This is a genomic window from Citrobacter meridianamericanus, from assembly GCF_041320245.1.
GTDB classification, from domain to species: Bacteria; Pseudomonadota; Gammaproteobacteria; order Enterobacterales; family Enterobacteriaceae; genus Citrobacter; species Citrobacter meridianamericanus.
Genome location: NZ_CP101036.1, coordinates 5,224,254 through 5,320,156, shown reverse-complemented (window position 1 = coordinate 5,320,156; position 95,903 = coordinate 5,224,254). Strand labels below are relative to the sequence as shown.

The 95,903-nt window shown below is 51.3% G+C and carries 81 protein-coding genes, 3 tRNA genes and 3 rRNA genes (1 of these 87 only partly in view); 45 read left to right on the top strand and 42 right to left on the bottom strand.

The window, feature by feature from the left end:
• Nucleotides 1–594: 594 nt before the first annotated feature.
• The 5 genes from rpmH (at nt 595) to mnmE (ending at nt 4,540) form a co-directional block, all read left to right on the top strand.
• Nucleotides 595–735, top strand: coding sequence for a 50S ribosomal protein L34 (gene rpmH / locus NMD08_RS25780; RefSeq protein ID WP_003023858.1), 141 nt, complete (start codon nt 595–597; stop codon nt 733–735).
• A gap of 17 nt (nt 736–752) precedes the next feature.
• Nucleotides 753–1,112: a ribonuclease P protein component gene (rnpA, locus tag NMD08_RS25775; protein WP_003844432.1), complete on the top strand. Its 360-nt coding sequence runs from the start codon at nt 753–755 to the stop codon at nt 1,110–1,112.
• Entirely contained in the window at nt 1,076–1,333 is a 258-nt protein-coding gene (yidD, locus tag NMD08_RS25770; protein ID WP_003023846.1) for a membrane protein insertion efficiency factor YidD, read from the top strand. The genes rnpA and yidD overlap by 37 nt, the downstream gene beginning before the upstream one ends.
• A gap of 2 nt (nt 1,334–1,335) precedes the next feature.
• Nucleotides 1,336–2,982, top strand: coding sequence for a membrane protein insertase YidC (gene yidC, locus NMD08_RS25765; RefSeq protein WP_187253930.1), 1,647 nt, complete (start codon nt 1,336–1,338; stop codon nt 2,980–2,982).
• Between the two features lie 193 nt (nt 2,983–3,175).
• Entirely contained in the window at nt 3,176–4,540 is a 1,365-nt protein-coding gene (gene mnmE / locus NMD08_RS25760) for a tRNA uridine-5-carboxymethylaminomethyl(34) synthesis GTPase MnmE (protein ID WP_032945460.1), read from the top strand.
• 68 nt (nt 4,541–4,608) lie between these two features.
• Here the strand turns inward: mnmE and NMD08_RS25755 are convergent, their stop codons facing one another.
• Both NMD08_RS25755 and NMD08_RS25750 read right to left on the bottom strand, forming a co-directional pair.
• Nucleotides 4,609–5,190 (bottom strand): hypothetical protein, encoded by a 582-nt coding sequence (locus NMD08_RS25755; protein ID WP_247605087.1) that lies wholly within the window; start codon nt 5,188–5,190, stop codon nt 4,609–4,611.
• A 169-nt stretch (nt 5,191–5,359) separates the two neighbouring features.
• Nucleotides 5,360–7,408 (bottom strand): lipase family protein, encoded by a 2,049-nt coding sequence (locus NMD08_RS25750; protein WP_286539152.1) that lies wholly within the window; start codon nt 7,406–7,408, stop codon nt 5,360–5,362.
• A gap of 185 nt (nt 7,409–7,593) precedes the next feature.
• Here NMD08_RS25750 and NMD08_RS25745 point away from each other — a divergent pair, with 185 nt between their 5' ends.
• From NMD08_RS25745 to NMD08_RS25725, 5 genes are all read left to right on the top strand, one after another.
• Complete coding sequence (locus tag NMD08_RS25745) at nt 7,594–8,775, top strand: MFS transporter (protein ID WP_210905549.1); 1,182 nt, start codon at nt 7,594–7,596, stop codon at nt 8,773–8,775.
• Entirely contained in the window at nt 8,744–9,703 is a 960-nt protein-coding gene (gene yidZ / locus NMD08_RS25740; RefSeq protein ID WP_151217154.1) for an HTH-type transcriptional regulator YidZ, read from the top strand. Before NMD08_RS25745 ends, yidZ begins: the two co-directional genes overlap by 32 nt.
• 165 nt (nt 9,704–9,868) lie before the next feature.
• On the top strand, nt 9,869–10,615 hold the full coding sequence (locus tag NMD08_RS25735) for a 4'-phosphopantetheinyl transferase superfamily protein (RefSeq protein ID WP_151217156.1): 747 nt from the start codon (nt 9,869–9,871) through the stop codon (nt 10,613–10,615).
• 30 nt (nt 10,616–10,645) lie between these two features.
• Nucleotides 10,646–11,212, top strand: a complete 567-nt coding sequence (locus NMD08_RS25730; protein ID WP_187253936.1) for an NADPH-dependent FMN reductase — start codon at nt 10,646–10,648, stop codon at nt 11,210–11,212.
• Nucleotides 11,213–11,496: 284 nt separating this feature from the next.
• Nucleotides 11,497–12,897: a sigma 54-interacting transcriptional regulator gene (locus NMD08_RS25725; RefSeq protein ID WP_210905548.1), complete on the top strand. Its 1,401-nt coding sequence runs from the start codon at nt 11,497–11,499 to the stop codon at nt 12,895–12,897.
• A gap of 42 nt (nt 12,898–12,939) precedes the next feature.
• Here the strand turns inward: NMD08_RS25725 and phsC are convergent, their stop codons facing one another.
• From phsC to adeP, 5 genes are all read right to left on the bottom strand, one after another.
• On the bottom strand, nt 12,940–14,547 hold the full coding sequence (phsC, locus tag NMD08_RS25720) for a thiosulfate reductase cytochrome B subunit (RefSeq protein ID WP_370619277.1): 1,608 nt from the start codon (nt 14,545–14,547) through the stop codon (nt 12,940–12,942).
• A gap of 8 nt (nt 14,548–14,555) precedes the next feature.
• A complete protein-coding gene (locus NMD08_RS25715) occupies nt 14,556–14,972 on the bottom strand; it encodes a cytochrome c3 family protein (protein ID WP_151217164.1) in 417 nt (138 codons plus the stop codon).
• Nucleotide 14,973: 1 nt separating this feature from the next.
• On the bottom strand, nt 14,974–16,554 hold the full coding sequence (locus tag NMD08_RS25710; protein ID WP_247605086.1) for a flavocytochrome c: 1,581 nt from the start codon (nt 16,552–16,554) through the stop codon (nt 14,974–14,976).
• Nucleotides 16,551–18,257, bottom strand: coding sequence for a histidine ammonia-lyase (gene hutH, locus NMD08_RS25705; RefSeq protein WP_151217166.1), 1,707 nt, complete (start codon nt 18,255–18,257; stop codon nt 16,551–16,553). The genes NMD08_RS25710 and hutH overlap by 4 nt, the downstream gene beginning before the upstream one ends.
• A 305-nt stretch (nt 18,258–18,562) precedes the next feature.
• Nucleotides 18,563–19,900 carry an adenine permease AdeP gene (gene adeP, locus NMD08_RS25700; protein ID WP_003840586.1) on the bottom strand — a complete coding sequence of 446 codons (1,338 nt, stop codon included), beginning with the start codon at nt 19,898–19,900 and terminating at the stop codon, nt 18,563–18,565.
• Nucleotides 19,901–20,066: 166 nt separating this feature from the next.
• Between adeP and yieH the strand changes: the two genes are divergently transcribed.
• Nucleotides 20,067–20,732 carry a 6-phosphogluconate phosphatase gene (yieH, locus tag NMD08_RS25695; protein ID WP_151224044.1) on the top strand — a complete coding sequence of 222 codons (666 nt, stop codon included), beginning with the start codon at nt 20,067–20,069 and terminating at the stop codon, nt 20,730–20,732.
• Between the two features lie 44 nt (nt 20,733–20,776).
• On the opposite strand, the gene phoU is transcribed toward yieH, so the two are convergent.
• From phoU to asnC, 24 genes are all read right to left on the bottom strand, one after another.
• Nucleotides 20,777–21,502 carry a phosphate signaling complex protein PhoU gene (gene phoU, locus NMD08_RS25690; protein ID WP_003023824.1) on the bottom strand — a complete coding sequence of 242 codons (726 nt, stop codon included), beginning with the start codon at nt 21,500–21,502 and terminating at the stop codon, nt 20,777–20,779.
• 24 nt (nt 21,503–21,526) lie between these two features.
• Nucleotides 21,527–22,300 carry a phosphate ABC transporter ATP-binding protein PstB gene (gene pstB, locus NMD08_RS25685; RefSeq protein WP_003023821.1) on the bottom strand — a complete coding sequence of 258 codons (774 nt, stop codon included), beginning with the start codon at nt 22,298–22,300 and terminating at the stop codon, nt 21,527–21,529.
• Nucleotides 22,301–22,347: 47 nt separating this feature from the next.
• Nucleotides 22,348–23,238, bottom strand: a complete 891-nt coding sequence (gene pstA, locus NMD08_RS25680) for a phosphate ABC transporter permease PstA (RefSeq protein ID WP_003023819.1) — start codon at nt 23,236–23,238, stop codon at nt 22,348–22,350.
• Nucleotides 23,238–24,197: a phosphate ABC transporter permease PstC gene (gene pstC, locus NMD08_RS25675; RefSeq protein ID WP_151217169.1), complete on the bottom strand. Its 960-nt coding sequence runs from the start codon at nt 24,195–24,197 to the stop codon at nt 23,238–23,240. Before pstC ends, pstA begins: the two co-directional genes overlap by 1 nt.
• Nucleotides 24,198–24,459: 262 nt before the next feature.
• Nucleotides 24,460–25,500, bottom strand: coding sequence for a phosphate ABC transporter substrate-binding protein PstS (gene pstS / locus NMD08_RS25670; protein ID WP_003023814.1), 1,041 nt, complete (start codon nt 25,498–25,500; stop codon nt 24,460–24,462).
• A gap of 249 nt (nt 25,501–25,749) precedes the next feature.
• Nucleotides 25,750–26,811, bottom strand: a complete 1,062-nt coding sequence (locus NMD08_RS25665; protein WP_286539516.1) for a fimbrial protein — start codon at nt 26,809–26,811, stop codon at nt 25,750–25,752.
• A 12-nt stretch (nt 26,812–26,823) separates the two neighbouring features.
• Entirely contained in the window at nt 26,824–29,361 is a 2,538-nt protein-coding gene (locus NMD08_RS25660) for a fimbria/pilus outer membrane usher protein (RefSeq protein WP_370619274.1), read from the bottom strand.
• Between the two features lie 20 nt (nt 29,362–29,381).
• Nucleotides 29,382–30,062, bottom strand: coding sequence for a fimbrial chaperone (locus tag NMD08_RS25655; RefSeq protein ID WP_151217175.1), 681 nt, complete (start codon nt 30,060–30,062; stop codon nt 29,382–29,384).
• A gap of 83 nt (nt 30,063–30,145) precedes the next feature.
• A complete protein-coding gene (locus tag NMD08_RS25650) occupies nt 30,146–30,730 on the bottom strand; it encodes a chaperone-usher fimbrial major subunit (RefSeq protein WP_151224055.1) in 585 nt (194 codons plus the stop codon).
• A 461-nt stretch (nt 30,731–31,191) separates the two neighbouring features.
• The gene (glmS, locus tag NMD08_RS25645; RefSeq protein WP_003023813.1) at nt 31,192–33,021 is read right to left on the bottom strand and encodes a glutamine--fructose-6-phosphate transaminase (isomerizing); all 1,830 of its coding nucleotides are present in this window, start codon (nt 33,019–33,021) and stop codon (nt 31,192–31,194) included.
• Between the two features lie 192 nt (nt 33,022–33,213).
• A complete protein-coding gene (gene glmU / locus NMD08_RS25640; RefSeq protein WP_151224047.1) occupies nt 33,214–34,584 on the bottom strand; it encodes a bifunctional UDP-N-acetylglucosamine diphosphorylase/glucosamine-1-phosphate N-acetyltransferase GlmU in 1,371 nt (456 codons plus the stop codon).
• Between the two features lie 651 nt (nt 34,585–35,235).
• Entirely contained in the window at nt 35,236–35,655 is a 420-nt protein-coding gene (locus NMD08_RS25635; RefSeq protein ID WP_003023809.1) for a F0F1 ATP synthase subunit epsilon, read from the bottom strand.
• Between the two features lie 20 nt (nt 35,656–35,675).
• Nucleotides 35,676–37,058, bottom strand: a complete 1,383-nt coding sequence (gene atpD, locus NMD08_RS25630) for a F0F1 ATP synthase subunit beta (protein ID WP_003023806.1) — start codon at nt 37,056–37,058, stop codon at nt 35,676–35,678.
• 26 nt (nt 37,059–37,084) lie between these two features.
• Nucleotides 37,085–37,948 carry a F0F1 ATP synthase subunit gamma gene (gene atpG / locus NMD08_RS25625; RefSeq protein ID WP_003023804.1) on the bottom strand — a complete coding sequence of 288 codons (864 nt, stop codon included), beginning with the start codon at nt 37,946–37,948 and terminating at the stop codon, nt 37,085–37,087.
• Between the two features lie 50 nt (nt 37,949–37,998).
• Nucleotides 37,999–39,540 carry a F0F1 ATP synthase subunit alpha gene (atpA, locus tag NMD08_RS25620; RefSeq protein ID WP_003023802.1) on the bottom strand — a complete coding sequence of 514 codons (1,542 nt, stop codon included), beginning with the start codon at nt 39,538–39,540 and terminating at the stop codon, nt 37,999–38,001.
• A gap of 12 nt (nt 39,541–39,552) precedes the next feature.
• Nucleotides 39,553–40,086 (bottom strand): F0F1 ATP synthase subunit delta, encoded by a 534-nt coding sequence (atpH, locus tag NMD08_RS25615; protein ID WP_151217177.1) that lies wholly within the window; start codon nt 40,084–40,086, stop codon nt 39,553–39,555.
• A gap of 14 nt (nt 40,087–40,100) precedes the next feature.
• Nucleotides 40,101–40,571 carry a F0F1 ATP synthase subunit B gene (gene atpF, locus NMD08_RS25610; protein ID WP_003827022.1) on the bottom strand — a complete coding sequence of 157 codons (471 nt, stop codon included), beginning with the start codon at nt 40,569–40,571 and terminating at the stop codon, nt 40,101–40,103.
• A gap of 59 nt (nt 40,572–40,630) precedes the next feature.
• Nucleotides 40,631–40,870, bottom strand: coding sequence for a F0F1 ATP synthase subunit C (gene atpE, locus NMD08_RS25605; protein WP_003023794.1), 240 nt, complete (start codon nt 40,868–40,870; stop codon nt 40,631–40,633).
• A 46-nt stretch (nt 40,871–40,916) separates the two neighbouring features.
• Nucleotides 40,917–41,732: a F0F1 ATP synthase subunit A gene (atpB, locus tag NMD08_RS25600; protein ID WP_151217179.1), complete on the bottom strand. Its 816-nt coding sequence runs from the start codon at nt 41,730–41,732 to the stop codon at nt 40,917–40,919.
• A gap of 7 nt (nt 41,733–41,739) precedes the next feature.
• Entirely contained in the window at nt 41,740–42,120 is a 381-nt protein-coding gene (atpI, locus tag NMD08_RS25595; RefSeq protein ID WP_151217181.1) for a F0F1 ATP synthase subunit I, read from the bottom strand.
• Between the two features lie 613 nt (nt 42,121–42,733).
• Entirely contained in the window at nt 42,734–43,357 is a 624-nt protein-coding gene (gene rsmG, locus NMD08_RS25590; RefSeq protein ID WP_151217183.1) for a 16S rRNA (guanine(527)-N(7))-methyltransferase RsmG, read from the bottom strand.
• Between the two features lie 101 nt (nt 43,358–43,458).
• Nucleotides 43,459–45,348 (bottom strand): tRNA uridine-5-carboxymethylaminomethyl(34) synthesis enzyme MnmG, encoded by a 1,890-nt coding sequence (gene mnmG / locus NMD08_RS25585; RefSeq protein WP_151217185.1) that lies wholly within the window; start codon nt 45,346–45,348, stop codon nt 43,459–43,461.
• Between the two features lie 372 nt (nt 45,349–45,720).
• A complete protein-coding gene (mioC, locus tag NMD08_RS25580) occupies nt 45,721–46,170 on the bottom strand; it encodes an FMN-binding protein MioC (RefSeq protein ID WP_370619272.1) in 450 nt (149 codons plus the stop codon).
• An 88-nt stretch (nt 46,171–46,258) separates the two neighbouring features.
• Nucleotides 46,259–46,717: a transcriptional regulator AsnC gene (asnC, locus tag NMD08_RS25575; protein ID WP_003023780.1), complete on the bottom strand. Its 459-nt coding sequence runs from the start codon at nt 46,715–46,717 to the stop codon at nt 46,259–46,261.
• Between the two features lie 151 nt (nt 46,718–46,868).
• Here asnC and asnA point away from each other — a divergent pair, with 151 nt between their 5' ends.
• The gene (gene asnA, locus NMD08_RS25570) at nt 46,869–47,861 is read left to right on the top strand and encodes an aspartate--ammonia ligase (protein WP_151217189.1); all 993 of its coding nucleotides are present in this window, start codon (nt 46,869–46,871) and stop codon (nt 47,859–47,861) included.
• 3 nt (nt 47,862–47,864) lie between these two features.
• On the opposite strand, the gene viaA is transcribed toward asnA, so the two are convergent.
• Both viaA and ravA read right to left on the bottom strand, forming a co-directional pair.
• Nucleotides 47,865–49,316, bottom strand: coding sequence for an ATPase RavA stimulator ViaA (gene viaA / locus NMD08_RS25565; protein ID WP_187259930.1), 1,452 nt, complete (start codon nt 49,314–49,316; stop codon nt 47,865–47,867).
• Nucleotides 49,310–50,806 carry an ATPase RavA gene (gene ravA, locus NMD08_RS25560; protein ID WP_286539530.1) on the bottom strand — a complete coding sequence of 499 codons (1,497 nt, stop codon included), beginning with the start codon at nt 50,804–50,806 and terminating at the stop codon, nt 49,310–49,312. The genes viaA and ravA overlap by 7 nt, the downstream gene beginning before the upstream one ends.
• A gap of 328 nt (nt 50,807–51,134) precedes the next feature.
• Here ravA and kup point away from each other — a divergent pair, with 328 nt between their 5' ends.
• The 7 genes from kup (at nt 51,135) to rbsR (ending at nt 59,081) form a co-directional block, all read left to right on the top strand.
• A complete protein-coding gene (kup, locus tag NMD08_RS25555) occupies nt 51,135–53,003 on the top strand; it encodes a low affinity potassium transporter Kup (RefSeq protein WP_151217194.1) in 1,869 nt (622 codons plus the stop codon).
• Nucleotides 53,004–53,195: 192 nt separating this feature from the next.
• Nucleotides 53,196–53,615 (top strand): D-ribose pyranase, encoded by a 420-nt coding sequence (gene rbsD, locus NMD08_RS25550; RefSeq protein ID WP_151217196.1) that lies wholly within the window; start codon nt 53,196–53,198, stop codon nt 53,613–53,615.
• 7 nt (nt 53,616–53,622) lie between these two features.
• Nucleotides 53,623–55,128 carry a ribose ABC transporter ATP-binding protein RbsA gene (gene rbsA, locus NMD08_RS25545; protein WP_003023764.1) on the top strand — a complete coding sequence of 502 codons (1,506 nt, stop codon included), beginning with the start codon at nt 53,623–53,625 and terminating at the stop codon, nt 55,126–55,128.
• Nucleotides 55,129–55,133: 5 nt separating this feature from the next.
• A complete protein-coding gene (rbsC, locus tag NMD08_RS25540) occupies nt 55,134–56,099 on the top strand; it encodes a ribose ABC transporter permease (protein WP_003023762.1) in 966 nt (321 codons plus the stop codon).
• Nucleotides 56,100–56,123: 24 nt separating this feature from the next.
• Nucleotides 56,124–57,014: a ribose ABC transporter substrate-binding protein RbsB gene (gene rbsB, locus NMD08_RS25535; RefSeq protein ID WP_003023760.1), complete on the top strand. Its 891-nt coding sequence runs from the start codon at nt 56,124–56,126 to the stop codon at nt 57,012–57,014.
• 141 nt (nt 57,015–57,155) lie between these two features.
• Complete coding sequence (gene rbsK, locus NMD08_RS25530; RefSeq protein WP_151217198.1) at nt 57,156–58,085, top strand: ribokinase; 930 nt, start codon at nt 57,156–57,158, stop codon at nt 58,083–58,085.
• 3 nt (nt 58,086–58,088) lie between these two features.
• On the top strand, nt 58,089–59,081 hold the full coding sequence (gene rbsR / locus NMD08_RS25525) for a ribose operon transcriptional repressor RbsR (protein WP_151217200.1): 993 nt from the start codon (nt 58,089–58,091) through the stop codon (nt 59,079–59,081).
• On the opposite strand, the gene mdtD is transcribed toward rbsR, so the two are convergent.
• A complete protein-coding gene (gene mdtD, locus NMD08_RS25520; RefSeq protein WP_151217201.1) occupies nt 59,047–60,474 on the bottom strand; it encodes a multidrug transporter subunit MdtD in 1,428 nt (475 codons plus the stop codon). The two genes, rbsR and mdtD, sit on opposite strands and share 35 nt — an antisense overlap.
• A 1-nt stretch (nt 60,475) precedes the next feature.
• Nucleotides 60,476–61,180, bottom strand: coding sequence for a FadR/GntR family transcriptional regulator (locus tag NMD08_RS25515; RefSeq protein ID WP_151217203.1), 705 nt, complete (start codon nt 61,178–61,180; stop codon nt 60,476–60,478).
• A gap of 478 nt (nt 61,181–61,658) precedes the next feature.
• Here NMD08_RS25515 and NMD08_RS25510 point away from each other — a divergent pair.
• The 6 genes from NMD08_RS25510 to NMD08_RS25485 all read left to right on the top strand — a co-directional run bounded on the left by NMD08_RS25510 (nt 61,659) and on the right by NMD08_RS25485 (nt 66,959).
• Nucleotides 61,659–63,199: ribosomal RNA gene (locus NMD08_RS25510) — 16S ribosomal RNA — on the top strand.
• Between the two features lie 85 nt (nt 63,200–63,284).
• Nucleotides 63,285–63,360: transfer RNA gene (locus NMD08_RS25505), tRNA-Glu, on the top strand.
• Nucleotides 63,361–63,579: 219 nt separating this feature from the next.
• A 23S ribosomal RNA gene (locus NMD08_RS25500) occupies nt 63,580–66,484 on the top strand.
• 99 nt (nt 66,485–66,583) lie between these two features.
• Nucleotides 66,584–66,699 (top strand): 5S ribosomal RNA (gene rrf, locus NMD08_RS25495).
• The 16S, 23S and 5S rRNA genes sit together here with 3 tRNA genes alongside, the layout of an rRNA operon.
• A 55-nt stretch (nt 66,700–66,754) precedes the next feature.
• Nucleotides 66,755–66,831: transfer RNA gene (locus NMD08_RS25490), tRNA-Asp, on the top strand.
• A 52-nt stretch (nt 66,832–66,883) separates the two neighbouring features.
• Nucleotides 66,884–66,959 (top strand) — tRNA-Trp (locus tag NMD08_RS25485).
• 99 nt (nt 66,960–67,058) lie between these two features.
• On the opposite strand, the gene hdfR is transcribed toward NMD08_RS25485, so the two are convergent.
• Nucleotides 67,059–67,904, bottom strand: a complete 846-nt coding sequence (hdfR, locus tag NMD08_RS25480; protein WP_151217296.1) for an HTH-type transcriptional regulator HdfR — start codon at nt 67,902–67,904, stop codon at nt 67,059–67,061.
• A 106-nt stretch (nt 67,905–68,010) separates the two neighbouring features.
• Here hdfR and maoP point away from each other — a divergent pair, with 106 nt between their 5' ends.
• Complete coding sequence (gene maoP, locus NMD08_RS25475) at nt 68,011–68,349, top strand: macrodomain Ori organization protein MaoP (protein WP_003018025.1); 339 nt, start codon at nt 68,011–68,013, stop codon at nt 68,347–68,349.
• A 24-nt stretch (nt 68,350–68,373) separates the two neighbouring features.
• Here maoP and NMD08_RS25470 read toward each other — a convergent pair whose 3' ends face one another.
• A complete protein-coding gene (locus tag NMD08_RS25470; protein WP_370619270.1) occupies nt 68,374–69,894 on the bottom strand; it encodes a YifB family Mg chelatase-like AAA ATPase in 1,521 nt (506 codons plus the stop codon).
• 352 nt (nt 69,895–70,246) lie between these two features.
• On the opposite strand from NMD08_RS25470, the gene ilvL reads away from it, so the two are divergent.
• The 6 genes from ilvL (at nt 70,247) to ilvA (ending at nt 76,799) form a co-directional block, all read left to right on the top strand.
• Nucleotides 70,247–70,345: an ilv operon leader peptide gene (gene ilvL / locus NMD08_RS25465; protein WP_001311244.1), complete on the top strand. Its 99-nt coding sequence runs from the start codon at nt 70,247–70,249 to the stop codon at nt 70,343–70,345.
• Between the two features lie 139 nt (nt 70,346–70,484).
• Complete coding sequence (gene ilvG / locus NMD08_RS25460) at nt 70,485–72,131, top strand: acetolactate synthase 2 catalytic subunit (protein WP_370619268.1); 1,647 nt, start codon at nt 70,485–70,487, stop codon at nt 72,129–72,131.
• Entirely contained in the window at nt 72,128–72,391 is a 264-nt protein-coding gene (gene ilvM / locus NMD08_RS25455) for an acetolactate synthase 2 small subunit (RefSeq protein WP_003018017.1), read from the top strand. The genes ilvG and ilvM overlap by 4 nt, the downstream gene beginning before the upstream one ends.
• A gap of 17 nt (nt 72,392–72,408) precedes the next feature.
• Nucleotides 72,409–73,338 (top strand): branched-chain amino acid transaminase, encoded by a 930-nt coding sequence (locus NMD08_RS25450; protein ID WP_151217290.1) that lies wholly within the window; start codon nt 72,409–72,411, stop codon nt 73,336–73,338.
• Between the two features lie 60 nt (nt 73,339–73,398).
• A complete protein-coding gene (ilvD, locus tag NMD08_RS25445; protein WP_003844609.1) occupies nt 73,399–75,249 on the top strand; it encodes a dihydroxy-acid dehydratase in 1,851 nt (616 codons plus the stop codon).
• A 5-nt stretch (nt 75,250–75,254) separates the two neighbouring features.
• Entirely contained in the window at nt 75,255–76,799 is a 1,545-nt protein-coding gene (gene ilvA, locus NMD08_RS25440) for a threonine ammonia-lyase, biosynthetic (protein ID WP_151217287.1), read from the top strand.
• A gap of 63 nt (nt 76,800–76,862) precedes the next feature.
• On the opposite strand, the gene fabV is transcribed toward ilvA, so the two are convergent.
• Entirely contained in the window at nt 76,863–78,056 is a 1,194-nt protein-coding gene (gene fabV / locus NMD08_RS25435) for an enoyl-ACP reductase FabV (protein WP_187254141.1), read from the bottom strand.
• 175 nt (nt 78,057–78,231) lie between these two features.
• Nucleotides 78,232–79,134, bottom strand: coding sequence for an HTH-type transcriptional activator IlvY (gene ilvY / locus NMD08_RS25430; RefSeq protein ID WP_151217283.1), 903 nt, complete (start codon nt 79,132–79,134; stop codon nt 78,232–78,234).
• 158 nt (nt 79,135–79,292) lie between these two features.
• On the opposite strand from ilvY, the gene ilvC reads away from it, so the two are divergent.
• Nucleotides 79,293–80,768 (top strand): ketol-acid reductoisomerase, encoded by a 1,476-nt coding sequence (ilvC, locus tag NMD08_RS25425; RefSeq protein WP_151217281.1) that lies wholly within the window; start codon nt 79,293–79,295, stop codon nt 80,766–80,768.
• Between the two features lie 52 nt (nt 80,769–80,820).
• On the opposite strand, the gene ppiC is transcribed toward ilvC, so the two are convergent.
• Nucleotides 80,821–81,102, bottom strand: a complete 282-nt coding sequence (gene ppiC, locus NMD08_RS25420) for a peptidylprolyl isomerase PpiC (RefSeq protein ID WP_003017999.1) — start codon at nt 81,100–81,102, stop codon at nt 80,821–80,823.
• A gap of 84 nt (nt 81,103–81,186) precedes the next feature.
• Here ppiC and rep point away from each other — a divergent pair, with 84 nt between their 5' ends.
• The gene (rep, locus tag NMD08_RS25415; RefSeq protein ID WP_187254142.1) at nt 81,187–83,208 is read left to right on the top strand and encodes a DNA helicase Rep; all 2,022 of its coding nucleotides are present in this window, start codon (nt 81,187–81,189) and stop codon (nt 83,206–83,208) included.
• Nucleotides 83,209–83,267: 59 nt separating this feature from the next.
• Nucleotides 83,268–84,224, top strand: a complete 957-nt coding sequence (locus tag NMD08_RS25410) for a hypothetical protein (protein ID WP_151217277.1) — start codon at nt 83,268–83,270, stop codon at nt 84,222–84,224.
• An 11-nt stretch (nt 84,225–84,235) separates the two neighbouring features.
• Here NMD08_RS25410 and gppA read toward each other — a convergent pair whose 3' ends face one another.
• The gene (gene gppA / locus NMD08_RS25405; RefSeq protein ID WP_187260250.1) at nt 84,236–85,720 is read right to left on the bottom strand and encodes a guanosine-5'-triphosphate,3'-diphosphate diphosphatase; all 1,485 of its coding nucleotides are present in this window, start codon (nt 85,718–85,720) and stop codon (nt 84,236–84,238) included.
• 8 nt (nt 85,721–85,728) lie between these two features.
• On the bottom strand, nt 85,729–86,997 hold the full coding sequence (gene rhlB / locus NMD08_RS25400) for an ATP-dependent RNA helicase RhlB (protein WP_187254145.1): 1,269 nt from the start codon (nt 86,995–86,997) through the stop codon (nt 85,729–85,731).
• 143 nt (nt 86,998–87,140) lie between these two features.
• On the opposite strand from rhlB, the gene trxA reads away from it, so the two are divergent.
• The 10 genes from trxA to rffC all read left to right on the top strand — a co-directional run.
• Complete coding sequence (trxA, locus tag NMD08_RS25395; RefSeq protein WP_001280776.1) at nt 87,141–87,470, top strand: thioredoxin TrxA; 330 nt, start codon at nt 87,141–87,143, stop codon at nt 87,468–87,470.
• A gap of 130 nt (nt 87,471–87,600) precedes the next feature.
• Nucleotides 87,601–87,744 (top strand): hypothetical protein, encoded by a 144-nt coding sequence (locus NMD08_RS25390; protein WP_252839018.1) that lies wholly within the window; start codon nt 87,601–87,603, stop codon nt 87,742–87,744.
• A 64-nt stretch (nt 87,745–87,808) separates the two neighbouring features.
• Nucleotides 87,809–89,068: a transcription termination factor Rho gene (gene rho, locus NMD08_RS25385; protein ID WP_002437993.1), complete on the top strand. Its 1,260-nt coding sequence runs from the start codon at nt 87,809–87,811 to the stop codon at nt 89,066–89,068.
• A 236-nt stretch (nt 89,069–89,304) separates the two neighbouring features.
• Entirely contained in the window at nt 89,305–90,408 is a 1,104-nt protein-coding gene (gene wecA / locus NMD08_RS25380; protein WP_151217271.1) for a UDP-N-acetylglucosamine--undecaprenyl-phosphate N-acetylglucosaminephosphotransferase, read from the top strand.
• Between the two features lie 12 nt (nt 90,409–90,420).
• Nucleotides 90,421–91,467 (top strand): ECA polysaccharide chain length modulation protein, encoded by a 1,047-nt coding sequence (gene wzzE / locus NMD08_RS25375; RefSeq protein ID WP_151217269.1) that lies wholly within the window; start codon nt 90,421–90,423, stop codon nt 91,465–91,467.
• A gap of 55 nt (nt 91,468–91,522) precedes the next feature.
• Complete coding sequence (gene wecB, locus NMD08_RS25370; RefSeq protein ID WP_151217267.1) at nt 91,523–92,653, top strand: non-hydrolyzing UDP-N-acetylglucosamine 2-epimerase; 1,131 nt, start codon at nt 91,523–91,525, stop codon at nt 92,651–92,653.
• Complete coding sequence (gene wecC / locus NMD08_RS25365; protein ID WP_151217265.1) at nt 92,650–93,912, top strand: UDP-N-acetyl-D-mannosamine dehydrogenase; 1,263 nt, start codon at nt 92,650–92,652, stop codon at nt 93,910–93,912. Before wecB ends, wecC begins: the two co-directional genes overlap by 4 nt.
• Nucleotides 93,912–94,979, top strand: a complete 1,068-nt coding sequence (gene rffG, locus NMD08_RS25360; protein WP_151225753.1) for a dTDP-glucose 4,6-dehydratase — start codon at nt 93,912–93,914, stop codon at nt 94,977–94,979. The genes wecC and rffG overlap by 1 nt, the downstream gene beginning before the upstream one ends.
• Nucleotides 94,980–95,012: 33 nt before the next feature.
• Entirely contained in the window at nt 95,013–95,894 is an 882-nt protein-coding gene (gene rfbA / locus NMD08_RS25355) for a glucose-1-phosphate thymidylyltransferase RfbA (protein ID WP_151217262.1), read from the top strand.
• Nucleotides 95,872–95,903: the 5' end (the start) of a dTDP-4-amino-4,6-dideoxy-D-galactose acyltransferase gene (gene rffC, locus NMD08_RS25350; RefSeq protein WP_151225754.1), read on the top strand. The gene runs 646 nt beyond the window's last position; the window shows 32 of its 678 coding nt (coding positions 1–32); its start codon is at nt 95,872–95,874; the stop codon falls past the right edge of the window. Before rfbA ends, rffC begins: the two co-directional genes overlap by 23 nt.

Below are 95,903 nucleotides of genomic sequence, written 5' to 3'. Positions count from 1 at the left end.
TCGAACAAAAGTCGATAAATGACAAAGGCTGAAACATTCATGATTGTTGACGCACACCGACAAGACCCTATGCAAAGGGTGACGTGCGAATTGCTATCTGCAATTTTTACCCGATCAGGATCCATGGAAACGATCGGGACCGCGGATCATAGCGTAAACTGAGAAAGAGATCTTCTGTTTCTCACAGATTCTTCCCGATTTATCCACAGGATGATCCAGAATCGGCTAAGTGTAAACGATCCTGGAGAAGTGCTGCAGGTTTTAGCGCGCATATTGAAAAAATTAATGAGTAAAGATGCTTTACTGCTTAAACGATCTAATAAAGATCCCGGGCGATCCTTGCGCTTTATCCACTAGCCCGTATAATTCTTACCCCCAGCGAGTAACGGTCGCCTAACGGCGTCAACGCTGCCTGTTTTTTACGCGAAACCGTGCGGAAAAAAGCGGGAAATAAGGAAAGAGAATTGACTCCGGAGTGTACAATTATTACAATCCGGCCTCTTTAATCACCCACACTGTGGCGTAAGTCGTTCGAAATTCGTTCGGGTATACGCAAAAGTCAGTGAATTTATTCAAGTTTAGGTAGAAATCGCCATGAAACGCACTTTTCAACCGTCTGTACTGAAGCGCAACCGTTCTCACGGCTTCCGTGCTCGTATGGCTAATAAAAATGGTCGTCAGGTTCTGGCACGTCGTCGTGCTAAAGGCCGTTCTCGTCTGACCGTTTCTAAGTAATAAAAGCTAGCCCCTGAGTGGTTAAGCTCGCATTTCCCAGGGAGTTACGTTTGTTAACTCCCACTCATTTCACATTCGTCTTCCAGCAGCCACAACGGGCTGGCACGCCGCAAATCACCATCCTCGGCCGCCTGAATTCGCTGGGGCATCCCCGTATCGGTCTTACTGTCGCCAAGAAAAATGTTAAACGTGCGCATGAACGCAATCGGATTAAACGTCTGACGCGTGAAAGCTTCCGTTTACGTCAGCACGAACTTCCAGCAATGGATTTCGTGGTGGTGGCGAAAAAAGGGGTTGCTGACCTCGATAACCGTGCTCTCTCGGAAGCGTTGGAAAAATTATGGCGTCGCCATTGTCGCCTGGCTCGCGGGTCCTGATAGCCCTCATTCGGGTCTATCAACGCCTGATCAGTCCGCTGCTTGGGCCGCATTGCCGTTTCACTCCAACCTGTTCGAGCTACGGAATTGAGGCATTGCGCAGGTTTGGAGTGATAAAAGGCAGTTGGTTGACGGTGAAACGCGTATTAAAATGCCACCCTTTACACCCTGGTGGTGACGATCCCGTCCCGCCCGGACCATTTGATACCAGAGAACACTAACGATGGATTCGCAACGCAATCTTTTAGTCATCGCTTTGCTGTTCGTGTCTTTCATGATCTGGCAAGCCTGGGAGCAGGATAAAAACCCGCAACCTCAGGCCCAACAGACCACGCAGACAACGACCACCGCAGCGGGTAGCGCCGCAGACCAGGGCGTACCGGCCAGTGGCCAGGGGAAACTGATTACGGTTAAAACTGACGTGCTTGATCTGACCATCAACACCCGTGGTGGTGATGTGGAACAGGCTTCGCTGCCAGCTTACCCGAAAGAACTTGGTTCTACCGAACCGTTCCAGTTACTGGAAACCACGCCACAGTTCATCTACCAGGCACAGAGTGGCCTGACAGGTCGTGACGGCCCGGATAACCCGGCAAACGGCCCGCGTCCGCTGTACAACGTCGAAAAAGACGCGTTTGTACTGGCTGACGGTCAGAACGAACTGCAGATCCCGATGACCTATACTGACGCAGCGGGTAACACGTTCACCAAGACGTTTGTACTCAAGCGTGGTGAGTATGCTGTCAACGTTAACTACAGTGTGCAGAACGCCGGCGAAAAACCGCTGGAAGTCTCCACCTTTGGTCAGTTGAAGCAATCCATCAATCTGCCATCTCATCGCGACACCGGTAGCAGCAACTTTGCGCTGCACACCTTCCGTGGTGCGGCGTACTCCACGCCGGATGAGAAGTATGAGAAATACAAATTCGACACCATTGCTGACAACGAAAACCTGAACGTCAATGCTAAAGACGGCTGGGTTGCAATGCTGCAACAGTATTTTGCCACGGCATGGATTCCGCGTAACGACGGCACCAACAACTTCTACACCGCTAATCTGGGTAACGGCATTGCTGCTATCGGCTATAAAGCACAGCCGGTTCTGGTACAGCCTGGTCAGACTGGCGCGATGACCAGCACCCTGTGGGTCGGCCCGGAAATTCAGGATAAAATGGCGGCCGTTGCACCGCACCTGGATCTGACCGTGGATTACGGCTGGTTGTGGTTCATCTCTCAGCCGCTGTTTAAGCTGCTGAAATGGATCCATAGCTTCCTGGGTAACTGGGGCTTCTCCATCATCGTTATCACCTTTATCGTTCGTGGCATCATGTACCCGCTGACCAAAGCGCAGTACACCTCCATGGCGAAGATGCGTATGCTACAGCCGAAGATTCAGGCTATGCGTGAGCGTCTGGGCGATGACAAACAGCGTCAGAGCCAGGAAATGATGGCCCTGTATAAAGCTGAGAAGGTTAACCCGCTGGGCGGCTGCTTCCCGCTGATCATCCAGATGCCAATCTTCCTGGCGTTGTACTACATGCTGATGGGCTCCGTTGAACTGCGTCATGCGCCGTTCATCCTGTGGATCCATGACCTGTCCGCACAGGACCCGTACTACATCCTGCCGATCCTGATGGGTATCACGATGTTCTTCATCCAGAAGATGTCGCCTACCACTGTGACCGACCCGATGCAGCAGAAGATCATGACCTTCATGCCGGTTATCTTCACCGTGTTCTTCCTGTGGTTCCCGTCAGGTCTGGTGCTGTACTATATCGTCAGCAACCTGGTAACCATTATTCAGCAGCAGCTGATTTACCGTGGTCTGGAGAAGCGTGGTTTGCATAGCCGCGAGAAGAAAAACTCCTGATACTCTTCATTCTTCAAGCCGCAGGTGCGTTGGCTGCATTTGCTTGTCCCAGGAGCTTACGGAAGTCAAGCTCCTGGGGCTCACAAACTTGCCGCCTTCCTGCAACTTGAATTATTTCGAGTATTCACGGTAAAGTTAATGCCAGAGAAGGCGGTCAATAGACCGCCTTTTTTACATTTATAAGAGAACTATCATGAGCCATAACGACACCATCGTCGCTCAGGCCACCCCTCCGGGACGTGGTGGCGTGGGTATCCTGCGTATCTCCGGCCTGAAGGCGCGCGAGGTCGCAGAAACCGTACTGGGGAAACTACCAAAACCGCGTTATGCCGACTATCTGCCGTTTAAAGACGCGGATGGCAGCGCGCTGGATCAGGGGATTGCCCTGTGGTTCCCCGGCCCGAACTCCTTTACCGGTGAAGACGTTTTAGAGCTTCAGGGTCACGGCGGTCCGGTAATTCTTGATCTGCTGCTCAAACGTATTCTGACGATTCCCGGGCTGCGTATCGCCAGACCGGGCGAATTCTCCGAGCGCGCGTTTCTCAATGATAAGCTCGATCTGGCCCAGGCAGAGGCCATTGCTGACCTGATCGATGCCAGCTCAGAGCAAGCCGCTCGCTCGGCGCTGAACTCATTGCAGGGCGCATTTTCCGCACGGGTAAATCATCTTGTGGAAGCGCTCACTCACCTGCGTATCTATGTGGAAGCGGCAATCGACTTCCCGGATGAAGAAATCGACTTCTTATCTGACGGCAAGATTGAAGCGCAGCTCAACAGTGTTATCAGCGATCTCGATGCTGTTCGTGCCGAAGCACGTCAGGGCAGCCTGTTGCGCGAAGGGATGAAAGTGGTGATTGCCGGACGTCCTAACGCCGGAAAATCGAGCCTGCTGAACGCGCTGGCAGGCCGTGAGGCGGCTATTGTGACCGACATTGCGGGGACGACTCGCGACGTATTGCGTGAGCATATTCATATCGACGGTATGCCGCTGCACATCATCGACACTGCGGGCCTGCGCGATGCCAGCGATGAAGTTGAACGCATCGGTATCGAACGTGCGTGGCAGGAAATCGAACAAGCCGACCGTGTGCTGTTTATGGTTGATGGAACCACCACCGACGCCGTGGACCCGGCTGACATCTGGCCAGACTTTATTGCCCGTCTGCCAGCCAAACTGCCAATTACCGTGGTGCGTAACAAAGCGGATATTACCGGTGAGACGCTTGGCCTTAGCGAAGTAAATGGCCACTCACTGGTTCGCCTCTCTGCACGTACTGGTGAAGGCGTTGACGTGTTGCGTAACCATCTCAAACAGAGCATGGGCTTTGAAACTAATATGGAAGGCGGCTTCCTGGCGCGTCGTCGTCACCTGCAAGCGCTGGCTGAAGCGGCGGAGCATCTCGAGCAGGGTAAAGCTCAACTGCTCGGCGCATGGGCCGGAGAACTGCTGGCGGAGGAGCTACGTCTGGCGCAGCAAAACCTCAGTGAAATCACCGGGGAATTTACCTCCGACGATCTGCTGGGACGAATTTTCTCCAGCTTCTGTATTGGTAAGTAATTCTTCAGAAATTGGCCGTTAATGAAAAATCCCGCCAGCACGTTCTCTGGCGGGAACTACATAAATTATCATTTCATCGACAGCAATTTTTCATAGCTGGGATAAATATGCGGGATCTTTTCACTACTGCCATCGGGATAAGTTGCCGTAAGTTTGCCTGGAGCATCTGGAGGTGTCAAAGTAACAACTTTATCGAAATGAATGACTGGCTCAATAAGGATGGTTTGAGTATCCCTAAGCCGAAAACGTCTTCGCCATTTTTCGGGGCCGGTATTTCCACCAAATAATTTCAAACTCGTTGTGTTATCAATATGGTTTGCCACCATAGGGAAAAAATCCGTTTTTAAATCAAGATCTCCACTGACCTCTTTTGCCCTCCCTGTCCCATACCCATCACTGAGGCCATAATCTCCAAAATCAAAGATATAACTGGTCTCAATGACTTCTTTTCCTTTCACCAACGGAATATTATCCGCAATCCTGAAACTTACTCTCAGTGAATTTAGCTGCCACTGGCACGGCCCACCACCATCAATGGCAATACTGGTCTGCCACAGCCCCCCCATTCCCTGCCGGACGAAAGGCTGCGTAAAACCGTTGTATCCCCGCACAGGGTAAGATTCAAAGCTGGAGTTATAGCTTTTATCCATACACTTTTCAGAGCGGTAAAGTACCTGCATCGGCATTAGAGTGATGCCCTCAGGCATCCGGAATGACACGCTGACACGTCGGGCATTATCAGGAGGGGAAAGCGTCTGATCCGTGTTATCTCCGCACCCACAAAGTAGTGCGATAGTTAACACAATGACGTTAATTCTATTAAAATAATTCAACGCTTTCCTCCGTCACCGCCGCGAAACGGGTCAGGGCATTGCGGCCAACTTCATCAGACTCCATGAGTTGCAGGGCTATCGGCAGTAAATCCTGAAGCATCAGAAATTCACGGTTACGCTGGATCTCATCCGGCTGCCCGTTACTGGATGCACTTTTCTCAACCTCATCGCGAAATCGCATCCGCATCTCTTTTCTTCTCATCTTTAGCTCCGGATTTGCCAGTTCAAGCAGTTGATTATGGATGTAGGGCAAATAGCGGTGCGCCATCGAATGACTTTGCGGATCCGTACCTAAACCGTTCAGAGTCGGATTGGTATTTTTTGGAAAGGTCTTTGTCAGACTGAGCGGAGTGAGGCACTGGATGAACGTTTCCTGATGCTCACCGCTAGATTTCAGACATTCATCATTCAGAGAAGGAACCAGATATAGTTTTACGCCCACAAAATGGCGTGTGTAGATCTGTCCGTCGAGAAGGCTTTTGTGGTTCTGGCTGGCAACCCGCATTGAACACTGCTCTGCCCGGAAAAAAATCACCGTTTTACCGTGATGCCAGTATGGATCTTTTTTCTCTACAAGCCCCACAGATTGATACGCTAGATCCCGCACAGCGCCCCCAAGACCGGCAGTCGTCGTCAGTGACCAGTCAAACCCCAGCTTATCCCCTAATGGTCCCCATTTCTCATAAAACGCATTATCCAGATCGGCATCCGGAGGGATTTGCGTGATTGAGTCATTGTCGTTGACGTGCCGGTAATGGGGAATGCTACCCAAAAAAGATATTGCCGCACGGGTAAATGTACGCGGCATTCCGTAGGTATACAGTATAGGCTGATTGGTTTTCATCTCTGCGGCATATAGCAATGCTAACGCACCGCCTAAGCTATGCCCGCAGATAAAAAGTTTTTTCTCTTTATCTAAAATTGCCTTAACAGAATCTAGCTGTTCCTTAAATTTCCGTTTAGCCAGCTCATAAGCCTCCAGAAATCCCCCATGAACATTTCCCGCCCCAGCCAGTTCCGGCAAACAACGCTTTGGTGCAAATGATAAATCAGTTAGCACATTCAACAGACTATCAGTCCCACACCATGCAACCAGCACATGCGTGCCACATTCCACCGTAAAGAGCCGGGTGTCCCCCTCCGGTTGCTCACTATCTTTCGTGCTCAGATACACTGGTGGGAGATAGCGGTCATGAAAAGGGACATCGACCGCCAGCGTGTGGTACCAGGAAGGAAATTCAGCGAACAGAGGAATGCATGATAGATCCTGACACTTATTCCGGAAGAAATAGTTGATAGTTTTATTATCTTTTTCTGCCGCATAAACCAAGTCAGCCATAATGCCGAGATTCAGTGCGTTGGCGAGGTCATAGTTTTTTGTGTCGTGCAGTGCCAATACCCATGCCCGAAATGGACAGATTTCAATAACGTGTCTTTTTTCCAGCAGTTCACAGGGGATCTCCGTCCCCCTCAGGGAGCGATTCGGTGGGAAATGAAATTCCGGAGGCTCCGGTTCATCCCAACCTTCAATCAACGGTAGGCGGTCGCATAACTCCCCGATAGTGACATAGTGATACACATGATTAGCCGCTTCTGTTTTTTCCTGTACATTTGAGCGCCAGATATTGTCACGGATGCCCGACCAGAACATATTTTTACTCTCTGGCTGGCTGTTAGGATTACGTCTGACACCCAGTGGCCGCAGTGTCATCACATCAGCCAGTTGCTGCCCATCCGTCTTAACATCTACAGTTATCCAGTAAAGATCATCAAACCGGACCAATCCTTGATTGTCGGTAACGCCCGCTGGAGGGTTGGGAGGAGGTGTTGAGTTGTAGCTATTTTCACGCTGATGCCATACTGATGATGTCAGCGGACGATATTCCAGCCTGACATTGAGCCCGCATACAGGAATGTTATTCTCATCGACAAACTGCAGTTCAAGCCAGTATTTATGCGGCTCACCACGGCAATAAACGATTTTTCCTTTCGGTTTTATACTCGTAACGCAGGTATTATCACCAATAATTTCCATGTCAATCCCTTGCATTTTGTATTGCTATTTTTAACCCATCTTATCTCGTACATTTATTAACCAATATAAATACATTCCGAATCAACAATGGATTTCCTCTTAGGAAATCACGGTTGTCCAAATGGCAACTCGCACAGACAACTCTCTCCCCGTATTCTTAGCGCCACTTTCCTCATGAGGTCGCTATGACACGCTTTCTAATCTGCAGTTTTGCCCTGGTTCTGCTTTATCCCGCTGGAATTGATATGTATCTGGTGGGGCTGCCCCGTATTGCGGCCGATCTACAAGCCAGCGAGGCGCAACTGCATATCGCGTTTTCGGTATATCTGGCGGGAATGGCAACGGCGATGCTATTCGCCGGTAAAATTGCCGACCAGTCAGGACGCAAACCCGTCGCCATTGCGGGTGCTCTCATTTTTATTGTCGCCTCCTCGCTATGTTCGTTCGCCGAGAGCGGTACGCCGTTTCTTGTTGGCCGCTTTATTCAGGGTGTAGGCGCAGGCTGCTGCTATGTGGTGGCTTTCGCCATTCTGCGCGATACGCTCGACGATCGCCGCCGGGCGAAGGTGCTGTCGCTGTTAAACGGTATCACCTGCATCGTGCCGGTGCTGGCGCCGGTGATGGGGCATTTGATTATGCTGAAATACCCGTGGCAGAGCCTGTTCTACACGATGATCGGCATGGGAGTAGTCGTTTGTCTGCTGTCGGTGTTTGTCCTGCGAGAATCGCGCCCAGCGACGCTCCCGGCATCTGCAGAAAAGAACCACTGCGCTGAATCGCTGGTGAACCGTTTTTTCCTGAGCCGTCTGGCCATTACCACCCTCAGCGTGTCGGTGATCCTGACCTTTGTGAATACGTCTCCTGTTCTGCTGATGGAAGTGATGGGCTTCGACCGCGGTGAGTACGCCACTACGATGGCCATGACTGCAGGCGTCAGTATGGCGGTCTCTTTCTCTACACCATTCGCCCTGAGCGTGTTTAAGCCTCGCGTTCTGATGCTGACCTCGCAGGTGCTGTTTCTGTGTGCAGGCGTGGTGTTAATCCTTGCTACTTCACACGCGGTAACGTTGTTCGGGTTAACCTTAATCTGCGCCGGGTTCTCGGTCGGCTTCGGCGTCGCCATGAGCCAGGCGCTGGGGCCGTTCTCGCTGCGTGCGGGGGTGGCAAGCTCGGCGTTAGGCATAGCTCAGGTTTGCGGTTCCTCGCTGTGGATTTGGCTGGCAGCGGTGCTCGGCCTTGATGCGCTGAATATGCTGATCGGGATTCTGATTGGCTGTAGCATAGTGAGTATCATGCTGATTATCACTGTTGCCCCAAACCGGTCCGCGCTCACTCATGAAGAAATCCCTCAGCAGTCTCGATCTTAATTTATTGCTCTGCCTGCAGCTCCTGATGCAGGAGCGCAGCGTCACCAAAACCGCCAAACGAATGAACGTCACGCCGTCGGCGGTCAGCAAGTCGTTGTCGAAGCTGCGAACCTGGTTTGACGATCCGCTGTTTGTGAACACCCCCCTTGGGTTAACGCCAACGCCGCTGATGGTCAGCATGGAGCAGAACCTGGCGGAATGGATGCAAATGGGCAACCAACTGTTGGATAAGCCACACCATGAAGCGCCGCGTGGGCTGAAGTTTGATTTGGTAGCCGAAACGCCACTGGTGATGATCATGTTCAATGCGCTCTCCCGGCAGATTTATCAGCGTTATCCTCAGGCGACGATTAAAATACGCAACTGGGACTATGATTCGCTGGATGCAATCATTCGCGGCGAGGTGGATATTGGCTTTACCGGGCGCGAAAGCCATCCGCGTTCGCGTGAGCTGTTAAGTTTGCTGCCGTTGTCGATCGACCATGAAGTCCTGTTTTCCGATCTCCCCTGCGTCTGGCTGCGTGAAGATCATCCGGCATTGCAAGAAGAGTGGAATCTGGACACATTTCTGCGCTATCCGCACATCAGCATTAGCTGGGAGCAAAGCGATACCTGGGCGCTGGATGAAGTCCTGCAAGAAATGGGGCGTGAGCGTAATATCGCGTTATGTCTGCCCGGTTTTGAGCAGTCGCTGTTTATGGCCGCGCAGCCAGATCACGCGCTGATAGCTACAGCCCCGGTCTATTGCCGACGTTATAACCAACTCTACCAGCTCCCGCTCGTGGCGCGACCGATGCCATTTGATGCCGCACAACTGGAAAAAATGCGCGTACCGTTCACTCTTCTTTGGCATAAACGTAACAGTCATAATCCTAAGATCGTCTGGTTGAAAGACACGATCAAGGCGCTTTATCGCGATATGTCCTGACTATCCGCCGCTACGATGTTGCTATATCGACCACTTTTGCAACAGAAATGTAAATGTCGCGTAATGAATCCCATTTTCGACTACTTTTTAGGCAGTAAAGCCTGCCCGAAAGCCGCGTAAATGTTACTCTGGTGATAATCACGGACCATTAATCACGGAGCGAAAATGGCGACACATTTTGCCAGAGGGATTCTTACGGAGGGACACCTGGTATCAGCTCGCCTCCCTTCTCCATGTCATATCGAAGCAAGAGATCTACCTGCTCATCGCCGGACACGTTTCCTGGCTTCCCGAAGTCTTCTCGCTGAACTGATGTTTATGCTTTACGGCACCAGTACGCTGCCCGAGATTGCTACTCACTCCAAAGGAAAGCCCGTTTTTCGCGATAAGAACCTGCCGGGATTTTCGATTTCTTATGCCGGCAATATCGTCGGCGTTGCGCTAACCACGGAAGGAATATGCGGCCTGGATATGGAGCTTCAGCGGGCGACTCGCGGCTTTCACAATCCGAATTCAGCGGAAACCTGGCGCTTTTCCAACAACGAGAATCTGTGGATAAACAATCAAAACGATCCTAACGAAGCGCGCGCGCAGCTCATTACATTGCGCCAGAGCGTACTCAAACTCACTGGCGATGTATGCAATGACGATCCGCGCGAACTCCAGCTTTTACCCGGCGCTGGACGTCTGAAATGTGCCCATGTTGCACAGATTGAAGCCATTTGCGACGCGGAAGATGTGCTGGTGTGGTCGGTTGCGGTTTCGCCAGCCATTGAAAAACTCAAGGTTTGGGAGTTTGATGGTAAGCAGGACTGGAAAAGTTTGCCTGATATCCAGACTCGCGCCAATGAGCCAACGGGTCGTCTGATCCGGTTCTCGCAATTATGCGCAGCGAAGAGCCATACGCTTTGATTTAACCTTTATGATGAAACAGGAGTCACCATGTCTGAAACAATGAATGTTGTTACGTTACTGGGAAGTCTGCGCAAAGGTTCGTTTAATGGAATGGTTGCCCGTACGCTGCCCAAGATTGCTCCAGCGGGAATGGAAGTGAACGCACTGCCGTCGATTGGTGATATCCCACTGTATGATGCCGATCTCCAGCAAGATGAAGGTTTTCCGGCCAGTGTAGAAGCGCTGGCAGAGCAAATCAGGAAAGCTGACGGTGTCGTCATCGTCACACCAGAATATAACTATTCTGTCCCTGGAGGGCTGAAGAATGCCATCGACTGGCTGTCCCGCCTGCCCGATCAGCCATTAGCCGGCAAGCCGGTGCTGATCCAGACCAGCTCCATGGGCGCTATTGGCGGCGCGCGCTGCCAGTATCATCTGCGTCAAATCCTGGTGTTCCTCGACGCGATGGTAATGAACAAGCCGGAATTTATGGGTGGCGTGATTCAGAATAAAGTGGACCCGCAAACAGGTGAAGTGATCGATCAAAGCACGCTGGACCACCTGACCGGCCAGTTGACCGCATTTAGCGACTACATTCAGCGTGTAAAAGCCTGATAACAAAACTTGCCAACTACTCTTAAATAATCCAGTAAGCGCTTATGCTTCTGGATTATTTTCTTATTTTATTTGCGTAAATCTGTCTATAAATCACTGTTGTCTGTTTTTTCCCCTTCATTATTGTGCCATAGTGTTACCATCATGGCTGTTGCAATAAAATCAATAAATATATCTAATATTTTTCCGACATTTTGTCTACCGTGAACAATGGATATACCATGGACAGGACATTTTCACATCTAAGGACCGCATTATGTAGCAGTACACAACTGGAGAAATCCATGTATGCCTGCCTACAGTCGATACCTGATTCAATTGTTTGTGATGGTATTTTCTTTAACTATTATCGAAGTGATATTCGCTGTATCCAGTTTTTAGCATTAGCGACGCACAAAACAGCGCGACTGAAACGGGATATCATCCCGATTCCTGAAAATATAGCCAAGCGATTCAATCACTCAGATAACTTCTCTACCCAAGTGATCGATACTCTGAGCCAATGTCCGCTGACTGAATATGTCGTTAATACCTGCTTTCGTAATATCAAATCTCTAATCCTGATGCGTATGCACCTGGATGGTCTACGGCTTGGCGCGATGGGTATATTTAGTCACCGAGCTAATGCTTTTACACCTCAACATGCTGAATTATTCGAATCAGTACGGGGAGAGCTCTCTTTACTGGCCTTTATTGCCCTTTCCCGACATAATCTTTTATTAAATAATACGCCTCCTGCTATTCCCGAGCTATATGCCACAGAAGAGAGTGAAAAATTTGTCGTCAGTCAAACTAATCTTCCTCTGTTTCAGTTGTATCATTCATTGAATAAGCTGGCAAACAGTGAACTGCCTGTTTTATTACTGGGAGAGAAAGGAGTTGGAAAAAACTCACTCGCTTCCGAGCTTCAGCAACAACGTTCAAAGCGCAGTGGTTATTATGGATTGATTAATCCTCAGGGGCAGTTGATCGTCATGAAAAATGGTGTACTGAACCGCACAATAACTATTGATTTCAACAAACCACCTAACATAGCTTCATTTTTGATCTTGCATCAGGGATCTTTACTGATAAAAGAAATAAATTCTTTTCCGGATCGTTGGCAAACGTTTTTACTGGCGCTGCACTCAAATTACAGTGAGTATTGCCAGCTACAGATTATTGCCATACAAACACTTCCATTTTCAATGGTAAAAAACACACTTCATCACGATATATCCACTCACTGTCTGACAAACCAACATTATGCAAACACCCTTTGTCAGGTCGTTACATTGCCACCTTTGCGGCATCGTTATGATGATATTCCTCTGCTGCTGACCTATTACCTGAGGAAGCTATCAAGCCAGTATAAACGCACTTCTTTACCTGTTCTGGGTGATGATTCACTACGCTTATTATTGAAGTATCACTGGCCGGGCAACATTACGGAATTGATAGGATTATTAGAAAATGCGTTTTTCCGTTGCACGGGCAATGAGTTACACATTGTCCTACCAAAGGAGAGAAATGCGATAGCCATCCCTCCGCTTGATGACGCAATGCGCCAACATATCCAAATGGCGTTACAACAAAGTCAGGGGAAAATATCAGGTAAAGGCGGTGCAGCAGAGTTACTTGGGGTTAACAGCAACACGCTATACAGCAAAATAAAAAAACTGGGCATTGTGGTGAAAGAAAAATAATCTGACGTCCCCTTTCCCTCTTCAGGAAAAGGGGAGCAGCCTTTATTTTTGTTTTCTGGCGCGATGGAAACCGTCGAGCATACCTTTAATCAGTGCCCCCGGCGTATCCCCCGTACTACATAAATAGAGATGCACGATGATAAATGCCACCATCACGACAGCCAAAGCGTAATGGAGCCAGGCCACAACCTGCTTACCCGGTAACGCAAACAGGGTTTCTGGCGTATAACCGGGGTACATCATCAGTAATCCGGTTACAATGAGCAGCGGCAATAACAGGAACATCACGCCAATATAGCCCAGTTGCTGGAGAATATTGAATTTAGCCGCTGGCGACGCATGTTCCGGGTGAGGTTCACCCCGGAAAATGCCATACAGGTAGTAACGAGTCTGACGGATAAGTCGCCCCGTAATACCCTGCCAGCGCACCTGATAATGATGCCCGTTGCCGCACATCGCCACCAGGATAAAACCCAGCCATATAACACACAGCGATACCCCTGCAATATTGTGTACATCAACCCACATCGAGAATCGCGCACTCACCCAGTGCAAGGCACAGCCGCTGATAATTAGCGCGGCAAAACAGAGTGCGTTCAGCCAGTGCCAGCAGCGAACAGGCAGCGTGTAGAGGTAACTTTTCTCCAGCGGCATATCTGCCTTGCGACGCGACATGATTAGCCGCCCCAAACCATGACAGAGTAGCAACACTACGAAGCCGCCCAGCGCCCAGGCAATGAAGCGATCGGCCTGACCGCTGCCGTTATTACCAATCATGTAGGTATCGGTAAATAACACACCATCTATCTGACGAACAGCGGGAACAGGAGGCGCCACCGCCGTCAGTTTTTCTCTAAGAGAGACATCATCAAATAATCCTTTCCCTAACAAGCTACCTGCCATGGCATTTTCATCAGGCGCGAACGTTTTTCGCCGAGCGGTTAGCAGCGTTCCATCGCCATGACACTGTATACAGCTGATGGCTTTTGAAGAAGGCAGAATACGATGCAAAGTGGTATCCGCAGCATCGGCATGGCAGTCGATGCAACGTAAACTGTTGAGATGTTCAGAAGCATAAGGCAACGCAGAGTGCGCCATATCCTGAGATGTAGATCTTTTCCCACCAGACAGCTGTGTAAAGACTCCCGCCCGCGAATGACAATTCGTGCACATCAAATTGTCGTCGGCAACCCGTTGTTTACCCGGATGGTTTAGTTCTCCCGCCGTCATGGTGTGCGCGTTATGGCATGAGGTACAAGAGAAGAGTCCTTTGGCTATCTTTTCACTGTGGACACTCTGCTGTACGGCATGCACCGTATCGCGCATGGCCACACCATGACAACTTTCGCAGTTTTGGTCGTCGCCCGGCTTCAGAACATGCGGGGTGACAGAAAATCCCTCGCTTCCGGGTTGGCTCTGATGGCAGGCGATACACGGCACTTCACCATGCACGCTGTCGTGATATTTATCGGCAGAGACAACTAAATTCGCCTGCACTTTGTCCGTCGAGATCCCCTGAATATCGCCATCAGCGTGGCATGCCAGACAAGGTTGATTGAGCTGCGCTGCCGGCACTGGCGCACAATATCCCGACAGGGGTATCCATCCCACCAGCAGAAAGAATAGCCCTCTTGTTAATAATCCGCGCATGATGTCCCTCATGGCTTCATATCCGGGTATTTAAAGAGATGGCAATTATTACAATAAATTACCGAGGGTTTATGTTCGTTATGACAAGCGGTACAAGGAACATCTTTGCCGTAGTGCATTGAATCATGCGGGTTGGGCTCAGCATTCTTGTCATGCGGATTGGGTTGCGTTAACTCAGCAATCTGGTCGCGCGAACCGTGGCAACTCAGGCAGGACTTATCATTCGGCGCCGCGACGGGCGTGCTGGAACCGTGACATAACTGACATGATGTATTGCGTCCGGTGGACTCCAGTGAATGGTGATAAGGCTTGACGTTCATTGTATTCAGTTGCTGATGAAAAGCAGCTTCGTCGTCAGTCGCAGCGATGACCTGGGAAAAACCACCAATACACAGCAACAGCAGGGCTATCCATAATTTTGCCATATTAAATTCCCTCAACGTCAAAGGCTTCATCCGCAGCAGTTGCTGAGGCAACGCTAAGCCCCGCAATTCGGCCAAAAACCAGGCAATCCGCAACGGCACAGCTCCCCAGACGACTTCCACCATGCGAACCTGCTGTCGCTTCTCCGGCAGCGTACAGACCGGGGATGGGTTTGCTATCAGCCGCGTTGAGTACCTCTGTGCGCATACTGATCTGCACACCACCCATGACGTAGTGCACTTTAGGCCATACGCGTACGGCAACAAATGGCCCTTTGTCTAACGGAACCGCACGACTCACATCTTTTTTCATGCGATCGCCACCTTTGCGCGCAACGGCCGCATTGTAGGCCTCCACCTCTTCTTGCAGTACGTCGAAAGGTATGCCGAAATGCGCCGCCAACTGATCCAGTGAGTCAAACTGCCAGGCGACACCATAATGCAAGGCATGCTTCAGACTTTGAGCCAGTTTCGCACCTTCAAGCGTGGTGAAGCAGATGGGATAAAGTGGATCCCCTTTCTCATCCACCTGCGCCAGAATCCCCTCTTCACGCTCTTTACGATCAGCAAGCTCATTTGTGAAGCGATGACCAGAACGAGGGTTAACCATAATTCCGTTAGGAAAACCTGAGATGGTATTGAACTGCGAAACGTAGCCAAATCCGCGTTCGTCTGGCGAAGACCAGGGGCCTAGCTGGATAAGATCAAGCTGCACCGGCGTTGCGCCAATACGTAGCATTTGCACCAGACATTCCGACGTAGCACCAGGGTGGTTGGTGGAATCGACACGCTCATCCAGCATGGGGTTTTGCATTTTACGAAAACGCAGATCATTGGAAAAACCGCCAGAACACATCACCACGCCGTAACGCGCGCCGTAATGCCTTATCTTGCCGCTCTGTTCATCCGGAAAACGATAGCCGTCACGTACCGTCAGACCGATAACACGTCCTTGCGAATTTTGCAGAAAAGATTCCAGCTTGCATTGGGCGCGAAAAATAACGCCCATTTTCATGGCGGACTCTTTTAGCGGCCGAGTGATCCCCGCCCCGGAACTCTCTACCGTTTGCAACGTACGAGGGACAGAGTGACCGCCAAAATGCTGTACGAACGGTTTATATTTTACACCGTGTTGTAGGGTAAACTCATATGCAGCGGTCGTGTTGTTAACGAGAATCTTCAACTGGTCTTTATCATTTAGCCCACGCCCAGCTTTCAGCATGTCCTTAAACATCAACTCTGGTGAATCGACGATCCCTTCTTTTTTCTGCGCAGGCGATCCGGCTACGGCAACCGCACCGCCGTTAATCGCTGAGTTGCCACCAAAAACGGGCATCTTTTCAATCACCAGCACGCTGCGGCCAGCCTGAGCGGCTTCAAGTGCAGCAGCCAGTCCGGCAAAGCCGCTTCCGACAACGATCACATCATAGACTTTATGGTAACGAACCAACGAAGCCGGGGCACAGTTATCCTGCGCCAGCGCCTTTCCAGTCAGCGCCGTAAGCGCGCCGCCGGTCGCCAGGAGGGTACTTTTCGTCAAAAAGGCTCGCCGCGACGCATTAACGGTTTTTTTCATTGTCGTCATTTGCTCCCAGCTTGCGTACTGACCAGGGAACCGGAAGGAAACGATGCAACTAACGCGGATGAATCAGCAATGTTGTCAGTAAAAATCCTATCCTGCACAACAAACGGTACTTTTTCACGATAGGCGGCAAAGAGTTTGCCGGTCATCTCACCCAACTTCAGGTCAGGATTTTTCTGTTTCCGTAGATCGACAGCCTGACTGGCGTGCAACAGTTCCAGACCATAAATACTGCGCATATCATCCGCGATTTGACTCAATCGCTTGGACGCCCGGAGATTGTTGGTGTAGGTATCTTCAATCGTTCCCGCCATCGGTTGTCCATCCAGTGATACCGGGTTAACCAGGTCGCGAATATCCGCCAGTAACGCAACCTGTGGCTTCTGAATAGCGCCGAAGGCATGTCCCTGCTGATTGGTGTCGGAAGCGAGGAAACGACTCAGTCCGGTAAAATGATCGTCAGATAAATGCAAAGTGCGCTGCACGCTGTTATGCGCCAGATGTCCCATCGCCAAAGACAGATTCTGAATCGCCAGCGCCAGAGGCAGCGGTTCAAAATTAGAGGTCGGGAAAATCGCGCCGCTGAGGGTTTCGCCATTGGCCTCTTTTGCGCTCACGAAATACTGCTCAACCTGGCTATTTTCCGCCAAAGAACGATCGGCATTCACGATTACTGCGGGATTGTCATCCGAGCTGTTCATCTGGATTTCCAGCATTTGCCAGGCTTCATTCCATTCGCGACGCGCTTCATTAAGCACAAATACCGTCGTACGGAAAGAGAGCGGGTCCTGCAAAGGACGTCCATCCTGATGTTGCCAGAGATAAGAACCCGTAAGCGCAGTTCGAATCGCTTCGGCAGTATCCTGAATGCCAGGGAAAGGTCTAACGCTTAAACTCTGGTACAGGAATGGCGCAACGTTGCCATTCAGCGCTTCCAGTGATAAACCGAACACCGCCGGGGTGACGTTAATAATCTGTCTGGACTCCAGCAGAGCCTGCGCAGAATAAGCCGTTGATACTGCATTGGAAGAAAGAATCGACAGCGCATCTTTGCCGAGTGGTTCCAGCTTATCAATACCCGCCTGTTTCAGCGCTTTTGCCGAATCCATCTCGACACCTTTCACGCGAACGCGCCATTCACCAATCATCACATCGCCGATATGAGAGGCAAGCGTGATATCAGCTTCACCCACAGAGCCCCGTGAGGGCACGACGGGGGTAATGTGCTTATTGAGAAACTGCTGATACATTTTGGCAACCTGCGGTTGGGCGCCGGTATTTCCCGTTAACATCGTATTCAGGCGAATCACCATAGCCAGACGCACCAGTTCATCCGGCATGTCTGGACCAACGCCCGCCGCATGCGCATGCAGCGCGTTGATATTAAACTCACGAGAGGCCTGAATAACCTCCGGAGTCAGTTTTCCATGCGCATCAAACAAAGATTTGTCTTTATTGAGTCCCACTCCTACTGTCAGTCCGTAAACGGGAACGCCTTTTCCGGCAGCAATCATTAAAAGTTTATTGGCTTTATCGACGCGATCCATCGCAGTGGCAGCGATCTCAACCTGTTTTTCCCCCTGAGCAATGGCCCAGGCATCATCCAGTGTTAATGAATGACCATCCAGCGTCACGCTGGTGGTAGCGTTTGCGAATAGCGGAAAAAACAGAGAGATACAGAACGTCGCAATGACAGTCTTCTTCATTTCTAAACTCCTTTTAATAGAGATAAGAAACAGTAACGAAAAATGCCTGTGCGAAAGTTGAAATAGCCCCTGCATTTACTAAGGCTATTTTTGATATTTCAAAAAAACCAAAGTAAAAACATTTCAATTTGTTAACAGATAATTCACCAGAAGAAACCACAACTCGCTAAAACACGGGCATAAATAACAGAGATGATTTGTCCGCAGAGAGATAATTTTCAGGCTTGATATTTTGGGGCAGGAATAAAAGACAATCAGACAGGAAATGCTTCAGCCTTGATAACAAAGCCGAAGCATGTTCTACATTAATGCGCGTCGATAAACACAATCTTCAGTACAAACAGCAGCGCAACAACAATGACGCACGGGCTGAGATCGCGGAAACGTCCGGTACCGATTTTCATCACACAGTAGGAAATAAAGCCCAGTGCGATACCTTCGGTGATCGAGAAGCTAAACGGCATCATCACGGCGGTAATAAACGCCGGAACCGCTTCGGTCAGGTCTTCCCACTTCACGCGCGACAGGCTTGATGTCATCAGGACACCAACGTAAATCAGCGCACCGGCGGCGGCATATCCCGGCACCATTCCCGCCAGCGGCGACAGGAAGATAACCAGCAGGAACAGCAGGCCAACGACGACTGCAGTCAGGCCGGTACGGCCACCAACCGACACCCCGGAAGAGGATTCAATATAGGCAGTAACGGAAGAGGTACCAATAAACGCGCCGGTAACAGAGGACACGCTATCCACATACAGCGCCTGCTTCATGCGTGGGAACTTGCCCTTCGCGTCTGCCAGGCCGGCTTTATCCGTCACGCCAATCAGCGTACCGGAGGAGTCAAACAAGTTAACCAGCATGAACGAGAAAATCACGCCTGCAAGGCCAATGTTAAACGAACCGGCCAGGTCAACATGCCCGATAACCGACATCACGCTCGGCGGCGCGGAGACGATCCCGTTGTAATGGACATCACCCAGCATCCAGCCCAGCAGCGTGGTCACAATGATAGAAATTAGTACTGCTGCGTGAATGTTACGTGACGCCAGAATCGCAATGATAAAAAAGCCCAAAATACCGAGCAGCACGCTGTGGGACGTCAGGTTGCCAATCGACACCAGCGTGTCTTTGTTGGCGACGATAACGCCGGCGTTTTTTAGCCCCATCATACCGATGAACAGACCGATACCGCTGGTGATCCCCACGCGCAGGCTCACCGGGATGTTGGCAATCATCCAGTAACGTACGCGGAAAATTGTCAGTAGCAGCAAACCTACCGCACCCCAGAAGATTGCGCCCATACCGATCTGCCATGACAGGCCCATCGCGCCAACGACCACGAAGGCAAAGAATGCGTTCAGGCCCATAGCAGGCGCAAGTGCGACCGGCAGGTTGGCAAAAAGCCCCATCAGGATGCTACCAAATGCAGCAATAAGGCAGGTGGTAACAAAGACGGCGCTGGTATCCATGCCAGCCACGCCAAGAATTTGCGGGTTAACAAAAACGATATACACCATCGTCAGGAAAGTGGTTAAACCGGCGATCACTTCGGTCCGTGCCGTTGTGCCATGTTCGCGCAGTTTGAACACGCGTTCCAGCATCCCCTGGCCAGAAGCCTGGGTTGTGTGTTGTTGACTCATTATCAATTTCCGAACAAGGAGGGAAAATTCGTCGCTATCCTATACCAAAATGCGACAATAGGGTTGGGTTATGAGCAACTTTTTTCATTGATTTTGCTTATACGGCAACGATTGCGTGGCGTAAATAAGCATGACGTAAACGTTAAACTAGCGATAAGAGGAAGGCATGTCCCAGATAGAAGCGGTATTTTTTGACTGCGACGGTACGCTGGTCGACAGTGAAGTGATCTGTTCCCGCGCGTATGTCGCCATGTTCCAGGAGTTCGGTATCAAACTCGATCTCGAAGAGGTGTTCAAACGCTTTAAAGGCGTAAAACTCTACGAAATCATCGATATCATCAACGAAGAGCACGGCGTTACGCTGGAGAAAGCCAATTTAGAGCCCGTTTACCGCGCTGAGGTCGCACGCCTGTTCGACTCGGAACTGGAGGTTATCGCTGGGGCAAATGCTCTGCTGGACTGCATGACAGTACCGATGTGCGTAGTATCAAACGGTCCGGTCAGCAAAATGCAGCATTCGCTGGGTAAGCTGGGCATGTTGCACCATTTTCCTGATTTACTGTTCAGCGGCTACGATATCCAACGCTGGAAGCCCGATCCGGCCCTGATGTTCCATGCGGCAAAAGCAATGGACGTTAACGTTGAGAACTGCATTCTGGTTGATGATTCCAGCGCAGGCGCGCAGGCGGGAATTGCCGCGGGGATGGAAGTGTTCTACTTCTGTGCCGATCCGCATAACAAACCGATCGAAAACCCAAAAGTCACGACCTTTACAGATCTGGCGCAGTTGCCGGAATTGTGGAAGGCGCGGGGTTGGAATATTACGCGTTAAGTTGAGATAGGGCGGGTAAGCGTTAACGCCACCCGCCACAAACATCACTCTTTCGGGTCTTTGCCCGCCAGCAGTTTATCAAGCTCATCTCCGCCCACGTGACGGAAATCCTGCCCCTTCACGAAGTAGAAGATGTATTCGCAGATATTCTGGCAGCGGTCACCGATACGCTCGATTGAACGTGCGCAGAACAGTGCGGTCAGTACGCTTGGAATGGTACGCGGGTCTTCCATCATGTAGGTCATCAGCTGACGCACGATGCCTTCATACTCCTGGTCGACTTTCTTATCTTCGCGATAAATACGTACCGCTTCATCGAGATCCATACGCGCAAACGCATCCAGCACGTCATGCAGCATTTGTACGGTGTGACGGCCCAGCGACTCCAGGCTAACCAGCAACGGCTGATGCTGTTGCGAAAACTTCTCCAGCGCGGTGCGGCAAATTTTGTCGGCAACGTCGCCAATACGTTCCAGCTCGGCAATGGTTTTGATAATCGCCATCACCAGACGCAGGTCGCTGGCGGTAGGTTGACGCTTGGCGATGATGCGCACGCAGGCTTCGTCGATCGCCACTTCCATCATATTGACGTTCTTATCGCCTTCAATGACGCGCTTCGCCAGCTCGCTATCCTGATTGTGCATGGCGGTAATCGCATCAGAAAGCTGCTGCTCTACCATGCCCCCCATGGTCATCACCTGGGTACGGATGCTTTCCAGCTCTGCATTGAACTGGCCGGAAATATGTTTATTAAGGTTTAAATTGTCCATCATTTCTCCAGATGCCCGGGCATATCAACCGTAGCGGCCAGTAATGTAATCTTCAGTTTGTTTCTTCGCGGGCTTGGTGAACAGATCGTCCGTATTACTGAACTCAATCAACTCGCCCAGGTACATAAATGCCGTGTGATCGGAACAACGCGCAGCCTGCTGCATGTTGTGGGTAACGATAACAACGGTGTAATCTTCTTTCAGCTCAGTGATCAGCTCTTCAATACGCCCGGTAGAAATCGGGTCGAGCGCTGAACACGGCTCATCAAGCAGTAGCACTTCCGGGCGAATGGCAATACCGCGCGCAATACACAGACGCTGCTGCTGACCACCGGAGAGAGAGTACCCGCTCTGGTGTAATTTATCTTTGGTTTCATTCCACAATGCGGCCTTGGTCAATGCCCACTGCACACGCTCGTCCATATCCGCACGAGAGAGTTTCTCAAACAAACGTACGCCAAACGCGATGTTGTCGTAAATAGACATTGGGAACGGCGTCGGCTTCTGGAACACCATGCCGACTTTGGCACGCAGCAGCGCGATATCCTGGGTGTTGGTGAGAATATTGTCACCATCCAGCAGGATTTCACCTTCCGCACGCTGCTCTGGGTACAGCTCAAACATTTTGTTGAAAGTACGCAGCAGCGTCGACTTACCACAACCTGACGGCCCGATAAACGCTGTGACCTGGTTTTTCGCGATATCCAGGTTGATGTTCTTCAGGGCATGGAATTTGCCATAGTAGAAGTTCAAATCACGAACCTGAATCTTACCTGGGGCAGTATCAACCATACTCATTTCAATCTCTTCCTCATCCGGCGCCGCATCCGCCACGCCGTAAAAAATTAACCGTGTTTCTTCTTCGCGAAAATGACGCGCGCCAGAATGTTCAGCAGCAGTACGCACAGGGTAATAATCAGTACCCCAGCCCAGGCCAGTTGTTGCCACTCAGCAAACGGGCTCATTGCAAACTTAAAGATAGTGACCGGCAGGTTGGCAATTGGCTGCATCATGTCGGTGCTCCAGAACTGATTGGAGAGCGACGTAAACAGCAGCGGAGCCGTTTCACCGGCGATACGTGCAATAGCCAGCAGAACCCCTGTAATGATGCCCGAGACAGACGCCTTCAGGGTGATTGCAGAAATCATCTTCCACTTCGGCGTACCCAGCGCATAGGCGGCTTCACGCAGGCTATCCGGCACCAGCTTGAGCATGTTCTCTGTGGTACGAATAACAATAGGCACCTGCAGCAGCGCCAGCGCGATTACGCCCGCCCAGCCGGAGAAATGCTCCATTTTTGCTACTACGATGGTGTAAACGAACAGACCGACCACGATGGATGGCGCAGAAAGCAGAATGTCGTTGATAAAGCGGATGACCTCAGCCAGCCAGGACTTACGCCCATACTCCGCCAGGTAGATACCCGCCATAATACCAAGCGGGGTACCAAACACGGTCGCCCACAGAATCAACAGACCGCTACCGGCCAGGGCGTTCGCCAGACCACCACCCGCCGTATTCGGCGGCGGCGTCATTTCGGTGAACAGCGCCAGCGACATACCGTCAATACCACGGGTGATCGTGGACATCAGGATCCAGATCAACCAGAACAAACCGAACGCCATGGTCGCCATTGAGAGCGTCAGCGCGATGCGGTTCTTCAGGCGACGACGCGCCTGCATTTTACGACGGGATTCCGCAAGCTGAGCGGTGTTTTGCATTTCAAGCGTAGCCATTAGCGTGCCCCCTCGTTCTTCGCAAGGCGCATGATCATGAACTTAGATGCCGCCAGCACGATGAAGGTGATCACAAACAGAATCAGACCCAGCTCCATCAACGCGGCAACGTGCAGCCCAGATTCCGCTTCGGCAAATTCATTCGCCAGCGCAGAGGTAATACTGTTGCCCGGCATGTACAGCGAGGCGCTATCGAGCTGGTAGGTGTTGCCGATGATAAAGGTGACCGCCATGGTTTCACCGAGCGCACGGCCCAGACCGAGCATCACGCCGCCGATCACGCCATTTTTGGTGAACGGCAGGACGATGCGCCAGATAACTTCCCAGGTGGTGCAACCGATGCCATAGGCTGACTCTTTCATCAGCACCGGCGTTTGTTCGAATACATCGCGCATTACCGCCGCAATGTACGGGATGATCATGATGGCGAGTATCACGCCAGCCGCCAGAATACCGATCCCAAATGCCGGGCCGGAGAACAGCGCGCCAACAAACGGAATGTTGGAAAGGATGTTTCCGACCGGTTCCTGGAAATAAGTCGCAAACAGCGGGGCAAAAATAAACAACCCCCACATGCCGTACACGATACTTGGAATTGCCGCCAGCAGTTCAATAGCGATGCCCAGCGGGCGACGCAGCCAGCCAGGAGCAAGTTCAGTCAGGAACAGCGCAATGCCGAAACTCACCGGAACGGCAATCAGCAACGCAATAAGTGAGGTAACCAGCGTACCGTAAATCGGTACTAAAGCACCGTAGATATCGTTCGGCGCATCCCATTCTTTAGTCCACAAGAATGCGAAGCCAAATTTTTGGATACTTGGCCAGGAGGAGATGACCAGGGAGACAATAATGCCACCCAACATCAATAGTACAATCAGCGCAGCCAGTCTTACCAGCGCGCTGAAGATCATGTCACCTTTTTTACCCGGTGGGTTAAAAGCAGGCTTGGTTGCAGCCATAAATCACTCTTTAAGTTTGGGCCAGGAAGCACGCATTTTATCGTGCTTCCCGGCTAACGTAATGCCATACCCTAAATAATTCGAGTTGCAGCAAGGCGGCAAGCTTGTGACAAATTCGTCAGGAACGAATTTGAACAGCCGGAGGCTGCCTTCGGTGAGGGACAAGGATGTCCCTCATTAATCCCCAGTCACATAGATTCACTATGTGACTGGGGTGAACAAACACAGCCAACACCGCTGCGGCTCGAAGTATGACGGGTATTTAGTACAGCGCTTTACCGCTGCTGTCTTTCACGTTGGTCTTCCATGCAGCACGAACCTGCTCAACCACGCTGTCCGGCAGGCTGGCGTAATCCAGGTCGTTAGCCTGTTTGCCGCCGTTTTTGTACGCCCAGTCGAAGAACTTCAGCACTTCTGCGCTCTGCTCTGGTTTCTTCGACTCTTTATGTACCAGAATGAAGGTGGTGGAAGTGATTGGCCACGCGTCGTCACCTTTCTGGTTAGTCAGATCCTGAGCGAAGGTTTTGCTCCAGTCAGCGCCTTTTGCGGCGTTAGCGAAGCTCTCTTCGGTCGGGCTTACCGGTTTACCGTCAGCAGAAACAAGCTTGGTGTACGCCAGGTTATTCTGCTTAGCGTAAGCGTACTCAACGTAGCCGATAGAGCCCGGCAGACGCTGTACGAACGCGGCGATACCGTCGTTACCTTTACCACCCAGACCGGTCGGCCAGTTAACAGTAGAGCCGGAACCAATTTTAGATTTCCACTCTTCGTTTACTTTTGCCAGGTAGCTGGTGAAGACGAAGGAAGTACCGGAGCCGTCAGCACGACGCACAACGGCGATATTCTGTGAAGGCAGTTTCAGACCCGGATTCAGTTTGGTGATGGCTTCATCATCCCACTTTTTAATTTTACCGAGGTAGATGTCGCCCAGCGTTTTACCGTCCAGCACCAGCTCGCCGGATTTCAGCCCAGGGATGTTCACCGCCAGCACCACGCCACCGATCACGGTTGGGAACTGGAACAGGCCTTCTTGCGCCAATTTTTCGTCAGATAACGGGGCATCAGAGGCGCCGAAATCAACGGTATTGGCCGTAATTTGTTTTACACCACCGGAGGAGCCGATACCCTGGTAGTTTACTTTGCTACCGGTCTCTTTCTGATAGGTATCTGCCCATTTGGCATACACTGGCGCAGGAAAGGTTGCACCTGCACCTGTCAGGCTCGCTGCAGCAAACGCAGAGAACGCGCTCATGGATAAGGTCGCGGCGACAACAGTTGCGACAGTGGTACGCATAACTTTCATAATGTCTCCTGCACGGTTTTCGTAAATTGTTGTTTGAGTTGCTACTGTGAGCAAAATAGGACAAACAGGTGACAGTTAAATGTACGAAATATGACAGTTTTATGACAACGAAAAACGTTCTTTTAACTACATGAAAAAATTGAAATTAATTCATATGATATTCGTGGAAATGCCATTTTTTTTGCGACGAATGAGGTCCGGGCGGGGAAATATGACAGCGACTGTCATAAACAGCCGCCCCATGAAAGATCAGTTTTTTATTTCCACAATGATGGTAGCCTCAGCGGTAAAGATACCCGGCTGTGGTCGTGTGCTGGTGGTGCTGGCTGGCGCGGCTGAAAAATTAAACTCCCCCGTCTCACGTCCTGAGACGATTCGCCCCATGTCAATGTCCATGAGTCCGCCGTTAACATCGGTGGCATTGCCATACTCATCATACATAATGATCCCAACATTGGGATTGTCTGTGCTAATCACCTTAGATAACGATCCGGACTGCATGGCATGCAGCGACATATCAATATTTTGTCCGGTAGACATGCCCGTACATTTAACCGCCACCTTCACCGGGATTTTTCGGCTCGTTATCGCCGTGCCCGGCACACTGCTGAACTCTGAAGCGGGGATTTTGTTAAAATCGACGACAATAGTCTGTCCGCCGTTGATTTCACACTCCTGAGGTGCGGTGATATCGCCGGAAATATACACATCAGCCAGCGGGCGAGCATAATCAATGGGTGTATCATTACTGATCGTCGCATATAACCGACTCATTAGCGTTGGCGGAATAGTAACAGTTCCAATAAAGGGTTCCCGGATATAAAAATAAATGGTTGCGGAGTCACCGCTCGTAAAATCAAGGGGCTGAACACGGCCACAGTCATAATAGGTTCCTTGATGAATATTCTGTTCCATTTCGAAAGGCGCATTAATTTTCCCTCGCCCCAACACTTCTATCGCAATGCCCACGTCAAGGTAGTCATTCAGTTGATAATAATGAACACCGCTGCGTACAGCCGTAGGTGTCAGAGCCTCATTCATGATGGCAGTATAATAAATGTAATAAAACCGAGCGGATTTACCCAGAGAGCATTCACAATGCCCGGGATAACTATCTGATGTCGATGTCGGAAAGTTAAACGTCTGGCCTTTTTTGTTCTGCACTGTGCTTATTTTTTTACCATAAAAGGGTAATACACTATGAAACGGCGTACCTGACGAGGTAACACACATACCTTTATTTGCTTCAGCCATTACGGGATCTGACATCAATATCAGAGGAAACAGCAACGCTAAATAGTTTTTTTTCATTGTAAAATCCCTTTAATGACACGCGGTATTAAGCTGAACTAAACTCGTATCCTGCGGTTTAGCTGTAAATGAGTAATGTGCCATACATTTGTCCGTGGCATTATTTCCCCAGCTTAATGCGAAATCACCCTCTTCCGGCATCCCGGCAAGATACACTTCGCCGTTATAGCCCACAATGCCCGTCACCGTACCGGCTTCCAGTTCAGCCGAAACCATCGAACCAAACGGCGCGGGCTTGCCATTGGCTAACGTTACCGTAAACAGCACGCGATATCCCACATGGGTAACAAATGTTGCTTTCACCACCGCACCGCGCGTCGGCACCAGATTCACCACCGTGTTATCCAGCTCAACATTGGCGCGCGAGAAGTAGCGGCTGTCGATGGCGACCCGGTTTTCACCGTAGGCATTCATCTGGGTTTTCACCGTATAACCCCGCCAGTCGGTCGACACGCCGCCTTCATTTTCCACTGATAGCCCTGCCGCGCCAGGCGCTTCCACCAGTGCAACTGTTTCTCCCAGTTCCTGTGAGAACGTCACACCGCTGCCATGTACCAGAATGCCGCCACGAGCGCCATAGTTAAAGGTTTGAGTGTCGCGGCTCCAGGCATAGCTGCCGTTAATGGAACCATAAGTGCCATCATAGTCGAGGCTAGCATTGCTGCTGTAGGCGGCGTTATCCGCGTTATTCCAGGCGCCCTGAACGTTATAAGAGAGGTTGCGATCTTCCAGCAGCGTACCGCCGATCCCCGCCTGTATGGAACTGTCATGGTGATTATTCTGCATCATGGAGTAGTCGACGTAGCTGTTCGTCATACTTCCTGACAGCGGGAAGGAGAGTGTAAGCATAACCGTCTGTTCGTGGTCGTTATTATTCTCGTTTGCGTAACCATTATTGTTAGCGTAGTAGGTGCCAACCGAGTCGATATAATTCCATGAAAGGTTCCATGACACTGTTCGCCAGCGATTGCTATAGCCAAACTGCACCATGCGATCGACGGCGTTGGTCTTCCAGTACTCCTGGCGGCTTAACGTTAAATAAAGACTGCCATACCCGTTGGGAAATGCTTGCGTCCAGGTACCTTCAAGCCGGCTGCGCCGGTTCCCGGTGTTCCAGAAATTTTCGCTGTCGTTCTGACGAGAGGCCCACTCATTGAGTGAGTAGTATCCCTGCGTTGAATAGCGGTAGCCCACCAGGCGGAAAGTGGTATCGGTATTATCGAAGCGTTTAGAGTAGAGAAAACGATAAGATTGCCCTTTTTCATCATCGCTATCGTCAAAATGAGAATGCGCCTGAGTCACGTCAAATGAGAGCGCGCCGAGTGAGCCCATATCTTTACCAATGCCTAGCGCAACGGCAGAGTAATCCTGCGCGATTTGCGTGCCGCCATAGGCAGTGATACCCCACGGTAGGCCGCGCAGAATCTGTGCCTGGGCAACCTTGGGTCTGAAATGGTTTTCATCGCGCATTTCCCCCACGCTTATATCAACGTCAATTTGCCCTTCTCGCTTCATAATCGCTAGCGTGGAGTAGGGTTGGGTAAAATGCTGTTCGCTACCGTTTTCTTCTTTGATGGTCACGTCCAGATCGCCACCGGTGCTGGTGGTGTTAAGATCGGTGATCTCAAATGCTCCCTGAGGCACAGCCGATTGATAAATCACATAGTTATTCTGACGAATAGTGACCGTGGCGTTACTTTTAGCAATACCGCGCACCACCGGGGCAAAGCTGTTCAGATTCGACGGCAGCATGTCGTCGTCAGTGTAAAGTCTGACACCGCGGATCTGGGTGCCGTCAAATACATCACTCGCCGTCCAGGTGTCGCCAGCCATTATCTGGCTACGCAGGGCGGCGATATCGCGTTGCACGTAGTTGTTGGCAGAACGAACATCAATGCTGCTGTTGGTGGCATTCACCGTGCTGTAGTTACGAAAACGCCACGCGCCGATATTCAGCCCGTTTCGCAGATTCAGGTAGTAGGTATCGTCATCTTCCGAACCGTAATTTGATTTAAGGGTATGCGAGCCGGAAAAATCATAGTTGACCATTAGGGCGTTAATACCTTCATCCCAGCGGGAGGGAGGAATATAACCCTGAGCGGTTGAATCAAGGTAAATTTGCGGCACGGAGATATTTAATGCCAGCGCATTGGCATCAAATACCCATTTAGATCCCTCAACCAGCGGCATCGGGTTGACGCAGGCGCTGTTATCGACATCGTTGAGCGTTTTTAACGCCTCGACTTTCACGCCAAGAGCAGACAACGCCTCTTTCACGGCCACAAAACACGGATGAAGTTCCGACTCGGGAGGGTCCTGTACAAAGCGAATAGTTTGTGGCTCAAAGGCTTTGCCGTTCACCACCACATCAACTTTATATTCCCCAGGCGGCTGCATATTCGCGCGATTAAACTGGCGAATATCAATATCCACCGGGTGGTCAATTTCCAGCAGTCGTGGGTTAAATGAATACCCCTGTGCGTCAACCTGAGTTGCCGCACATAAACACGCACCGGAAATAAGTACGGGAAAAAGACGTGAGCCTGGCATAAAACTCCTTCTCAAGACCATCACAACGCTTGTTTCTGAGCCTTGCTCACTGCGCCAGTATCATAGATAAAGCGCCAGTCCAGTGAATGGCCGCCGCTGCCAGAAGGCAAAGGCAGGGTTAAGGTTTCAAAGGGGCGAATCATATTGAGCGGTACATCTTTTCCATCAATCAGCACATCCATGATATTGATATGAATAGGGTTGTTATTCTTAACAATCAGGTTATTTCCCTGCTTATGCCATTTCACGTTGGCAACGGCTTTTTCCGGCGTGAGCGTAATGCCCGCCGGGCGCCAGAAAAGTTTGATTTTGGTTTTCACCGCAATTTCCAGCTTACTGCTGTCTTTGTCGGTGCTGGTAGGGGGAATATTTTTCACACTCAGCCAGAAAACAGATTCGCAATCTTTCGGTAAATCACCGGCAGTTTTAATTATTCGCAGGATCTTTTCCTGGCTGGCTTCCAGGCGAGACACCGGAGGAACAACAGTAAAAGGAGGTTTACTTTTATCTTTACTGTCAAACGGCTCAACCCATGCCTGAATAAGATAGGGAAGCTCAGTCTCTTTGTTATAAATAGAGATCGTTGTATCCATCTCACTGCCGGGGAAAATAACTCGCGTACCACCAATCACGATCCCCGCAAAACAGGATGAAATATTAACCAATAACAGTGCAGCAATGATTCCTTTCAGTAACCGCATAATCACAACAATTTCTCCTTAAAAAGACGCCCACTGTTCATAATTTTTATCAACATGAGCGTCATTCATTTCATGATTGTCTATTACTTGGTGTAAATAACGGTGAACTGCGTATCGGCGTTCGCGGTACCCGGCGTTACAGTCGCAGAAGTTGCAATATAACGCGCGATAAATGGCATAGAGGCCTTCCCTGAAGAAATAGTCACAGGGGTAGAATCGTCGCCAATTTTGAGATGGGAGTTATCGCTGCTGTTATAAAGACGAATCGCCACGCCGGTTGCCGCCGCTGCGGTACCTGTTCCCGTAAAATCGCCCGGCGCTGTCGATTCCACGGGGAACCCTACCGTTACGTCGCCATCGGCATTGCCTTTAAATGTACCGTTTGTATCAACGGCATCAAAGCGAACGGCAGCCTTGGTATAAGTTGCCGGACATTTATCCAGATCAATATGGAAATTAGCTGGCGCAGCCGTGCTGCCGACGCCGGTAAATGCGGTTTTATTAACTTTCCCGAGTTTGACAGTTTGATTTGCTGTCTCCGTCGTCACTTCGCAGGTGCTGTCGATAACTTCGCCAGTGAAGTGAACATTCCCATCATTTGCAATAGCATAACCAGCAGACAGGCTAAAGGATAAAATTAATACGCGAGAAATTGAATTAAGTTTCATTATGACACTACCAATAATATTATATATTTGCGTTCCATTTAAAATAATGAAACACGCTATCCCTACGGCAGCAATAATACTCAACTTGTCACAATAAGCAATTAAATCAATATTAATTAAACAACTTTAAATATAAACAAAATAAAATAAATACAAAAAAACAATACTTACTTTTATAATATTAGCACGAGATATATAATCAATTCAAAACAGACACTTGTTTTCATGTGATTTTCAGATTTAATTTACATAAAACACAATGATAATTCATAAAGTAAATTAATAAAAAATTAACAACAACTTTTTATATCAATTAAAAACACAAATAAACAAACAGGTATAAAAAAAACAAATAAAATACAAAAAAGTAGTTATTTATAATAACAACCAAAACATAGTGTTTTGTATGCAGACATAAAAAAAGCCACCGGAATCCCGGTGGCTTATGTTGGCTCAAAGCATTACTCTACAGTAACTGATTTCGCCAGGTTACGCGGCTGATCCACGTCGGTGCCTTTAATCAGCGCCACGTGATACGCCAGCAGTTGCAGCGGAACTGTGTAGAAGATGGGTGCAATCACCTCTTCCACATGCGGCATCTCAATGATGTGCATGTTTTCGCTGCTGGTAAAGCCTGCATCCTGATCGGCAAAGACGTACAGCTGACCGCCACGCGCGCGAACTTCTTCAATGTTAGATTTCAGTTTTTCCAACAGTTCGTTGTTCGGTGCGACCACGATAACCGGCATATCAGCATCAATCAGCGCCAGCGGACCGTGCTTCAGTTCGCCTGCGGCATATGCTTCAGCGTGAATATACGAGATCTCTTTCAGCTTCAGCGCGCCTTCCAGCGCGATGGGGTACTGATCGCCACGGCCAAGGAACAGCGCATGGTGTTTGTCAGAGAAACCTTCCGCCAGAGCAGCAATGCGCTTGTCCTGAGACAGCATCTGCTCAATACGACTCGGCAGCGCCTGCAGACCGTGAACGATCTCCTGCTCAATAGACGCATCCAGGCCTTTCAGACGAGACAGTTTCGCCACCAGCATCAGCAGAACAGTCAGCTGGGTGGTAAATGCCTTCGTGGAGGCCACACCGATTTCGGTACCGGCATTGGTCATCATCGCCAGGTCAGATTCACGCACCAGAGAGGAGCCCGGAACGTTACAGATAGCCAGCGATCCCAGATAGCCCAGCTCTTTAGATAAGCGCAGGCCCGCCAGGGTATCCGCCGTTTCACCGGACTGAGAAAGGGTAATCATCAGGCTGTTACGACGCACAGCAGATTTACGATAGCGGAATTCGGAAGCGATTTCGACATCACAAGGAATACCCGCCAGCGATTCAAACCAGTAGCGGGACACCATACCGGAGTTGTACGACGTACCGCAGGCGATAATCTGGATATGTTCAACCTGAGACAGCAGCTCGTTGGCACGCGAGCCCAGCTCGCTTAAATCCACTTCACCGTGGCTAATGCGCCCGGTCAGCGTATTTTTAATCGCGTTCGGCTGTTCGTAGATCTCTTTCTGCATGTAGTGGCGATAAATACCTTTTTCGCCCGCGTCATACTGCAGATTCGATTCGATATCCTGACGTTTCACTTCTGCGCCAGACTTGTCGAAAATAGAGACAGAACGACGGGTCACTTCCGCGATGTCGCCCTCTTCCAGGAAGATAAAGCGACGGGTTACCGGCAGCAGCGCCAGCTGGTCGGAAGCGATAAAGTTCTCACCCATGCCCAGACCAATGACCAGCGGGCTACCAGAACGGGCCGCCAGCAGAGTTTCTGGGTTACGGGTATCCATGATCACTGTGCCGTAGGCACCGCGCAGCTGCGGAATAGTACGCAGCACGGCTTCACGCAGCGTTCCACCCTGTTCCAACTCCCAGTGCACCAGGTGAGCAATCACTTCGGTGTCGGTTTCAGAAACAAAGGTATAGCCACGGGTTTTCAGCAGTTCACGCAGCGGCTCATGGTTTTCAATGATGCCGTTATGCACCACAACAATGTGTTCAGAAACATGGGGATGCGCGTTCGCTTCTGAAGGTTCACCGTGTGTTGCCCAACGGGTATGAGCGATACCTGTACCACCATGCAGCGGATGTTCTTCCGCAGCAGCAGTCAGCATCTGCACTTTACCCAGACGACGCAGACGAGTCATGTTACCTTCAGCATCGACGACGGCCAGACCAGCAGAGTCATAACCACGATATTCCAGACGACGTAAACCTTCGAGAAGGATTTCAGCTACATCACGCTGCGCGATAGCGCCAACAATTCCACACATATTTTTTGATTCCGAATTTAGGCATTATGCCTGTCGTTGTCGCTGACCTGTATTTGCCCTTTCCGGGCGCCCCGAGCCTTGTAGAGAGTGGGGTTATTTTTATAGGTATTACTAGTGGGCGGGAGATATATGTTTATCTCCTCGTCCCTTATCTGCCGAATAAACACGTATGCCATTCGGCAAAAAACTAAATTACTTCTTCTTCACCGGACGCTGCCAGCCCTGTTTATGGACCTGCGGTACACGGCTTAATACCAGTTCGTTATCGGCGACATTACGCGTAACAGTGGTCCCGGCGGCAATGGTCGCACCTTTACCCACAGTGACAGGCGCTACCAACTGAGTATCCGAACCCACAAACACATCATCACCAATAATGGTTTTAAATTTATTAGCACCATCGTAGTTGCAGGTGATCGTCCCTGCACCGATGTTCACGTTATCGCCAATTTCCGCATCGCCCAGGTAGGTCAGATGACCGGCTTTGGAGCCTTTACCCAGACGCGCTTTTTTCATTTCAACGAAGTTACCCACGTGTGCGCCTTCCTGCAGCTCAGCACCTGGGCGCAGACGCGCGAATGGACCGATGGTGCAAGCAGCTTCCAGATGGGCATCTTCCACCACACTGTATGGGCTAAGCTCGCAACCCTCACCAATAACGCTGTTTTTGATGATGCAGCCAGCGCCAATCTTGACGCGATCCCCAACGGTTACGTTACCTTCAATGATAACGTTAGTATCAATTTCAACATCTCGCCCGTGAATAAGCGTACCGCGAAGATCAAAACGTGCCGGATCGCGCAGCATCACGCCCGCCAGCAGCAGTTTTTCTGCCTGCTCGGACTGATAAACACGTTCCAGACGGGATAGCTGAAGACGGTTATTCACCCCTTCTGTTTCGCTAATGCGTGCTGGATGTACTGCAGCAATTTCACGTCCTTCCTGATACGCCATCGCAATGATATCGGTGATGTAATATTCACCCTGAGCATTATTATTGGTCAGTCTGGACAGCCAGCGCTTCATGTCAGCACCGTTGGCAATCAGGATACCAGTGTTTATTTCCTGGATTTGACGTTGCTCGTCGGTGGCATCTTTATGCTCGACGATACCCGTGACGTTGCCGTTATCGCGGGTAATTCGCCCATAGCCGGTTGGGTCATCGAGTTTTACCGTTAGCAAGCCAATGCCGCCCTGCGGTTTCGCTTCACGCAGGTGACGTAACGTTTCGGTGGAAATCAGCGGCACATCGCCATAGAGCATTAAAATGTCTTCGTCATCACCAAAGAATGGCGCCGCCTGCTGCATCGCATGGCCGGTACCCAACTGCTCCGCCTGCAGAACCCAGTTCAGGTTGCCATCCTTCAGCGTTTGCTTGAGCAAATCACCACCGTGCCCGTAGACCAGATGTACGTGAGTCGCACCTAATTCATTAGCTGCATCAATGACATGCTGAACCATCGGTTTTCCTGCGAGGGTATGCAGCACTTTAGGGAGATCGGAATACATACGCGTGCCTTTGCCTGCGGCAAGGATCACGACGCTCATAGCATTGTTCAACATACACGTCCTGACTGTAATTTGAGAACGAATTTATACCGTTTCACATTGAAAATACTACATTTTTTTCAGCGTAAAATGGACCGAAGATAAAACGTTCAATCGGGGAAATTCCCCATCTGATAACTCACCATTTTCGTCTATATCAGTGCCTTTTGTCTTCAAAAAACCTGGGACCTGCTCTTATTAAAGCCTTAGGTTAATGTTTTTGCTATTTTTTTACCGCATGAATAAAGAGTTACGAATGCAAGATCCGATTTTATTTTTGTGATTCAGTGATAAACCGAAAATGCGTAAGCAAAAATAAACATTTGAGGCAGAGGAGTAGGGGGAGGGGATTTATTACAACAAGGGGCGCTGGCTGATAAACCGTATCAAGCATCGCGCCACAGGACATGCAGGTAAAGGCTAAAAGCTCATATTGCTGAACATGGCGATGATTTTATTGAGTAATTTCATGTTGGCATCTCTTTTTATCTGAGTTCATTTTGTGACATATATCACATAAAAAAGAGTCTACGCCGCATTTTTTAGCCAATCAATGTTTTTATGATCTAAATCACAAAACAGCTTTTAATTTAAATGTTCTTGCAACAAAACCAAAAAAAAAGCCAGCCTGGAAACCAGACTGGCCTTTGTGCTTTCAAGCCGGTGTTACATCGCTTTTTTGGTCAACTCGATAACGCGCAGTTTCGCGATCGCTTTGGCCAGTTCCGCAGATGCCTGAGCGTAATCCACGTCACCATGAGAGCTCTTGATGTGCTCTTCAGCCTTACGCTTCGCTTCCAGGGCTCTCGCTTCATCGAGATCCTGTCCGCGAATCGCGGTATCAGCCAGAACGGTCACGCTGCCTGGCTGCACTTCGAGAATGCCGCCGGACAGGTAGATAAACTCTTCATGACCGAACTGTTTAACGATGCGGATCATACCAGGCTTAATGGCGGTGAGCAGCGGTGCGTGACCCGGGAAAATACCCAGTTCACCTTCACTACCCGTTACCTGGATTTTTTCGACCAGACCAGAGAACATTTGTTGCTCTGCGCTGACGACGTCCAGGTGGTAAGTCATTGCCATATCACCCTCCGATTAAGGCGTTAAAGTTTTTTGGCTTTTTCCACGGCTTCGTCGATAGAACCAACCATGTAGAACGCCTGCTCTGGCAGGTGGTCGTATTCGCCTTCCATGATGCCTTTAAAGCCACGGATGGTGTCTTTCAGGGAAACGTATTTGCCCGGAGAACCGGTGAATACTTCCGCAACGAAGAACGGCTGGGACAGGAAGCGCTGAATTTTACGCGCACGTGCTACCACCAGTTTATCTTCTTCAGACAGTTCATCCATACCCAGGATGGCGATAATGTCTTTCAGTTCCTGATAACGCTGCAGCAGGGACTGTACGCCACGCGCGGTGTCGTAGTGTTCCTGACCAACAACCAGCGGATCCAGCTGACGGCTGGTGGAATCCAGCGGGTCAACTGCCGGGTAGATACCCAGAGATGCGATCTGACGGCTCAGTACCACGGTTGCATCCAAGTGAGCAAAGGTGGTTGCTGGGGATGGGTCAGTCAAGTCATCCGCTGGTACGTATACCGCCTGAACGGAGGTGATAGAACCGGTTTTGGTGGAGGTGATACGTTCCTGCAGAACACCCATCTCTTCCGCCAGGGTCGGCTGGTAGCCTACCGCTGATGGCATACGACCCAGCAGTGCAGATACTTCTGTACCGGCCAGGGTATAACGATAGATGTTATCAACGAACAGCAGAACGTCACGACCTTCGTCACGGAACTTCTCAGCCATGGTCAGACCGGTCAGCGCAACACGCAGACGGTTTCCCGGCGGCTCGTTCATCTGGCCATATACCAGAGATACTTTATCCAGAACGTTGGAGTCGGTCATTTCGTGGTAGAAGTCGTTACCCTCACGAGTACGTTCACCTACGCCCGCAAACACAGAGTAACCGGAGTGTTCGATCGCGATGTTACGGATCAGCTCCATCATGTTTACGGTTTTACCTACACCCGCACCACCGAACAGACCAACTTTACCGCCCTTAGCGAACGGACACATCAGGTCGATAACTTTGATACCAGTTTCCAGCAGTTCCTGAGAGCTTGACAGCTCTTCGTAGGAAGGTGCCGCGCGGTGGATAGCCCAACGCTCTTCTTCACCGATATCGCCTTTCATGTCGATCGGATGCCCCAGGACGTTCATGATACGACCCAGAGTTGCTTTACCTACCGGGACTTCGATCGGGTGCTCGAGGTCTTTAACTTCCAGACCACGACGCAGACCGTCGGAAGAACCCATAGCGATGGTACGCACGATACCGCCGCCGAGCTGCTGCTGAACTTCCAGCACCAGGCTCTCTTTACCATTCATAACCTCAAGAGCATCGTACACGCGCGGTACGGCATCCTGAGGGAATTCGACGTCAACCACGGCGCCGATTACCTGGACAATTTTTCCAGTAGCCATCTTGAATCCTCTACGAATTAACCTGGTTATACCGCGGATGCACCACCGACGATTTCGGTGAGTTCCTGAGTAATGCTGGCCTGACGAGCTTTGTTGTATACCAACTGCAGCTCTTTAATCAGGCTGCCGCCATTGTCGGTCGCGGCTTTCATCGCCACCATACGTGCGGCCTGCTCGCTGGCCAGGTTTTCTACCACGCCCTGATAAACCTGAGACTCGACATAACGACGCAGCAGGGTATCCAGCAGCGCTTTCGGGTCTGGCTCATACAGGTAATCCCAGGATTTACGCTTCAACTCATCATCATCTGATGCCGGCAGAGGCAGCAGCTGCGTGATGGTTGGCGTCTGAGACATGGTGTTAATAAATTTGTTGCTGACAACGTACAGTCTGTCCAGGCGACCTTCATCGTAGGCCTGCAGCATCACTTTAACCGGACCGATCAGTTCCGACAGGGAAGGGTTATCTCCCATACCGGTTACCTGAGCAATCACATTACCGCCAACGGAATTAAAGAAAGACACGCCCTTAGAGCCGATCATTGCGATATCGCACTGAACGCCTTTATCGGACCATGTTTTCATATCCGCCAGCAGCTTTTTGAACAGGTTAATGTTCAAGCCACCGCACAGACCACGGTCGGTCGACACCACCAGGTAGCCCACGCGTTTAACGTCGCGTTCTTCCAGGTAAGGGTGCTTATATTCCAGATTACCATTCGCAAGGTGACCAATCACTTTGCGCATGGTCTCTGCATAAGGACGGCTGGCCGCCATGCGATCCTGCGATTTACGCATTTTGGAAGCGGCGACCATCTCCATCGCTTTAGTGATCTTCTGCGTGTTCTGGACGCTTGCGATCTTACTACGTATCTCTTTTGCGCCGGCCATGAGCTTCTCCTCAATGCCTTGCGGTCCGCCCTAAAGCAGACCGCCAGACGTTACCAGGACTGGGTTGCCTTGAAGGAATCGAGGATAGCTTTCAGCTTGCCTTCGATTTCATCGTTATAGCCACCGGACTGGTTGATCTCTTGCATCAGCGGAGCGTGGTCACGGTCAACATAAGCCAGCAGAGCGGCTTCGAAGCTACCGATTTTCGCCAGTTCCACATCTTCGAGGTAACCGCGTTCAGCCGCGAACAGCACCACACCCTGCTGTGCAACAGACATTGGGGCATACTGTTTCTGCTTCAGCAGTTCAGTTACTTTCTGACCGTGGCTCAGCTGCTTACGCGTAGCTTCATCCAGGTCGGAAGCGAACTGAGAAAACGCTGCCAGTTCACGATACTGCGCCAGTGCGGTACGAATACCACCGGACAGTTTCTTGATGATCTTGGTCTGCGCTGCGCCACCTACACGAGATACGGAAATACCCGGGTTAACTGCCGGACGAATACCGGAGTTAAACAGGTTAGTTTCCAGGAAGATCTGACCATCGGTAATGGAAATTACGTTGGTCGGAACGAACGCAGAAACGTCACCCGCCTGGGTTTCGATAATCGGCAGAGCGGTCAGGGAGCCGGTTTTACCCTTAACTTCACCATTGGTGAACTTCTCAACGTATTCCGCGTTAACGCGGGATGCGCGTTCCAGCAGACGGGAGTGGAGGTAAAATACGTCGCCCGGGAATGCTTCACGTCCTGGCGGACGACGGAGCAGCAGGGAAACCTGACGGTAAGCCACAGCCTGTTTAGACAGGTCATCGTAAACGATCAGCGCATCTTCGCCGCGGTCACGGAAGTATTCGCCCATTGCGCAACCGGCATATGGTGCCAGGTATTGCAGTGCAGCGGATTCAGACGCGGTCGCCACAACAACGATGGTGTTGGACAGTGCGCCGTGTTCTTCCAGTTTACGCACCACGTTAGAAATGGTGGACGCTTTCTGGCCGATAGCCACGTACACACATTTAATGCCGGAGTCACGTTGGTTGATGATGGCATCGATTGCCATTGCGGTTTTACCCGTCTGACGGTCACCGATGATCAGCTCACGCTGGCCACGACCGATTGGGATCATGGCATCAACAGATTTATAACCGGTCTGTACTGGCTGGTCGACGGACTGACGTTCGATTACGCCAGGTGCGATAACTTCGATTGGCGAGAAGCCATCGTTATCAACCGGACCTTTACCGTCAATCGGGGAACCCAGAGTGTTCACCACACGACCCAGCAGACCACGGCCAACCGGAACTTCCAGAATACGACCCGTACACTTAACCTTCATGCCTTCGGCGAGGTCAGCGTATGGACCCATCACAACTGCACCTACGGAGTCGCGCTCCAGGTTCAGTGCGATAGCGTAACGGTTACCCGGCAGGGAAATCATCTCACCCTGCATACAATCGGCCAGGCCGTGAATGCGGATAACACCGTCACTTACAGAAACAATAGTACCTTCGTTGTGAGCTTCGCTCACAACATTGAACTGAGCAATGCGCTGCTTGATCAGTTCGCTGATTTCGGTGGAATTCAGTTGCATGCTCCAGTCCCCTTAAGACTGCAAGACGTCTGCAAGGCGCTCAAGACGGCCGCGTACGCTGCCGTCAATGACCATATCACCCGCTCGGATGATTACGCCTGCCATTACAGACTTATCGATTTTGCAATTCAGCTTAACTTTGCGTGACAGACGTTTTTCCATCGCTGCACTAATCTTCGTAAGCTGTTCATCACTCAGTGCATTGGCAGAAGTGACTTCTACCTCAGAGATAGCCTCACTGGCTGCACGCAGGTGAATAAACTGCTCAAGAACATCCGGGAGCGCATTCAGACGGTTATTTTCAGCCATTACCTTAATCAGGTTTTGGCCGCTTTCGTCCAACTGCTCACCGCACACGGCGATAAACGACTCAGCGAGCGTTTCCGGCGCCAGCGCGCCAGAAAGAAGCTCTGCCATTTGTTCGTTTTTTGTCACCTCAGCGGCAAACGTCAGCATATCCTGCCAACGGTCAACGCTTTGGTGCTCAACGGCAAAGTCAAAAGCTGCTTTGGCGTAGGGGCGAGCTACCGTAATAAATTCAGACATCAGCCCCTCCCTCCTTACAGTTCAGCGACAAGTTTGTCCACGATGTCGCTATTAGCAGCTTCATCCACGGAACGTTCGATGATCTTCTCGGCGCCAGCAACAGCCAGGATAGCAACTTGCTTACGCAGCTCTTCGCGAGCACGTTTACGCTCGGCGTCAATTTCCGCCTGCGCCTGTGCCACGATTTTAGTACGTTCCTGCTCTGCTTCAGTTTTAGCTTCGTCCAGGATCTGAGCGCGGCGTTTGTTCGCCTGCTCGATGATTACCTGAGCTTCCGCCTTCGCTTTTTTCAGCTGGTCGGTCGCGCTGGCCTTTGCAAGGTCAAGATCCTTATGTGCTCGTTCTGCAGAAGCAAGGCCGTCAGCAATTTCTTTTTGACGTTTTTCGATGGCAGCCATTAACGGCGGCCATACGTACTTCATGCAGAACAGAACGAACAGGACAAACGCGATGGCCTGGCCGAGGATTGTTGCGTTAAGATTCACAGCACAATGCCTCTATCTAGTTAACGTTCTGATATTGCTCTTAATTCAAGCAACGCTTACTACGCGACAGCAAACATCACGTACAGACCCAGACCTACAGCGATCATTGGGATTGCATCCACCAGACCCATAACGATAAAGAACTGAGTACGCAGCAGAGGAATCAGATCCGGTTGACGCGCTGCGCCTTCCAGGAATTTACCCCCGAGGATGCCGATACCGATCGCAGCACCGATTGCCGCCAGACCCATCATCACAGCGGCAGCAATGTACAGCAGATCCATATTCAGGTTTTCCATGACAGTCTCCAGTTTGTTTCAGTTAAAACGTAGTAGTGTTGGTAAATTAATGCTCTTCAGATGCCATCGACAGATAGACAATCGTCAGAACCATAAATATGAAGGCTTGCAGCGTGATAATCAGTATGTGGAAAATGGCCCACGGCACATTCAGGATCCACTGTGACCACCACGGCAACAGACCAGCAATCAGAATGAAAATCAGCTCACCAGCGTACATGTTACCGAACAGTCGCAGACCAAGTGAGATTGGTTTGGACAGCAGGCTTACCCCTTCAAGGATTAAGTTGATAGGGATGAACGCCCAGTGATTGAACGGCTGCAGCGTCAACTCTTTCGCGAAGCCACCGATGCCTTTCATTTTGATGCTGTAGAACAGAATGAGGATAAATACGCCCAGCGCCATCGACAGGGTGATGTTCACGTCAGCAGACGGAACCACACGCAGAGCCGGCAGGCCAAAGATATGCTCACCGATGTACGGCAGCAGGTCGATAGGCAGTAAATCCATAAAGTTCATCAGGAATACCCAGACGAAAATCGTCAGGGCCAGCGGAGCAATCAGCTTGCTTTTGCCATGGTACATGTCTTTCACGCTACCATTCACAAAGCCGATTACCAGCTCAATCGCGGTCTGAAATTTACCTGGTACGCCGCTGGTCGCCTTTTTGGCCACGCTACGGAACATAAGCAGGAACAACAGACCCAGAACCACCGAGAAGAAAATGGAGTCAATATTGAGCGTCCAGAAGGTGGCTGGGGGGTTGTGCGGATCCACCAGCGAGAATGTACGTAGGTCCAACTGAAGGTTATTCAGATGGTGTCCTATGTAATCCTGCGGCGTCATATTTTCTGAAGCCATGATGCCTTTACCCTTTGTTGTTAATTACAGCCGGCGCCAGTATCTGAACCACCAGCACCAAAACCCACGTAACGATCAGCGGCATGAATACCGCTTTCAAAACAGCCAACGCCACCACCAGCAAAACCAGCATCGCTAACACCTTGAAGGCTTCGCCAAAAGCGAACGTCCAGGCTACTCGACCTTTAGCTGGTGTATGCGCCTGGTGACGCCAGGCAAATATCATAAACAACACATTAGGCAGTAACACTGCCAATCCACCGCACAACGCGGAGATGCCCCAGAAAGGGTCTTTGAGGCTAAACAGCAGTCCACTTGCTGTTACCGCCAGAAACTGTGTGAGCAAAAGCTTACGAGCAACGTTTCGACTCAAGAGCGACATAGACATCACGTTTTTACTCCTGCTCCCTTCGAGGTATGCCGCGTGTCGTATAAAACGTTCTTTATGGCTTAGAGTCAAGCATCAAAAAGCGGTCAAATTATACGGTGCGGCTTCTCGATTTCAAACAATAAGTAGCTAAAAAGTGAATAAATGTTTAAATATTTTTCGCTACCCCACATTTATCACTTTTATGCAAACAGTGAACGATCATGCAAAACTGCAAAAGCCGCGTAAATACTGGCTGCAAAGCGTGCACCAGATCACATATTAAGCATATTCGCCCCGACACTATTTATTTACTTGGCAAATGATGCCATTTCAACTTTTTGATATTTAAGCCTAAAATTCGTTACTGTTTTAAAAATAGCGAATAACAACAAAAAAACCACCCATTGACATTTATAATAAAAAATTAACACGAACGGTGATTCTTTGAATCTATTTTTAGCAGGCTGATATTTTCATAGCTGACTTGTTTCGCTTTTAACAAAAAACGCTACGTTATAGTTATGATGCAAAACCGTAAGACACTAGTGAAATGTAACGACATTTAACCACACTATTCCCTATGACTTTTAACACCTGAAGAGCCGTTTTTTTCTATTTTTTTTGATAAAAATTAAATTTTGTTTGGTTTAATAACCACCAGATGACGTTCACCATCCAGTTGCGGAACGCGTAATTTTTCGACCGACTCGACGCTGAATTCTGCAGGCAACGAGGCTATTTCATCTTCAGGTAACTGCCCTTTTAGCGCATAAAAACGCCCATCCTGACCTGGTAAATGATGGCACCAGCTCACCATATCATTAAGTGACGCAAAAGCACGGCTAATCACCCCATCAAACGGCGGCTCTGAAGGGAATTCTTCAACGCGACTTTGCACAGGAGTGATGTTAGTAAGCGCAAGCTCATGCTGCACCTGACGCAAGAAACGAACGCGTTTTCCCAGACTATCCAGCAGTGTGAAATGCGCTTCAGGACGCACGATGGAGAGAGGGATCCCCGGTAGGCCCGGCCCAGTACCGACATCGATAAAACGCTCGCCCTTCAGGTACGGCGCGACGACAATGCTGTCCAGAATATGGCGCACCAGCATTTCGTTGGGATCCCGCACCGACGTCAGGTTGTACGCTTTGTTCCATTTATGCAGCATATCGACATACGCAATCAGCTGATTTTTCTGGTGATCGGTAAGAGAAATACCGGCATCAGCCAGCAGACGAGAGAGTTTGTTGAGCACGGTCGTTACCTGTATATAATCTATTGCCCGACGCGCTGTCGCTTATCGGGCCGACAAATTTGTAGGGCGGGCAAACGAAGCGCTCCCGCCAAAAAGTGATATCAAGCGCTGCGACGCAGCATACCTTGTTTTTTCAGCCATACCAGCAGAATGGAGATGGCGGCAGGTGTTACGCCGGAAATACGCGATGCCTGGCCGATCGATACCGGTTTGTGATCGTTCAGTTTGGCAATGACTTCATTCGACAAGCCTGAGACCTGACGATAATCCAGCGTTGCAGGCAACAGGGTGTTCTCATTACGCTGTTGTCTTTCGATCTCTTCCTGCTGACGGGCGATATATCCTTCGTATTTCACCTGAATTTCAACTTGTTCCGCGGCCTGAGCATCGTTAAGCGCAGGTGCGAACGCAGATAAAGAGGTCAACTGGGCATAGGTCATATCCGGGCGACGCAGCAAATCTTCACCGCTGGCTTCACGTGACAAAGGCGTAGCCAGGTGAGCATTCACTTCTGCTGCAGACTCCGCTAACGGGTTAACCCAGGTTGATTTGAGACGCTGGCGTTCTTGTTCGATGCGCTCCAGTTTCTCGTTGAAGCGAGCCCAGCGCTCATCGTCCACCAGTCCCAGCTCACGGCCAATTTCGGTCAGACGCAGATCGGCGTTATCTTCGCGTAGCATCAAACGGTATTCAGCGCGTGAGGTGAACATACGGTACGGTTCTTTCGTACCCAGCGTACACAGATCGTCCACCAGTACACCCAGATAAGCCTGATCGCGACGCGGTGCCCAGCCGTCTTTGTCAGCAGACAAGCGTGCGGCGTTCAGACCTGCCAGCATCCCTTGCGCGGCAGCTTCTTCATAACCAGTCGTACCGTTGATCTGACCAGCAAAGAACAGACCCTGGATGAATTTGCTTTCCAGAGTAGGTTTAAGGTCGCGCGGATCGAAGAAATCGTACTCAATAGCGTAGCCGGGACGAACGATTCTGGCATTTTCCATTCCCTGCATAGAACGGACAATTTGCATCTGCACATCGAACGGCAGGCTGGTGGAGATGCCATTCGGGTAAATTTCATTAGACGTCAGTCCTTCCGGCTCAAGGAAGATCTGATGCTGGTTACGATCGGCAAAGCGCATCACTTTGTCTTCGATCGACGGGCAATAACGTGGGCCGATACCTTCGATCACGCCTGCGTACATCGGGCTACGATCGAGGTTATTGCGGATCACGTCATGGGTTTTTTCATTGGTATGCGTGATGTAGCACGGCATCTGGCGCGGATGCTGAGAGGCATCGCCCAAAAACGAGAAGACCGGCATCGGGTTATCGCTGTTCTGCTGACCGAGTACGCTGAAATCAATCGTGCGCGCATCGATACGCGGCGGCGTACCGGTCTTCAGGCGGCTGACGCGCAGCGGCAGTTCACGCAGACGGCGTGACAGTGGAATAGACGGCGGATCGCCGGCACGGCCACCGCTGTAGTTATCCAGACCAATATGAATTTTGCCGTCAAGGAAAGTCCCCACGGTTAACACGACCGCTTTGGCACGGAACTTCAGACCCATTTGGGTCACTGCGCCCACAACACGATCATTTTCAACAATCAGATCTTCAACCGCCTGTTGGAAGATCATCAGGTTGGGTTGATTCTCCAGTGCGGTACGTACAGCCTGGCGATAGAGCACACGATCGGCCTGAGCGCGAGTAGCTCGAACGGCAGGCCCTTTGCTGGCGTTTAGTATCCTAAACTGAATGCCTGCATGGTCGATCGCTTTTGCCATCAACCCACCAAGCGCATCCACTTCTTTTACCAGGTGTCCCTTCCCAATACCGCCGATCGCCGGGTTGCAGCTCATTTGCCCCAGAGTGTCGATATTGTGTGTCAAAAGCAGGGTCTGTTGGCCCATTCGCGCCGCGGCCATCGCGGCCTCAGTGCCTGCATGACCCCCGCCAATGATGATGACGTCAAAAGGATCCTGATAAAACATGGTAATTGCCTCGCATAACGCGGTGTGAAAATGGATTGAAGCCCGGGCCGTGGATTCTACTCAACTTTAGTCGATGGAGAAAGACCTGGGATCCTGGGTATTAAAAAGAAGATCTTTTTATTTAGAGATCTGTTTTATTGTGATCTCTTATTAGGATCGCGACTTTCTGTGGATAAGGGCGATCCTTTGAATAAGATCAACAGGTTGTTGAGGATCATTAGCTGTGAATGATCGGTGATCCTGGTCCGTATAAGCTGGGATCAGAATGAAGGGTTATACACAACTCAAAAACTGAACAACGGTTGTTCTTGGGATAACTACCGGTTGATCCAAGCTTTTAACCAGAGTTATCCACATAAAAAAGTACGATCTTTACAAATCTCTGAGCAATGGATGCCAGGATCCCAGCCAAATTTCAGCCGGATCTTCCGGAATTTCATGTTCCAGTACGTTGATCCTGAGCGTTTCGCCTACCTGTTTTGCCCCACAGGCTTTCAGTTCGGCTTCCAGCTTGTCGATTGCGCCGCAAAAAGTGTCATATTCACGACTGCCGATCCCGATTGCGCCAAAGTACACTTGTGACAAGTCCAGTTTCTGCTCGCGTAAGGCATCATATAAAGGCTGCAGGTTGTCAGGAATGTCTCCTGCTCCGTGTGTGGAGCTAATCATCAGCCAGATTCCGTCAGTCGGGACCTCTTCAGGCATTGGTCCATGCAGTATTTCGCTGGAAAAACCAGCCTCGTCCAGCTGTTCAGCCAGATGCTCTGCTACATATTCCGCACTGCCAAGCGTGCTGCCGCTGATAAGAGTGATGTCTGCCATTGATCGCCCACCTTTATAAAGAGGGCGTATTGTACGCTGTGAGCGAGCTGGGATCTACCTGTGGAAAAATGGGGGATTAAAAAAACGATCATGGCTTGATGGTGCGCATGATCGGGTTCTGCAGGACGATCAGGGTTTCAGTGGACTGAATTTCGTCAATTGTTTGGATCTTGTTGATAAGTACCTGCTGCAACGCATCGATCGATTTGCACATTACCTTAATAAAGATGCTGTAGTGCCCGGTGGTGTAATATGCTTCGGTCACTTCATCGAGGCTTTCCAGTCTGGCCAGCGCCGACGGATAGTCTTTCGCACTTTTCAGGATGATGCCGATAAAGCAGCCAACGTCATAGCCCAACTGTTTGGGACTGACATCAATTCGCGCGCCGGTAATGATCCCAGCCTGCTTCATCTTTTCTACACGAACGTGAATTGTCCCCGGGCTGACGCCGAACTGTTTGGCTAATTCAGCGTACGCGGTGCGGGCATTTTCCATCAGGGCGTCAAGAATGCCGCGGTCCAGATTGTCGATCTGATAATTTTCCATAGGTTTTTCTTATATAGATTAATGATTCATTCTATTTTAGCCGCTATTTTTAACGAATCAAAATCGAAGTCGGCTTTTTGTTTATTGATTATTGAATATTACCTCCATTCTGTTGCTTAATCATAGGCAACAGGACACAGGAGTACACATAATGAAAACCGCTTACATTGCCAAACAACGTCAAATTAGCTTCGTAAAATCTCATTTTTCTCGTCAGCTGGAAGAGCGTTTAGGCCTGATTGAAGTTCAGGCACCGATCCTCAGCCGCGTAGGAGATGGCACGCAGGATAACTTGTCGGGCTGTGAAAAAGCGGTGCAGGTGAAGGTTAAAGCATTGCCGGACGCTCAATTCGAAGTGGTTCATTCCCTGGCGAAGTGGAAGCGTCAAACGTTAGGACAACATGACTTTAGCGCAGGCGAAGGGCTGTACACGCACATGAAAGCCCTGCGTCCCGATGAAGATCGCCTCTCCCCGCTGCACTCAGTGTATGTTGACCAGTGGGACTGGGAGCGCGTGATGGGCGACGGCGAGCGTCAATTTTCTACTCTGAAAAGCACGGTAGAGGCTATCTGGGCAGGAATTAAGGCTACCGAAGCTGCGGTTAGCAAAGAGTTTGGTCTGGCACCGTTCCTGCCAGAGCAGATCCACTTTGTTCATAGTCAGGAGCTGTTATCTCGTTATCCGGATCTTGATGCAAAAGGTCGTGAACGTGCGATCGCTAAAGAGTTGGGCGCGGTATTCCTGGTGGGGATCGGCGGCAAACTCAGTGATGGTCACCGCCATGATGTGCGTGCGCCGGATTATGATGACTGGAGTTCAGCGTCTGATCTGGGCCATGCCGGTTTGAACGGAGATATTCTGGTCTGGAACCCGGTACTGGAAGATGCGTTTGAGCTGTCCTCTATGGGGATTCGTGTGGATGCTGACGCTCTGAAACACCAGTTGTCTTTGACCGGTGATGAAGATCGCCTGAGTCTGGAATGGCACCAGGCGCTGCTGCGCGGTGAAATGCCGCAGACGATTGGTGGAGGGATTGGGCAGTCGCGTTTGACCATGCTGTTGCTACAATTACCGCACATTGGTCAGGTTCAGTGTGGCGTATGGCCGGCTCAGGTACGTGAAAGCGTCGCTTCTCTGCTGTAAGAATTAACGCCGCCAGCGTCTGAGCAGGCGACTTCGCATCCCGGTATCAAAGCGCCAGATATGATCGAAAATGCGCATGATGCCGGGTTTTCCGTGTGCTGACATCGCCACTGCATGAAAACGATGCTGGTGAACTCGCTGCAATTCACCCACTTTATTGACGACCTCATCGGGTAATCGCTGAGCGATAAAATCTGAGATCACCACCGCATCGGCATCAAACCATTCCCGACCCTGCATGCGCTCAATAATGGCGCGAAAACAGCTGGCGATATCTGTACCGCCGCGAAAGCGCTGACTTAAAAAACGGATCGCCTGTTCGATACCCTCCGGACCGGACAGCTCATAGCGCACCACTTCTGTTGAAAACAGCATAATGAAACAGCGCCGGTTATCGGCAAGAGCGACGCGCATTAGCGCCAGGCAAAAGGCTTTCGCACATTGCTCATTAAATCCGCCCATCGATCCCGAGGTATCGACGCAGACGATAAAAGGCCCGCGCGGCTGCTCGTCAAAATCCTGATGCACCACAGGCCGTTCCGTGACTTTTTCACGCCACGCTTCGCCGTGCAGGCGATAGGTCAGCAGTTGTTTTTCCACCAGCCGACGGTAGAACTCGTATTCCAGTTCGGTAATGCCCAGCGTCGCCAGTTCAGGCGGCAGCAGGCGCAGGATATCGTCGCTTTGCTGGATGCCATCCACTTGCTCCGGTACGGTTGCCGGTTCGCGCACCAGCGTACGGAAGGTTTCCATTGGCGCATCTTTACGCGGCACGGATTTCGCTTCTCTGGAACGACCTAATTGCTCAGCCAGACGCTGGAGTTCAGGTTGTTGCGTCAGAAATTCGCCGTATTTCACCATCAGCTGATAATCACCGCGCTTGATTTGACCAGCGCTCATATCCCACAACCGACCCGCGGCGTTGTCATTTTCTGCCAGGACGGGTTCCAGTTGCCCGCTGAGAGTCATCCGCTCCTGTACTTCGCTGAGCAAATGTTCACGCTCTTCTTCCAGCAATTGTTGATTCAGCGTGGTGGTTTGCACTACCAGACTCAGGCGCCAGCGCTGGAGAAAAAGCGTATGCAGGGCGGGCGTAAACGTGTTGTTGTCATCGACTAACTGCTGCGCTTGTCCGGCCCACGGTGAATGGAGGCGGTGCAATAACGACAATATTTGCGGTAGCTGGACGATAAACTGTGCATGAGAGAGGAGCTGACTTTGTTGATAACAAATGACCTCTTCCGCCAACTCCGGCGGCACATGGGTATCTTTGAGCCGACTACGCAAAGATTCACGCCAGCGCGGTATATCTTCAGCGATCGCTTTTTTGAGGCGCGGGAATTTTTTAAAAAAAACCACCATCTTCGGAGAAGCCAGCAGGGCGACGATCATCTCTTCGATCATCGCCTCTTCGCTGACTGCCAGCATGATGTTGAGCGTATCAAGGGTTAGCATTGTTGCGCCTGGCGGATTTGCATCCCGACATCCTGTAGACTGGCTTCTATGCGGCCTAACCAGTCATTATGAATAAACAGGCACTTTTGTTGTTCGCTAAATGCGCTGTGCTGCTGGTGCCACTCGTTATCAAGCGCTTCAAGCTCTTGTTTTATCTCTGCAGGCATACTTTCTTGTGATGAACTTGGCAGCGCCAGACGAGATCCTTGCAAACTGACGTCGCGTACGACCAGGTGTTGTGCGCTATCCACTTCCATGTTCAGCGTCTGAGCAAAACCGATCCCGTTTAATTTTCCGCGGATCTCACCGCCTTTGGTTAGCCACAGTTCCAGTGCGCTACGATCAAAAGCAATATGGATGACTTCCATGTCATGCAGCTTCAGGGGCTTTTGCAGCAGTAATGTCAGGATTGAGGATGTGGCTTCCGGCGGTAAATCATAATGAGGACGACGGCTGAACATGCCGCCCTGACGGATCACCGTGAACGCAGTTTTATCGCTTTGCTGCTGCTGGAGCTGAATGCGACGTTGCACAATGCTGCCCAAACGCGTCAGCATAGCCTGCTGCTGCCAGGCGTGCCCGGTCATCAATATTTCCAGCTGCTGCTGCATCAGATTCAGGCTTTGTGCGTCGTACCACAGGCAATCTTTCAACAGGATGAGGTCAATAGGGACGACCGCATCACGTCCGCTAAAGAAGGCGCTGGCCTGGAGCAAGCGAATGGCTTTTTTCCAGCGACGATCGGACACGTACGGGGCATTCGGTAGCGTGTCCAGCTGCTGACGTAGGGTGAAAATAAGCTCAAACACGCGATCGGGAAGCTTGATGGCGCCAATGTCTTTTTGCCACTGGTAATACTCTTCATCCGTCACCTGTAATGACGCCGGGACCGGGTTGTCGCTTTCATCTTGCTGACTTAGCAGCATTGAGCGGAAGTTGGCTTTGTCCTGAACTTTATCCAGCCACAGGCGTATCAGCATACGGTCATACAGCGCTTCCAGGCTGCTGTCTGCTTCTGGCAGTTCGTTGGAGGCTGCCACCAGCAGGCGCATCGGGATTTTCTCTTCATGCGCGCCGTTGCGGAAGTGGCGTTCGTTAATGGCGGTCAGCAGGGTGTTAAGAATCGCCGGGCCCGCCTTCCAGATTTCATCAAGAAAGACGATTTCAGCTTCAGGAAGATAGCCTGCCGTTAAGCGTTCATAGCGACCTTCGTCTTTAAGCGCCTGAATGGACAGTGGGCCGAAGACCTCTTCTGGCGTAGAGAAGCGCGTCATCAGGTATTCGAAAGCGCGCGCATTTTGAAAAGCAAACTTCAGTCGGCGGGCAATTAAGCTTTTCGCTATCCCGGGAGGGCCTAATAAGAAAACGCTCTCGCCGCTGAGTGCAGCCAGCAGACACAGACGAATGGCGTGGCTACGTTCATAAAGTCCCTTTTCCAGCGCATTGCTCAGACGGGAAATTCTTTCCGCTAATAAATGTGGGTGAGCCATAATGAAGTGGCGTCCTTTCGCCAAATGTACTGCGTGAACTGCGAGTATAGATGCTCCACACCTGTACATTAATAGACTGAAGGTGCGCTAAGTTTTCTTTGAGCCAGATTAATCTGGTCACATTTAGGGGTACGATTTTATGATTAATCGTGCATACTGTGCGCCTTTTTGTGGGCCAAGGGACGACGCACACATTTCTTATATATACACCAAATCAATCAATCTACACCAAGGTGGCAATGGAGTTTTCTCCTGGGATGGGGAAATAACGAATGCAGCCCATACGGAGTGGCGTGAAAGATGAGGTGTATAAACGAAAGACGAGTCTATGAGCACTGATAATAAACAATCATTGTCTGCGATTACCCTTGCGGCCATTGGGGTTGTCTACGGTGATATTGGTACCAGCCCACTTTATACGCTTCGTGAATGTTTATCCGGCCAGTTTGGTTTTGGCGTTGAACGTGATGCAGTATTTGGCTTTCTCTCGCTGATTTTCTGGCTGTTGATCTTTGTTGTCTCTATTAAATACCTGACGTTTGTCATGCGCGCTGATAACGCCGGAGAAGGTGGGATCCTGACGCTGATGTCATTAGCCGGGCGCAATACCTCGGCGCGAACCACCTCCATGCTGGTGATTATGGGGTTGATTGGCGGCAGCTTCTTTTATGGAGAAGTGGTGATAACGCCTGCCATTTCGGTGATGTCGGCGATTGAAGGCCTGGAGATCATTGCCCCGCAACTGGATACCTGGATTGTTCCGCTCTCGATAATCGTACTGACCCTGCTGTTTTTGATTCAAAAACACGGTACCGGCATGGTCGGTAAGCTGTTTGCGCCGATTATGTTGCTGTGGTTCCTGACACTGGCGGTATTAGGCGTGCGAAGTATTATTGGCAATCCGGAAGTACTGCAGGCGCTAAATCCGTATTGGGCGGTGCATTTCTTTCTCGAATTCAAAACATTGTCCTTTATTGCGCTGGGGGCCGTGGTGTTGTCGATTACCGGTGTTGAAGCGCTGTATGCTGATATGGGCCACTTCGGTAAGTTGCCGATTCGTCTGGCCTGGTTCTCTGTCGTGTTGCCTTCGCTGGTACTGAACTATTTTGGTCAGGGGGCGTTACTGTTAAAGCATCCTGAGGCGATCAAAAACCCGTTCTTCCTGTTGGCGCCGGAGTGGGCGTTGATCCCGCTACTGATTCTCGCCGCGCTGGCGACGGTAATCGCTTCGCAGGCGGTTATCTCCGGCGTCTTCTCGCTGACGCGTCAGGCCGTACGTCTGGGATATTTATCGCCAATGCGTATTATCCATACCTCGGAAATGGAGTCGGGCCAGATCTACATTCCTTTCGTTAACTGGATGCTCTATTTTGCGGTGGTTATCGTGATTGTGAGCTTTGAACACTCCAGTAATCTGGCCGCGGCGTACGGGATTGCGGTAACGGGGACGATGGTACTGACGTCTATTCTGTCTACCACCGTGGCGCGTAAAAACTGGCACTGGAATAAATACTTTGTCTTCCTGATCCTGGTAGCGTTCTTATGCGTCGATGTTCCGCTGTTCTCCGCGAACCTCGATAAACTGATTTCCGGCGGTTGGCTGCCTTTGACGCTGGGTCTGGTGATGTTCACCATTATGACCACCTGGAAAAGCGAGCGTTTCCGTCTGCTGCGTCGCATGCATGAGCACGGCAACTCTCTGGAGGCGATGATTGCCTCGCTGGAGAAATCCCCACCAGTACGCGTGCCGGGAACGGCGGTATATATGTCCCGTGCGTTGAACGTCATCCCGTTTGCGCTTCTGCATAACCTAAAGCATAACAAGGTGTTGCACGAACGCGTGATTCTGCTGACGCTGCGTACTGAAGATGCACCCTATGTACACAACGTGCGTAGGGTGCAGATTGAGCAGTTATCGCCAACTTTCTGGCGCGTAGTGGCCAGCTACGGTTGGCGTGAAACACCGAACGTCGAGGAAGTGTTCCATCGCTGTGGTCTGGAAGGCTTAAGTTGTCGGATGATGGAAACCTCCTTCTTCATGTCGCACGAGTCGTTGATTGTTGGTAAGCGACCATGGTATTTGCGCCTGCGCGGCAAGTTGTATCTGCTGTTGCAGCGCAATGCGCTGCGTGCGCCAGACCAGTTTGAAATCCCACCAAACCGGGTTATCGAGCTCGGTACGCAGGTCGAGATTTAATCTCATCGACGCCCTCTTTCATCGCGAAAGGGGGCGTTTTGTTTTGTTCCTCCCAGTTTTCATTTCATCGAATGATAATCCTTGCGAAACGTTTCGATGGTGATCACATTTTCGTAACGTCGCGGTGGTTTTCTGTCCACTCTTCGAACTACACTTATTTTCAGCGAAACGTTTCGCTAGTGGGGAAAGAAAATGAAGAAAGGCACGGTACTCAACTCTGAAATTTCATCGGTGATCTCTCGTCTGGGACATACCGATACGCTGGTGGTGTGTGATGCAGGTTTACCCATCCCTAACAACACAACGCGTATTGATATGGCATTAACTCAGGGCGTACCTTCTTTTATGCAGGTATTGGATGTGGTTACTCGTGAAATGCAGGTCGAGGCGGCTATTCTCGCGTCGGAAATTAAACAACATAATCCGCAACTCCACGAAACGTTGCTCAGTCACATTGAGCAACTGCAACAACACCAGGGAAACACCATAGAAATTCGTTACACCACGCATGAACAATTCAAAAAACAAACCGCAGACAGTCAGGCGGTAATTCGCAGCGGAGAATGTTCTCCGTATGCGAATATCATTCTCTGTGCTGGCGTCACGTTCTGAGGCCATCATGAACGCATTACTGCAACTCAAAGGGATCGATAAAGCGTTCCCGGGCGTAAAAGCGCTATCCGGCGCCGCGCTGAATGTCTATCCAGGCCGCGTAATGGCGCTGGTGGGCGAAAACGGCGCGGGCAAATCCACCATGATGAAGGTGCTGACCGGAATCTATACCCGTGATGCCGGTTCCTTATTGTGGCTGGGGAAAGAGACCACTTTTAACGGCCCAAAATCTTCCCAGGAAGCCGGAATCGGTATTATCCACCAGGAGCTGAACCTGATCCCGCAACTCACTATCGCCGAGAATATTTTTCTCGGTCGCGAGTTTGTGAATCGCTTTGGCAAAATAGACTGGAAGAAGATGTACGCCGAAGCCGATCTGCTGCTCGCCAAACTGAATCTGCGCTTTAAAAGCGACAGACTGGTCGGTGAGCTGTCGATTGGCGATCAGCAGATGGTCGAAATTGCTAAAGTGCTAAGCTTTGAATCGAAGGTCATCATTATGGATGAACCGACGGATGCCCTCACCGATACTGAAACCGAATCCCTGTTCCGCGTCATTCGCGAACTGAAATCCCAGGGACGCGGCATTGTCTATATTTCTCACCGCATGAAAGAGATCTTCGAGATTTGCGACGACGTCACCGTCTTTCGCGACGGGCAGTTTATTGCCGAGCGTGAAGTCGCATCGCTTACCGAAGACTCGTTGATTGAAATGATGGTGGGACGTAAGTTGGAAGATCAGTACCCGCGTCTGGAAAAAGCGCCGGGTGATATTCGCCTGAAGGTCGATAATCTGTGCGGTCCTGGCGTAAATGATGTGTCATTCACGCTGCGTAAAGGTGAGATCCTTGGCGTATCGGGGCTGATGGGGGCTGGGCGTACCGAGCTGATGAAGGTGTTGTACGGCGCATTGCCGCGTACCAGCGGCTACGTCACGCTTGATGGCCATGAAGTTGTCACCCGTTCGCCGCAGGATGGACTGGCTAACGGCATCGTCTATATTTCTGAAGACCGTAAACGCGATGGTTTAGTGCTCGGCATGTCGGTGAAAGAGAACATGTCACTGACCGCACTGCGTTATTTTAGTCGCGCAGGTGGAAGCCTTAAACATAAAGACGAGCAGCAGGCTGTAGGGGATTTTATTCGCCTGTTCAATGTTAAAACGCCATCGATGGAACAGGCTATCGGCCTGCTCTCCGGCGGTAACCAGCAGAAAGTAGCGATTGCACGCGGTCTGATGACCCGTCCAAAAGTTCTGATCCTCGATGAGCCGACGCGCGGCGTCGACGTTGGGGCGAAAAAAGAAATCTATCAGCTTATCAACCAGTTTAAGGCTGATGGGTTGAGTATCATTCTGGTCTCTTCTGAGATGCCAGAAGTATTGGGCATGAGCGATCGAATTATCGTTATGCATGAAGGGCATCTCGGCGGTGAATTCACTCGCGAGCAGGCCACTCAGGAAGTATTAATGGCTGCCGCTGTGGGCAAGCTTAATCGCGTGAATCAGGAGTAAAAAAGATGACTACCCAGGCTGTTTCTGGTCGCCGTTATTTCACTAAAGCATGGCTTCTGGAGCAAAAGTCGCTCATCGCTCTGTTAGTGCTGATCGCGATTGTTTCCACCATGAGCCCTAACTTTTTTACCGTTAATAACCTGTTCAACATTCTCCAGCAAACGTCGGTGAATGCCATTATGGCCGTCGGGATGACGTTGGTTATCCTGACGTCGGGTATCGATCTGTCCGTCGGTTCCTTGCTGGCGCTGACCGGTGCGGTTGCGGCTTCGATTGTAGGGATTGAAGTCAATGCGCTGGTGGCTGTTGCTGCGGCTCTGGCGCTTGGCGCTGCCATTGGCGCGGTAACCGGGGTGATTGTCGCGAAAGGCCGCGTGCAGGCCTTTATTGCGACTCTGGTGATGATGCTGCTGCTGCGCGGTGTGACCATGGTTTACACCAACGGCAGCCCGGTAAACACCGGGTTTACTGATAATGCCGATCTGTTTGGTTGGTTCGGGATTGGGCGTCCATTAGGCGTTCCTACGCCAGTGTGGATCATGGGGATTGTCTTCCTCGCAGCGTGGTACATGTTGCACCACACGCGTCTGGGTCGTTATATCTATGCACTGGGTGGTAACGAAGCGGCAACGCGTCTGTCCGGAATCAGCGTCAGTAAAATCAAAATTATCGTTTACTCACTGTGCGGTCTGCTGGCATCGCTGGCGGGTATCATTGAAGTCGCGCGCCTCTCCTCTGCGCAACCGACGGCAGGTACAGGCTATGAGCTGGATGCTATCGCTGCGGTGGTATTAGGCGGTACCAGCCTCGCGGGTGGTAAAGGACGAATTGTTGGGACGCTGATCGGCGCATTGATTCTTGGTTTCCTCAATAATGGTTTGAATTTGTTAGGTGTATCCTCCTATTACCAGATGATCGTCAAAGCGGTGGTGATTTTGCTGGCGGTACTGGTAGACAACAAAAAGCAGTAACAACGATTACAGGACATCTTAAATATGAACATGAAAAAACTGGCTACCCTGGTTTCTGCTGTTGCGCTGAGCGCCACCGTGAGCGCGAATGCGATGGCGAAAGATACCATTGCGCTGGTGGTCTCCACCCTCAACAACCCGTTCTTTGTCTCTCTGAAGGATGGGGCGCAAAAAGAGGCAGATAAGCTGGGCTACAACCTGGTGATTCTGGACTCGCAAAACAACCCGGCGAAAGAGCTGGCTAACGTTCAGGATTTAACGGTTCGCGGGACCAAAATTCTGCTGATCAACCCGACTGACTCCGATGCAGTGGGTAACGCCGTGAAGATGGCTAACCAGGCGAAAATTCCGGTTATCACCCTTGACCGCGTAGCGTCTAAAGGCGAAGTGGTAAGCCATATTGCATCTGATAACGTGCTGGGCGGCAAAATTGCGGGTGATTACATCGCGAAGAAAGCAGGTGAAGGCGCGAAAGTTATCGAACTACAGGGTATTGCCGGTACTTCTGCGGCGCGTGAGCGTGGCGAAGGTTTCCAGCAGGCCGTTGCGGCGCACAAGTTTAACGTCCTGGCCAGCCAGCCGGCAGACTTCGACCGTACTAAAGGTCTGAACGTCATGCAGAACCTGCTGACCGCGCATCCAGACGTGCAGGCCGTATTTGCTCAGAACGATGAAATGGCGCTGGGTGCGTTGCGCGCGCTGCAAACGGCGGGTAAATCTGATGTGATGGTGGTTGGATTTGACGGCACTCCAGATGGCGAAAAAGCAGTAAATGATGGCAAACTGGCTGCGACCATTGCTCAGCTGCCGGATCAAATCGGCGCGAAAGGCGTTGAGACTGCGGATAAAGTCCTGAAAGGCGAGAAGGTTCAGGCTAAATATCCGGTTGACCTGAAGCTGGTCATCAAGCAGTAATACCGATTCAGGTCGCTCGCGACCTGATGGAGACATAAATACGCCATCCATGGATCTTGTTCTGAGGATGAAAGCGTAAAAAGAAAAGCAGGGCACGCGCCACCCTAACCCGGTGGCGCACTTTGACTTGGAACACCAAATATGAAAACCGCAGGCAACCTCGTTGTTCTTGGCAGTATCAATGCCGATCACATCCTCAACCTTAACTCTTTCCCAACACCGGGTGAAACCGTAACCGGTAGCCATTATCAGGTGGCATTTGGCGGTAAAGGCGCGAATCAGGCTGTTGCTGCGGGTCGGAGTGGCGCGAATATCGCATTTATTGCCTGTACGGGCGATGATGATATTGGCGAAAGTGTTCGTAAACAGTTAGCCAAAGATAATATCGATATTGCTCCGATTAGCGTAATTTCGGGGGAATCGACCGGTGTGGCGTTGATTTTTGTGAATGGTGAAGGCGAGAATGTCATTGGCATTCATGCTGGTGCGAACGCAGCACTTTCGCCCGCACTGGTGGAAGCGCAGCATGAGCGTATTGCGCAGGCGTCCGCTTTGCTGATGCAGTTAGAGTCTCCGATCGAAAGCGTACTGGCTGCGGCAAAGATTGCCCATCAGAATAAGACTCTGGTCGCCCTTAACCCAGCTCCGGCACGTGAACTTTCTGACGAGCTGCTGGCGCTGGTGGATATTATTACCCCGAATGAAACTGAGGCTGAAAAGCTGACGGGGATCCGGGTTGAAAATGATAAAGATGCGGCCAAAGCGGCGCAGGCATTGCACGCGAAGGGGATCCATACTGTATTGATTACCTTAGGGAGTCGCGGTGTGTGGGCCAGCGTAAACGGTGAAGGTCAGCGAGTACCGGGTTTTAAAGTTGATGCTGTGGATACCATCGCCGCCGGGGATACCTTTAACGGCGCGTTAATTACAGCGTTACTGGAAGAGACTCCGCTGCCTGAAGCGATCCGTTTTGCGCATGCGGCTGCGGCGATTGCGGTCACCCGTAAAGGCGCTCAGCCTTCCGTTCCATGGCGCGAAGAAATAGAAGCGTTTTTAAGTCAGCAGAGGTAACGCTTGGCTACAATGAAGGACGTCGCCCGCCTGGCGGGAGTTTCCACATCGACGGTTTCTCACGTCATTAATAAAGATCGCTTTGTCAGTGAGCCTGTTACTGACAAAGTTGAAGCGGCGATTAAAGAACTTAACTACGCGCCCTCTGCACTGGCGCGTAGTCTCAAGTTAAACCAGACCCGCACTATTGGCATGTTAATTACTGCCAGTACCAATCCCTTCTATTCCGAACTCGTACGCGGCGTTGAACGTAGCTGTTTTGAACGCGGTTATAGCCTGGTGCTGTGTAATACCGAAGGTGATGAACAGCGCATGAACCGTAATCTGGAAACGTTGATGCAAAAACGGGTGGACGGCTTGCTGTTGCTCTGCACGGAAACACATCAACCTTCCAGGGAGATAATGCAACGCTATCCTTCTATACCGACCGTCATGATGGACTGGTCGCCTTTTGATGGTGAAAGCGATCTGATTCAGGATAATTCCTTGTTGGGCGGAGATTTAGCCACTCAACATCTGATTGAAAAAGGGTTTACGCGCATTGCCTGCATCACCGGGCCGCTGGATAAAACCCCGGCGCGTTTACGTCTGGAAGGATATCGTGAAGCAATGAAGCGGGCGGGTTTGCTTGTTCCTGAAGGTTACGAGATTACCGGTGACTTTGAGTTCGGCGGCGGCTTTGAGGCTATGCAGACGTTGCTGTCGCATAAACTGCGACCGCAGGCCGTTTTTACCGGCAATGATGCCATGGCGGTCGGCGCGTATCAGGCTCTGTACCAGTCAGGATTACGCATTCCGCAGGATATGGCGGTGGTGGGATATGATGATATTGAGCTGGCGCGCTATATGACGCCGCCGCTGACGACTATCCATCAACCAAAAGATGAATTGGGCGAACTGGCCATCGATGTATTAATTCATCGAATGGCGCAGCCCGCATTGCAGCAACAGCGCTTGCAGCTTACTCCTGTTTTGATGGAGCGGGGGTCGGTTTAGGCTTATGTCGCTCTTTAATCAGGTTACGTCCATCTTTGGCTTTTAGCAGCATGAACATCAGCGCGGACACTACTGTGATAGCGCCCATCGTCATAAAGGTGTAGTGGAACTGCTCTACCGTATTCGTTCCTTCCATACCTTCATAGATACGCAGAACGGCGGCGCTGATGGCGACCCCTAAACTGATTGATAACTGCTGCGTAACGGCCAGCACGCTGTTGCCGCTGCTGGCGTTTTCATCGGTCAGATCCGCCAGAGTGATGGTATTCATTGAGGTAAACTGAGTGGACATCGCCATACCTAAAATGAACAACGGCAGAATTAGCATCCAGACCGGCATGGCGGGAGATTGCAATGCGAACTGCGCAATCATCAGACCAATAAATACTGTAACACCCACCAATGTTGTCCTGTAACCGAGTCGGCGCAGCACCTGAGTCACCATCGATTTCGCCAGTATTGAACCCAGCGCTGTTGGCGCCATCATGCAACCGGCTATCAGCGCCGGATATCCAAAGCCTACCTGCAACATCAGCGGCATTAAGAAAGGTACGCACCCTGTACCCAGACGTGTGGCAAGGTTTCCGGCGATCCCGACGGAAAAGGTTCGGGTCTTAAAAATAGGTAGCGATATCAGCGGCGTTGGATGACGGCGTGCGTGTCGAATGTAGGCGAGTAGTAACAAAACGCTGGCAAGAATAATGCTGAGCGCTATCCAGGTTGCGACCAGCTTCTCACCGAACAGCTCAACTCCACTGGAAAACAGCACCAGGCTCAAACCAAACAGAAAAAAACCGGTCATATCAAAGCCACGGCGTGGTGTGGTGAAGTTCGGCATATATTTGCGTGCATAGAAGATACCGGCAACGCCAATTGGAATATTAATCAGGAAGATCCAGTGCCAACTGGCCCACGTGACCAAAACCCCGCCTAAAACAGGGCCTAAAATCGGCCCCACAAGTCCTGGCATGGTTACGAAGTTAAGTACAGGAAGTAGTTCACTGCGAGGGTAAGCGCGCAATAATGCCAGACGGGCAACCGGCATCATCATGGCACCGCCGATACCCTGAATAACGCGAAAAATCACCAGTTCGCTTAGGGAGCTGGACAGCGCGCAGGCCAACGATCCCAGCGTAAACAGGCTAACTGCTATCATAAAGACGCGCCGGGTGCCGAACCTGTCTGCCAACCAGCCACTCACTGGGATCAGCATTGCCACCGTCAGGGTATAACTGATGATGGCCGATTGCATGGCAAGTGGGGAACGGTTGAGGCTGTGTGCGATTGCGGGTAACGCAGTATTTAGGATAGTGGCGTCTAATGCCTGCATAAAAAAGGCCATGGCAGCTATCCACGGTAGTCCGGCCATACTGCGTGATTTCTTTTCTGACATATTATTTATCCGGTAGCACGTTCGGTGCCATCAGCAATGCCTGACAGGCAGTGAAAGCGCGATCCCCATTGCTATCATCTATCGCATCGACAATGGCCTGGTGCAAATCCAGCTTAACCACATCGTTATATGTAATAGAAGTAAAGTAGGTTTGGTAAACAGAATGGAACAGTGATGCAAAGGAGATAAGGAACGGATTAGCACTCATTTCATAGATGTGTTCATGCCAGGCGATATCAACCTCAATCCAGCGCTCACGTCTGAAGTTTCTTTTCAACTCAACCATCTCTTCCATCAGCGTGTTGAGATGCGCTTTCTGTTCTGCCGTGCCGATAGTTGCCGCCAGTAAACATGCCTGAGGCTCCAGGCTGATACGCATTACCAGAAAATGTTTAATGACCTGTGGGAAGTTATCTTCCGTCATCCACCAGGTGAGCAGTTCCTGGTCGAGGAAGTTCCAGTTTGCCTGCGGCATGACGCGTGTACCAATACGCGGGCGCGGTAATACCATACCCTTTGCCGTTAACGTTTTTACCGCTTCTCTTACTGCGGTACGACTTACGCCAAACTGATCGCCCAGCTCTATTTCACCAGGCAGTATCGCGCCTGGTGCATATTCACCTTTTAGTATTCGCTGAGCCAGCTTTTCGGCCAAAACGTAGGACAGGTTTTTCTGTGCGGCTAGCTGTTGGGCATTTAACGGCATGAATGTTCTTCCTTACTCTTTTTCTTATTCATTAGTATGCCACCAGGAACTGTGATTGCGGCTGCAAAAACGGCAATTTGCTTATTTTATGGCATGTTAATGGTGATTTTGGTGAAAAAATACGCGTTCAGAAAGTTATTTTAAATTTCCCCTTGTCAGCCTGAAATAACTCCCTATAATGCGCCTCCACTGACACGGAACAACGGATTACAAGCCGCCGGGTCAGCGGGGTTCCACTGAGAACTTCGACGAAGAAAGTACAATTAAATGCTTGACTTCGTAGCGGGATGGCGTAATATGCACACCCCGCGCCGCTCAGAAAAAGCGAAGCGGCACTGCTCTTTAACAATTTATCAGACAATCTGTGTGGGCACTCGAAGATACGGATTCTTAACGTCGCAAGACGAAAAATGAATACCAAGTCTCTGAGTGAACATACGTAATTCATTACGAAGTTTAATTCACGAGCATCAAACTTAAATTGAAGAGTTTGATCATGGCTCAGATTGAACGCTGGCGGCAGGCCTAACACATGCAAGTCGAACGGTAGCACAAAGGAGCTTGCTCCTTGGGTGACGAGTGGCGGACGGGTGAGTAATGTCTGGGAAACTGCCCGATGGAGGGGGATAACTACTGGAAACGGTAGCTAATACCGCATAACGTCGCAAGACCAAAGAGGGGGACCTTCGGGCCTCTTGCCATCGGATGTGCCCAGATGGGATTAGCTAGTAGGTGGGGTAACGGCTCACCTAGGCGACGATCCCTAGCTGGTCTGAGAGGATGACCAGCCACACTGGAACTGAGACACGGTCCAGACTCCTACGGGAGGCAGCAGTGGGGAATATTGCACAATGGGCGCAAGCCTGATGCAGCCATGCCGCGTGTATGAAGAAGGCCTTCGGGTTGTAAAGTACTTTCAGCGAGGAGGAAGGTGTTGAGGTTAATAACCTCAGCAATTGACGTTACTCGCAGAAGAAGCACCGGCTAACTCCGTGCCAGCAGCCGCGGTAATACGGAGGGTGCAAGCGTTAATCGGAATTACTGGGCGTAAAGCGCACGCAGGCGGTCTGTCAAGTCGGATGTGAAATCCCCGGGCTCAACCTGGGAACTGCATCCGAAACTGGCAGGCTAGAGTCTTGTAGAGGGGGTAGAATTCCAGGTGTAGCGGTGAAATGCGTAGAGATCTGGAGGAATACCGGTGGCGAAGGCGGCCCCCTGGACAAAGACTGACGCTCAGGTGCGAAAGCGTGGGGAGCAAACAGGATTAGATACCCTGGTAGTCCACGCCGTAAACGATGTCGACTTGGAGGTTGTGCCCTTGAGGCGTGGCTTCCGGAGCTAACGCGTTAAGTCGACCGCCTGGGGAGTACGGCCGCAAGGTTAAAACTCAAATGAATTGACGGGGGCCCGCACAAGCGGTGGAGCATGTGGTTTAATTCGATGCAACGCGAAGAACCTTACCTACTCTTGACATCCAGAGAACTTGGCAGAGATGCCTTGGTGCCTTCGGGAACTCTGAGACAGGTGCTGCATGGCTGTCGTCAGCTCGTGTTGTGAAATGTTGGGTTAAGTCCCGCAACGAGCGCAACCCTTATCCTTTGTTGCCAGCGGTTAGGCCGGGAACTCAAAGGAGACTGCCAGTGATAAACTGGAGGAAGGTGGGGATGACGTCAAGTCATCATGGCCCTTACGAGTAGGGCTACACACGTGCTACAATGGCATATACAAAGAGAAGCGACCTCGCGAGAGCAAGCGGACCTCATAAAGTATGTCGTAGTCCGGATTGGAGTCTGCAACTCGACTCCATGAAGTCGGAATCGCTAGTAATCGTGGATCAGAATGCCACGGTGAATACGTTCCCGGGCCTTGTACACACCGCCCGTCACACCATGGGAGTGGGTTGCAAAAGAAGTAGGTAGCTTAACCTTCGGGAGGGCGCTTACCACTTTGTGATTCATGACTGGGGTGAAGTCGTAACAAGGTAACCGTAGGGGAACCTGCGGTTGGATCACCTCCTTACCTTAAAGAAACGTTCTTTGTAGTGCTCACACAGATTGTCTGATGAAAAGTAAATAGCAAGGCGTCTTGCGATTGAGACTTACACGTCCCCTTCGTCTAGAGGCCCAGGACACCGCCCTTTCACGGCGGTAACAGGGGTTCGAATCCCCTAGGGGACGCCACTTGCTGGTATGTGTGAGTGAAAGTCGCCGACCCCGATATCTCAAAACTCATCTTCGGGTGACGTTTGAGATATTTGCTCTTTAAAAATCTGGATCAAGCTGAAAATTGAAACGACACACTGTTTCATTTCTCCGTAATAAGAAATGAAAAGCGGTGTGTTCGAGTCTCTCAAATTTTCGCAACACGATGGTGTTTTACGAAACATCTTCGGGTTGTGAGGTTAAGCGACTAAGCGTACACGGTGGATGCCCTGGCAGTCAGAGGCGATGAAGGACGTGCTAATCTGCGATAAGCGTCGGTAAGGTGATATGAACCGTTATAACCGGCGATTTCCGAATGGGGAAACCCAGTGTGATTCGTCACACTATCATTACGTGAATACATAGCGTAATGAAGCGAACCGGGGGAACTGAAACATCTAAGTACCCCGAGGAAAAGAAATCAACCGAGATTCCCCCAGTAGCGGCGAGCGAACGGGGAGCAGCCCAGAGTCTGAATCAGCTTGTGTGTTAGTGGAACGGTCTGGAAAGTCCGACGGTACAGGGTGATAGTCCCGTACACCAAAATGCACAGGTTGTGAACTCGAAGAGTAGGGCGGGACACGTGGTATCCTGTCTGAATATGGGGGGACCATCCTCCAAGGCTAAATACTCCTGACTGACCGATAGTGAACCAGTACCGTGAGGGAAAGGCGAAAAGAACCCCGGCGAGGGGAGTGAAAAAGAACCTGAAACCGTGTACGTACAAGCAGTGGGAGCATCCTTCGGGGTGTGACTGCGTACCTTTTGTATAATGGGTCAGCGACTTATATTCTGTAGCAAGGTTAACCGTATAGGGGAGCCGAAGGGAAACCGAGTCTTAACTGGGCGTTAAGTTGCAGGGTATAGACCCGAAACCCGGTGATCTAGCCATGGGCAGGTTGAAGGTTGGGTAACACTAACTGGAGGACCGAACCGACTAATGTTGAAAAATTAGCGGATGACTTGTGGCTGGGGGTGAAAGGCCAATCAAACCGGGAGATAGCTGGTTCTCCCCGAAAGCTATTTAGGTAGCGCCTCGTGAATTCATCTTCGGGGGTAGAGCACTGTTTCGGCTAGGGGGTCATCCCGACTTACCAACCCGATGCAAACTGCGAATACCGAAGAATGTTATCACGGGAGACACACGGCGGGTGCTAACGTCCGTCGTGAAGAGGGAAACAACCCAGACCGCCAGCTAAGGTCCCAAAGTCATGGTTAAGTGGGAAACGATGTGGGAAGGCACAGACAGCCAGGATGTTGGCTTAGAAGCAGCCATCATTTAAAGAAAGCGTAATAGCTCACTGGTCGAGTCGGCCTGCGCGGAAGATGTAACGGGGCTAAACCATGCACCGAAGCTGCGGCAGCGACACTATGTGTTGTTGGGTAGGGGAGCGTTCTGTAAGCCGTTGAAGGTGTGTCGTGAGGCATGCTGGAGGTATCAGAAGTGCGAATGCTGACATAAGTAACGATAATGCGGGTGAAAAACCCGCACGCCGGAAGACCAAGGGTTCCTGTCCAACGTTAATCGGGGCAGGGTGAGTCGACCCCTAAGGCGAGGCCGAAAGGCGTAGTCGATGGGAAACAGGTTAATATTCCTGTACTTGGTGTTACTGCGAAGGGGGACGGAGAAGGCTATGTTGGCCGGGCGACGGTTGTCCCGGTTTAAGCATGTAGGCGGAGGTTCCAGGTAAATCCGGTACCTTTTAACGCTGAGGTGTGATGACGAGGCACTACGGTGCTGAAGTGACAAATGCCCTGCTTCCAGGAAAAGCCTCTAAGCATCAGGTAACACGAAATCGTACCCCAAACCGACACAGGTGGTCAGGTAGAGAATACCAAGGCGCTTGAGAGAACTCGGGTGAAGGAACTAGGCAAAATGGTGCCGTAACTTCGGGAGAAGGCACGCTGATATGTAGGTGAAGCGGTTTACCCGTGGAGCTGAAATCAGTCGAAGATACCAGCTGGCTGCAACTGTTTATTAAAAACACAGCACTGTGCAAACACGAAAGTGGACGTATACGGTGTGACGCCTGCCCGGTGCCGGAAGGTTAATTGATGGGGTTATCCGTAAGGAGAAGCTCTTGATCGAAGCCCCGGTAAACGGCGGCCGTAACTATAACGGTCCTAAGGTAGCGAAATTCCTTGTCGGGTAAGTTCCGACCTGCACGAATGGCGTAATGATGGCCAGGCTGTCTCCACCCGAGACTCAGTGAAATTGAACTCGCTGTGAAGATGCAGTGTACCCGCGGCAAGACGGAAAGACCCCGTGAACCTTTACTATAGCTTGACACTGAACACTGGTCCTTGATGTGTAGGATAGGTGGGAGGCTTTGAAGCGTGGACGCCAGTCTGCGTGGAGCCAACCTTGAAATACCACCCTTTAATGGCTGGTGTTCTAACGTGGACCCGTGATCCGGGTTGCGGACAGTGTCTGGTGGGTAGTTTGACTGGGGCGGTCTCCTCCTAAAGAGTAACGGAGGAGCACGAAGGTTAGCTAATCCTGGTCGGACATCAGGAGGTTAGTGCAAAGGCATAAGCTAGCTTGACTGCGAGAGTGACGGCTCGAGCAGGTGCGAAAGCAGGTCTTAGTGATCCGGTGGTTCTGAATGGAAGGGCCATCGCTCAACGGATAAAAGGTACTCCGGGGATAACAGGCTGATACCGCCCAAGAGTTCATATCGACGGCGGTGTTTGGCACCTCGATGTCGGCTCATCACATCCTGGGGCTGAAGTAGGTCCCAAGGGTATGGCTGTTCGCCATTTAAAGTGGTACGCGAGCTGGGTTTAGAACGTCGTGAGACAGTTCGGTCCCTATCTGCCGTGGGCGCTGGAGAATTGAGGGGGCTGCTCCTAGTACGAGAGGACCGGAGTGGACGCATCACTGGTGTTCGGGTTGTCATGCCAATGGCACTGCCCGGTAGCTAAATGCGGAAGAGATAAGTGCTGAAAGCATCTAAGCACGAAACTTGCCCCGAGATGAGTTCTCCCTGAGACTTTAAGTCTCCTGAAGGAACGTTAAAGACGATGACGTTGATAGGTCGGGTGTGTAAGCGTAGCGATACGTTGAGCTAACCGATACTAATGAACCGTGAGGCTTAACCTTACAACGCCGAAGATGTTTTGGCGAAGATACAGACACAAGATTCAGCCTGATTACAGATGACATCGACAGACTAAAAAGTGTGTTGATAAACAGAATTTGCCTGGCGGCTGTAGCGCGGTGGTCCCACCTGACCCCATGCCGAACTCAGAAGTGAAACGCCGTAGCGCCGATGGTAGTGTGGGGTCTCCCCATGCGAGAGTAGGGAACTGCCAGGCATCAAATTGCAGTAAACCGGGATGAATAATCCGGGTAGTGACAAAGAAATTCGGTGGAGCGGTAGTTCAGTTGGTTAGAATACCTGCCTGTCACGCAGGGGGTCGCGGGTTCGAGTCCCGTCCGTTCCGCCACTTATTAGAAAATTAAGCCTGCTATCAAGCAGGCTTAATGATAAGAAAATTTAGGGGCGTAGCTCAGTTGGTAGAGCACCGGTCTCCAAAACCGGGTGTCGCGAGTTCGAGTCTCTCCGCCCCTGCCAGAAACAATCCTTAGCATTCTTGCTAAGGATTTTTTTTTCGTGCAATTCAACATTGTCTTCCTTCTGTTTTTACTCCCGGCATCCTTGCCAGTATTTACCTTAATCTTCCAGAATATTTGTTCTCAATAGATCGCAGATCAGTGCATGTTTATCGCTGTTTTGCAGCCAAACTGCATATAAAGGGCGAGATAGCGTTGTACTGTCGGTAACCGTATGGAGATCGCTTTTGGTTTTGGCCCAGTTGACAGGAAGCCAGCTAAAGCCCTTAATCACAGAAAGCTGTTGCCTGGCCAGTTCAGCTGAACTGGTGGTGAGTACCGGCACTTCATCTCCCGCGATCAATCCCGCTTCGTGTTGTTGAAAATCGGGTCCCCATTCCAGACGTAGATAGTTCAGTTCATCTTTGGTTTGCGATGGAGAACTACAATAGAGCGCCAGCGTGAAATATCCCAACAGTTGGCTGCTAAATTCGTCCATTTTGGGCGTTTCGGTCGTAATCAGTAGATCAAGCTGTCGTTCATGAAGCTGTTTTACCAATGACTGGCGCTGAGCGATCCTCGCTTCAAACTGCAGGCTGGACTGTGGCTCCTGAGATTGATATAAACGTCTCAACCAGTCATTAAGCATGCACTCCCAGAGAGATGCGCTGGCGCCGATAGAAAACTCGTTATGCCGCGAGGTATTCGCAACTTCCTTACGTGCTGCTTGCCACGTATTCATCAGGGTTTCAGCGTAAGGCAATAATTTTTCACCTGCGGCGGTCAAACGGATATTGTTTCTGTGTCGAGTGAACAGGTTTACACCCAATTGATTTTCCAGCTGTCTGATCCGAAAACTAACCGCTGACTGGGTCAGATAGAGCGCTTCAGCAGCCCTGCCAAAGTGGCGTGTCCGGCTAACTTCCAGGAAAGTTTTTAACAATTCCGTATCCACAACTCGCTCCATAAAATAATTTGTCGTTATGATTTAAATCTTTTGTTTGACGCTCTGTCAAGCGTAACTAATACTCCGCGCCATAAATAGCTCGGCCAAAGAATTAGGAGCGTGCAGGATGGCGGAAAGCTTTACGACGACTAATCGATATTTCGATAATAAATATTATCCCCGCGGATTCTCCCGTCATGGTGATTTCACCATTAAAGAAGCACAACTGCTTGAGCGTCACGGTTATGCTTTCAACGAGCTGGATCTGGGTAAGCGTGAGCCGGTAACTGAAGAAGAGAAACTGTTTGTTGCGGTATGCCGTGGTGAACGTGAGCCGGTTACTGAAGCTGAACGCGTGTGGTCTAAATACATGACGCGTATTAAGCGTCCAAAACGCTTCCACACGCTTTCTGGTGGGAAACCTCAGGTGGAAGGCGCAGAAGACTACACCGAATCTGATGATTAATAAAAAAGGGCGAAAGCCCTTTTTTTATGCCAGTAGTTTCTGCAAATGAATGAGTAACCTGTCTATCGCCCGGTATCCAACGGCTTCCTGTAAGTGTTGGCGAGAGATGCGATCACATTGTTCTATATCCGCAATCGTTCTAGCGACCTTTATCAGACGCAGCCAGGCGCGGATAGATAATCCGAGATGCGCGAGCGTTTCTTCCAGCCATTGAGCATCGTCGCTGTGCAGTGGGCAGTATTTATGAATATCCTGGCTGTTCAGGTGCGCGTTTAACTTATTTTGCCGCAGATACTGACGCTCTCGTGCTGCTATAACGCGTTGCTTAACCGTTGCACTATCTTCCCCTTTCACTGCGCTCTGACTGAGTATGCCGGGCGGTGGTAAGGGGATTTCGAGGGAGAGGTCGAAGCGATCGAGAAATGGTCCTGACAGTCGATTGAGGTAGCGCAGCGTCTGTTCTGGAGTACAGCGATTATGATTCCCCTGATAATGGCCTGTAGGGCTTGGATTCATCGCTGCTATAAGTTGAAAGCGCGCGGGATAGGTTATTTTTGCTCTGGTGCGGGATAGATGGATCTGCCCGGACTCGATGGGTTCGCGCAAGGCATCCAGCGTACGCCGTTCAAACTCGGGTAGTTCATCCAGAAACAGTATGCCGTTATGCGCCAGAGAGATCTCGCCTGGTGCAGGAATAGAGCCTCCACCGACCATGGCCGTTAATGAAGCACTGTGATGTGGTGAACGAAAAGGGCGTTGCTTCCATTGTTTTTGTATCGTTTCGGAATTAACCAGACTGAGTATCGCAGCACTTTCCAGCGCTTCATCGTTGTTAAGCGGTGGGAGCAGACCTCTGAGGCGACTGGCCAACATGGTCTTGCCCGTACCCGGCGGGCCAATGAGCAAGAGGTTATGACCGCCAGCTGCGGTAAGCTCCAGCCCGCGTTTACCCTGTTCCTGGCCGATAACATCGCTCAGGTCGTCGGCGAATGCGTCGGGCGTAAAATCTGCGGCTGAGGGCCTGTCTAAATCGTGCTTACCTTCGAGAAATGCGCATACGGTCTGCAGGTGATCTGCGATCAGGCATCCTTCGCCGTGTATCAGTCCAACTTCAGCGGCATTCTCTGTGGCGACAATAATTCTCCTGCCTGCACGAATGGCTTCGGTTGCGCTTGATATCGCGCCGGGAACGCCGCGTAACGCGCCTGTAAGCGCTAATTCACCGACCAGCTCATATGCATCGAGATTATGGGTTGTAAGCTGCTCAGAAGCGGCCAGAAGCGCAACAGCGATAGGTAAATCATATCGCCCCCCTTCTTTCGGAAGATCGGCTGGAGCGAGATTTATGGTTATCTTCTTTGCCGGGAATTCATACCCGCTATTAATTATCGCACTGCGTACCCGATCGCGAGCCTCTTTCACCGTCGTTTCCGGCAGCCCCACCATGGTTAAACCGGGCAGGCCGTTGCTGATATGTACCTCGACAGTAATGGCGGGTGCATTTACGCCCAACGCGGCGCGTGTATGAATGATCGATAGTGACATAATGCCTCCTGATGACAGTATTATGTCGCAATACATCGCGGCAAGATTTTACATAATTACGCCTTTTAGGTGCTGATTCATGTGTTTTATTGTAATTCACAATAAGTTGCATCTAGTCTGGGATGACGCCCGCAAATGCTTTTGAATAGACTTTTTATTGGGGATCGGGCTGCTGAGAATTACCTGAAACGTGAAATATTTTCATTTTTGATTTTTTGTATAAAAAACAACGATATTTATCTAAACCGTTAATGGCGTCAGAAAAACGAATAAAAAAATATCTTGTGTCATTTGCAAATTCTATGGTAACTCTTTAGGTATTCCTTCGAACAAGATGCAAGAAAATACAAAAATGACAGCCCTTCTACGAGTGATTAGCCTGGTCGTGATTAGCGTGGTGGTGATTATTATCCCACCGTGCGGGGCTGCACTTGGACGAGGAAAGGCTTAGAAAACAAGCCTTAACGAACTAAGACCCCCGCACCGAAAGGTTCGGGGGTTTTTTTTGACCTTAAAAACTTAAACGAGGAGCAGAAAGTGAGTATCAGCATAAAATTCTGTTTCTCAAGATTTACGGCGGGGATGTAACTATGAATGGGGCACAGTGGGTGGTACATGCGTTGCGTGCACAGGGGGTTCAAACCGTCTTTGGTTATCCCGGTGGCGCAATTATGCCGGTTTACGATGCGCTGTATGACGGCGGCGTAGAACACCTGTTGTGCAGACATGAGCAGGGCGCAGCGATGGCGGCGATTGGCTATGCCCGAGCGACGGGTAAAACCGGCGTTTGTATCGCCACTTCCGGTCCTGGTGCTACTAACCTGATCACCGGACTTGCCGATGCGCTGTTAGATTCTGTTCCTGTGGTGGCGATCACCGGTCAGGTGGCATCACCTTTCATCGGAACGGATGCATTCCAGGAAGTGGATGTTCTGGGTATGTCTCTGTCCTGCACCAAACACAGTTTTCTGGTGCAATCACTGGAAGAACTGCCGCGCATCATGGCTGAGGCTTTCGCCGTGGCGAATTCCGGTCGTCCGGGCCCGGTTCTGGTTGATATCCCAAAAGACATCCAATTAGCCAGCGGTTCGCTGGAGCCATATTTTACGACCGTCGAAAACATTGAGGCTTTCCCGCACGCTGATGTTGAGCAGGCGCGTAACATGCTGGCGCAGGCGCAAAAACCGATCCTGTACGTAGGTGGCGGCGTAGGCATGGCGCAGGCAGTTCCGGCCCTGCGTGAGTTTATTATGCTTACCCAAATGCCGGTCGCCTGTACGCTGAAAGGCCTGGGCGCAGTAGATGCTAACTACCCATACTATTTGGGTATGTTGGGAATGCACGGTACTAAAGCTGCAAATTTCGCGGTGCAAGAGTGTGATTTACTGATTGCAGTTGGCGCACGTTTTGATGACCGGGTGACCGGTAAGCTGAATACTTTCGCACCGAACGCCAGCGTGATCCACATGGATATCGACCCGGCGGAAATGAATAAACTGCGCCAGGCGCACGTGGCGCTGCAAGGCGATTTAAATGCGTTGCTGCCGGCATTACAGCAACCGTTGAAGATTGACGAATGGCGTCAGTACAGTGCTGAGCTGCGCGCAGAGCATACCTGGCGCTATGACCATCCGGGCGAAGCTATTTATGCGCCGTTATTGCTGAAACAGCTTTCAGACCGCAAACCAGCCGACAGCGTAGTAACAACGGATGTTGGTCAGCATCAGATGTGGTCGGCACAGCATATGACCTACACCCGCCCGGAAAATTTTATCACGTCGAGCGGCTTGGGTACGATGGGCTTTGGCTTGCCTGCTGCGGTTGGCGCGCAGGTTGCTCGCCCGAATGATACGGTAATCTGTATCTCCGGTGACGGTTCCTTCATGATGAATGTACAGGAGCTGGGCACCGTAAAACGCAAGCAGTTGCCACTGAAGATAGTTTTACTCGACAACCAGCGGTTAGGCATGGTGCGACAATGGCAGCAGCTGTTTTTTCAGGAACGTTATAGCGAAACTACCCTTACCGATAACCCCGATTTCCTCATGTTGGCCAGCGCTTTCGGCATACCTGGCCAGCACATCACCCGTAAAGACCAGGTTGAAGCGGCACTCGACACCATGCTGAACAGCGAGGGGCCATATCTGCTTCATGTCTCAATCGACGAACTTGAGAATGTCTGGCCTCTGGTGCCACCTGGCGCCAGCAACTCAGAAATGCTGGAGAAATTATCATGATGCAACATCAGGTCGCCGTTGAGGCTCGTTTCAATCCGGAAACGTTAGAACGTGTTTTACGCGTGGTACGCCATCGTGGTTTTCAGGTGTGCTCCATGAATATGGAAGCCGCCAGCGATGCGCAGAATATAAATATCGAATTGACCGTTGCCAGCCCCCGGTCGGTCGACTTACTGTTTAGTCAGTTAAGTAAACTGGTGGATGTTGCACATGTTGCCATCTGTCAGAGCACAACCACATCACAACAAATCCGCGCCTGAGCGCAAAAGGAAGAAAAATGACGACGAAAAAAGCTGATTACATTTGGTCTAATGGCGAGATGATTCGTTGGGAAGACGCGAAGGTCCACGTGATGTCCCACGCGCTGCACTACGGTACTTCCGTATTTGAAGGTATTCGTTGCTACGATTCTCACAAAGGGCCGGTGGTGTTCCGTCATCGTGAACATATGCAGCGTCTGCGTGATTCAGCCAAGATCTATCGTTTTCCGGTATCTCAGAGCGTTGATGAGCTGATGGAAGCGTGCCGCGAAGTGATTCGTAAAAACAACCTGACCAGCGCCTATATCCGTCCACTGGTGTTTGTTGGCGATGTAGGGATGGGCGTTAACCCGCCAGCGGGTTACACCACTGATGTGATTATCGCCGCGTTCCCGTGGGGGGCTTACCTCGGAGCTGAAGCGTTGGAACAGGGGATCGACGCGATGGTTTCTTCCTGGAACCGCGTTGCACCGAATACTATCCCTACCGCTGCCAAGGCTGGTGGTAACTATTTGTCTTCACTGCTGGTGGGTAGCGAAGCGCGTCGTCATGGCTACCAGGAAGGTATTGCGCTGGATGTGAATGGCTACATCTCAGAAGGCGCGGGCGAAAACCTGTTTGAAGTAAAAGACGGCATTTTATTTACTCCGCCATTTACTTCTTCCGCCCTGCCGGGTATCACCCGTGACGCGATCATTAAGCTGGCGAAAGATCTCAATATTGAAGTGCGTGAGCAGGTGCTTTCCCGTGAATCGCTGTACCTGGCCGACGAAGTATTTATGTCCGGTACTGCGGCCGAAATCACCCCAGTACGTAGCGTCGATGGTATCCAGGTGGGCGAAGGCCGCTGTGGTCCGGTCACCAAACGCATCCAGCAGGCCTTCTTTGGCCTCTTCACCGGTGAAACGGAAGATAAATACGGCTGGTTGGATCAGGTTAATCAATAAACATAAATTTGGGACGGCACGCACCGTCCCAATTATTAGACAGACGGGAGTTAATCAAGCATGCCTAAGTATCGTTCTGCTACCACCACCCACGGCCGCAATATGGCGGGTGCCCGCGCACTGTGGCGCGCCACCGGGATGACCGATGATGATTTCGGTAAACCGATTATTGCTGTGGTGAACTCTTTTACCCAGTTTGTGCCGGGCCATGTCCACCTGCGCGATCTCGGTAAGCTGGTTGCCGAACAAATCGAAGCCTCAGGCGGTGTGGCAAAAGAGTTCAACACCATTGCTGTGGATGATGGTATCGCCATGGGCCACGGGGGCATGCTGTATTCACTGCCGTCGCGCGAGCTGATCGCTGACTCCGTTGAGTACATGGTTAACGCTCACTGCGCCGATGCGATGGTCTGTATCTCTAACTGCGACAAAATTACCCCGGGGATGTTAATGGCCTCCTTGCGCCTGAACATTCCGGTGATCTTTGTTTCCGGCGGCCCGATGGAAGCCGGGAAAACCAAGCTCTCTGACCAAATTATCAAGCTCGACCTGGTTGATGCGATGATTCAAGGCGCTGACCCGAAAGTTTCCGACTCGCAGAGCGAGCAGGTTGAACGTTCTGCCTGTCCGACCTGCGGCTCATGCTCCGGGATGTTCACCGCAAACTCCATGAACTGTCTGACCGAAGCGCTGGGTTTATCGCAGCCGGGTAACGGTTCGCTGCTGGCGACTCACGCCGACCGTAAAACGTTGTTCCTTAACGCGGGTAAACGCATCGTTGAGCTGACTAAACGCTACTATGAGCAGGATGATGCTTCTGCGCTGCCGCGCAACATTGCCAGCAAGGCGGCGTTTGAGAATGCCATGACGTTGGATATCGCCATGGGCGGCTCCACCAACACCGTTCTGCACCTGCTGGCGGCCGCACAGGAAGCGGAAATCGACTTCACCATGAGTGATATCGACAAGCTGTCCCGCAAAGTCCCACAGCTGTGTAAAGTGGCGCCGAGCACGCAGAAATACCATATGGAAGACGTGCACCGCGCAGGCGGCGTACTGGGTATTTTAGGCGAACTGGACCGAGCCGGGCTGCTGAACCGTGACGTGAAAAACGTGCTGGGACTGACTCTGCCGCAAACGCTTGATCGGTATGATGTGATGCTGACCAAAGATGATGCGGTGAAAAAAATGTTCCGCGCTGGCCCGGCGGGCATCCGTACCACCCAGGCGTTCTCGCAGGACTGCCGCTGGGACACGCTGGATGACGATCGTGCCGAAGGCTGTATCCGTTCGCTGGAACACGCTTACAGTAAAGACGGCGGTCTGGCGGTACTCTACGGTAACTTCGCGGAAAACGGCTGTATCGTGAAAACCGCAGGTGTGGATGACAGCATCCTGAAATTTACCGGCCCGGCGAAAGTGTACGAAAGCCAGGATGACGCGGTTGAGGCGATCCTTGGCGGCAAAGTGGTGGCGGGCGACGTGGTTGTCATTCGTTACGAAGGACCGAAAGGCGGGCCGGGCATGCAGGAAATGCTCTACCCAACCACCTTCCTGAAATCGATGGGCCTTGGTAAAGCCTGTGCGTTGATCACCGACGGACGTTTCTCCGGCGGCACATCCGGCCTGTCTATCGGCCACGTTTCCCCGGAAGCGGCCAGCGGTGGCAACATTGCGATCATCGAAGATGGCGACATGATTGCTATTGATATCCCGAATCGCGGTATCCAGTTACAACTAAGTGATGCGGAAATCGCTGCGCGTCGCGAAGCGCAGGAAGCACGCGGTGACAAAGCCTGGACGCCTAAAGATCGTCAGCGTCAGGTTTCTTTTGCGCTACGCGCCTATGCCAGTCTGGCAACCAGCGCCGACAAAGGCGCGGTGCGCGATAAGTCAAAACTCGGGGGATAATGATCATGGCGGATTCACAACCTCTATCCGGTGCTCCTGAGGGCGCTGAGTATCTCAGAGCGGTACTGCGTGCGCCGGTATACGAAGCGGCGCAGGTAACGCCGCTACAAAAAATGGAAAAGCTCTCTTCGCGCCTCGATAACGTGATTCTGGTCAAGCGCGAAGACCGTCAACCCGTTCACAGCTTCAAGCTGCGTGGAGCCTACGCCATGATGGCGGGCCTGACCGAAGAGCAAAAAGCGCATGGGGTCATCACCGCATCGGCGGGTAATCATGCTCAAGGTGTCGCGTTCTCTTCTGCGCGATTAGGCGTGAAGGCACTGATTGTCATGCCAACGGCTACCGCCGATATCAAAGTTGATGCCGTACGCGGCTTCGGTGGAGAAGTGCTGTTGCACGGCGCGAATTTTGATGAAGCCAAAGCCAAAGCGATTGAGCTGTCGCAGCAGCAGGGTTTTACCTGGGTTCCGCCGTTTGACCATCCGATGGTGATTGCCGGGCAGGGCACGCTGGCGCTGGAGTTATTGCAACAGGATGCTCACCTCGACCGCGTATTTGTCCCGGTAGGCGGCGGCGGATTAGCGGCAGGCGTGGCGGTGTTGATCAAACAGCTGATGCCACAGATCAAAGTGATTGCCGTGGAAGCTGAAGATTCCGCCTGCCTGAAAGCGGCGCTGGATGCCGGACAACCGGTCGATCTTCCGCGTGTGGGTCTCTTTGCTGAAGGTGTGGCGGTGAAGCGTATCGGCGATGAAACTTTCCGTCTGTGCCAGGAATACCTCGACGACATCGTTACCGTTGATAGCGATGCAATCTGCGCGGCAATGAAAGACCTGTTCGAAGACGTGCGTGCGGTGGCGGAACCTTCCGGGGCGTTGGCATTAGCAGGGATGAAAAAGTACATCGCCCAGCATAATATTCGCGGTGAACGACTGGCACATGTGTTGTCAGGTGCGAACGTTAACTTCCACGGCCTGCGCTACGTGTCTGAACGCTGTGAGTTGGGAGAACAGCGCGAAGCGCTGCTGGCAGTCACTATCCCGGAAGAAAAAGGCAGCTTCCTCAAGTTCTGCCAGTTGCTGGGTGGACGCTCGGTGACCGAGTTTAACTACCGCTTTGCCGATGCCAAAGATGCCTGCATTTTTGTCGGCGTACGCCTGAGTCGTGGTCTGGAAGAACGTAAAGAAATCCTCCAGTTGCTTAGTGACGGCGGTTACAGCGTGGTGGATCTGTCTGACGACGAAATGGCGAAGCTGCACGTGCGCTATATGGTTGGCGGCCGTCCGTCGAAACCCTTGCAGGAACGTCTGTTCAGCTTTGAATTCCCCGAATCGCCAGGGGCGTTGCTCAAATTCCTGCATACCCTGGGTACGCACTGGAATATTTCATTATTCCACTACCGCAGTCACGGCACCGATTACGGTCGTGTACTGGCGGCGTTTGAGTTGGGTGAGCACGAGCCTGATTTCGAAACGCGGCTGAACGAACTGGGCTATGATTGTCATGATGAAACGCATAACCCGGCGTTCCGTTTTTTCCTCGCGGGTTAGCAGTCGCCATTAAAAAAGGGTTCATGTTTTCACATGAACCCTTTTTGCAACTGTATCTGCAAATTACAGCGTGATGACGTCGAATTCGACTTCGGTGTTCACGTCAGCATCGTAATCCACTTCGTCGAGGCCAAAACCGAACAGGTTCAGGAATTCCTGCTTGTACCCTGCATAGTCAGTTTCTTGCGCCAGGTTTTCGGTGGTGATCAGCGGCCACAGATCGCGACATGCCTGCTGAATGTCTTCGCGCAGTTCCCAGTCATCCATACGGATACGCTGGTTGTCATCAAGCGCCACTTTGTCGCCGTACAGGCTGGTGGTCATCAGACGGTTGATCTGCTCGATACAGCCTTCATGAATCCCCTGCGCTTTCATCAGTTTGAAGACCATAGAGATGTACAGCGGCATTACCGGGATCGCAGAAGATGCCTGAGTGATCACGGATTTCAGTACGGCAACGTTCGCAGAACCGTGCAGCGGAGCCAGCTGATCACGCAGCGCACCTGCCGCGCGGTCGAGGTCTTCTTTTGCTTTGCCCAGCGCGCCGTGCCAGTAGATTGGCCAGGTCAGGTCGGTTCCGATGTAGGAGTAGGCCACGGTTTTCACGCCATCAGCCAGCACGCCCGCTTCGCTCAGCGCGCCCATCCACAGTTCCCAGTCTTCACCGCCCATCACAGTAACGGTGTTCTGAACTTCTTCTTCCGTTGCCGGCTCAATGCTGGCGGTGATGATCTGATCTTTGTTGGTATCAATCGCTTTAGAGGTGTAAACCTCACCGATTGGCTTCAGCGCCGAACGGACGATTTCACCGGTTTTCGGCATTTTACGCACCGGGGAAGCCAGCGAGTAAACCACCAGATCAATCTGACCCAGGTCTTCTTTGATCAGTTTGATGACTTCATCACGGCACTCGTCGGAGAACGCGTCGCCGTTGATGCTTTTGGCGTACAGGCCTTCGCGCTTAGCGGCTTCATCGAAGGCTGCAGAGTTATACCAGCCCGCGGAACCCGGTTTGGTTTCCGTGCCTGGTTTTTCGAAAAATACGCCGATAGTGGCGGCACCGCTGCCAAAGGCGGCGGAAATTCTGGACGCCAGACCGTAACCGGTGGAAGCACCGATGACCAGCACGCGGGAAGGGCCGTTAGCGATTTTCCCGTTTTTCTTCACATAATCGATCTGTTTTTCCACATTGACTTTGCAGCCAGTCGGATGGGTCGTTGTACAGATGAATCCACGAATTTTTGGTTTGATTATCATAATGATGGCTAATTAAGTTTGTATTTTCGCTGTCAAGTGCGCAATGACACCGTCTGTTCTGGCTTGCTAAACGTGATGGTTAACAAGCCCCCCACATCTATTATGGCACGTGACATTATACAGAAAAGGAGTGCCAATACTGAATCTACCACTGATTTTAGGCCTGATGCTGGCGCTACTCGGTGGATTTACGCTCCAGAACAATTTTCCAGAACGCATCAATTAGCGGCTCATGCAGCCGCTTTTTCGGCGCGCAGACGCCCAGCTCGAACGGTGTTTTCTCGTCGCTGCGCTCTAAAATCATCACGCGATTACGCACCGGCTCCGGGCTGTTTTCCAGCACAACTTCCGGCAGCAGCGCCACGCCGCAGCCGAGCGCCACCATCGAGACCATCGCTTCATGACCGCCCACCGTGGCGTAAATCGACGGGTTGCTGATTTTGTGGCGGCGGAACCACAGCTCAATACGGCGGCGTACCGGCCCCTGGTCGGCCATGATAAACGGTACCGTCGACCAGTCGGGTTTCTCGACGGAAACCTGATTACGCACCGGGCAGGGCAGTGCCGGGGCGATCAATACGACCGTCAGATTCTCCAGCATCGAAAACGCCACCGCGCCGGGCAGCATCTCGGGCTTACCGGCAATCGCCAGATCGGCCTCGCCGGTGACCACTTTGTCCATCGCATCGGCGGCGTCGCCAGTGGTGAGCTTGATTTCCACCGAAGGATGCTCGGCGCGGAAGCGGTCGAGGATTGGCGGCAGGTGGCTGTACGCGGCGGTGACAGAGCAGAAGATATGTAACTCGCCAGACAACGACGGTCCCTGTTGATCGAGGGTGTGGCGCAGCTGCTGGTATTGCAGCAGTGTCTGCTGGGCGAATACGCGCAGCTCTTCACCTGCTTCGGTCAGGGTGACCGTGCGGTTATCGCGCACAAACAGCGGCTGGCCGAGGTCTTCTTCCAGGCGCTGGATCTGGCGCGAAAGCGTGGAAGGGCTGACGTGCATCGCCCGCGCGCTGCGGCCAAAATGGCGACTTTCTGCCAGATGCAGGAACATTTTCAGATCGCGTAAATCCACCGGCGAGCCTCTTTATTTTGACGTTGCAGATATTGCAATGTGACGTTGTGAATATATCAATTTCCGCAATAAATTTCCTGTTGTAATGTGAGTCTAATCCCGCTGAAACGCGAACCGAATAATAAGCACCACAACACAACATCACGGAGTACACCACCATGGCTAACTACTTTAATACACTGAACCTGCGCCAGCAGTTGGCACAGCTGGGCAAATGTCGCTTTATGGGCCGCGACGAATTCGCCGATGGCGCAAGCTACCTTCAGGGTAAAAAAGTGGTCATCGTCGGCTGTGGCGCACAGGGTCTGAACCAGGGACTGAACATGCGTGACTCCGGTCTGGATATCTCTTATGCCCTGCGTAAAGAAGCGATTGCTGAGAAGCGTGCTTCCTGGCGCAAAGCGACCGAAAACGGCTTCAAAGTCGGGACCTATGAAGAGCTGATCCCGCAGGCTGACCTGGTGGTTAACCTGACCCCGGACAAGCAGCACTCTGACGTGGTACGTTCCGTACAACCGCTGATGAAAGACGGTGCGGCGCTGGGTTACTCCCACGGTTTCAACATCGTGGAAGTGGGCGAGCAGATCCGTAAAGACATCACCGTAGTGATGGTGGCGCCGAAGTGTCCGGGCACCGAAGTCCGTGAAGAATACAAACGTGGTTTCGGCGTTCCGACCCTGATCGCCGTTCACCCGGAAAACGATCCGAAAGGCGAAGGCATGGCTATCGCCAAAGCGTGGGCAGCAGCCACCGGCGGTCACCGTGCGGGCGTGCTGGAATCCTCCTTCGTGGCGGAAGTGAAATCTGACCTGATGGGTGAGCAGACCATTCTGTGCGGCATGTTGCAAGCCGGTTCTCTGCTGTGCTTCGACAAGCTGGTGGAAGAAGGGACCGACCCGGCTTACGCGGAAAAACTGATTCAGTTCGGCTGGGAAACCATCACCGAAGCGCTGAAGCAGGGTGGGATCACCCTGATGATGGACCGTCTGTCCAACCCAGCGAAACTGCGTGCTTACGCGCTCTCTGAGCAGCTGAAAGAGATCATGGCGCCGCTGTTCCAGAAGCACATGGACGACATTATCTCCGGTGAATTCTCTTCCGGCATGATGGCTGACTGGGCCAACGATGATAAGAAACTGCTGACCTGGCGTGAAGAGACCGGCAAAACCGCGTTCGAAACCGCCCCACAGTTTGAAGGTAAAATCGGTGAGCAGGAGTACTTCGATAAAGGTGTACTGATGATCGCGATGGTGAAAGCAGGCGTTGAGCTGGCGTTCGAAACCATGGTCGATTCCGGCATTATCGAAGAATCCGCTTACTACGAATCGCTGCACGAGCTGCCGCTGATCGCGAATACCATCGCTCGTAAGCGTCTGTACGAGATGAACGTGGTTATCTCCGATACAGCAGAATATGGTAACTATCTGTTCTCTTACGCTTGCGTACCGCTGCTGAAAGAGTTCATGACGACTCTGCAGACTGGCGACCTGGGCAAAGCGATTGCCGAAGGCGCGGTAGACAACGCGCAGCTGCGCGACGTGAATGACGCGATCCGTAGCCATGAAATCGAGAAAGTAGGCCAGAAACTGCGTGGCTACATGACCGATATGAAGCGCATTGCCGTAGCTGGATAAGCATAACGCTATCAGGCAAAAAAGCCCGGAGGTTGATACTCCGGGCTTTTTATTAGTTACGGTATAGCACTTTAATGATGTGATAACCGAACTGGGTATGCAGTGGGCCGGTCGGCTCCAGTACAGGGCAAGAGAAGACGACTTTATCGAACGCCGGAACCATCTGGCCCTGGCGGAACTCGCCTAAATCACCGCCGCGTTTGCCTGATGGGCAGATAGAGTGTTTCTTCGCCAGTTTGCCGAAGTCGGCGCCGTTTTTAATCTGTTCCAGAAGATCCAGTGCCAGTTTCTCTTCTTTAACAAGGATATGCACTGCTGCTGCTGTTTTTGCCATGATCGTGCCTTGAGTGGGGTGGTTAAGGCTGGCTATACTACCACGCTGTTATTCTCCCCTCCCGACTTTCATGAGTGACCCTTTATGCGTTTGAACCCCGGACAACAACAAGCCGTCGAATTCGTCACCGGACCTTGCCTGGTGCTGGCGGGGGCGGGTTCCGGCAAGACGCGTGTTATCACTAACAAAATCGCACATCTGATCCGTGAATGTGGTTATCAGGCACGCCATATTGCGGCCGTGACCTTTACCAATAAGGCTGCGCGCGAGATGAAAGAGCGCGTGGCGCAAACGCTGGGTCGTAAAGAGGCGCGTGGGCTGATGATCTCCACATTCCACACGCTGGGACTGGACGTCATAAAGCGCGAATATGCGGCGCTGGGGATGAAGTCGAACTTCTCGTTATTTGACGATACCGATCAGGTGGCCCTGCTTAAGGAACTGACCGAAGGGTTAATTGAAGACGATAAACTTATTCTTCAACAGCTGATCTCGACGATCTCCAACTGGAAAAACGATCTGATGACCCCGGCACAGGCGGCGGCCAGTGCGAAAGGCGAGCGCGATCGCATTTTTGCTCACTGCTATGGCCTGTACGACGCGCATATGAAGGCGTGCAACGTGCTGGACTTTGACGATCTGATCCTACTGCCGACGCTGCTGCTTCAGCGTAATGAAGAGGTGCGCGAGCGCTGGCAGAACAAAATCCGCTACCTGCTGGTGGATGAATACCAGGATACCAACACCAGCCAGTACGAGCTGGTGAAGCTGCTGGTGGGGCAACGTGCGCGCTTTACCGTGGTGGGTGATGACGATCAGTCTATTTACTCCTGGCGCGGCGCGCGTCCGCAGAACCTGGTACTGCTAAGCAAAGATTTTCCGGCGCTACAGGTGGTGAAGCTGGAGCAAAACTACCGTTCCTCCGGGCGTATCCTGAAGGCGGCGAACATTCTCATTGCTAACAACCCGCACGTCTTTGAAAAGCGGCTTTTCTCCGAGCTGGGCTATGGGGCTGAGCTGAAGGTGCTGAGTGCGAATAATGAAGAGCATGAAGCGGAACGCGTCACCGGGGAATTAATTGCCCATCACTTTGTGAACAAGACGCAATATAAAGACTACGCCATCCTGTATCGCGGTAATCATCAGTCGCGGGTATTTGAAAAATTTTTGATGCAGAACCGCATCCCGTACAAAATTTCTGGTGGAACGTCGTTCTTCTCGCGTCCGGAGATTAAAGATCTGCTGGCCTACCTGCGTGTGCTGAGCAATCCGGATGACGACAGCGCATTTTTACGCATCGTAAACACGCCAAAACGTGAAATCGGTCCTGCCACGCTGCAAAAGCTCGGTGAATGGGCGATGACCCGCAACAAAAGCCTGTTTACCGCCAGCTTTGATATGGGGCTTAGCCAGACACTGACCGGACGTGGGTATGATTCTCTGACCCGTTTTACGCACTGGCTGGGTGAAATCCAACGCCTGGCGGAGCGCGAGCCGGTTGCCGCCGTGCGCGATTTGATCCACGGCATTGATTATGAATCCTGGCTGTATGAAACCTCGCCGAGCCCGAAAGCGGCAGAGATGCGTATGAAAAACGTCAACACCCTGTTCAGTTGGATGACGGAGATGCTGGAAGGCAGTGAGCTGGAAGAACCCATGACCCTGACTCAGGTCGTTACCCGCTTTACCCTGCGCGACATGATGGAGCGCGGAGAGAGCGAAGAAGAGCTGGATCAGGTGCAGTTGATGACGCTGCATGCCTCAAAGGGGCTGGAGTTCCCTTACGTGTTTATGGTGGGAATGGAAGAAGGATTTTTGCCGCACCAGAGCAGCATTGATGAAGACAACATCGATGAAGAGCGTCGTCTGGCTTACGTCGGAATTACGCGTGCGCAGAAAGAACTTATCTTCACGCTGTGCAAAGAGCGCCGCCAGTACGGTGAGCTGGTGAGACCAGAACCGAGCCGATTCTTGTTGGAACTGCCACAAGATGACGTTATCTGGGAACAGGAGCGTAAAGTGGTAAGCGCCGAGGAGCGGATGCAAAAGGGACAGGCCAGCATCGCCAATATTCGGGCGATGATGGCGAAAGCAAAAGAGAAGTAGATATTTTCCAGGGCGTATAAGCGTCATCCGGCAGCCAGCACAACAGGGAGGTTGATGAGATGTTGAAGTTTGTATTGGTCATTTTGTCAGGGATGTTCTATACCGCAACGGCGTCTGCAACAGATAGATTTGAGTTTTTTGACTATTGTTCTGTGTCGATGGTGAATATGGTTGCCAGCAGTAATCAGCCATTAATGATTGCAGAGCATGTTGGTGCGAAAGATTTACGTATTGAAGCCGAAGAAGATGATGAGAGTAACGTTATGCTCCAATTGTTTGATCGGCGGAAAAAAAGCACCCCGGATACCCCCGGAGCCGGGCATCTTGGCTGGGTGACTTATCATCCGGCTAAAAATATCCTGACGGACATTAATGATGAACAACTGCAATTTGACCCGCAAAAAGGCAAACACTTTCAACAATGTTTAACCCGTATGCGGGAATGTCAGGATTTAAATCAGAAACTGAAACTGGATGCCACCATTGATTTCCCGCGTTATGCGTTGACGGGTAAGTCTCGCGCCTGGTTCTATGCCGCTCCGGTAGCGCAGTGCCGCAGTGAATCAATTTTTATCGTACCCGGTGATATCGTATCCAGAACGGGGTTCAGCATTGCCCGGGATGAAGAAACGCAAAAGTTTTATGAGTCTGTGCGGGGTAACGATTCACATGGTTATTTGTTGGCAGGATACGGTGGTTACGTTGGTTGGATAGAAGCCAATCATCTGGAGGCGGTCGATCTGGTATGCAACGATGCCAGGGATAAATCGGGGTTAAAGAATCCTGCGCCGGAAGAGTTTGTTGAGCGTAAAGTCGCTCAGACTCAACCGCGCCTCTATTTCTATGATGCGCCGGATAAAGCCTGCCTTCGCGAAGATAATTCATTCATCATTGCTGACGACAAAGTTCAGATGGTAAATCGGTCTGCGTACGCGGGCTTTTCCTTTGTTCGCTATACCCATCCGGTGACGCATAAGGTGACTGAAGGATGGGTTTTAGCCAGTGGGCTGAAGTAGCCTATTCCGCGTTAATGAACGTCCAGAGGCCAGTGGACATAGCTTTGCCACTGGATTTCCTGATCGATTAACTCTTTACCTAATGGATGATGTTCCAGCCAGCCTTCCGGCAACGTTAGCGTCAGATTTTCATCCTGAGCTTGCAGGATGATGTGTGGCACTAAATCGTCGCGACGGCGTGCGGCGAAGATGATCGCCAGACGTAGTAAACGGCAAAGGTGCTCCGCAATGCGCGGTGGCACAGCGTTTTGCTGGTGCAGCGAAGAGAGATCGACAGGATTGCTCTGGTTGAGTAACAGCGTGGCTAACAGTTTTTTCTGTGCGGGAGTAAAGCCCGGAAGATCGAGATTACGCACCAGCCAGGCGGCATGCAGCGGAGCCTGCTTATATTCCACGCTCAGCCCTATTTCATGCAACTGACAGGCACTTTGCAGCAGTTCGCGGCTAATGGCCTCAAGATGCCACTCATCTTTCACCTGATCGAATAAATGTACAGCCAACTGTGCGACGCGGTTCGCCTGATCGGTGTCGACCATAAAGCGACGCTGAATATTACGCAGCGTGCGGCTGCGAATATCCTGATCGACAGGCAGGTGTAGCATACCGTAAACCAGACCTTCACGCAGTGCGCCGCCGGCCAGGGTCATGCATTGAATATTCAACTCAGTGAAAATGGCGAGCAGAATGGCCAATCCGCTGGGGAAAACCAGCGCGCGTTCCAGCGTTAACCCTTCGATTTCTAGCTCTTCCAGGCGACCGCAGTGAATAGCACGTTGCTTAAGCTGTTGAAGTTTGGCCAGCGTAATGCGCTCATCCATACCCTGCGCCATCATGATTTCCTGCAACGCCTGGACGGTACCGGAGGCACCGACGCAAACTTTCCAGCCATGAAAACGCAGTTTGTCGGCGACGGGGCGCAAAACTTCACGAGCCGCTTTCTCGGCTTCGTCAAAGTTTTCCTGTGCCAGATTACGATCGGTGAAGTACCGTTCAAGCCAGGTGACACAGCCCATTGACAGGCTGAACAGGGAGGTTGTTTGGGCACCTGAGCCGGTAACCAGTTCGGTACTGGCGCCGCCAATATCAACGACCAGACGCTGATCGGCACCGCCAGTGGTGTGAGCAACACCCTGATAAATCAGACGCGCTTCTTCTTCACCACTGATGACCTGGACTGGGCAGCTGAGGATCTCTTGCGCTTTAGCGATAAAGACATCGGCGTTTACCGCGATGCGCAATGTTGCCGTGGCGACCACACGGATTTGCGGTTGCGGGATATCCTGCAGGCGTTCAGCAAACAGGCGCAGGCATTGCCAGCCGCGTTCCATGGCTTCAGCGGAGAGAACGTTGTCGCTGTTGAGTCCAGCGGCCAGACGCACCTTGCGTTTAATACGCGTGAGCGTCTGGATGCTTCCCGCCACCTCGCGCACAACCAGCATATGAAAACTATTCGAGCCTAAATCGATTGCGGCGTACAGCGAAGTGGTTGTGAGCATATCTTACGTTAACCTGAACGACGACGATTACGCGGAGCACCACCGGTACGACGTGGGCCATTGCCAGTGCGTGGGCGCGTTAAACGTAACGGCTTCGGCAGATCGGTCATCAGCGCATCCGGGTTGTACTTACTAACCGGAATCGAGTGGCCAATATAGGTCTCGATAGCGGGTAAATTCAGCGCGTATTCTTCACAGGCCAGGCTGATCGAGTGACCGCTCGCGCCAGCACGGCCGGTACGACCGATACGGTGAACGTAATCTTCACAGTCATCCGGCAGGTCATAGTTGAATACATGCGTTACGGCTGGGATATGCAGACCGCGCGCGGCGACATCAGTCGCAACGAGAATATCCAGATCGCCACGAGTGAACTCATCAAGGATACGCAGACGTTTTTTCTGCGCTACGTCACCGGTCAGTAGACCAACGCGATGACCATCGGCGGCAAGACTACCCCAGATATCTTCACAACGATGCTTAGTGTTAGCAAAGACGATAGCGCGATCTGGCCACTCTTCTTCAATCAGCGTTTGCAGCAAACGCATTTTTTCTTCGTTGGAAGGATAGAAGAGTTCTTCTTTAATACGATGACCTGTCTTCTGTTCCGGTTCGACTTCAACGTACTCGGCGTTATTCATCTGTTCAAACGCCAGTTCGCGAACGCGGTAAGAGAGGGTTGCAGAAAACAGCATGTTCAGACGTTGGGTGGTTGGCGGCATACGACGGAACAGCCAACGGATATCTTTAATAAAGCCCAGATCGTACATACGATCTGCTTCATCCAGCACCACGACCTGAATCGCGCCCAGGTTAATGTGGTTCTGTTTTGCATAGTCGATAAGACGACCGGTCGTGCCGATAAGAATATCGACGCCGCTTTCCAGCACTTTCAGCTGTTTATCGTAACCGTCGCCGCCATAAGCCAAGCCTAATTTCAGACCGGTGGTCTGTGCCAGCGGCTCGGCGTCGGCGTGGATCTGCACGGCTAACTCACGCGTTGGCGCCATAATTAACGCACGCGGTTGGTTCACCTTGCGATCGTCAATCGCGGGATGAGAGAGAAGATAATGAAACGTTGACGTCAGGAACGCCATCGTTTTTCCGGTACCGGTTTGCGCCTGCCCTGCAACATCACGACCTGCCAGCGTTAGCGGCAGCGCGAGGGCCTGAATGGGCGTGCAGTTATGAAACCCTTTGTTTTCAAGGGCTTCGATCACCTTTGGGTGCAGGGCGAAGTCGGAAAACTTCTGTTCTGTTAAATGTGTTTTGCTCATAGTGTGGTAGAATATCAGCTTACTATTGCTTTACGAAAGCGTATCCGGTGAAATAAAGTCAACCTTTAGTTGGTTAATGCTACATCAACACGTCGTTGATTAAGGGTACACCAACGCACCAGGCTTATTCCTGTGGAGTTAATATGAGCGATAAAATTATTCACCTGACTGACGACAGTTTTGACACGGATGTACTCAAAGCGGACGGAGCTATCCTCGTTGATTTCTGGGCAGAGTGGTGCGGTCCGTGCAAAATGATCGCTCCAATTCTGGATGAAATCGCTGACGAATATCAGGGCAAATTGACGGTTGCTAAACTGAACATTGACCAAAACCCAGGCACCGCGCCGAAGTATGGTATCCGTGGCATCCCGACCCTGCTGCTGTTCAAAAACGGCGAAGTTGCGGCGACTAAAGTCGGCGCACTGTCCAAAGGTCAGTTGAAAGAATTCCTCGACGCTAATTTAGCGTAAGGAAGTCTCATGATCGGGCGACCATACTTCGAAATGATTCGGATGACTGGACGCCCGACTTGAGTCGTGCTAAGTTAGTGTTGACTTCGTATTAAACATACCTTATTAAGTTTGAATCTAGTTATATCCAATACTTCCCGTTGTTTCTCGCGCAGGAAGTGGACAGATTCCTGGCTTATCGCTCAATCCGTCTTGTCGTTTCAGTTCTGCGTACTTTCCTGTGACCAGACAGCGAACAGACATGAGTTTGATGGCCGTAAACAGGCATGGATGACCCTGCCATACCATTCACAACATTAAGTTCGAGATTTACCCCAAGTTTAAGAACTCACACCATTATGAATCTTACCGAATTAAAGAATACGCCGGTTTCTGAGCTGATCACTCTCGGCGAAAATATGGGCCTTGAAAACCTGGCTCGTATGCGCAAGCAGGACATTATTTTTGCCATCCTGAAGCAGCACGCAAAGAGTGGCGAAGATATCTTTGGTGACGGTGTGCTGGAGATATTGCAGGATGGATTTGGTTTCCTCCGCTCTGCAGACAGCTCCTACCTCGCCGGTCCTGATGACATCTACGTTTCTCCCAGCCAAATCCGCCGTTTCAACCTCCGCACTGGTGATACCATCTCTGGTAAGATTCGCCCGCCGAAAGAAGGTGAACGCTACTTTGCGCTGTTGAAAGTTAACGAAGTTAACTACGACAAACCAGAAAACGCCCGTAACAAAATCCTCTTTGAGAACTTAACGCCGCTGCACGCAAACTCTCGTCTGCGTATGGAACGTGGTAACGGTTCTACTGAAGACTTAACGGCGCGTGTACTGGATCTGGCATCGCCGATCGGTCGTGGCCAACGTGGTCTGATTGTTGCTCCGCCGAAAGCGGGTAAAACCATGCTGCTGCAGAACATCGCGCAGAGCATTGCTTACAACCATCCGGACTGTGTGCTGATGGTGCTGCTGATTGACGAACGTCCGGAAGAAGTGACCGAGATGCAGCGTCTGGTTAAAGGTGAAGTTGTGGCTTCTACCTTTGACGAACCAGCATCCCGTCACGTTCAGGTTGCGGAAATGGTTATCGAGAAGGCGAAACGCCTGGTTGAGCACAAGAAAGACGTTATCATTCTGCTCGACTCCATCACCCGCCTGGCGCGTGCGTACAACACCGTGGTTCCGGCTTCCGGTAAAGTGCTGACCGGTGGTGTTGATGCCAACGCCCTGCATCGTCCGAAGCGTTTCTTCGGTGCGGCGCGTAACGTGGAAGAGGGCGGTAGCCTGACCATCATCGCGACTGCGCTGATCGATACCGGCTCTAAAATGGATGAAGTTATCTACGAAGAGTTTAAAGGTACCGGCAACATGGAACTACATCTCTCTCGTAAGATTGCTGAAAAACGCGTCTTCCCGGCTATCGACTACAACCGTTCCGGTACCCGTAAAGAAGAGTTGCTCACCACTCAGGAAGAGCTGCAGAAAATGTGGATCCTACGCAAAATCATCCATCCGATGGGTGAAATCGACGCAATGGAATTCCTCATTAACAAGCTGGCGATGACCAAGACCAACGACGACTTCTTCGATATGATGAAGCGTTCCTGATTCAGGCATCATCTGAAAACGCCACGTTTTTACGTGGCGTTTTGCTTTTGTGGATGTAATCTTAACGACACAATAACAACAATACGGTATGACTACGCCTGGCGAAGAAAGGTTGTAATTCGTATTTTGTGGTTGATAATCATACAGAACCACCTGATATGGAGTCGGGTTTCTCTTCTGAATAATCGCCCGGATGGTTATACTTCATATATTGATATTCTCTGAGAGCATGTATAGTGAATTTACTGACAGCAAGTACTGATCTCATCAGTATTTTTTTATTCACAACGCTGTTTCTTTTCTTTGCCCGCAAGGTCGCGAAAAAGATTGGATTGGTGGATAAACCCAACTTCCGCAAACGTCATCAGGGACTGATTCCGCTGGTTGGGGGGATTTCGGTTTACGCAGGCATTTGCTTTACCTTCCTCATCGCCGATTACTACATCCCGCATGCTACTCTCTACCTGGCCTGTGCTGGGGTACTGGTGTTTATCGGTGCTCTGGACGATCGTTTTGATATCAGTGTAAAAATCCGCGCGACCATCCAGGCCCTTATTGGCATCATTATGATGTCGGTGGGAAAACTCTATCTGCTAAGCCTTGGCTATATTTTCGGCCCTTGGGAGATGGTGCTCGGTCCTTTTGGCTATTTCCTTACTTTGTTTGCCGTCTGGGCGGCGATTAACGCCTTCAATATGGTGGATGGGATCGATGGTCTGCTCGGTGGGCTATCCAGCGTGTCATTCGCCGCTATGGGACTTATTCTGTGGTTCGATGGCCAGACAAGCCTTGCTATCTGGTGTTTTGCCATGATCGCCGCCATTCTGCCTTACATCCTGCTGAACCTGGGTATTCTCGGACGCCGCTATAAAGTCTTTATGGGGGATGCGGGAAGTACGTTGATTGGCTTCACGGTGATTTGGATTCTGCTGGAGACGACCCAGGGGCCAACGCATCCTATTAGTCCGGTTACGGCCCTGTGGATTATTGCCATTCCGTTAATGGATATGGTGGCAATTATGTACCGTCGTTTACGCAAGGGTATGAGTCCTTTCTCCCCGGATCGCCAACATATTCACCATTTAATCATGCGTGCCGGGTTTACTTCCCGACAGGCTTTTGTCCTGATTACCCTGGCTGCAGCGATTCTGGCATCCATTGGCGTGCTGGCTGAATATTCTCGTATTGTCCCGGAATGGGTGATGTTGGTGCTCTTTTTACTGGCGTTTGTCTTGTACGACATCTGTATTAAACGAGCGTGGAAGGTGGCGAGATTTATCAAACGTTTGAAGCGCAAGCTGCGTAGAAATCGTGAAAGTAAACCAGACTTAACCAAATAAAATGAGGGTACGATGACACAACCATTACCGGGGGAAGACGCCGTGAGCGCTGAAAATGAACTGGACATCCGTGGGTTGTTTCGTACCTTGTGGGCTGGGAAGGTGTGGATCGTCGGTATGGCTCTCGCCTTTGCGATTGTCGCTCTCGCCTATACGTTTTTTGCGCGTCAGGAGTGGAGCGCCACGGCGATTTCAGACCGGCCAACGGTCAATATGTTAGGCGGTTATTACTCTCAGCAGCAGTTTTTGCGTAACCTGGATATTAAGGCCAGTCTCGCTTCTGCGGACCAACCGTCGGTGATGGATGAAGCCTATAAAGAATTCATCATGCAGCTTGCTTCCTGGGATACGCGTCGTGAATTCTGGCAGCAGACTGATTACTATAAGCAGCGTATGGTCGGTAATAGCAAAGCCGATGCGGCGATGCTGGATGAACTGATTAATAACATTCAGTTTATGCCTGGTGATGCGGTACGTAATACCAACGACAGCGTGAAGCTGATTGCCGAGACGGCGCCTGATGCTAACAATCTGCTGCGTCAGTACGTCGCGTTTGCCAGCCAGCGCGCGGCGCGTCATCTGAATGATGAGTTGAAGGGTGCCTGGGCTGCACGCACCGTGCAGATGAAGGCGCAGGTTAAACGTCAGGAGGAAGTGGCGAAATCGATCTTCTCCCGCCGTGTTCACAACATTGAGCAGGCGCTCAAAATTGCTGAACAGCATAATATTTCGCGTACTTCCACGGATATTCCTGCTGAAGAATTACCTGATTCTGAACTGTTTTTGCTTGGACGACCTATGCTGCAGGCGCGACTCGAGAACCTGCAATCTGTTGGTCCTGATTTCGATCTGGACTACTTCCAAAACCGAGCCATGCTTAACACACTGAACGTTGGGCCAACTCTGGATCCGCGTTTTCAGACCTATCGTTATTTGCGTACGCCGGAAGAACCGGTAAAACGTGACAGCCCTCGTCGTGCTTTCCTGATGATTATGTGGGGCATCGTTGGGGCTCTGATCGGTGCTGGTGTCGCGTTAACCCGCCGCCGCACGATTTAGCAATACCGTTGCAGTGAGGGGCTGGGCCCTCACTGCCAATCCGAAGAGAATCGATGTGAAAGTACTGACTGTATTTGGCACGCGACCGGAGGCTATCAAAATGGCACCTCTGGTTCATGCGCTGGCAAAAGATCCTGATTTTGAGGCGAAAGTTTGCGTCACGGCGCAGCATCGGGAGATGCTCGATCAGGTGTTGAACCTCTTTTCCATCGTACCTGACTACGATCTCAATATTATGCAGCCAGGCCAGGGATTAACAGAAATTACCTGCCGAATACTGGAAGGATTAAAGCCAATTCTGGCTGATTTTAAACCTGATGTGGTGTTGGTTCATGGTGATACCACAACGACCATTGCCACTAGTCTGGCTGCGTTCTATCAGCGCATCCCGGTGGGGCATGTAGAGGCTGGTTTACGTACTGGTGATCTCTACTCTCCCTGGCCGGAAGAGGCGAACCGTACGCTGACCGGGCGTCTGGCTATGTATCATTTTGCGCCAACAGAAAACTCGCGCCAAAATTTGTTACGGGAAGCTATTCCCGAAAATCGTATTTTCGTCACGGGCAATACGGTGATTGATGCGTTGATCTGGGTTCGCGACCGCGTACTGGCGAACGATGAATTGCGTGCTGAATTAGCAGAGCATTATCCTTTCCTGAGCTCTGATAAAAAGATGATCCTGGTGACCGGCCATCGTCGGGAAAGTTTTGGCCGCGGCTTTGAAAACATTTGCCACGCGCTGGCGGAAATTGCTGCGGCTAATCAGAATGTACAGATTGTCTATCCGGTACACCTCAACCCTAACGTTAGCGAGCCGGTTAATCGAATCTTAGGTCACGTTGAAAACGTGATTCTGATTGAACCGCAGGACTATATGCCATTCGTCTGGCTGATGAATCACGCCTGGCTGATCCTTACCGACTCCGGCGGGATTCAGGAAGAAGCGCCGTCTTTGGGGAAACCTGTGCTGGTAATGCGCGAAACGACGGAGCGTCCGGAGGCCATTACCGCTGGTACGGTACGTCTGGTGGGGACAGACCCGCAGCGTATTGTTGAAGAAGTCACGCGTTTGCTTCATAACGACGATGAATATCAAACCATGAGCCGCGCCCATAATCCGTATGGTGACGGGCAGGCATGTGACCGAATTTTACACGCGTTAAAAAATAATCGGATATCGCTATGAGTTTTACGACCATTTCTGTCATTGGGCTGGGTTATATCGGACTGCCAACGGCGGCTGCCTTTGCTTCCCGTCAAAAACATGTGATTGGCGTAGATGTAAATCAGCATGCGGTGGACACCATTAACCGCGGGGAAATTCACATCGTTGAGCCCGATCTGGGGGCGGTGGTGAAAACGGCGGTTGAAAACGGATTTCTGCGAGCGGTCACTACGCCCGTCGAAGCTGACGCTTATCTGATCGCCGTGCCGACTCCATTCAAGGGTGAGCATGATCCCGATATGGCCTACGTTGAAGCCGCGGCGAAGTCTCTTGCACCGGTGTTGAAAAAAGGCGCCCTGGTGATCCTTGAATCGACGTCACCCGTCGGGGCAACGGAACAGATGGCTGCATGGCTTGCAGAAATGCGGCCCGATCTGACTTTCCCGCAACAGGTTGGTGACCAGGCTGACGTCAATATTGCCTATTGCCCTGAACGCGTGCTGCCGGGTCAGGTGATGGTTGAGCTGATTAAAAACGACCGAGTGATTGGGGGCATGACCCCAGTCTGTTCTGCACGCGCCAGTGAGCTGTACAACATCTTCCTTGAAGGAGAATGTGTCGTGACCAACGCGCGCACAGCGGAAATGTGCAAGCTCACGGAAAATAGCTTCCGCGACGTCAATATCGCCTTCGCTAATGAACTATCGCTGATTTGCGCCGAACAGGGGATTAACGTCTGGGAACTGATTCGCCTGGCAAATCGTCATCCGCGTGTGAATATTTTGCAGCCTGGCCCGGGCGTAGGTGGGCACTGTATCGCGGTCGATCCGTGGTTTATCGTGGCGCAGAACCCGCAACAGGCGAAATTAATCCGCACTGCGCGTGAGGTCAATGATGGTAAGCCTCATTGGGTGGTCGAGCGTGTTAAGGCTGCCGTGGCCGACTGTTTGGCGGACACCAATAAACGCGCCAGCGAAGTGAAAATTGCCTGTTTTGGCCTGGCATTCAAACCGAATATTGATGATTTGCGTGAAAGCCCGGCGATGGGAATTGCGCAACATATCGCGCAATGGCACAAAGGTGAAACGCTGGTGGTGGAACCGAATATCCGTCAACTGCCGAAAAAACTGGATGGTCTTTGCCAGTTGGCGGCACTGGATGATGCGCTGGCAAGTGCCGATGTGTTAGTCATGCTGGTCGACCATAATGAATTTAAAGCCATTGAAGGCGATGCGGTACAACAGCAGTATGTGGTTGATACCAAAGGGGTCTGGCGCTAATGAAACGAATTCTGGTTACCGGTGGAGCGGGATTCATCGGCTCTGCAGTTGTACGGCATATCATTCATGAGACAAAGGATGCGGTGGTGGTGGTCGATAAGCTGACCTACGCCGGAAACCTGATGTCGCTGGAGCCGGTTGCACAGAATCCCCGTTTTGCCTTTGAGAAAGTGGATATCTGCGATCGGGCATCTCTCGACAGAGTGTTTCAACAATATCAGCCGGACTGTGTGATGCATCTGGCTGCAGAAAGCCATGTTGACCGCTCCATTGATGGGCCGGCCGCATTTATCGAAACTAACATTGTGGGAACTTACACGCTGTTAGAAGCGGCGCGCGCGTACTGGAGTGCATTAACCAGCGAGGAAAAAGCCGCATTTCGGTTCCACCATATCTCGACGGATGAGGTGTATGGTGATCTCCATTCTACCGATGATTTCTTCACAGAAACCACGCCGTATGCGCCGAGTAGCCCTTATTCTGCGTCGAAAGCCAGCAGCGATCATCTGGTCCGCGCCTGGCTGCGTACCTACGGTCTGCCAACGCTGATTACCAATTGTTCCAACAACTATGGTCCGTACCATTTCCCGGAAAAACTGATTCCGCTAATGATCCTCAACGGACTGGCGGGGAAACCGTTGCCGGTGTACGGCAATGGGCAACAAATCCGTGACTGGTTATATGTAGAAGATCATGCCAGGGCGCTCTGGTGTGTGGCGACGGCGGGCGTGGTTGGAGAAACCTATAATATTGGTGGTCATAACGAGCGTAAAAACCTGGATGTCGTCGAAACAGTTTGCAGCCTGTTGGAAGAGCTGGCGCCGCATAAACCGCAGGGCATTGCGCAGTACCGCGATTTGATCGCTTTTGTGGACGATCGCCCAGGTCATGATTTGCGTTACGCCATTGATGCTTCAAAAATAGCGCGTGAACTAGGTTGGATGCCGCAGGAAACGTTTGAAAGCGGAATGCGCAAAACCGTGCAGTGGTATCTGGATAATCAAGCATGGTGGAAACCCGTGCAGGACGGCAGTTACCAGGGCGAACGTTTAGGTCTGAAGGGCTAACAGCCTGGTTTTGGCTCCCGGAGGAGACAACGCATGAAAGGTATCATTCTGGCGGGTGGTTCAGGTACTCGCCTGTATCCCATCACGCGCGGCGTATCGAAGCAACTGTTACCCATTTACGATAAGCCGATGATTTACTACCCGCTATCGGTACTGATGCTGGCGGGAATTCGCGAAATCCTGATTATCACTACCCCGGAAGATAAAGGGTATTTCCAGCGTTTACTGGGTGATGGCTCTGAGTTCGGCATTGAATTGCAGTATGCTGAGCAGCCGAGCCCGGATGGATTAGCGCAGGCGTTTATTATTGGCGAAACGTTTCTTAACGGTGAACCATCGTGTCTGGTGTTAGGGGACAATATCTTCTTTGGTCAGGGATTTAGTCCAAAACTGCGTCATGTGGCTGCCCGAACGCAAGGCGCGACGGTGTTTGGCTATCAGGTGATGGATCCTGAACGTTTTGGTGTTGTTGAGTTTGACGAAAATTTTCGCGCAGTCTCACTGGAAGAGAAGCCGAAAGAACCGAAGTCTAACTGGGCGGTGACAGGACTCTATTTCTATGACAGTAAAGTGGTGGAATATGCAAAACGCGTAAAACCGTCTGAGCGTGGAGAACTGGAGATTACGTCCATTAACCAGATGTATCTTGATGACGGACACCTGACGGTAGAGTTGCTTGGGCGTGGTTTTGCCTGGCTGGATACCGGTACGCATGACAGTTTGATCGAAGCGAGTACTTTTGTGCAGACGGTAGAGAAACGCCAGGGCTTTAAAATAGCCTGTCTGGAAGAAATCGCCTGGCGTAACGGTTGGCTGGATGACGAAGGCGTGAAGCGTGCCGCCAGTTCACTGGCCAAAACGGGCTATGGCCAATATTTGTTGGAGCTGCTCCGTGCTCGTCCGCGCCAGTATTGAGCCGCTTAG

Bases quoted from the DNA above. Each gene is read 5' to 3' on its own strand.
- rpmH (WP_003023858.1), top strand. From the start codon at position 595: ATGAAACGCACTTTTCAACCGTCTGTACTGAAGCGCAACCGTTCTCAC.
- yidD (WP_003023846.1), top strand. From the start codon at position 1,076: ATGGCGTCGCCATTGTCGCCTGGCTCGCGGGTCCTGATAGCCCTCATT.
- yidC (WP_187253930.1), top strand. From the start codon at position 1,336: ATGGATTCGCAACGCAATCTTTTAGTCATCGCTTTGCTGTTCGTGTCT.
- mnmE (WP_032945460.1), top strand. From the start codon at position 3,176: ATGAGCCATAACGACACCATCGTCGCTCAGGCCACCCCTCCGGGACGT.
- NMD08_RS25755 (WP_247605087.1), bottom strand. From the start codon at position 5,190: ATGGATAAAAGCTATAACTCCAGCTTTGAATCTTACCCTGTGCGGGGA.
- NMD08_RS25750 (WP_286539152.1), bottom strand. From the start codon at position 7,408: ATGGAAATTATTGGTGATAATACCTGCGTTACGAGTATAAAACCGAAA.
- NMD08_RS25745 (WP_210905549.1), top strand. From the start codon at position 7,594: ATGACACGCTTTCTAATCTGCAGTTTTGCCCTGGTTCTGCTTTATCCC.
- yidZ (WP_151217154.1), top strand. From the start codon at position 8,744: ATGAAGAAATCCCTCAGCAGTCTCGATCTTAATTTATTGCTCTGCCTG.
- NMD08_RS25735 (WP_151217156.1), top strand. From the start codon at position 9,869: ATGGCGACACATTTTGCCAGAGGGATTCTTACGGAGGGACACCTGGTA.
- NMD08_RS25730 (WP_187253936.1), top strand. From the start codon at position 10,646: ATGTCTGAAACAATGAATGTTGTTACGTTACTGGGAAGTCTGCGCAAA.
- NMD08_RS25725 (WP_210905548.1), top strand. From the start codon at position 11,497: ATGTATGCCTGCCTACAGTCGATACCTGATTCAATTGTTTGTGATGGT.
- phsC (WP_370619277.1), bottom strand. From the start codon at position 14,547: ATGCGCGGATTATTAACAAGAGGGCTATTCTTTCTGCTGGTGGGATGG.
- NMD08_RS25715 (WP_151217164.1), bottom strand. From the start codon at position 14,972: ATGGCAAAATTATGGATAGCCCTGCTGTTGCTGTGTATTGGTGGTTTT.
- NMD08_RS25710 (WP_247605086.1), bottom strand. From the start codon at position 16,554: ATGACGACAATGAAAAAAACCGTTAATGCGTCGCGGCGAGCCTTTTTG.
- hutH (WP_151217166.1), bottom strand. From the start codon at position 18,257: ATGAAGAAGACTGTCATTGCGACGTTCTGTATCTCTCTGTTTTTTCCG.
- adeP (WP_003840586.1), bottom strand. From the start codon at position 19,900: ATGAGTCAACAACACACAACCCAGGCTTCTGGCCAGGGGATGCTGGAA.
- yieH (WP_151224044.1), top strand. From the start codon at position 20,067: ATGTCCCAGATAGAAGCGGTATTTTTTGACTGCGACGGTACGCTGGTC.
- phoU (WP_003023824.1), bottom strand. From the start codon at position 21,502: ATGGACAATTTAAACCTTAATAAACATATTTCCGGCCAGTTCAATGCA.
- pstB (WP_003023821.1), bottom strand. From the start codon at position 22,300: ATGAGTATGGTTGATACTGCCCCAGGTAAGATTCAGGTTCGTGATTTG.
- pstA (WP_003023819.1), bottom strand. From the start codon at position 23,238: ATGGCTACGCTTGAAATGCAAAACACCGCTCAGCTTGCGGAATCCCGT.
- pstC (WP_151217169.1), bottom strand. From the start codon at position 24,197: ATGGCTGCAACCAAGCCTGCTTTTAACCCACCGGGTAAAAAAGGTGAC.
- pstS (WP_003023814.1), bottom strand. From the start codon at position 25,500: ATGAAAGTTATGCGTACCACTGTCGCAACTGTTGTCGCCGCGACCTTA.
- NMD08_RS25665 (WP_286539516.1), bottom strand. From the start codon at position 26,811: ATGAAAAAAAACTATTTAGCGTTGCTGTTTCCTCTGATATTGATGTCA.
- NMD08_RS25660 (WP_370619274.1), bottom strand. From the start codon at position 29,361: ATGCCAGGCTCACGTCTTTTTCCCGTACTTATTTCCGGTGCGTGTTTA.
- NMD08_RS25655 (WP_151217175.1), bottom strand. From the start codon at position 30,062: ATGCGGTTACTGAAAGGAATCATTGCTGCACTGTTATTGGTTAATATT.
- NMD08_RS25650 (WP_151224055.1), bottom strand. From the start codon at position 30,730: ATGAAACTTAATTCAATTTCTCGCGTATTAATTTTATCCTTTAGCCTG.
- glmS (WP_003023813.1), bottom strand. From the start codon at position 33,021: ATGTGTGGAATTGTTGGCGCTATCGCGCAGCGTGATGTAGCTGAAATC.
- glmU (WP_151224047.1), bottom strand. From the start codon at position 34,584: ATGTTGAACAATGCTATGAGCGTCGTGATCCTTGCCGCAGGCAAAGGC.
- NMD08_RS25635 (WP_003023809.1), bottom strand. From the start codon at position 35,655: ATGGCAATGACTTACCACCTGGACGTCGTCAGCGCAGAGCAACAAATG.
- atpD (WP_003023806.1), bottom strand. From the start codon at position 37,058: ATGGCTACTGGAAAAATTGTCCAGGTAATCGGCGCCGTGGTTGACGTC.
- atpG (WP_003023804.1), bottom strand. From the start codon at position 37,948: ATGGCCGGCGCAAAAGAGATACGTAGTAAGATCGCAAGCGTCCAGAAC.
- atpA (WP_003023802.1), bottom strand. From the start codon at position 39,540: ATGCAACTGAATTCCACCGAAATCAGCGAACTGATCAAGCAGCGCATT.
- atpH (WP_151217177.1), bottom strand. From the start codon at position 40,086: ATGTCTGAATTTATTACGGTAGCTCGCCCCTACGCCAAAGCAGCTTTT.
- atpE (WP_003023794.1), bottom strand. From the start codon at position 40,870: ATGGAAAACCTGAATATGGATCTGCTGTACATTGCTGCCGCTGTGATG.
- atpB (WP_151217179.1), bottom strand. From the start codon at position 41,732: ATGGCTTCAGAAAATATGACGCCGCAGGATTACATAGGACACCATCTG.
- atpI (WP_151217181.1), bottom strand. From the start codon at position 42,120: ATGTCTATGTCGCTCTTGAGTCGAAACGTTGCTCGTAAGCTTTTGCTC.
- mnmG (WP_151217185.1), bottom strand. From the start codon at position 45,348: ATGTTTTATCAGGATCCTTTTGACGTCATCATCATTGGCGGGGGTCAT.
- mioC (WP_370619272.1), bottom strand. From the start codon at position 46,170: ATGGCAGACATCACTCTTATCAGCGGCAGCACGCTTGGCAGTGCGGAA.
- asnC (WP_003023780.1), bottom strand. From the start codon at position 46,717: ATGGAAAATTATCAGATCGACAATCTGGACCGCGGCATTCTTGACGCC.
- asnA (WP_151217189.1), top strand. From the start codon at position 46,869: ATGAAAACCGCTTACATTGCCAAACAACGTCAAATTAGCTTCGTAAAA.
- viaA (WP_187259930.1), bottom strand. From the start codon at position 49,316: ATGCTAACCCTTGATACGCTCAACATCATGCTGGCAGTCAGCGAAGAG.
- ravA (WP_286539530.1), bottom strand. From the start codon at position 50,806: ATGGCTCACCCACATTTATTAGCGGAAAGAATTTCCCGTCTGAGCAAT.
- kup (WP_151217194.1), top strand. From the start codon at position 51,135: ATGAGCACTGATAATAAACAATCATTGTCTGCGATTACCCTTGCGGCC.
- rbsD (WP_151217196.1), top strand. From the start codon at position 53,196: ATGAAGAAAGGCACGGTACTCAACTCTGAAATTTCATCGGTGATCTCT.
- rbsA (WP_003023764.1), top strand. From the start codon at position 53,623: ATGAACGCATTACTGCAACTCAAAGGGATCGATAAAGCGTTCCCGGGC.
- rbsC (WP_003023762.1), top strand. From the start codon at position 55,134: ATGACTACCCAGGCTGTTTCTGGTCGCCGTTATTTCACTAAAGCATGG.
- rbsB (WP_003023760.1), top strand. From the start codon at position 56,124: ATGAACATGAAAAAACTGGCTACCCTGGTTTCTGCTGTTGCGCTGAGC.
- rbsK (WP_151217198.1), top strand. From the start codon at position 57,156: ATGAAAACCGCAGGCAACCTCGTTGTTCTTGGCAGTATCAATGCCGAT.
- mdtD (WP_151217201.1), bottom strand. From the start codon at position 60,474: ATGTCAGAAAAGAAATCACGCAGTATGGCCGGACTACCGTGGATAGCT.
- NMD08_RS25515 (WP_151217203.1), bottom strand. From the start codon at position 61,180: ATGCCGTTAAATGCCCAACAGCTAGCCGCACAGAAAAACCTGTCCTAC.
- hdfR (WP_151217296.1), bottom strand. From the start codon at position 67,904: ATGGAGCGAGTTGTGGATACGGAATTGTTAAAAACTTTCCTGGAAGTT.
- maoP (WP_003018025.1), top strand. From the start codon at position 68,011: ATGGCGGAAAGCTTTACGACGACTAATCGATATTTCGATAATAAATAT.
- NMD08_RS25470 (WP_370619270.1), bottom strand. From the start codon at position 69,894: ATGTCACTATCGATCATTCATACACGCGCCGCGTTGGGCGTAAATGCA.
- ilvL (WP_001311244.1), top strand. From the start codon at position 70,247: ATGACAGCCCTTCTACGAGTGATTAGCCTGGTCGTGATTAGCGTGGTG.
- ilvG (WP_370619268.1), top strand. From the start codon at position 70,485: ATGAATGGGGCACAGTGGGTGGTACATGCGTTGCGTGCACAGGGGGTT.
- ilvM (WP_003018017.1), top strand. From the start codon at position 72,128: ATGATGCAACATCAGGTCGCCGTTGAGGCTCGTTTCAATCCGGAAACG.
- NMD08_RS25450 (WP_151217290.1), top strand. From the start codon at position 72,409: ATGACGACGAAAAAAGCTGATTACATTTGGTCTAATGGCGAGATGATT.
- ilvD (WP_003844609.1), top strand. From the start codon at position 73,399: ATGCCTAAGTATCGTTCTGCTACCACCACCCACGGCCGCAATATGGCG.
- ilvA (WP_151217287.1), top strand. From the start codon at position 75,255: ATGGCGGATTCACAACCTCTATCCGGTGCTCCTGAGGGCGCTGAGTAT.
- fabV (WP_187254141.1), bottom strand. From the start codon at position 78,056: ATGATAATCAAACCAAAAATTCGTGGATTCATCTGTACAACGACCCAT.
- ilvC (WP_151217281.1), top strand. From the start codon at position 79,293: ATGGCTAACTACTTTAATACACTGAACCTGCGCCAGCAGTTGGCACAG.
- ppiC (WP_003017999.1), bottom strand. From the start codon at position 81,102: ATGGCAAAAACAGCAGCAGCAGTGCATATCCTTGTTAAAGAAGAGAAA.
- rep (WP_187254142.1), top strand. From the start codon at position 81,187: ATGCGTTTGAACCCCGGACAACAACAAGCCGTCGAATTCGTCACCGGA.
- NMD08_RS25410 (WP_151217277.1), top strand. From the start codon at position 83,268: ATGTTGAAGTTTGTATTGGTCATTTTGTCAGGGATGTTCTATACCGCA.
- gppA (WP_187260250.1), bottom strand. From the start codon at position 85,720: ATGCTCACAACCACTTCGCTGTACGCCGCAATCGATTTAGGCTCGAAT.
- rhlB (WP_187254145.1), bottom strand. From the start codon at position 86,997: ATGAGCAAAACACATTTAACAGAACAGAAGTTTTCCGACTTCGCCCTG.
- trxA (WP_001280776.1), top strand. From the start codon at position 87,141: ATGAGCGATAAAATTATTCACCTGACTGACGACAGTTTTGACACGGAT.
- rho (WP_002437993.1), top strand. From the start codon at position 87,809: ATGAATCTTACCGAATTAAAGAATACGCCGGTTTCTGAGCTGATCACT.
- wzzE (WP_151217269.1), top strand. From the start codon at position 90,421: ATGACACAACCATTACCGGGGGAAGACGCCGTGAGCGCTGAAAATGAA.
- wecC (WP_151217265.1), top strand. From the start codon at position 92,650: ATGAGTTTTACGACCATTTCTGTCATTGGGCTGGGTTATATCGGACTG.
- rffG (WP_151225753.1), top strand. From the start codon at position 93,912: ATGAAACGAATTCTGGTTACCGGTGGAGCGGGATTCATCGGCTCTGCA.
- rfbA (WP_151217262.1), top strand. From the start codon at position 95,013: ATGAAAGGTATCATTCTGGCGGGTGGTTCAGGTACTCGCCTGTATCCC.